Below are 115,343 nucleotides of genomic sequence, written 5' to 3' on the forward strand. Positions count from 1 at the left end.
CTGAATGTCTTTGGCTTTGCCTATCATTACCTCAAAAGCCGTTTTGGCCCCCGTCATCCGTATCAATATTATCCCACCAGCGACGACACGGGGGTGTACAGGATGAAGGTCGAAAACGAAACGACCCAGATTGCCCTGCTCTCTGATTGGGCCTCTGATACGCCCGAATCCGACCGCGTGGGCGCGGTCGTAGCCTTCCATAAACCCGATTATTCGATTCACCTTGGCGATATTTATTTTGTGGGTGCGCCGTCTGAAGTACACGATAATTTTATCAGCCCCAAAGCGTCGTGGCCCCGTGGCAAATGGGGAAGCCTAGCCCTGGCCGGCAACCACGAAATGTATTCAAACGGGGCGGCATTTTATAAAATGCTTTTGCCAACAATGGGCGTGCGTGAAACCAATGCGGTGTCCGACGGGTTGAAACTTGAGATGAACCCGTCCGACGGTTTAAAACCGTCAGACGGGTTGGCTACTTCTAACAATCCTTTGATATGTAGCCCGTCAGACGCCTCCGTGATTCGGGAACAGAAAGCGGGGTTTTTCTGTCTTGAAAATGACTATTGGCGAGTGATTGGCTTAGATACGGGTTATACTTCGGTGGAACGCCCTTTTGTCGAGATTCTTTCGCCCCCAGATTGTCATTTGCGGAAAGAACAAGTCAAATGGCTGAAAAATCAACTGCATCTCAACAACCCCGACGACCGTCGCGGCATCATTTTTTTGAGTCATCATCCTCCCTTTTCGGATTTTAGAAAATCTTTTCCGCGTCCAGCGCGGCAAATCAGGCAACTGTTGGGTGATTTTTTGCGTCCTGTGTTATGGATATGGGGGCATGAACATCGGCTGGTTGGGTACCGAGAACGAAAGGTGGGCGGGTTACCCATTCATGGTCGCTGCATCGGACACGGCGGTATGCCAGTCGAGATAGACGCGCCGCGCGTAGATAATGATTCCATTCTTTTTTATGACCAACGACGAAGAAAAAATATCCGTCGGATTGGCGTGGGCTACAATGGTTTTGCGTGGTTGAAATTTGAGCAGGAAAATCTCTCCATCGAGTACCGCGACGTAGAAGATAAAATAGTAACGGGTGAAAGTTGGAGAATCAATCTTCAATCAGGATTGATTGATAAAATAGGGTAAAATACGTTTTTGTTCAGCGTGAATTAACCAATAAACACCATGAAGTCAAGTTTTATTCTTTTGACCATCAGCCTTTTTGTGTTGATGGGCTGTATATCGGAGGTGAGCGATGACGTTGCTCCGCCCGGTGCCCCAGTATTTAAGGGAGAGGGCTACCGACCCGTTTATCTTAGCACCGACGAAATGCGAAAAGTAACCACCGAAGCCCCGCAGGCGCTCCGTCGGCCAGGGAAAATTTATGTGAAAGGAAGTTACCTTTTTATCAATGAGCAGGGCAAAGGCGTTCATTTGCTCAATAACGCTGACCCAGCCGCTCCCCAAAAGATTTCGTTTATTAAAATTCCGGGCAACGTGGACATTGCCGTAAAAGGGAACCTGATGTACGCAGATAACGGGCGGGATTTTGTGGTGCTCAACATTGCCGACCCTACCAATGTTCGGTTGGTCAAGCGAATAGAAAACGCTTTTCCTGCGCAATCTTATCCCCCTTATCTCAACGCTTACTTTGAATGCGTGGACGAAACCAAGGGAATGGTGGTGGGCTGGGAAAAAGTGACAATGAAGCGTCCAAAGTGTTTTCGCTAAAAACCGATATAACCATGAAAAAGGTACTGTACGCCACCGTTATTGCGGCGATTTGGAGTTTAGTTTTGGCTTGTTCTACCGACAAAAGTGCCGATATTTCTCCCAATAGCCAGTCGGGGGTTGGCGGTTCGATGGCTCGTTTTGCCATTGTCGGCAATGTCCTATATTGTGTTTTGCCCGATAAATTGCAAGTATATGACATCAGCGCACCCGACAGTCCCGTGGCCAAAAATTACGTAATGCTAAACGTGGGTTTAGAAACAATTTTTCCGTACAAAGACAACCTTTTCATCGGGGCCAGCGACGGCATGTATATTTTTGACAATCGACAACCAAACAGCCCTTCGTTGCTTTCGCGTTATACCCACGTTCAGAGCTGTGACCCCGTGGTGGTTCAGGAAAAGTTTGCTTATGTTACATTGAGAGGAGGCGTAAATTGCCGTCAGTTTACCTCGTTGAGTTCATTAGATGTGGTCGATGTCTCAGATTTAAAGAATCCCCGTTTGGTGCATACCCAACCGATGGAAAGTCCGTATGGACTGGGGGTGGATGGAACACAACTGTTTGTTTGTGAGGGAGATAATGGACTAAAAGTGTTTGATATTTCAAAACCAGAACAGCCCGTTTTGAAAGAAACGCTCAAAGATGTTAAATCCTTCGACGTGATTCCACTCACTAAAACCCTGCTCGTAACGGGCGACGGAGGCTTCTACCAATACCGCTATCAAAAAGGAGAAAAATTGGAGTTGCTGAGCAAAATTTCCATTGAGCCATGATTGAATATAAAGTTGGGCAAAGGATGAAAGGGGAAGTGCATTCCTTTTTTGTGAAATGTTGTTTATTTCTTTTAGTGGGAACAATTGCTTCAATTTCAACACTTTCTGCGCAGGTCATTCCGTTGCCGAAGGCTATTCTAAAAACAATTCCGAGTACGTTGATGGACCCCGACAATACCTTTACCTTGGGTCTTGAAGTGCCGTTGCCCAAACGTTGGAGTGTTCAGCAGGAAATAGGGTGGGGGCATAATTCTTTCAATGTCTATTCCTACGAACGCGACCAATACCCCAACCGTCAAACGTGGCGTTTTCGCAGTCAGATTCGGTATTATTTTAACTATATGTCTTCCCCCAACGGTAGTTTTTTTGGGGCTCTTGAATACTTTCATAAAAACGTGACAACCGACCAATTACAGGCAGTAGGCCGTGATTGCAATACGTGGGGAGGCTGTGCTTATTTTGAGGAAGTCGCCGTGCGCACGCATCGGTTGGTTTCGGCGGGGCATTTTAAATTAGGCTACGTTTTGATTACCCAAAAGAAAATGGTGATAGAAATCTATGCGGGGTTGGGAGTCAGGGGATTAAGGGTAAAAAATAATTTAGATGGCACATCCCTGAACTTGCTCAGACGTGATTTTTTTAACCTTCGGCCCAATCAACCGGGCAACTACGGTACTATGCCGGGCCTTTCGGCAGGGATAGCTTTGGGCTATGCTTTTAGGCCAAGAAAGCCTAAAAGCGTATCTTTGCCCTAGTTAGAAAGCGTATTTATCAAAAGAAAAGGCCATGCCAAAATTTGAATATAAAGTAATTGAATTTAAGCCGGGGGGCTTTTGGGGTACAAAACTAGACGCTGCAGACATCGAAACCCAATTGAATAAAATGGGGGAAGAAGGTTGGGAGTTGCTTAACTCATTGGACACCAACGAGTATAATGGCGCCACTAAAAAGCTGTTGTTTATTTTTAAACGACTAAGTACGTTTTAAACATGCTGCAACAAGAACCTATCTGCGCCTTGGCGACGGCCTCGGGCGTGGGCGCCATCGGAGTGATACGCGTGTCGGGAGAAGGAACCTTTGAGGTGGTAAACCAAATTTTTAATGGAAAAGACCTTCGAAAAGTAGAAACACACACGCTACATTTTGGCACCATTCGCGACGATGAAACCATCGTCGATGAAGTGCTGGTAGCGGTTTTTAAGTCGCCCAAATCGTTTACCAAAGAAGACACCGTTGAAATATCCTGTCACGGCTCCGACTACATTATTCGTCAGATTCTAAAACTGTTGGTTCGTTCTGGTGCGCGTTTGGCGGGCCCGGGAGAGTTTACCCAACGGGCATTCCTCAACGGTCAGTTTGATTTGGTGCAGGCCGAAGCCGTTGCCGACCTCATCGCGGCCGATTCGGCGGCGAGCCACCGCACGGCGTTGAATCAATTGCGGGGCGGTTTTTCCAAAAAATTAACCTCACTTCGCGAAGAATTGATTCATTTTGCCTCCATGGTGGAACTCGAACTGGACTTTGGCGAAGAAGATGTGGAGTTTGCCAATCGTGACGACCTCAAACGGTTGATTATCAGCCTGCAAACGGCCATTGCGCCGTTGATTGAATCTTTTGATTTCGGCAATGCGCTCAAAGAGGGTGTGCCCGTGGCAATCATCGGGGCACCCAATGTGGGCAAATCTACCTTGCTCAACGCCCTTTTGAACGAAGAAAAAGCCATCGTAACGGCCATCGCAGGCACCACGCGCGACGTAATAGAGGATGTGCTTTATATCAACGGTATCAAGTTCCGCATCATCGACACGGCAGGTATCCGCGAAACCGAGGATATTGTGGAATCCATTGGTATTGAGCGCTCTAAGCAGACGATTGAAAAGGCTGATATTGTGCTTGCTTTGTTTGATAGCCAACAGACTCTATTCGAAATTGCGCCCTTGGCGGATGATGCCAAGACCATTTGGGTGCAAAACAAAACGGATTTAGGCGTAGCCTTTGTTGAGGTAAAAAATGATAATCTTGTTCGGATTTCGGCGCAGAAAAAAGAAGGAATTGAAGAGCTTAAAAAAGCCATTACCCAACGCGTATACGACGAGAAGAAAACCGATACGGTCGTAACGAACCTGCGCCATTACGAACATCTGGTCAAGACCCAACAAGCCCTGACCGATGCGCTCAATGGATTGGAAATGGGAATCACGGGTGATTTTTTAGCGCAAGATATTCGCGTGGCGTTGCACCATTTGGGAGAGATTACTGGTCAGATCGTCAACGACGATTTGTTGGCCAATATTTTCAGTAAGTTTTGCATAGGAAAGTAACCTTCAAAGTTAATTGATTAAAAAAGCATCTAAAGCTGTATTTTACAGGATTTTAGATGCTTTTTTAATGGGTGAATTACATTGGGAACAATACGCTTATGGCGGGCATCATCGATTTTTTGAGTACAAATGCATGAGATGTGCAATGATTCTGAAAATGATTAAACCCGTAATCAACGTAAGTTGAATGCGTCGACTGGTTTTCCAATTAAGTTTATTGTTTAAGGACTTCCATGGGGCAGGATGCAAGGCCAATCCTGCGATACATAAGAAAGAACCGCTGTATTCACAGCTGTGTTGTAAGTCTACAATTCCTGAGATAAAGAGGACAATTCCACAAAATAGGATGTTGAACTTTAGAATAAATGTGTCAATTTTCTCCTTTATTCTCTCCCATGAGTTTGATTTTGAAGGCATGTATTATGGTGTATATTTGGATATAATTATGATAAATAACTGTTCTTTTTTGTTTTTAATGGGTATAATAAATACTTAATTTTGTTTTTTTTAGGCTATTTACGATTCGCAAAAAGTCTTGCTCTACCTGTATTTACTGATATGTTTTGTGTGTATTTGGGATAAAAAACTTACTTAATATACTATTTATGTTTTTTTTATCCCTATTTGTTAAAAATTAAATAAATATAGATTTTGATAAGAAGGTGTTGCCTATCTATTAGTATGATGAGTATATGAGAAAATGTAAAAAATGCCGTTTAATTATCTATATGTGATTTTGTCGCTTTAACACAAAGACCCCAGTCAATGGCATCTATATGAAATTTATTCAACAACCCCTACGCTTAAAAGCACGAAAAAGAGGTTTTCATTTGATTACGGCAGAGGTGTTGCAGGCCCTGCCGCAATTAAGGGAGCTGAAAGTCGGTGTATGTCAGGTATTTATCCAACATACTTCGGCTTCGCTGACCCTCAACGAGAATGCCGACCCCACCGTACGCCAAGATTTTGAGACTTTTTTCAATAAAGCGGTTCCCGAAAATGACCCCGATTACCTGCATAATTATGAAGGCGAAGACGATATGCCAGCGCACCTGAAAGCTGCTTTGTTGGGTAGTTCAGTATTGATACCCATCCAAAATGGGCGCTTGGCCTTGGGAATGTGGCAGGGGATTTATCTCTGCGAACACCGTGACGACGGCGGCCCCCGCAATCTGTTGATTACGGCTTGGGGAGAATAAATATACCTTACTGACAATCACACAGTTCGCGGTCAACATAGGTTTTGTTGCCTTTTGAATTGAAATAATAGCAGCCACCACTTTTGCCAATGTAGAGGGCATTGCCATTATGAACCCTACATTTGGTGTCCACGTTTAAAGAAGTGCTTCTATAATCAAAACGCTTGTTTTGTAGCGCATTTTGTACGGAACTGGGGAAGTTTGCAAAAAAATCATTGTCTGTCTTACGTTCAATGTCGGCTACGGTAGTCACAAACCGAATCCAGCCCGTGTTTTGAACTACACTATTTTTGTTAGGGAAATCTACCGCAATGATGGGGGTATCGCTGTTGATGTCGTTGAGAGTAGCATTTTCGGGTAAAACTACGATGATTTTGTAAATTCGGGCAGGTACCTCAATCTTGTCGTTGAGTTTGTTTGTTGCACCTTTTGTTCCTTCGCCCCCCGTACCGTAAGTACCCGCAGTGATGAAGAGCTTGTGTTTTTGGGCGACCAATTCTCGGCAAAATTCCTCCAAATAAGCCCATGCCTCGCGGTTGAGTTCGGGGGCTTGCGGAATCATGTTGGTCATCAAAAAAGTACTCGAATTGTTGGCAGTAGAATTAGTACGGTCGGCTGAGGGGCATAAATGTCCTCGGTCAAAACCCGAATTAGAATACTCGTTGGGAGTGACTTTGTGCCAATTCTGAGGCAAAGATTCATCGGGACGAAAATCATTTTGACGGTCAACACTTCCCAACCAACTTTTGGATAACTCCCACGAAACCCAATTGGCGTACCCTTTTGAACGATTATACGATAAAGCGTATTGTGGCTTGATAATCAGATAGTTGTTGGGAGAGGAAACATTGGCTTGTGCATTGCTTGGATTGCCCATAGTTAAATGCGTACTGTTGATTTTGACGCTATTAGGTGGCGGCAAGCAACCTACCAATATCAACAAAAGGCCAATTACATAAGCAAGCGAACGACTCATTTTTATCAGAATAATATTTGGTTGTGTATCTTTGGCAAAGGTCTGCTTTTTCTTATTCTTAATCAACATACTGCCTAATTACTGTTTTATTTATTCGGTTTATGATACTTTTCAAAATTGCTCTTTTATTGTTCTTTCCTGCTCATATCGACTTTGTACAAACTAATATCAAAGGCAATACTACACCAGCTTCTATCGGCATCGTGGGCGACACGTCTGATGTATCAGTACCTACCCTCAACGCCTATGTATTGGGCGGAGGCAGCACCGATGTGAAGGAGGCGCTCCAGTGGATGATTGAGCGCGCCAAAGGTGGAGATGTGGTCATAATAAGGGCAAGCGGTACGACGGGTTACAACGATTTTATTTATGGATTGGGCGGTGTCAATTCCGTCGAGACATTGCTGATTAATTCGCGCGAATTGGCCCTCCATCCCAGCACCGCTGCACGGATTCGGCAGGCGGAGTTGTTGTTTATTGCAGGCGGCGACCAAGGTAATTACGTGAAGTTTTGGCAGGATACACCCGTAGAAGATGCCATCAACTACTTGATTCATGTCAAACAAGCGCCCGTGGGTGGCACCAGCGCGGGGTGTGCCGTATTGGGGGGCGTAAGCTTTGCGGCCCTCAACGACGGCATCAATTCGGTCGAAGCACTCACCAATCCTTTTGATCCCAAAATGACCTTGCTCAACGGTGGATTTATTGATATTCCAGTACTTAAAAATATCATCACCGATACGCATTATAGCAACCGAAGCCGACACGGGCGACACCTAGCGTTTTTGGCCCACATGAAAACCGATGGAATAAAGAAGCCAAAAGGTATTGGTGTGGACGAAAAAACGTCGGTTTGCATTGATGAGAAAGGCATCGCCCGCGTATTTGGTAGTCAGGCGGCTTATTTTCTATTGGGCGATGCTCGAAGGCCAGAAACTTGCGAAGAAGGCAAAAAACTAACATGGAACCGAAAAAAGCGAGCAGTTAGTGTCGTTAAAATTGCCGCTACGCCAGAAGGGGCTGGTATGTTTGACTTAAATCGTTGGAAACCTCTTACTACGGGCACTTCGGGATATTGGTTTGCAGAAAATGGCGTTTTGTTTGAAAATTAATGGGGAGTCGTGCAACCTAGGTTTTCTTTTTTGCATCTATCCTTCAAAACCAATTATTCAACCAAAAACAGCCTATACAGCAATGAAACGTTTATCATTATTTTTGTTGGCCGCCTTCTCTGCCACGGCGCTTTACGCCCAAAAACAAGTCTCAGCCCGTGAAATTTTTCAAGCCATTGATAAGCACCAGTCGGTTCAGTACGACGGAGTGGTTATTACTGGCGATTTGGACTTTACTGAACTTTCCAATCGAAAAATAAAAAAAGAAAAGGGCTGGGAAGAAATAAAAACAACCGTAGAAGTCCCTGTTGTATTTCGGAATTGCACGTTTAAGGGCGATGTGATTGCGTACAAACGCCTTGAAGAAAATGGCAGTCGTACCAAAATATTCAACATTGAAGTAAATGATGGCACCACGTACTCGGCTGATTTTCGTGAAAATGCCGTCTTTGAAAATTGCACTTTTGAAAACGGCAGTGAATTTAAGTATTCAACTTTTTCAAAAGTGGCCAACTTCGCAGGCAGTAAGTTTGCTGAGCAGGCCAATTTTAAATACGCCAGATTTCGGCAGGATGCCTTGTATACCAACATCCGATTTGAAGATTATGCCAATTTTAAATACGCTGATTTCTCCCGCCGAGCCGATTTTCAGGAGGTACGTTTTCGCGATTATGCCGACTTCAAATACGCCGAATTTGAGGAAAAAGTAAATTTCGCGGGCAGTCGTTTTCAGCGAAATGCCGATTTTAAATACGCTGATTTTAATGCGGGTGCTTCTTTCGATAAAACCGATTTTGACGGCAGCGTTGACTTTAAATATTCCAACGGTAAGCGCTACGTGTCACGATAGATTCTTTCTCGTTTTTAATCGCATCATGAAGCCTCCTTTTTGGAGGCTTCGTCTGTTTTAGGGAGGCTTACATTGGAATTATTCCCTCGGTTGTTTCAATTCATACATTTTATTGTGCAACACAACCTTTATTTTAGGGGTATTTGTACCTAAGAAGCTTGTACTCCCAAGCTGATTTCGTAAATTTGAAACCTTTATTTTGAAAATAACTACCGAGAGTAGGATGTTAAGAGTTCGCAATTGCCTGAAAAAGAGTATAGTACGTTGTTGCCTGTTATCTGCATTTTTTCCTGTCTTTGCTATCATTCCTGTCTTTTCGCAAGTAGGAATCAGTTTCCCTACCTCGCGCCTTGTATTTCAACGCTCAGCCAACAATTCGGCCACGTTTGTGGTCAGCGGTACCTACCAAGAGAGCATTCCCGATCAAGTCGAAGCCGCGTTGGTTCCTTTTGTGGCGGGGCAAGGAACGGCAACCAACTGGCAAATTGTGGAGAAAGCTCCCGTAGGAGGTGTCTATTCAGGAACCATTTCGGGCGGAGGTGGTTGGTATAAATTGAAAGTCAGAGTCATTAGGAATGGAAAAGTAACCGACAGTACCGAAGTAGACCGAATTGGGATTGGAGAAGTATTTTTGATTGCGGGACAGTCAAACGCGCGCGGCATCCAAAACTACGGAGCACCTGCCGCCAATGACGACCGGGTGAGCTGTTTTAATTACCTAAATGCTTCATTTGACCCCAATGAGTTGCCCGAACCGACTTTTTCTCACTTAAATTCCGACAGTTATATTGCCCCGTATGGATACTCTGCTTGGTCTTGGGGAGCATTGGGAGATTTGTTGGTAAGTCGTTTCAATGTGCCTGTGCTATTTTATAACGTAGCTTTGGAAGGCACCACCAGCAGGTCCTGGCGCGAAAGCTCGACGGGCTATGCTTCCAACCCCTATACGGGCGGAGTTTATATAAATCAGCTGCCTTATTCACAGTTGAAAGTAGTGTTACGCCAATTTACCTCGCTTACGGGGGTGAGGGCGGTGTTGTGGCATCAGGGCGAATCAGATACGCAATTCAACCTTTCTGAATCTGAAATAGTATCAAACCTACAGCAGGTAATTGGGCAAAGCCGCAACGATGCCGGGCAAAACATCAGTTGGGTGGTTTCGAAAGTTTCCTATAATATGTTTGCTTCCAAAGCGGTAATTAATGCCCAGAATACCGTCATTAATTCTACATCTAATGTATTTGAAGGACCCTCAACCGACAATATTCAGATTCCCCGGCCTGATGGCGTTCACATTCAGGGCAATGCCCTAACCACGCTTGCACAACAGTGGAACCAAAGCCTAAATTCCCATTTTTTTAACCAATCCAATCCCATCGCGCCTTTACTGTTGCCGGTTATTAAAGTAGGTTGTACCGATGATAGCCGGGTTAAGCTCATGGTCGAGGGAAATTTTACGGAAGTAAGCTGGAATAATGGCGAGCGAAACAATACCATATTGGCTAGTAATGGCGTCTACAGGGTAAAAGCGAAGGATTCATTTGGCCATTTTATGTATTCAAGCTCTGTCAGCGTAGGCGATAATACCCGCCGCGCGCTTCCAAAACCATCCACTCCCTCCATACTTACCAATGGCAATTTGGTGTTTTGCGAAGGGGGAAATGTTACGTTTTCTACGCCGCAGGCGGCGGGTTACCGATGGAGTAATGGCGCTACTTCTCAAAGCATTGTTGTAAAGGATGCTGCAAACTATTCAGTTCAAATCAAGGATGATAAGGGCTGTTGGTCTGATTTTTCGGGCAGTGTAAAAGCAACTGTCAATCCCATTCCGTCGGTTCCGTCGGTGACGGCCAAGGGGCCATTGACTTTCTGCGCCGATAAAAGTGTAACGTTGGCCGTAGAGGAGAACAGCGTTGTTTCAACCAGTACCGTATTAGAATGGAACAGTGGACAAAAAACAGGTACAATTGTCATAAATCAGTCGGGTGATTACGCGGTTAGGGCGGTCAATCAATACAATTGTGCTTCTGCTTATTCCAATACATTGAAGGTTACGGTCAATCCCCTACCCACCACCCCCACCATTATAGCAAATGGCGCACTTCGCTTTTGCGAAGGCAGTAAGGTGGTCCTATCAACGGATTCTTTTTTGCCAACCGTTTGGAATGAACAATATTCAACGCCAAGGCTAACCGTAGCGGCCTCGGGCCGCTACACTGCCCGAGTGACCGATGGGTGGGGGTGTAAATCGCTTCCTTCAAAAGAGGTTGTGGTAGAAGTCAACCCCGTGCCTGCCCGTCCAGTCATAACCAAAGCTGGGCCATTTGCGATAGCGGCCGAAGGTAATTATCTACCCAATATTAATTTTAGGTGGACCCAAGAGGGAGGTTCGCAGAACACAGTGACTACCCAAAATATATTAAAGCCTTCGCAAACAGGCAATTATACAGTAGTTGCTTTTTATGACTTGGATGCTAAAAATACGTGCGCTTCCTTGCCGTCTTTTGTGTACAGCTTTGTTTTTGATTTTGCAAACAATGGATTGAGTGTTTATCCCAACCCGAGCCGTGATGGGGCCTTTTCCATTGAGACGTATAAAGATATTAAAAATGCCCGACTCCAATTGATCAACGCCGAGGGGAAACAGGTGTATGAGGAGTCTGTTCCTGTGTTGATTGGCCCTATGGCCCTTAAATTCCCTTCTTTGGCCCCTGGTATATACTTCTTGAAAATACAGGGCGAGAATCAGATTCCATTGACCAAAAAGCTGTGGTTTGTGCCCTAATCCTTGGCATGAAAATTGACAAAGAATGAATCAGCAGTTGGATTGTTTAGGTAAATGATGTTATTTTGCGGGTCAATTTTTGGGAAGCATTCATTTCCTAAATGACAACTTAACTATAACAATTAACTTTTAACTCAAATAACGCGCACGCAACTATGGCGTTAATCAACAAAATCAGGGAACGATCAGGTGTAGCCGTTTTGATCATTGCCGTTAGTTTAATCCTCTTTATTGTTGGAGGTGACATTTTAGGAGCCCAAAGTATGTTTGGGGGCAACAGTCAGGCAGTAGGTGAAATTGCAGGAGAAACCATCGACTACAAAGATTTTCAACTCAAATTAGACCAAGCCCGTCAGGCTTTTGAAGCACAGAGCGGTCGGGCAGCTTCCGAAGCAGAACAACAATCACTGCGGGAGCAGGTCTGGAATCAATACATCGTTGATTTTGCGTACAAAAAAGAGTACGATGAATTGGGATTAAAAGTAAGCAATGATGAGTTGGTAGATATGGTTCAGGGTAACAACGTAAGCCCCGCCATTCAGCAGTCATTCACCAATCCCCAAACGGGTGTTTTTGACAAAACATCGGTCATCAGTTATTTGAAAAACCTTAAAAATTTGCCTCCAGAGCAACAACAGGCATGGCAAAATTTTGAGAAAAGCCTAGCCCAAGACCGTGTTCGTCAAAAATACGAAAACCTGTTTCGCGTAGGTACTTACGTAACACGCGCCGAGGCTGAAAAAGAATACCAAGCTCAAACGACCAAAGCAACGCTGAAGTATTTGTTTGTACCGTTTTATTCAGTAACTGACACAACCGTGAAAGTGACCGATGCGCAATTGGAAGATTATCTCGCCAAGCACAAAGACGAATACAAAGGTTTCGATTCACGTACCATTCAATACGTAACGTTTCCGATTGTCCCTACCAAAGAAGACAGTACGGAGTTATACAACAGAATTAAGGAATTGGCGCGTGGTTTAGCTACTGCTCCCAATGACTCTACGTACGCCCGCATCAACTCTGACGTTCCAACCAAATTATATTGGTCGCTTTCTGAAATGACCGATCAATTGAAAGGCGCTGTTAAGAGTTTTATTCCTGGAAGTGTAAACGGACCTTACCGCGAAGGAAATACTTACTTTATCTATAAGTACGGCGGTACCAAATTGGATACTGCCTACACCGCAAAAGCAAGTCACATTTTGATTCGTGCCCAAGGTACAAGCGATTCGGCAAAAGCAGAAGCACGTACAAAAGCCGCCGATTTGTTGAAGCAATTGCAAGGAGGAGCTAATTTTGAACAATTGGCCGCGGCCAACAGCGCCGACCAAAGCTCAGCCCAGCGCGGTGGAGACCTCGGTTACTTCCGTCAGGGAGCCATGGTGAAACCATTTAGCGATGCGGTGTTCTCAATGAGTGGTACTGGTCTGATTGGACGATTGGTAGAAACCGATTTTGGATTCCACATCATTAAGGTAACAGAACCCAAAACCAATGTGCTGTACAAAATCGCGGCCATTGGCAAAACCATGACGCCTAGCCAAACCACGAGAGATGCCATTTATGCTAAAGCAGACCAGTTCTCGATTGAGTCAAAATCAAAAGCGGCTTTTGACGAGTCGGTGAAGAAGGATAAGTCGTTGATAGTTCAGACGGCAAACCGTATTCCTGAGTCGGCAACCAACATCAACACCATGCAAAATGCGCGTGAGATTGTACGTTGGGCGTTCAACGAAGATACCAATGAAAATCAGGCATCGCCTGTTTTTGAAACAGACGAGCAATATGTTGTGGCCATTTTGACTGGAAAGTCGGACAAAGACAATCCAACGATTAACGATTTCCGTGACGAATTGACCTTGAAAGTACGTAATCAAATCAAAGCGGAGCAAATCACTAAAAAACTGAGTGGTATTCAAGGCCCAACCCTCGAAGCCATTGCTCAAAAATATGGCGCAGGTGCCTTGGTTGAAAACGCCAATGATATTTCGCTGGCTACGGGCTTCTTGACCAGTGCGGGGCTTGACCCAATCGCATTAGGAAAAGGTTTTGGTTTGAAACCTGGCAAAAGAACGAAAGTATTTACGGGCGAAAATGGCGTATTTATTATGGAGCAAGTTTCTAGCACTCCAGCGCCTGCCATTGGAGATTACTCAATGTATAAAGCCAATTTGCAATCGAAAAGCTTCCAGGCGAGTTTCTTAGTAAACGAAGCCGTTCGTGAAAATGCCAAAGTGGTTGATAACCGCGCTAAATTCTTTTAGTAGGACATTTTTATTCTTACACGAAAGCCTGTCAAGTCACTTGACAGGCTTTCGTGTTTATAAGAAGTAGTTATGGCTTATTTCTGTGAATTGGTAGCAGAAGGAGCGATGGGCGTGCATCCCGCAATTTGTACTTGAAATGTACTTCCCTGTTCGGCTTTGAAGCCCGCATTGAGAGAAACAGCATTTCCTGCTTGGTAGGTCACAGTGGCACCCGATGCAATTGTATTGACGGCTGTAATGGATTCAGAAGCTTCTAAGGATACACTTTGACCGTTAGTGATTGGGCTATTAAGAGTATATTGCGTTGGGCAGACTACTTCGAATGTTTGGTCAGTAAATGTTCCATTTTTTGCATAACTTCCTTTAAAAAAGGCTCTTATCCTGACCGTTCCGCCCTGCCCAGTAAGCGTAATGGTGTTGCCAGAAAGGGTTGCTGGGCCCGAAATAAGCAGGTACTCAATGGTTTCGTTGGTAGGACTGCTGCTTGCTGTAAGCATGAATGGAGGCGACGAGGCGGCTTTTGTACCAATGCTCGTAAATTGAATGGAATAAGGTGTAATGCTTCGATTTACCTCAAAAGTTTGCTCCACAGGAATCGCAGGTCGGTAATTGGCATCTCCGTGTTGCACGGCCCTGACGGTCACTTGGCCGGGCGCTCCCGTGAGTGTCAAAATGTTGCCAATAACGTAAGCGGGCCCTGAACTACTAAAAAAATGGATGGGACTGAGGCCTGAGCTGGCCGTAGCCGACAATGAGACATTGCTGCTTGTGTTGAGGGTGATTGATTGATCAGCAATGTCGGTAAAGCTGATGCTCTGGGCCATTCCTAAACAGTTGACGGGAATATCTTTATGGTAGTTAGTAGATAAACCGTCGGGGTCGGTAACGGTTAAATAAATGCGGTAGAAATAAGTGGCATCTCCGACCTCACAAGGGGTGCCATCGAGCACAGTATTGATTACATTTCCAACTTGAGTGGGGTTTCGGTGCTCGTGTCCGTTATGGACCAACGCAACCGTCCAACTCAGCTGGAGGCTATCCGTGGGGCTTTGCGCGTCGGATACCACAGCCGATAAGGTCAAAGGGTAGTCTACCGATGCAGAAACCCCGTTGATTGTATCAAGGCTAATGCTATTGATGACTGGCGGAGTACTGTTAAGATAAATGTAGGTAGAGTCGCTGCTACTGAGGCCTGTGCCGTTTGTATCTCTCACGGTCAGTTTAACTTTGTACTTCTGTCGTCCGTTGGTGGGTGGATTAAATAAATAATGCGGGGCCAATCCCGTGCTGAAGGGACTGCCGTCGTTGATGCGCCATTCGTAGGTGAGAGAGGTCCCTTCGGGGTCATAGGATTTTAAAGCAGTAAACGCAACGGGTAAAGGCGCTAAACCGCTGTTGACATCGGTCTCAATCTTGGCCACGGGCGGGAGATTTGAGAGGCTATAATGCAGCTTTCTAACTTCGTCGCAGGGGTTGGTACTTTCAGATACTCCAGTGATATAATAGATGCTTTCGTCCACCTCGTTATAGGCCAAATGAACTACTTTTTGGGAAGCGGTCATAAAGTGGCTGATGCTTACGGGGTCATGGTTGGCGTTTAGCTTTAATACTCTTATCCATTTTCCATCGTAATCGGCCATAAACAAGGCGTTTTGGAAAGCGGCTGGGTACTTAGTGCCAGTGTAGAAGACACCACCCATCGTGGATGCTCCCGAAAAACTAGGGCCGGTGTAGGGAAACTGTGCCGAGCCTATCTGAACTTTAGTCGTTTGATTAAGATACACATTGGCATCGGTTGTGAGCGAGCGGTATTCCAAAATCGGCTTTCGGTGGGTGCTAGGAGCGTAGTTAGGATCGTTCCAAGGGGTATTTACTCGCTCTAAACCTTCATAAAGCGGCCATCCAAAGTTTTGGTTGGGGGCCGTCACCGTATTAATTTCTTCCCTTGAAAAATTACCCACGTCTCCTACGACCAGCACACCGGGGTCGCCGTCTTCGGGGTTGTGGCTGCCAGAATTGGGGACCAATGTCATGCGGAAAGGATTGCGTAATCCTTTTGCCCACATTCTTGAGATGGCGGCTCGTGGGGTACTTGGGTTATACAATGGGTTGGAAGGAATACCATTGCCCGTTTCGGGGTCAATTCGTAATATTTTTCCGTTGTGAGAATTGTCAACCTGAGAGCGATAGGCACCAATGTTATGGGCTTGGGTAATCACCCCCGCATCAATGGCCTGTTGGTAGTTGCCTTCGTTCCCTCGGTCATACACCCCAGCGTAGGCACCGTCGCCCGTTGAAACCATCAGGGTGCCGTCGTCGCCAAAAACCATACAACCACCTCCGTGATTATTCCAAATGATGGGGATACCATCAGAAGGGGTGGTGCCCAGAAGCACCAAACGACTGTTGTTGACGAGTGCCGTAAAGCTTGGCGTGGCGTTGATATTGGCTTTGTAGCGCGTTATGCGTACAATTGAACCTGTTTGGTCGGAGCCATCATTTCCGTTCATTCCAGTCAGCAAATAAGTTCGGTTGACGGCGTACATTAGATAGAGATAACCGTTGGTGAGGAAATCAGGATGGAGAACGACGGAGACCAGTCCTAAGTCGTTGTTACTCAGTACTTCATAATTAATATCAAGTAGAAGGTATTTCTGGGCGTTTCCGTTGACATCGAAGCGTATGGCCCAAACTTTTCCGTTTTTTTCCCAAGTATACATTTGCCCCACTTGATCAAAAACCACACCTACCATTCCTACAAGGTCGCCGTTGGCGCCTTTCACTTTCAGTTGACTTTGAAACCCAGAGGGTTGACTGCGGACGGTGGTAATAAAAGCAAACAAACAAAGAAATAAAGCAATTCGCATGGTTAAGTGTTATTGGTAATGAGGATAAGCCGATAGATAAACCCTTAGGGGTTTTCAATTGGCAAAATATTAGAAAAAAATGGTACACTCAAACCTACGTAAATTAAACGAAAAAGTATTTCGATACAAAAGAAGCAATCATTGACCTAGAGAAGGCAAACAAAAACCCCGCACTGTGGCGGGGCTTGCATATATAATAGAAGGGTTTAGTGTAATCAGTTTTTGTCGAGCGCAATGATACTTTCGGTTTCATACGTCCCGCTTTCAGTACGTAGATTGTAGACGTGCGTTACGGTACGTACTGCGTGTTGAATAACGCTAATTTCGGCCGTCACAAAACGCCCCGACACGGCATCCCTCACAAAAACCCAATCACCAACTTGGAGTTGGTTGATTTTTTTTCGACCCGTTAAGGTCAGAAGCGGGTGCGTGGCGGTTGCTTCTAGCGCAATCAGGCCATCGCGCACTTTGGCGCTTACCCACGCTTGTCCGTGTGGCTTGATGAGCAACCGAGTGAGGGTAAAACGGCCTTCGTGGATTTCAATTTGCTTTACTTTTCCTTGAAAAATACCCGATAACATTTCGCCTTCTGTAATTGAAGAAATTGGCTTTTCGCTCCCGTCGGCTAAATTGACGAAGGTCTCGGCGGGAAAACAAAAATCGTTGGGGTCTTTTACTTCGGCTGAAGTGGAGTCAGGGGCACTTTCGGTTTTAAGTTGAGACAACATATAGGCTACACAAACCGCAAAGCCATTTGCCATGGTATTTCCAACCTTTAAATCGCTCATGTATTGATTCCAAACCTCTTTGGGGGCAAGTTGATTGGGAATGTACAATTTGATTTGTTTGCCTTGGGTGCTGAAAACGGCTAATGTCCCAATCCCGTTCATGGCAGTTCCTTCCGAAATTTTATACAAATAAATTTTTCGTTCGATACCATCATTCAAATTGAATTCAAATAGTCCGTCGGCTCCTTCGGGGCGGTCAAAAACGTAGCCTTTTTCGCGGATGTACGTATGTTTCTCCACACTTTTAAGGGAAAGTGCTTTGACTTTGGCGTATTCGTCCAGCGTAATGGCGCGCATGTTGTTTTGGGCCAATACACTTGTACAAGCCGCCAAGAATAAAATAATAATGGATTTCATCGGAGAGGGATTAGCTGACAGATTTGGCAAATGCCTCCTTAAATGCTTTCATTTCGTCCATTGTACCAATACTAACGCGGCACCAGTTCTGTTGGTCAAAAAACCAACTGCGTACACTTACGCCTTCAGCCATCATTTTTTGGAGCAATACCTGCCCTTTTACTTTGATGGGAAACAAAACAAAGTTGGCCGACGAAGGTAAATAAGTATAATCCATTGACTTGAGCGTATCATAAAGGAATTTTTTCGACTCTGCGGTGTTTTTCAAGACCATTTCCTGAAATGCCTTGTCTTTGAAGCTCGCAATGGCCGCTGCTGCCGAAGTGGTTGAGACGGTAAAGCCTCCCGAACAATACTTGCGTAATTCTTTCAAGGTCGCTGGCTGACCGAGCGCATAGCCGATTCTAAGCCCCGCAAAGCCGTGGAGTTTAGAGAGAGTTCTTAAGATTAATACATTTTGACCTTTGCGAACGTGCTCAACCATACTGTCGGTGGCAGGGTTTGGAGCATAATCAATGTAGGCTTCGTCGACCAATACGGTTGATTTTGGCGAAGCCGTGTCACAGAATGAGCTAAGTTTAGCCGAAGGCAGCATTACTCCCGTAGGATTGTTTGGATTACAGATATAAACCAAACTTGTATCCGCACTTAAGCGCGTGTCCATAGCGTCCAAATCATATTGATAGTCTTTGGTCAACGGGACTTTTATGGTAGGCATGGTGGCACCGTCTTCACGGGCATCGCGGCCTGAGATGTAGCAAGTTTCGGCCATCATCACTTTTCCTTTTGCCCCTGCCATCAGCAGACTTGCCATGAGGAGTTCGGAAGAGCCCGCCCCCAGCAATACTTGGTCGGGAGAAACTCCATTCATTTCGGCAATTGCTTTTCGCAATTCCATCGTCACAGGCCCCGCATATAGAAAAGACTTGGGAGCGGTGTCAGAAATGGCCTTGATGGCTGCCGTAGAAGGCCCCCACGGGTTCTCGTTGGAAGAAAGTCGGGCTTTGATTTGCGGAGCTGCCGCCAGCATCGCTTCGTGCGCCAATTCGAGTTCACGCTCTGCATAAACATTCAAGATTCCCTGGGTAAAAACAGGGGCAGCGTTGACGGGATTTGCCTGTCCGATAGTTAAGCCGGCAGAAGCAAGTAATCCTGACTTGAGCCAATCACGACGGTTGAGATTTGATGACATAGGAGTAATGGATAAGATGAACGGTTTGTTTGCAGGGAGGAAAGTGATTGTTCTCGCTTGGCAACGATGAGCAATTTGGTATAAAAATAAAGTGTAATTGTTTCAGTTTAAATTATCTTATTGATAATCGTTAAAAATTGGAAAAAGATAATTTTTAACGATGTTTTATAGATATATAAATAAACAAAAAATATAGTAAAAATCAATATTATGAACAAAAATACATAAAAATAGAACTAAATAAAATGAATTAATCAAAATTTATACATTTTACTTTAAAAATTAAAAGTAAGTAATTTTCATGAGTAATTTAATTAAGTAGGGTATTTTGTTAAAAAACTAGAATAATATTTTGCATAATCTAAGAAATTATTGTTTTTTTCTCATAAAATTAAAGAAAAACAAAAAAATATAGAGTATACGTTTGGTAATTTGTAATCAACGACATACTTTCGAGTCATAATTACAAAAAAAGTACAATTTACTACTTATTAATATTCTTCTTTAGCCGCACTTGTAGAGGAATATTAATCCGAGAAAAGAACTCTAAAGAAGAATAACTCTTAGCTCGAAACGGTGTCGGCCTTCAAAAGCTGCTGCCCAATCTTAACCTAAACACATTTAAAAAAACTGTCATAATTAAAAAGAACGTAACTGCTCGTCAACTTGCCGTTATTGATTTCTTAAACGATAAAGGAGGGAATGTCCTCTTGCTTGGCCACGCTTGCCCGACTGTAACGATTGTGGGTGCTTATGCGGCCTGTACCGACAAATTCGGTATGGTCGGTGCGTAGCGTGAAGTGCAATTATTACTAACACTAATCAACCAAACTATTACCAGATGAAAAGACTTCTACTATTTTCTGCTCTGTTGGCAATAAGCTGGGCAGGATATGCCCAGCGGATGGTCACAGGTACAGTAACCTCCAAAGATGAAGGTGTTTTGCCAGGGGTAAACGTTCTTCTCAAAGGTTCACGGACGGGTGTTGCCACTGACGGAACTGGTACTTTTAAAATAGCGGTTCCAGACGACAACGCTGTATTGGTATTCAGTTTTATCGGTTATGGAATACAAGAAGTACCCGTGGGCGCTCGCTCTACCGTAACAATCGAAATGTTGCCTGATGTAAAAGCACTTCAGGAAGTTGTCGTTACGGCTTTTGGTATTGAAAAAGAAAAGAAAGCCTTAGGGTATACGGTACAGGAAGTAAAAGGGTCACAAATTGTGGAAGCCCGCTCCAACAACGTGGTCAACAACTTAGCTGGCCGAGTAGCTGGGGTGCGTGTTCAGAGTAACGGTGGGCCGGGTAGCGGCTCAACGGTACAGATTCGGGGAGCGTCTTCGGTATCAGGAAACAACCAACCCTTGGTTGTGATTGACGGCGTACCCATCGACCAAAGTACGTCCAGTTCAATGACCAGTGGTGAAAAGCAATTTGGCGGTGGTTTGTCGGAAGTAAGTCCTGACAACATCAAAGACATCAGCGTATTGAAAGGGCCCAACGCCGCCGCGCTATACGGCTCACGGGCGGCCAACGGGGTGATTTTGATTACCACCAAAAACGGTGCGGGTACCAAAGGAATCGGTGTGGAAGTAAACTCCAACATTACCTTTGAACGTCCTTTGGTAAAGCCTGATTTTCAGGATATGTATGGAGGTGGAAATGGCTACCGCACTTGGTACTCTGACGGTTGGTCGGGTGCCATCACGGGCGCTGCCATCCCTCAGTACCGCGCGGCTTACGGTCCTACGGCACCATTGTTTGGTACAGACGGAACAGACGAAAGCTGGGGCGCACCCTTAGACGGCCGTTTGGTTCGTCATTGGTGGTCGGGCACTGAAGTGGCACCGCTTACTCCTCAGCCCAACAACTGGGAGGAATACTGGGAAACAGGTCAGACGCGTACCAACAACGTTGCGCTTTCGGGCGGAAACGATAAAGGTAATTTTCGTCTTTCGATTGGTCGTATGGGTCAAGAAGGGATTATGCGTAGCAACGATTTTTACCGCAACAACTTCAAACTCAATACGGGCTACAACTTTACCCCTAAACTTAACGTAACACTTTCGGCCGAATACATCAAATCGGGGTCTAAAAACCGTGGGTATCAAGAAGGTCAGCAGTTTATTTGGTCGCACCGCCACGTATCGTGGGAGCAGCACAAAAACTACGAAGACTATACCGCTACGCACATTCAGCGCGCACTTCCGGGTCGTTTACCAGATAGCGATCCGCCAAACTGGCAGCATACCTTCTTTACAAACCCTTTCTTCATCAATGATAAGTTGCCATTGGGCAACGTGAAGGACCGTTTGGTTGGTAACATCGCCTTGAATTATAAAATTACGCCTTATTTGAGCCTGATGGCGCGTTCAGGAACGGATTTCTGGTCGGATACGCGTATCAATATTATCAACTTTGAGCGCGTTCGTAACGGAAACCGTACGCCGGGTCAATATTCAGAAGAAGTATTGCGGGCGCAAGAAACCAACTCTGACGCTATCTTGACGTTCAATAAAACGGTTGCAAAAGACCTTTCAATTACTTCCCAATTCGGAGGAATTCTTCGTCAAAATTACTATAAGCGTAACTTTACCCGAGTGGGTGAATTGGTGGTTGACGGTCTATACAACCTCTCAAACTCTGTACCAAGCCTTAATACGGTAGAAAGTCGGATTGAAAAAACCGAAATGCAGTCACTCTTTGGAACTTTTCAAGTGGGCTGGCGCAACGCATTATTCCTAGACTTGACGGCCCGTAATGACTGGTCAAGTACGCTTCCTGCCGATGCTCGTTCTTATTTCTACCCTTCGGCTTCGGTAAGTGCGGTTTTTACCGATTTGCTTAACATTCAGAGTTCTATCCTGACTTTCGGTAAAGTGCGTGCCAGCTGGGCGCAAGTTGGAAACGACGCCCGTCCTTACCAGTTGAATCAGGTGTATCGTTCGGGTGGTGCGTGGAACGGCTCTACGCCGCAGTATTTCGAAAACGTCACGATTCCTAACTCGGGCTTGAAGCCTGAAATCACGACAGGTATTGAATTTGGGATGGATTTGCGCTTTTTGCGCGGCAAAGTGGGCTTAGACCTTACTTACTACAACCAAACTTCACGCAACCAAATCCTCGGGGTAGAAATTTCAAAAGCAAGTGGATACAACAACCGTATTCTTAACGCGGGAGAAATTGAAAACAAAGGATTGGAAATTGTATTGAGTGGTACGCCTTTCAAAGCAGCTAACGGCTTCACTTGGGATGTGGCGGTCAATTATGCCCGTAACCGAAACAAAGTAATTGCCTTGGCCGACGGACTCACCACCTTGATTTTGCACCAGCAGCGCGGTCTTAACTCCGAGGCACGTGTAGGAGAGGCTTATGGAACTCTATTTGGGATTGGATTTGAACGCAGCCCCGATGGCCAGATTATCTACAGCAACGGCTTGCCGGTTGTATCCACTACGCCACGTATTTTGGGTAATATACAGCCCAAATGGACGGGTGGTTTGAGCAACACCTTTACTTACAAAGGCGTTTCACTCTCGGCTTTGGTAGATGTACGCATTGGCGGTGACTTCTTCGACGAAGGTACTGGTACCGCTCGCTGGACGGGTCAGTACGAAGAAACGGCCGTGGGTCGTGAAGAGGGTATCATCGGAAAAGGTGTGAAAGTGGTAAGCACAAACGCCGATGGTTCGGCCGTTTATGCGCCAAACGACATCATCGTAGCTGCCAACCAATTGTATGGTTATAACAACCCACGCCGCTATCACGAAGCCGTTATCTACGACGGAAGCTACGTAAAACTGCGCGAAATGACGCTAGGATACAGCATTCCTGAGGCATTGTTGAAAAAATACATGATTCGTACCGTGAAGTTCTCGGTGGTAGGTCGCAACTTGGCGATTTTGTTCAGCAACCACACCCACATTGATCCAGAAGTAGACCGTTTCGGTGGAAACCGCCAAGGATTTGCTTATGGAGAGTTGCCCAACTCACGGAGTTTAGGATTTAACTTGACTTTTGGATTCTAGCATCCGCTAAGGCAGGGCCTTACGGGCCTTGCCTTAGCGTTCATCAAGGTTTAATCAAAAAGACTTATACTATGAAAAAATACATACTACTTTCTTTGGCACTGATTCTTACGGCAACCTCGTGTACGAGTGAGTTTGACGAGATGAACGTGGACCCCAACAACCCCACCAAAATCAGCGCCCAGTACCTGCTGCCTTATGCCCTTGAGCGCTCCATTGACCGTTATTGGGGAGGTAGAACCCGTTTTGAGCGTCTTAACCTCGACGGAGCCATGCTCTGGATGCAGTATTTGTCGCGCAATATTTATTCAAACGAAGGAGATAACTACGGTATTTCCCCGGCAATGCAGAACAACAACTGGCAGGGCTTCTTCAATGATGGCTTGGTAAATTATCAGCGTATCATTACCGAAACTGGTCCCGAAGGAACGGCTCCCAATGCCAATTATGAAGGCGTGGCGCTCGTGATGCGTTCGTGGTTGTTTTCGGTGATGACCGATATGTGGGGCGCGATTCCTTACAGTGAAGCATTGAAAGGAACGTCGGCTGAACCTAACTATTCGCCTGCCTACGACTCACAGGAAAAAGTATATGAAGGTCTGTTGAATGACTTAAAAATTGCCAACGAAAAACTGAACCCCGCTGGTCCTGCTATCCTTGGCGACATTGTCCACAACGGAAACATCATGCGTTGGAAGCGCTTTGCTAACTCACTGAGATTGCGTTTGGCAAACCGTCAGGCGGCCAAAAAACCAGCAGAGTCGCGGGCTATTATGCGGGAGATTCTTAGCGACCCCGTTAAATTCCCCATCATCACGGCCAACGCCGACAATACCGTTTTGCGCAGTACTTCTGTTTTGCCAAGCAACAATGAATGGCACCAAGTGTTGATTCAAGAAAGCCGTACCGACTGGAACATTAGCAGCACCTTGGCCGATAAAATGAACAGCCTGAACGATACCCGTATCACAGTATACGCCACACCCGTAGGCGGTAAATACGTTGGTCACGCCAACGGCTTACCCGATGCCATCGCTACCACTTACCTCGCAACAAGCTCAGGTGTGGGAACGGCCTTTACCCGCATTGATGCCCCAAGCGTACTCATGACGGCTTCGGAAGTGAACCTTATTTTGGCCGAAGCAGTGCTTGACGGTGACATCACCACGGGTACTGCCAAAGGTTATTTTGAGGCAGGCATTACCGCTTCTTTTGAACAATTTGGACTCACGGTACCTGCCACTTATTTTGCGACGGTGGGTGAAGTAACCCGCGAGAAAGTGTTGGAGCAGAAATGGTTAGCGCTTTATGGAGTTGGTATTGAGGCATGGACGGAATACCGTCGTACGGGTTTTCCTGTGTTGCCTGCCAAAGACCCACGCGCCGTGTTTGAAAACGATGGCGTATTACCTACCCGTTTACCGTATCCGGGAAGTGAATACTCGCTCAATAAGGCAAGTTTAGACAAAGGAATCGCCCTCAATGGAGGTGCCGATAACATGAAAACGAAGCTTTGGTGGGCAGAGAAATAATCGTAATTTCACATTGATATTTAATCTTTAACAAATACAAACAAACATTCAAACCAATGAGCCAGAAAATTGACCGCCGCAGTCTTTTAAAATCAGGTTTTATGACCCTCGGAGGAATTGCCGCCATGCCCGCTATCGGGGCATTTGCCAACGTTCCCTCGCGCGTAGATGCAAATGGTAACATTTTTCACAGTCCTTTATTGCGGGAGACATTCTTGGAAAATCCTCCAAAGACTCCTCCCACCATGATTCGTATCAATGCCAACGAAAACCCTTACGGCCCGCCAATGAGCGCTCGCAAAGCTGTAGCAGAATCAGTGGCAACGGGTAGCCGTTATTCGTGGAAAGAACTGGAAAACCTCGTAGGCAAAATCGCGAAGAAAGAAGGCGTAACTCCTGACCACATCATGATGGGCCCTGGTTCATCCGATTTGTTGGAGAAAGTAGCCCTTGTATTGTTTGCTAAAGGTGGAAACGTCGTTTCGGCCGACCCAACTTATATGTCACTGGTGAAAGTAGCCGAAGCTACGGGTGCCTCTTGGAAAGCCGTTCCTTGCAAAGGCGACTGGTCGCATGACCTGAAAGCCATGGAAGCCGCCATCGACAAAGACACCAAGCTTGTTTATATCTGTAATCCTAACAACCCAATGGGTAGCATCACCTCGGGCAAAGAATTGTTGGATTTCTGCTCACGCGTGGCCGACAGAGTACCCATTTTTGTGGACGAAGCATATCTTGAACTAGCCGTGGGTGCCGATACCCAAAGCATGGTATCCTTGCTTAGCCAGAAGAAAAACGTCATCATTGCCCGTACGTTCTCAAAAATCATGGGTATGGCAGGTTTGCGCGTTGGATACATCGCGGCATTGCCTTCAACGCTTGACAATATTCAGAAAATCACGCGCGGTGGGATGGGTATTACCCAAACCTCGATTGCTGCGGCCGTGGCAAGTATGGACGACAATGAGTTTCAGGATACAACCCGTAAGCTCAACCACGAAGTAAAAACGTACCTCTGCAAAAACCTCGACCGTATGGGGTATAAGTATGTAACTTCTTACACCAACTTCGTGATATTCCCCATCAATATGCCGGGCAAAGAAATGCTCCAAAAAATGATGGCCAAAGGAATCATGGTGCGTGGTTATGAGATTCAGGGAAAACCCTGGTGCCGCGTAAGTATGGGTACAATGGACGAAATTAAGCAGTTCGTCAGCGCATTAGAAGCTATTAGTTAATTAGGAGTGAGTAGGCAGGAGTCAGTAGGAAATGGTTTCATTCTCACTACTGACTCCCCACTACTGATTCCTCACTACTCCCTGAAATTATGAGTGACGCTCTACAAAAAGCATTTACTTTATTGTTATTGATTGTTTTGGGTTTGATTTTGCGTTCCAAATTCAAAAACAAACAACAAACCGACGGAATCAAGGAAATGGTGCTTTCGGTAGCCCTTCCTTCCACCATTTTTATTGCGTTAATGAAGGTAAACGTTGATTCTAAGCTGATTATCGTTCCAGCATTGACCTTGGTTTTTAACTTTTTTATGTATTTTGTTACGCCCGTTGCCTTGGCTTTCTTTGGCGTAGAAAAAAACAGCTCTACTGGTCGTACGCTCATCATGTTGCTTCCTTCGCTGGCCCCGGGCTTGTCTTGCTTTCCCTTTATTGCAGAGTTTTTGGGTGAAGAAAGCGTGGCAATGGCGGCGTTGGGTGATGTTGGAAACAAGTTTTTTGTCTTGATATTTTTGTACGTGATTGCCTTGAATATGTTTCTTAAAAATGCCAAAACAGAAGAAACAAATATCGGAGATAAAATCAAGGCTCTTTTGGTCAATTTGGCCAAAGAACCCATCAACATCATCATTGCTTCGGCCCTTATTTTGTTGAGTTTCGGTGTGAGTTTTAAATCATTGCCCGTCATTATTGCTGATATGTTTGACAAAACCAGTGCCATGATGACGCCATTGGTACTGATATTCATCGGATTGGCGGTTCAGTTGAAACAAAAAAAGAAAAGATTGATTAGCTCGATGCTGATGTTTAGAGCGGGTATCACCATGCTGTTTAGTGCCGCAGTAATTGCCGTACTGGGAATAAAAGAACCCACCATGGTGCTGTTGGCGGTAGCTATTCCTTTGAGTTCAGCGAGCTTTTGGCCTTTTGCCCACATTTCAGCGTTCAATTTGCGCGAAGAAGCTTCGGGCTTACCCAAAGAACGCCGCACGTTTGATGCCGAATTGGCCGTATTGGTTCTGGCGTTTTCATTGCCATTTTCAACATTACTGATTCTTGGAATTTTATCAGCAGGTACATTTTTTGCCGATTTACCTACACTCATTATCACCGGACTCCTTTTTATGGGTATCGGCGTAGTTCCCAACCTGATTGGGAAATCAATTATGAAGTTTTCAAAAGCCTAAAAATCTAATTGGCTCAATTTACCATTGTTGCTTTTGCACTTAATCAACCAACACTAAAACCTAATGAAATTATGAAGACTGCAAAAATATTCCTTTTTGTTGCCGTGGCCTTAGCCGCAGCCTCTTGTAAAGTGGATGATCCATTTGTAGACCGCGTGGTTGCACCCGTTCTGTTGGTGTTTGATAATGCCATCGGAGATGGCGGCGGTTTTACTACTGAGCCGACCGTTACCTCAAAAGCAACGGGTACGGCTACCGTTAGTGTTCGAATTCTTGAATTAGACAAAACCAATATTCTTGACTATAAAAAAGGAATAGATTCTATTCCAGTTACTGGCCTAGCGTTGTCGCTTACGACACGTGCCGGGGTTAAAATCGCTGACTTGACAACCGATGCCAACGGTCGGGCCATGGTGACAAAAACTTGGGCTGAGTTTGGCGTAGCTGCTCCAAAGGCTGGCTCGATTGTTTCGCTTACGCTGACGGGCAAGTACAAAGAGCAATCTTTCTCAAAACTGGCTCGTTTGCAGGCAGTTAATTAACTATCAGACTGCCATGGTGCAGCGCTTAAAGTAGAATAATCTGAGTAAATGGTGTCGCTGGATTGGAGAGAGTAAAGTGGTCAATATCAACAAACTATTCGATCTTAAACTTAATTCCTGATACCAAACTCATTTTAGAGTATATATTATTGGTGGGTTTGAATAATCAATGATTGAGTCGACACAGCCGAGGCATTCGCTTCGGCTGTGTTTTTTTACTATTCGCCGAGCCAAGTTTTAAAGTCGCTGGCTTTTTCCCGGCCCACAATCGCTTCTTCGTCAAAAGCGGGCGTCAATTGGATTTTAAGTTTGCTGTTGAAGTACAAATGCACTTTTTCGATGGCACTGGCAGAAGCGATGATTTGACGATTTAACCGAAAAAAATGACGAGGATTCAGTTCTCCGAAAATTTCATCCAACGTATAATCCACCATGTAATCGCGCCCGTCAAACGATTTGGCAAAGCTCATTTTGTTTCGGGTGTAGAAATAAGCGATTTCTTTGGTGGTCAGGGAGAACATTTTCTGGCCTTGTTTAATCAAAAACCGCTCCCTGTACACGGGTGCTGGCGCGGGGGCCATGTTAGAAAGTAGTTTTTTGATGGAAAGCTGAATTTCGCTTGGCTCCTTCAAAAAAGTTTCTTTGAGGTAGTTCAGTTTGTTTAGCGCCCGGCTCAACTCTTCGGCCTTGATGGGTTTGAGAAGGTAGTCTATGCTATTGACTTTGAAGGCTTTAAGGGCAAATTCGTCGTAGGCAGTAGTAAAAATAACGGGACTTTGGACGGTTACGTGGTTGAAAATTTCAAAACTTTGACCGTCGGCCAATTCAATATCTAGCAGGATTAAATCGGGTGCGGGATGGGCCTGAAGCCACGCTACGGTATCTTCGATACTGGTCAGAATGGCCAAAATAACGGCCGTAGGCTCAACTTCCAGCACCAGTCGCTGCAATTTTCTGGCGGTTAGTTCTTCGTCTTCTACAATTAAAATGTTCATGTCATAATCCTCCGTACGATACGGAGGTGTTTGAAGGGTTGATGAGTGGGACTTTTACCTGAAAAATATGCTCCGTTTGGCGAACAACCACGTGGGGTTGGCCGAGCAGGCTATACTTGGATGAAATATTGGCTAACCCCGTTTTATCAGAAGGCAGACTTTTGGATTTGACCTGTAGGTTGTTGACAACGAATAAGTCATTGGAGTCGTCGGCGTAAATGGTGATTTTTAGGGGTTGATGACTCAAAATTGCATTGTGTTTTACGGCATTTTCGACCAATAATTGTAAAGTAAGGGGCGGAATCAAATAAGATAATTTGGCGGCTGGTATGTCTTTTATCAATCGGAGTCCATTGCCGAAGCGTGTTTGGAGCAAATGGAAATAGGCATCAATGAAGTTTAATTCGTTTTCGAGCGTGGTGAGCGGCTGGTCGTTGTTTTGCAATAAATACCGATACACCGACGACAATTCTTCGATAAATCGCTCCGCTTTTTTGGGGTCTTCGGCCACCAACGACGACAGCGTACTCAGGTTGTTAAACAAAAAATGGGGCTGGATTTGGGATTTAAGCGAATCCAACTGCGTTTGCAGGTTTTCTTTTTTGAGGCGCTCCGCTTCATAATAGGTTTTCCACCATTGTTTGTACAGATAAATTGCCTCGTAAATGGCTAAAATCGGTAATAGCATCACCAGACCAAAAATAATGTTGAAAATATACCGTTGCGGTGTAAAATGATATCCCCAAAACTTAGTTGTACTGTAAAATAGTGAGAACGTAAAGCGAATACCGATGGTAATGATGAACGTCCAAAACAACAAAAAGGCGATTCGGGTACGGGTAAGTTTGATGCCCGGATACTTACTTCTGGACTTGATAATGACCAGTCGATTTAATTCCCAAAGTACGATGATGGCAAAGACTGAATGAATGATTTCTGAATGAAGGTCAATTCGGTGAAAAGCGTTTCCTTCGTGGTAAATCACCAAGGCCACCAGCGTAATGATGGGTACACCGATGATTCTGAGCCATTTATCGTTAAGTTTTGTCATTGAAAAAGTGGGCCTTCGCGAGAAAAAGTGATTTAATCTAGGGTTAATAGAATCAATTTCCAGTCATTTTTATCCTTTATCCATACCCGCAAATAGCTGGTCGTTTTGTTGGAATGGGTTACGCTTCCGTACACGTATGCAAAATCACCTGCTTTTGAGATTCCGCCATTTAATGCCTTTAATGTAGCTTGGTTCGACAATTGTGCAAGTTCTTCCAACACTCGTTTTTGCGTAATAATGGGGCTTTTTCCAGGTAAATTGAAATGCGCAGAAGGATGTAAATAGGGCGAAAGACTACGCCATCCTTTGGTTGCAATCGCCTGATTGATAGCTTCTTCCAGAGTCATTATTTCGTCGTAGTTAGCATTTGCAAAGGATTGTTGGAGGGAGATTTGGTTTACGGTCGAAATTGGCGCGTGCGTTTCGGTATATGAATTTCCCAAATCTATCAAAAGTTTAAATTCGCCCGCGTTATTTTTTTTCCAAATTGAAGAAAAATTGCCGCGTGCAATGACCGAATCTTTGGGTGTTGCCCTTACGGTATACGGCCCAGTATTCAAGCCCAAATCGCCAGAGGCGCTGATGACCGAAAACGAAGGCTCCCAAAACAAGACAGGAGATTTGGCAGGGGCTTTTTGGTAAAAGTCCATTCCGTTGAGCACTTTTCCTTGGTTAAACACCACCCCTGTGCTATCAAGAAACCTGAGAAAACCTTCTTTGATGGAATGCGTTGACGTATACGCCGCAAATTGTTTCTCGGTATCAATGAGTTTTTGAATTGGTTTTTGGGCGTGGGCTGTGCCGAAAACCCATCCCATCAACAGGTTGGCAAGCGTTAAGTGGCGTAGTGGTTTCATGAAGTTTAGCTGTGTTTTCTTGCCAAAATTCTTAATTCCACCTGAGACAAAAAATGGACATCTCCCTGAACTGTTGTTTTTTCAGTCCGAAGTGACAGAGAAGGCTAAGGGCTTGAAATAGTCGCGTTAAAGTGCGAATTTAGAGCAATAAAAGTGCAGAACAATCATTCATAAACGTAATACGATGGATTCTGTAGACAAATCAAGACGGGCCGCGCTCAATACCCTCGGTGTTTTTGGCGCTGGAATGTGGTTGTTGCCTTCTTTTCCGTTTTCAAGCAAAGAACAAAACATGATTAAACGAAAAATACCATCTTCGGGCGAACCGTTGCCCATCGTGGGGTTGGGTACTTGGCAGCAGTTTGACGTCGGGTTGTCGGATGAGGAACGCCGCCAGCTCACCGAAGTCCTGACCCTGATGATTGAAAAAGGGGGCAGGCTGATTGACTCGTCGCCCATGTACGGGCGTGCTGAAGCGGTCATCGGGGAACTTGCCGCGCCGCCCGCCATCAATCCCAATCTCTTTTATGCCACTAAAGTGTGGACAACGGGAAAAGAGTCGGGGATTCGGGAAATGAATGACTCAATGGCCAAAATGCGTCGAAAAACCCTTGATTTGATGCAGGTTCATAATTTGGTGGATTACAAAACCCACTTGCAAACATTGTACAAGTGGAAAGAAGAAGGCAAAATTCGGTACATTGGTATTACGCACTACACGGCTTCTGCCCACGAAACACTGGAGCGAGTTTTGAAGTCGGAGAAGATTGACTTTGTGCAGTTCAATTATTCTATTCGCGAGAGAAATGCCGAGAAAAGACTGCTAAATGCGGCCCGTGAAAAAGGAGTGGCTGTGATTATCAATGAGCCGTTTGAGTCGGGTTCGTTGTTCAACGCGGTGAAAGGGAAGAAACTGCCCGAGTGGGCGGCCGAAAATGATATTCAGAGTTGGGGTCAGTATTTTTTGAAGTATATTTTGGCCAACGAGGCCGTCAATTGTGTTATTCCGGGTACTTCAAATCCAAAGCACGTCGTGGACAACATGGGGGCGGGTTTTGGTCGGTTGCCTGACGAAAAATTGCGTTTAAAAATGATTGAGTATCTAAGCGCAATTTAGATATTGAACCAAAATGAAAACTTAACGGCAAAAGGAGTGATACCCGGATTTTGGCGGTAGGTCAGGCGGTGAATGGCGTCGACCCGCAGTACTTTAAAAATATTGTCGATGGCATAGCCTACTTCAACGTAGGGTTCTTTGCCCAACGTACTAAAACCCAGAACGGGTCGCCCCTGCGCATCTGTAGGAGCTAAGAGATTCATATTGGCGGGCCGAACACTGCCATAAAGCACTTTGGCATTGGCCAAAAAACGCCATTTTAAGCGTTTGATGGCAGGAATTCGGTTGAAAAGCAACCCTTCAAAATTATGCTCATACCGCAGTTGGACGTACTTATCGCTCACAAATTCAAAGTAATTCATGAGGTTGAAGGCATTTTCTACGTAAAAAAGGGATTCATTACCCAGCGGCGTATAGAGCATAGGGTAGGGGAGCGTTGAAGGAATATATCCCAAGGTGACATTGTAATTGGAACGTCCCCATATACCCACCCGAAAACTTTGCTTTACATTTAGGGATAATCGGTGGTAACTAAAATCACTGTTCATGAGGTTACGCAGCCCCATTTGATAGCGAAAAATCACCAGTGGCCACCGCTGGGTGCCGAGGGTGAGTCGTTCGTTTTCGTTGTAGATAAACACCTCATCTTTGCCCCAACGGGTTTCAAAAAACAACTCTGAGTTTTGGTAATTGCTTTGGGTGGGTGAACGGTCGCCCATGCCGGGGGCGGTTCGGTAGGCAAAGGCATACATGGGCTCAAACGAGCGATGACGCAACCCCACCGTTTGGGTTAATCCCCTGAAAAGCTCGCGTTTGATGTAGGCAGAACTGACCCCTTCAAAATACCCGCGACGGTACGAACCCCAGCGGGTCATGGCGCCAAAAAGGGCGTTGTTGCCGATGGCCTCCGACGAAAGCCCGATGCGCTCTAAATCATAACTATGACTGATGCCGCCAATGGTCCAGGGTTTGCGGCTGAAGATGTAATCAACGCTAAAATTATATTTCCATTTTTGGTCCAAAGTGCCGTAGGCGGCGTGTCCGCTCAATATCCATTTGCGGCTGAAATCGGGGTTGGTTTTACCCCCGATACGGATACGGTTTCCTTCCACTACATTGTTAGAATATAAATACAAAAAAGGCCCGACGTCAATGTTGACCTTCGGAATTCGTTTATATCCATTGACGGCCATATTGAGGACTTCTACGTAGGTACGTACCACCGGAACCTGCTTAACGGAGTCAATGAGTTGATAGGCCGTTTGCTCGCCTGCCGTCAGCGGTTCATGACGAACTTTGTTCCAATAGTCTTCAGGATATTCTTTGTAATCTTCCGAAAGTTCCAGCGGATAGTCATAAAACTTGGGAGGGCGAGGTTTGTTGACCGTCACATTCCGATTGGAGGTATAAAATTTCACCAACATTCCTGCCGTAGAATCAGTCAATTCGGCTACGTCAATCAACACCCGAGATTTGATGGGCATCCAAGTGCTGTCGCCGATTTGTTCATATTCCTGCTGGATTTTGATGCGTTCAATAAAGTTGATGTTGGCGCGTTTGCCCACGCTGGCGTCCACCTGCACGAGTGCGTGCGAGAGTGTGTCAATCCAAATGGTGCCGTTGAAAGCAAGGTCTTGGGGGCGTTTGGGTTCATAATCAATCTGATAACACCAATACCCTCCCACAAAAGTAGTATCAATCAAATAGTATTCGTAGGTGTTTTTCCAGCCGTCGGCAATCGGAGAATGAAAATCTTTTTCGACCACACTCAGCCAGTTTTGGTAAAAATTATACTGCTGAAACGACGACCCAATGAGCTGAGAAATCAGGCTCCCATCGGTGACGGCGATGCCCGAAATCTTGGTTTTAAAAATTTGTTCTTTCTTTTTGCGCGGGTTTTCCCTGAAGTAATAATTGGAAATGGATTCGGACAGATAAATCGGAATCACGGGCCGACCATCTTCGCCCGCAATCTTTTCAAATTTATCCACCGCTTCCGTAATTTTTCGAATGGCTTTGCGCTTTTTAAAACGCTGCGAAAGGTTATCTACGTCCACTTCAATCTTGTTGTAGCTTTCGTATTCGTAGGCAGTCAGGCGGTTGGGGTTGTGCGCGGGCTTTTGTTTTACTACTTTCCGCAGAATATTATACGCGGGATTTTCGCCAGCATAAACCTTTACTTCCTGAAGTTTGATTTCGGAAGATTCGAGCTGAAAATTGATAACTTGTAAAATCGAATCTTTGCGAATGGCTTTGGTTTTGGGTCGATAACTCATCGACGAAACCATCAATGAATCGCCTATTTGGGTGGTTTTTAGCGTATAAAATCCTTCAAAATTGGTGGTAACACCGGCAGTTTTACCTTTGATTGCTACCCCTGCAAAGGGCACAGGGTCACCAGTTTGGGCATCGGTGATGCGGCCAGAAATGGTGTAAGTTGTCTGACTGACGCCTTTAAGTGACCAGAAAAGTACGAAACAGACTAACGTACAATGTATAGGAAAGAAGCGTAATCGTCTAATCACAGGTGGGGGATTTGGTTCATGGTCTGTCTATGATGACAAACGCTTGATGAAAATAAAAAAGTTTAGTCGCTATGACAATTATTTTTGACTTTTTTATTGATAATACGCAATTATGAGGCCATTATGTTGCAATATTTAAAGTTTTTACACAAAAAATCCTCTCACCGAACGCACTCAGGAGAGGATTTTTATGGGTTGGGATTTGTAAACCCCATTGGCGGCTCTGAGTATTTATCACTCAATTGTTAACGGAAATTTCGAAACTTGCTGAAATCTGGGATACGCAAAAGGAAGACTTTACTTTCTTCCTTTTGCGTATCCCAGATTAACCATGGGAATAGCCAACGGAGATTTTAATTTATTGATAACTTTAGGTGCTGTGTATTCTTTGTAATCAATTGATTATGATTGACTTTCATTGTATTCGACGTGCCATGTGTGGTCGGCAAGCATCGTAACTTTGGCAATATAGCGACTGTATTTATACGAACGGCCCCACTCGCCTGGTGCAATCATGGAAAGCACGTCGCTGCCGTCTTCTTTTTCGTACACATAATAAACCTCGTTGAGCACTGGCTCAAAATTCATGTGGGCGGCATAAATCCGTTCCGAAACATCTACGCGCTGACGCAACTCCTTGGCTTGTTGGGCCAGCGTTGCCATTTGTTGGTAAATCTGTCCGAGCTGCCTTTCGGTTTGTTGACGCATGGCCAACACTGCCTTGCCTTTGACTTTGCCCATATCTTCGGGCTTAATGACTGCGCCGCCTACCGAGTGGGCATACGCCATGAGTCCGGGGTTTTCAGCTACTTTGTCGGGATTGATAGGGTTCTCTACCATTATATAACCGTTGTTTGTTGGTTAATAAGTTCAACGCACAAAATTAATTATTGTTTGGTTTGAATGTAGAATGAAACGCCTATTAAGCCCTAAATAATAAATAATAGTCTAAATAGTTAATATTTAATAGATTATATATCTATAAAATATTATAAATTAAGATAAAATATATAATCAAAAAAGATGCTATTTTCGGTGACTTAGGCCCTTTAATGGCCTCAAACAGATAAGCACATAAGGCGTTGGTTGGTCACTTCGCCGCAAATCTAATGATTAAAAAAAGCGCGGGACTTTGCTATTGTGCCCATTAATGTTGTTTTTTGAGTGTAAATGCACCCAACAAAAATACGTTTGGCATCATGCTTGTATACTTTTCATACAACTAAAACGTTATTTTTACGGGAATTTTCCACATAATTTGTAAGCAAACGCCTGAAAGCGAGTCGTTTAATGCGAGTCAACCAACTTCTAACCTATTCTACAAAGCTCCAACTGCTTCTGCTGTTGGGAATTACGTCATTTGTGACGGGCTGCTCGCAGTACAGTACCGGAAGATTGAGTGTGGGGTATCACAACCTCAATGCTAAATTTAATGCCTACGTCATTGCCCGCGACAAAATGCGCGAAGCCGAAATAGCCATGCGCCGAAATCGCAAGGAGGACTACAACCAGATTCTGCCGATTCTTCCCGTACTTGATTCGCTCGAAGCCCAACCCGTGGGAGATTTGCTGCAGGATGTCATCAAAAAAGCGTCGTTGGTGCCCGACCGCCACCAAAATAGCAAATGGGTAGACAATGCTTACGTACTGATTGGTAAAGCGCGTTTGTACAAAGGCCAATTTACGGACGGCATCGAAACGCTCCGCTACGTCAACGCCAAAGGGCGCGACGAAGAAGACAAACACGAGGGCCTGATTTGGTTGATGCGGGCCTACGTCGAAACCAAGGATTATAACAGTGCGCTCAGCGTGGCGGAATTTTTGCGTAGCCAGCCCTTAAATGATAAAAATACGCGCGATTACTATTTGGTCAAGGCCTACCTTCACCAACAAAAGCAGGAATATATTTTGGCGTTGGCGATTTTGGAAGAAACTTTCGGTTTGTTGCCGAGAGGGGAAGAAACGGCCCGAATTCATTTTGCCGCCGCTCAAATGTACGATTTTCTGGAAAAGCCGCAGGCGGCCAATGCCCACTACAAACAAGTATTTCGCAATCGGCCTCCGTACGATTTGAGTTTTTTTGCAAACATGAATTCATTGCAAAACGAAGCCCTGACCTCCAACGACGTATCGACCGAAGGAGGATTTAAGCGGATGCTCAATGACCGTAAAAACAGCGACCTACGCGACCGCCTCTATTACTCAATGGGAGTGATTGAAACGCGTAAGAAAAACTACCCTCAGGCTATTCGTTTTTTTGAGGAATCCATTCGTCAAACCACCACCAACACCACCCAAGTGCCCTATACCTACCTCGAAATGGCGAAGGTATACTACGACAAACTCCAGAATTATGAGTTAGCCAAAGCCTATTTTGACAGTTCATTGGCACTTTTGCCCCGCACTTCTCCCCAGTTTCAAAAGATTACGGAGCGGAAAGATGTGCTGGACGAGTTTGTAAAACAGCTCACCACGATTCGGACCGAAGACAGTTTGCAGCGACTTTCGCAGATGAATCCCGCGACTTTGGATAAGTTTTTGGATGGTGTAATCGAAAAAGAAATTGAAGAACAAGAGCGAAAGGTAAAAGAAGCCCAAAAGCTGGTGGAGCAGGCCAGAACGCTGAATGTCAATGCATTAAACTTCAACGGAGACCCTGCCGACCGCTTCGTTTTGTATGACCCCGTGGCATTGAATCAGGGGAAATTGGAATTTAAGCAGCGTTGGGGAAATCGGGCGTTGGAAGATGATTGGCGGCGAAGCTCAAAAGTGGCTACGTTATTGACCCAAACGGACAATATCACCCCCGTAGCAAACGGCCAAAAACCTGTAACGCTGGGCGGGGGAGATATTACAAAATTAACCAAAGACTCGCCCGAGTGGAAAGCAAAAAAGGATGCGATGTACCGCAATATTCCGCTGAGAAAGCAGGAGCTTGACGCCTCCAATCAACGCATGGAAGATGCCTATTATAAGTTAGGGAAGATTTATAAGTTTAGTTTAATTGAGCCCGAAAACGCCGTCAAGACGTTTATGGCAACTTTAGAACGTTTTCCAACGACAAATTATAAACCCGAAATTTACTATTTACTCTTTCTGACTGACCAAAAAGATAATCAGGACAGTTGGAAAACCAAGCTGTTGGCGGAGTTTCCCAACTCATCCTATACCCGGTTATTGACCAAGGCCAACGGGAGTATTGCCGCCACGGGCAATTTAGAATTGGAAGCGCTCAAAGATTATGAAAAAATACTAGGTTTATACCAAAAAGCCAATTTTTCAGAGGCGTATGCCCAACTAGAAATGGCGATTGTGACTTATTCAGGTAGTAAGATTGAAGACAAATATGCCTTGCTCCGGATTTATTTGCTCGGCAAACTTCAGGGGCGCGAAGCCTACCTCAAAGCGCTGAACAGCTTCATTAAAGATTTTCCAACCAGTCCGTTGTTGCCTCGTGTACGGGAGGTTTTGGAAGCCCAACAATCTACATCTATCAAGAAAAATGGCTAATAAGTCTATCAGGTTGCCCGATGTTCCTGAAAAAATCCTTATTATTGCGTTTAAAGCAATAGTTATCCCCCTGTCTATTTTGAAGTTGAAAACACAACCTGAACTTCATTTCAATTGGAAAAATCTGTGCTTCAATTTTTGAAAAATGGGACAAAAGTTGACCGATAACGATTAACGAATTACTTCAATATGGCATTTTTGAAAGGAAAGTATCGCAAATCCATTATTTTGTTTTGGCAATTGGCCGGTGTTGTGATTGGAGGGGCTGTATTATACATAAGCGCCGTTTATTTTAATTTCTTTTGGCTTTTTGGCGGAATGCCCGATTTGAAAGCCATCGAAAACCCTGAAAGTCAGGTTGCTTCCGAAATTCTTTCGGCCGATGGGCAGACCCTTTCTAAGTACTTTATCGAAAACCGTACGCCGGTTGAGTTTGACCAGCTTTCGCCCAACATCGTCAAAGCGCTGATTGCGACTGAAGATGCCCGTTTTGTAAAACACTCAGGCATTGACCCCCGTTCTATGTTTCGGGTTTTGAAAGGCGTTGCTTCAAGTGAGCAGGGAACCACGGGTGGTGGAAGTACGCTGACCCAACAATTGGCCAAGAACCTGTTTCAAACCCGAAGTGATAAATACAAAGGAGGTTTGGGAGATATTCCCCTCATCAAAACCGTCATTGCTAAAACCAAAGAATGGATTTTGTCGGTAAGGCTGGAGCGAAATTATACCAAACAGGAAATCATGACGATGTACCTCAACACCGTTTCGTTTGGTAACAATGCCGACGGGATTAAGACGGCGTCAAGGACGTATTTTCGGAAAGAGCCCTGGAATTTGAATTTGACCGAGGCCGCATTATTGGTGGGTATGTTGCAAAACCCTTCCCGTTTCAACCCGCGTGTATTTAAAGAAAGAGCATTAGAGCGTAGAAATGTGGTAATGGGCCAAATGGTGAAATACGGCTTTCTGACGCAGGAAGCATTTTATGTAAATAAACTGAAACCCCTCGGCCTGAATTTTAACATCGAAAACCACAACACTGGTCCCGCGCCTTATTTCAGAGAAGTATTGCGTGATTGGATGAAGACGTGGCTGGCCCAATATAATCAAGAAAATGGGACGGAGTATGATTTATACACCGATGGACTGCGAATATATACGACCATAGACTCCCGGATGCAGGACTATGCCGAGCAGGCCGCCGAGCAACACATGAAAGACCAGCAGGCTAAGTTTTTCAATCACTTCAAAGAACTTAAAATGAATCCGTGGGTGGTGAAAGGCACAAACGGAGGCTATGTGCCTGACCCCAATTTTGAAAGAAGAGCAGTAAAACGCAGTTGGCGCTATCGTGAACTGAAACGCAGTTTTGGGGATGATGAAGAAAAAATTTGGGCAGAATTGCGTAAACCCATCAAAATGAAAGTGTTTTCTTGGCGCGGCGACCGGGATACCATCATGAGTCCGTTGGATTCTATTAAGTACTACAATAAGTTTTTGCGCATCGGTATGGTCTCGATGGACCCGCGCAATGGCGACGTGAAAGCATGGGTAGGTGGAATCAATTATAAGCACTTTAAGTACGACCAAGTATATCAGGGCAAGCGCCAACCGGGCTCCACCTTCAAACCCTTTGTGTATTGCTCCGCCATTAACGAAAACTACGTCACCCCCTGCGAAACCATCATGGACCATCAGGTTTGCATTGGAGATTGGTGTCCCAAGAACTCAACAGGGTCTTTTTCGGGGCAAATGCTGACATTGCGGCAGGCATTGGCAAAATCGGTTAACTCCATCAGTGCGTATTTGATGAGTAGAGTCGGCCCCAAGAAAGTGGTGGAATATGCTCATAAACTGGGAATTACGAGCCCGTTACCCGAAAATGATGTAACGATTTGTTTGGGAACCCCTAATGTCTCGGTTTATGAAATGGTGAATGCGTATTGCACTTTTGCCAACAGCGGCAAACACGTTGACCCACGTTTTGTAACCCGTATTGAAGATAAAGACGGACGTTTATTGGCAGAGTTTCCACCAAACGAAAAAGAAGTAATCAGCCCAAGCATTGCCTACCAAATGTTGTTTGTGATGCGCGGTGCCGTAGAAGATCCTTGGGGAACGGCGCAACGCCTGCGCACCCAGTACAAACTGGCCGATAATAACGAGATTGCCGCCAAAACGGGAACGACTTCTGATTATACCGATGGCTGGTTTATGGGCGTAACCCCCAATTTGGTCACGGGCGTTTGGGTAGGTGGCGAAGATAACCACGTTCACTTTACTTCGATGGCACTCGGGCAGGGGGCTCGAATAGCCATGCCTGCGTGGGGATTATACATGCAAAAAGTTTATGCCGACCCTGATTTAGCAGGTAATGACCGCTCTCCGTATCGCCGCGACCGATTCAATAAACCCGACGGAATGGATGTAAATATCGGATGCGGTGGTGTAAAAATTGACACGATAAATACCTATTTACGTCCGAAAGTAACCGACGACGAAAGTATATTATTTTAGGAATCAGAAGTCAGGAGTGAGAATGTAGAAATTACTTTCGCGCTCCTGAATTCTCCCGCCCGACTTCTCGCTAAACTATGAAATTTCTGCTTGCACCCGACAAATTCCGTGGTTCCTTGACGGCCTATGAAGTATGCCAAGCCATGAGTGACGGCATTCATGAAGTGATTCCTGAAGCTGAAATTGTGGTGCTTCCTATGGCTGACGGGGGAGAAGGAACCGCTGAAATTCTGACGCTTAATGCGGGGGGCAAGATGCACACTGCTTTTGTTTCTGATCCGTTGGGTCGCCGCATTGAAGCAGAATACGGACTTTCTGCCGATGGCCAAACGGCATACATTGAAATGGCGACTGCTTCGGGGTTGCGCTTACTTCACTCCGACGAATGTAATCCCCTCAAAACTACAACATTGGGTTCTGGTCAGCTTATTCTGGAGGCTTCTGAAAAAGGGGCGCGTCATATAATTCTTGGCATTGGCGGCAGCGCTACTACCGACGGAGGCATTGGCATGGCAGCGGCTTTAGGGTGGGAGTTTTTGGACGCCAACGGCATTGCTTTGCCTCCCAATGGCGAAAGTTTAGTCAAAATCCAACAAATAAAACCGCCTCAGCATTTACCTGAAATAACGGTTGAAGTCGCCTGTGATGTGACGGCACCGCTTTTCGGACCAGACGGCGCGGCGCACGTATATGCGCCTCAGAAGGGGGCAGATGCGGCGATGGTAGCGGAACTAGAACTCGGATTGCAGCATTTGGCATGGGTCGTAAAGCGTGACTTTGACGTAGATATAGCACACGTTGCTGGTACGGGAGCGGCGGGTGGTTTGGGATTTGGAGCGTTATTTTTCCTAAATGCGGTCCTGAAAGAAGGGGTTAAAATCGTAATGGAACAGACCCATTTTGAATCACATTTGACCGATACCGATTTGGTGTTGACGGGTGAAGGAAAAATTGATGAACAAACTTTGCAGGGAAAACTCATTGCAGGAATTGCGGGTGCGGCTCAAAAGCGCGACATTCCAGTAGCGGCACTATGCGGAGCGTTGATGGTGTCGCCCGCCGACCTAGCGCATTTGGGGATTTCGTACGCCACTTCTATTTTGCCCCGTCCGATGAGTCTTCAAGAAGCGATACCCTATGCTTATGAAGGGGTGAAAAACAGTACCCATTATCTCGTAAAACTACTGAATCAAGTCAAAAAATAGCCCACCATAATGATGCATTTGCTTAAAAACACCATTGGACGTCTTCGTATTATTGGCTTTTTAGAAGGTATATCTTTTCTGGTACTTCTTTTTATTGCCATGCCTTTAAAATACATGGCGGACCAGCCAATGGCCGTAAAAATCACTGGCATGGCCCACGGAGTGCTATTTGTGTTGTATATTTTGTACGTTATAATGGCCGCCGTCGAATACAGCTGGTCAATAAAAAAATCGGTCCTTGCTTTTTTGGCTTCATTGGTTCCTTTCGGTACTTTTTGGGCGGATGCGAAACTGTTTCGCTAACTATTCAACTTTATTTTGATTCTTCCAGCAATTGACGAATGCGGTTGGAAAGTTCGGTATTCTGGTAAATTCCACCGAATTGCTGGGATTGCGGGCCGTAGGCATACACTGGAACCATGATGGCAGAGTGGCCTTTAGAACCAAAATTTCCTTTAATCATTCCTTCTGACTCGCTACCGCCCGTAATACTCATTGCGCCCGTTTCGTGGTCGGCGGTGACAATGACGAGCGTTTGGCCGTCTTCATCGGCAAAACGTAGCGCTTCACCCACTGCCCTGTCAAAATCCAGTACCTCATTGGCTACATAACCTGTATTGTTGGCATGGCCGGCGTAGTCGATTTGTGCTCCTTCAGCCATGATAAAAAAGCCCTTTTTTGCCGTTTTCTGGAAGTGACTGATGCTTTCTTTTACCGTTAATGGTAGAAAATTGCCACGCCCTTTTTCAATTGAGAGTGTGGCTTGGTCGTCCAAAACGACGAATTTTTCAGCTTTATTCTGGTTAGCTATTTCGGCGTATTTACGGATGACATCATACTGACGCGCTTTGAGTGAATCCCCCAGATTTGCTTTGTCTTTGCGCTCAAAAAAATACTTGCTTCCACCACCCGCTAAAATATCCAAGGGTTCTTTGAGAAAATCAGCGGCAATTTCTTCCTGCATACCACGCTTGGGCTGGTGGGCATAAAAGACCGCGGGGGTTGCATCTGTGATGGGCCCCGACGAAATAACGGCACTTTTTTTTCCTTTTTGTTTGGCGGTTACGGTCAGCGAAGGACGGGCTACCAAGGTGGCATCCATGCCAATGGTCCCGTTTTTGGTTTTATATCCCGTGGCCAAGGCGGTGCCCGCGGCGGCTGAGTCGGTGATGAACGATTCGGCAGGTTGGGTTTGCATTAAACCAAGATGCTTAAACAACGCCATGTGGAGCTGTCCGTGATTGGCAATCAATCCGGTGTGCATTTGGGCAAGACCCATGCCGTCGCCAATCAAAAAAATGATGTTTTTGGGCGTTTTATTGATGCCGTCACTCTTATAGGAGGGTTGATAAGGCGTGTACGCGGGAACTGTATTGGTGTATTGACTGTCGGCAGGTTTTGTACTTTTAAAATAATTTGTCAGCGTCTGCGGCGCATCGGTTCCAATCCAATCAACGCCCACTGCCATCAGTTCTTTCCAAACGGCTTCATTGTCAGGCGTTCCCCAAAAACGAACTTTTTTTCCTTTTTGATGGGCACGATTCACCAACTCAACCAATTTTTCGCGGTCTTCTTTGGGAAATAAACCAACCCCCGTCCAACGAGAAACGCTACTGAACGGAGCGCTGAACAATGGCACGCGGGCCAAAGCAGCGTCAGAATAAGTTTCTTCAAATCTGCCATCAAACAAAACCCAAGAGGGATATTTTCCAAAATCACTGGGTGAAGGCATGTTGCCGCTGATGACCACTTTGACGGATTTGTTGTCGCCAAAAACGTACGGAAAACGGTTCAAGTGATTGACCAACGTTTCTAGGGTAGGGCCAGCGGGGGTTTTTAGGTCAATCAATAATTGTAAGGGATACATTTTTCCTTCCCGATGCTGCGCGGCGAGCGGCTGCAAATACAAGGCATGAAAGGTGCGCTCAGGCTTGATTTCATCGGGATGGTGCGCTACCATCAGTTCACCGTCTTTGAGAAAAACATCGGCTTCGATGGCCCCGCATTGAAGGTTGTAAGCACCAAAAAAAGGATTGGCCTGTGCATAGTCATTGTGCGAGTGTGCATTGGCGGAGGTGTACGTAATTTGGCTGTGGCTTTGCAAAACGGCAAAGACAGCGAAAAGGACTGGTAAAAAATAACGTTTCATAAAAATGGTTAGAATCAATGATAGAAAACACCTTGAGGGTATTTTTACTGTATTTTTCCTAAAAAGTAACTGCATCAGGAAAGGGAGTATTGCGAAACTCCTGCGTGTCGTACGCGTCATTTTGGGGTTTGGGGCGGACTACTGCGTGGTTTTGGCGCCAGCTCCATTTACGTTTCCAATGATAATTTGAAGTGGCAAAGTTATGCTTTAATGTTGATTTCATAGCGTTCTTTTTGACCGTAAAACAACGCGTTTACCATGTCTTCAAGATGAAGCTGCTGTTATGCTTTTGTAAAATATGGTGATATAATGATTGAAAAATGAAAAAAAACGGATGCTAGTGTACCGATGTGGGTGCTCCGTTTCTATCTTTGTTCCATGCAAAATCCGCAAGCCAATAATCCCCTTCATGGCATCACCCTTGAAATGATGCTGAATCACTTGGTTGCTCATTATGGGTGGGAAACCATGAGTGAGTACGTCAATATTCGTTGTTTTCAATACGACCCAAGCATCAAATCTAGCTTAGCATTTCTCCGAAAAACGCCTTGGGCGCGGGCCAAAGTAGAACAACTGTATTTGATGAGTCTGAATGATTAACTAACGTACACGTCCCAAACCAAATTGGTCGCCTAGCTGTACGGGTTTTTGACCATTGAAGTGCACTTCAATCATTTTTTCGCTGTGCACTCCCTGTCCGTTCTCTCCTTGGAGCGTTGTAATGATTTTGTGGGTAGCTACGTCGATGATTTCCCCAGTGGATGGGTAGGCGTGTTTCCCGTCCAGACTGAACGTAATCCAGCCCAGTTGGTCACGCAGCGACAAGCTCCCGATTTGGCGGGAGGGCATAACCGTTGCATCAAAAAAATGGACTTTCTGGTTGGCACCGTCTACGACCCAAACTTCCTTTTCGTCGGGTGTAAGGCCGACGCCGTGGCTGGGGCATCCGTGGCGTTTGACGGGCCCTTTTTGTACTCCGCTGACTTCAACGCGGTGCAGCATTTTGCCCGTTTTGAGGTCGCCGATTTCAAAACCCAGCAAATCGTTGACGTTCACAAAACACAACGTTTGTTTTCCATTTACCGTGAAAGGACGAATAGACGCACTAAATGGGCCAACTTGGCGGGTTTCCGTTGGTTTTTGGGCATTCACCACGGTTAAGTAAGGCGAGCGTAGGCCTGCCAGATACACCTCTTTCCCGTTCAATCCGAAAATGGTGTTGTGAGCGCCAGAATTGAGGACAATCTTCTGTTTTACATCGCCCGTGGCGGCATCCACCACCGCCCAATAATCTTTTTCAAACGTGGGCAGATAAATCGTTTTGCCGTCGGGAGAGATGGCCATGCGGTCGCAGCCTTCGTCGTATTTACGTTCCCATTTTACTTTTTCGGTCGTTAAATCTATGCATTGCAAGGTGGTGATGGTACTGATATAGATGCTGTTGGTGGCCAAGCTTGCACAAATTCCTTTTACGTTTATGGGCTTGCCTTCTGCATCCAGCCCAGCCGTGGGAATGCGTTTGACAAACCGATAATTATTGTCAATATCAAAGACCACTAAGCCATGTCCGCCGTATTCGAGGTAATTTCGTATGCCCGGCGTTGCCACGTACAGGTAGCGTTTGAGGGCTTGCTTTTTCTTGGGAATGGTATGGGTAAAAAGGCCCATGACCCCTAAAGACAAGGCCAATAGCAAAAGCTGGAATCGTACCTTTTTCATCGTAGTATTTGGAGATACCAAGGGCGTTTTTGCCCTTTTAGAGAAAAGGGGGCAAGGGTCTTTTTATAACTATTCCAGAAAATGAACGAGATGACTCTAGAGTCCTAAACCTTGTAGCATTGACGACTTATTTTTGGGCCAAGCCGAGATTAGAGGGAAGGCCGTCGAGGCTGGTTAAATTATTTTTTTGTATGTATTCGGCCAAGCCGCTTTCCCCTTTTTTCTCGGCCCAATCAAAATGGATGCTTCGCTCTCCTTTGTACTCAAATTCGGGTACGCCAAATCCGCATGAGGTTTGCACCAAGTTAATATCGGCCACAATAATCTGGCGCGTACTGGGATAAACGGTAAAATGGGGGGCGTAAGTTGCCCACTCGTCGGAGGAAGGCAAAACGGTAAACCCTTTGCCATACAGCCTCAAAATGAGTGGATTGGCATCAAAAGAACAAAACATAAACGTAATGCGACCGTTTTCGAGCGTATGGGCAGAGGTTTCATTGCCGCTACTGATTAGATCCATATAGGCCACTTTATTTTCTGACAAAACCCGAAAACAATCCAAGCCCTTGGGCGACAGATTGATGTGTCCGTCGGGGTTGAGTGGTGCCGTACTGACAAAAAACAGATGTTGTTTTTCAATAAATTCTTGGTGCGATTTGTGGATGGAAGGGTGAAATTTTCCCATGGCGGTTGCGTTTAAATCGTTGGGTAATCAACACTTTTAGAGAAGTGTTTGGGTTTACTTTACAATAATAATAGTTACAAAGGGCAGAAAAAAACAAACCCCTGAAAACAACCTTTGCAGGTATTTTCAAGGGTCAAAATACGGGTGTTGAAGCAACGGTTAGAAGTTGGGTTTTAGCAAATATTTAGCGTAAAACTCATCAATGACGCGCACGGCTTCTTCGGCGGTGTCGACCAAACTAAACAGTTTGAGGTCTTCGGGATTGATGTTGCGTTCGGTTTCGAGCATGGTGGTTTTAATCCAATCAAGCAGCCCCGACCAATAGGCTTTTCCGACCATGACGATGGGGAAACGGCCGATTTTTTTGGTTTGAATGAGCGTTAGTGCTTCAAAAAGTTCATCCAAGGTGCCAAATCCGCCCGGCATGACCACAAAACCCTGAGAGTATTTGACAAACATTACTTTTCTGACAAAAAAGAAATCGAAGTTGATGTTTTTGTCGGGGTCAATGTACAGGTTACTGTGCTGTTCAAAGGGGAGAATGATGTTTAAACCTACCGATTTGCCACCTTGTTCAAAAGCGCCTTTGCTTCCCGCTTCCATAATCCCAGGGCCGCCGCCCGTGATAACCCCGTAGCCGTGGCGTACGAGTTTGGCGGCGATTTCTTCGGCGATTTTGTAATACTCATGGTCGGGTTTGGTACGGGCAGAGCCGAAAATGGAGACACACGGGCCGATTTTTGCTAACTTATCAAATCCTTCTACAAACTCGGCCAAGACTTTGAAAATGACCCATGAATCGGCGGTTTTTATTTCATTCCAGTTTTTGTCTTCAAATGCTTCGCGAATGCGATCTTCTTCGTTCAATAATTCAGTTTCTGACATGGCTTTAACTTTTTTAAAGGGTCTTTCAATTTTTGTAGTTCCTAAACAGGAAACCCAAAAACACGGAGACGGGTTGTGAAATTATTCAGGTCGGTTACCCAAGGTTTTGTACCTTTGCGGTAACGGGAAACAATAACGAAAATAATTTTAATTCTAGTTCAGGTTATGGCTAAAAAAATTGCAATTGGCGGCGACCACGCCGGATTTTCCTTAAAAGAACCGCTGGCAGCGTGGCTGAAAGAGCAAGGGTATGAAGTAAAAGACTTTGGAACTTACAGCGCCGACTCGGCCGACTACGCCGATTTTGCGCATCCAGTGGCTTTGGCGGTGGAAAAAGGAGAATTTGACGCGGGGGTATTGGTCTGCGGTAGCGGACAAGGTGTGGCCATAACGGCCAACAAACACCAGGGAATTCGGGCGGCATTGGTATGGGATACGCCGTTGGCGGCGCTGGCTCGTCAGCACAATGATGCAAACATCATTTGTCTACCTGCAAGGTTTATTGCCGAAGAAACGGCGTTTGAGTGCGTTACGATATTTTTAAATACCGAATTTGAAGGTGGACGCCACGCTACGCGTGTCGGAAAAATTGCCTGTTAAATAACGAATTGAAGAGGTTTCGGAAATCACCGAAACCTCTTCAATCAATCCTCTTTACTGCTTGTATTCAAAATCGTTGACGACTACGCTTATTTTTATCAATTAATAAATAGCCATTAAATCCAAACGTCCCATCTATTGCGTACATGTTAGGTGTAAAATATATACCTAAACGTCATTGATGAAAATTATCGTTTTTGGGCTTTGGCTCACCTTGGGCACTTTTAGTTTTTGCTGGGCACAACTAACCCAAACTGACACCCTTCTAGCCGATATTGGCGTAAATCAGATACCAGATTTATTACCTTCAAAAATGCTTTTTACCCAACGAGCGGTGTGGGGAAGTAAAGGGTTGGTGCGAAATTGGCGACCACTGACTATTCAAAACAGGCAGAGTGAGCTCAAAATCAGGCGAAATATGCTGAAAATTCACCGTTTTGTGGGGCTTACTACGCTGGCAGGCATGGTGGGGCAGGGGTTTCTTGGGGCCAAGTTATACCGCAATTATTCGCCTTCTCTCAAAAATACCCATGAAAATATGGCCATGGGAATCAACATCACCTACACTACTGCGGCGCTTCTTTCACTTACGGCCCCTCCACCAATGGTACGTCGAAAAGGATTCAGTGGCGTGAAACTTCACCGTGGTTTGGCCATTTTACATCTTTCGGGCATGATTGCTACCAACGTATTGGCTCGCAGAATATCCGAGAATCCTTCTCTAAAACCCTACCATCGGGCCGCCGCATATACCACATTTGCGGCCATGACGCTGAGTGTAGTAAGTCTAAAATTTAAGTAAATAGTGTATGAATCTTATTGCTATTTTTTTTGGATTTCTCTTGTACTTTGGAGAAAAAACAACTTTTTCAAACGTAAAATTATTTGCGCTTCCCAGCCAGTCCTCGGTAAGTTATGAGGGTTTTCATCCATTGCACAACTGGACGGCCAAATCGAATGCGGTGGTATGCGTAATCAATTATAGTCCTGACAAACAGGAGATTATGACAGTTGCTGCTTCGGCCAAAGTTGTTAGTTTTGACAGTCGGAATTCCAATCGTGACTCCAATGCAATGGAAAAAATAGAAGCATTGCTATTCCCGAGGGTTAGTTTTACGGGGGATTCTATCGTCGCAAACGCTGGTAAAATGACCATTGTTGGCAACTTATCTTTTCATGGGGTCAGCAAAAAAATCAGCGTTAATGCTCAAACGTCTCTCAAAGGGAATAAAATGAAAGTAGAAGGGGCATTTCCGGTTAATCTCAAAGAATATAATATTCCCATTCCTTCCCTTTTGGGAACGTCTATCAAGGAAGAAATCAACGTTAAGTTTACCTTCGTATTTGATGTAAATCAGTGAAAAAACAAATAGGCGAGCAAAATTGCGGCAGTTACCCCTATAAAGTCGGCAATTAGTCCTGCAACAATGGCATAGCGGGTTTTCTTGATGCCTACCGAACCAAAATACAGCGCAACAATGTAGAAAGTGGTATCGGCAGAGCTTTGAAACATACACGACAATCGTCCCACGAATGAGTCTGCGCCAAACTGCTTCATGCTGTCAATCATGAGCGCCCTCGATGCACTGCCACTGATGGGGCGCATCAACGCTACGGGCAATGAATCAGAAAAATCGGTGTTCATGCCAGTCAACGCAATCAGGTATTTTAAGCCTTCTACCAAGTAATTCATTACGCCCGCATTTCGGAAAGTACTGATGGCCACCAACATTCCGACTAGGTAGGGAATGATTTTGACCGACGTTTCAAAACCAGCTTTGGCCCCATCTACAAAAGTACCAAACAAGTCTATTTTTTTGCGGAGCCCGCCGAGCAGAAAAGCCACTACAATGATCAATAAAATCAAGTTGCCCCCCACTTTTGAAATGATTTCGAGCTGTTCTTTCGTTTGTGTGGACAAATACCACAAAAGCAGCCCCAAAATCGCGGTTATCGAGCCTATCCAGCCAATAAAGATTCGATTGAATAGATTGATACGTTGCCAAAAACCAGTAATAATGATGCTGGCGACAGTGGCTATATAGGTAGCAATCAGACACGGAATTAAAATATCGGACGGGTCTTGCGCACCCAAGATGGAGCGTTGGGCCATCACACCAAGCGGAATAATGGTCAACCCCGACGTGTGTAAGACCAAAAACATGATTTGGGCATTACTAGCGGTTTCTTTGGTAGGGTTTAGGTCTTGAAGACTTTGCATAGCTCGCAAACCAAAAGGCGTTGCGGCATTGTCCAGCCCCAGCATATTGGCCGAAAAATTCATAATCATCTGGCCGTTAGCAGGGTGGTTTTTAGGTACTTCTGGAAAAAGCTGATGGAAAAATGGGCCAATGATTCGGGCAAGAAAATTGATGGCACCCGCCTTTTCTCCGATATTAAGCAATCCTAAAAAGAAGGTCATCACTCCTGCCAAAGGTAGCGCAATGTCCATCACGGCGACCTTAGCAGAATCAAACATGCCTTCGACTATCAATTTGAAGATTTCAGTATCGCCTGAAAAAATGAATTTAATCAAAGCAACCGCAAAAGAAATAAGGAAAAATCCAATCCAGATGTAATTAAGGGCCATAGGGCGGGAGAAGGTTAGGAAACCTAAAAATATAAAAAATCACGCGAAGACGGGAAGCGGCGCAAAAAAAGCCTGACTATCCTGCGTCTTTGCGTGCGCAAAAATGAAACAAACTACTGCTTTCCTACCAGTTTTTTGGCAAAGCCCACCGAATGAATCAGCACCAGCCACGCTTTACGCTTAAAGGTATCGTAGGTATTGGCCAAGGTGAGGTAAGGGCTGAAATTAATCGGACCGTAGTTCTCAACGATGTATTTCTCGGCATTTTTCTCGGCATTCCAGTAGGTTTCTGAGCTAGAATTGGCCTTTGTTCCACTGCCTGTTGTATCAAATGCGGCGTGACGAGTATAATCTTCAAGGGTTAAATGCCGGAACGTATAGCCACGACTGTACATGTCGTGCGACCAAACCGTGGCCGTATCAACGCCGCGCCATCCGCCGCCGTAGCAGCCGATGTCCCCCTGTGGAAGAGTTTCCTTGCGGTATTTCTCGACGTCAATCATGGCGCAATATTCGTTGAGCCGACATTCGGGCAGGATATGGACGCGCCCTGCCTTGAGTACTCTCAATTGGATGTCTTGGCGGGGGGTCGGGTATTTTTCGGCCAGCGCAATGGCCTCTTCTTGCGTCGGAACGTATTCTTCAAACTTTTTAGAATTACATTTATTGCCCCAATCTGGCCCAGCGGGGCAACTCCAACACTGTCCGATGGAGCCTACGCCAGTGAGGTTTTCGGGCCCTTTTTCAAATTCTTTGAGCATATCACCAATCATGTCACCATAAAATAACATATCGTTGTGCATGACGCAGAGGTACTTCTTATCGGTCATCTCCAGCGGGTACTGGTACATGATGCTTTGACGGTAACGCGTGTCGGTTTTGGCTCGCTCATAATCAGATACGCCAAGGCCTAAGAAATAATGAGGATGCTGAATGACTAACTTTACGTCGGAGTTACGGAAATAATCAATAATTTTGAAGATGCCGATGTAGTCGTTGTGCGGTTGGAGACGTTCGCGGGAAAGATAAATTTTGTCAATGTGCTGACCACTGTACTTCATTAATGTTTTAATGGTAACAATTGCCTGATAAGGCTTTCCATAAAACGCAATACTGACATCTACTTTTTTACTCATTGGAAGGAGTGATTGGTTATCCGTTGGTTTTTAAACGCTTTTTTTATTAATTGAAAAAAAACGAAGTTTCAAAATTACGACTAGCTACTCATTTTGCCAAAGTATCTTGATTTTTCGTAACTTTGCTTTGTTATTAAATATTGACTCCATTGAAAGAATACGGAAGCAACGTCCAAAAATTAGCTGACTACCTCGTCGACCTGCAAGACCGCGAAAAGCGTAATCTGTATGCCCACATCTTGGTCGAATTAATGCGGCAAATTCACCCTAATATGCGTGATGGTCAGGATTATTCCCAAAAACTGTGGGATGATCTGTACATCATGACCAATTTTAAGTTAGATGTAGATAGTCCTTTTGCCCCGCCTTCGCCCGAAGCGGTGGGCAAAAAACCCCTGCGTGTACCCTACAACCAGTCGAATATTCGGTATAAACAATACGGAAAAAATTTGCTTTTACTCGTACAAAAAGCCATCGACTGTCAGGATAAAGAAGAAAAACTAGCTTTTATTTCGTACCTGATTCGTCAGATGCGGACGTTTTATAACACTTGGAACAAAGACAACCCCGACGATAATATCGTATTTACGCAGTTGGATGAGGTCTCTGGCGGCCGTTTGAAAGAGGAGTTGGCGTATCTGCGCCAAAACGGATTGGTAGAATCTGCCCCGCGCGACAAAGGAACCAACGTAGAGCGTTACCAACGAAATCTCCAAAATAATCGCGGAAGTTTCAACAGCAATAACCCCAACCGCGAACGAAGTGGCAACACGGGCAACAACCGTAATAATAACAACAACAATAATCCTAATAATAATCGCAACCGCGACCGCGATCGTGACCGCGATAAGTTTAGAAGCAATAAGAACAATCGGAGACGATAATTCGAAGTAGTGAGTACAATGCATCCTCACTACTGATTCCTGACAACTACTGATTATGCAAATCCTGAAAAGTAAACGCCTTGAGCATCTGCGGTATGATATTCGAGGCCTGGTGTACGAAAAAGCCCTTGAGCTTGAAAGTCAAGGGTATAAGATTATTAATCTTAATATCGGCAATCCGGCCCCGTTTGGCTTTGACGCGCCCGACGAGATTATTCACGATATTATCCTCAACATTCGCAATGCGCAAGGATACGTAGATTCACGGGGGTTGTTTGCGGCACGGAAAGCGGTGATGCATTATACGCAGACGCAGGGAATCAAAGGCGTTGATATCAATGATGTGTACATCGGCAACGGGGTCAGTGAGTTGATTGTGATGTCGATGCAGGCTTTGCTAAATGAAGGCGATGAAATTCTGGTTCCTTCGCCCGATTATCCCCTTTGGACTACTTCGGTAGCTCTGAGTGGCGGGAAACCTGTCCATTATATTTGCGATGAACAAAGTGACTGGAATCCTGATTTAGATGATTTGGAAAGCAAAATCACCCCGCGTACCAAAGGGATTGTGATGATAAACCCCAATAATCCAACGGGTGCGGTCTACGAAAAAGATGTAGTACGCCGAATCGCGGAAATTGCCGAACGCCACCGCCTGATTCTTTTTTCGGACGAGATTTACGATAAAATTCTTTACGACGGAGCCGTCCACTATCCTGTTGCTACTATGGTGCAGGATACCCTTTGCGTTACGTTTGGCGGTCTTTCCAAAAATTATCGCTCAGCGGGCTTTCGCGGTGGTTGGTTGATTTTAAGCGGTGCAAAACACAAAGCGAAATCCTACATCGAAGGATTGACTTTTTTGGCAAGTATGCGTTTATGCGCCAACGTTCCTACCCAATACGCCATTCAAACCGCCTTGGGCGGCTACCAAAGCATCAAAGATTTGGTGTTGCCTACGGGCCGCTTGTACAAGCAGATGGAGCTGATTTACAATCGACTAACGGCTATTCCGGGTATCACCTGCGTGAAGCCCAAAGGGGCCTTGTATGTTTTTCCAAAAATTGACCTGCGTAAATTTGATTTTAAAAACGACGAAGACTTTGTGTATCAATTATTGGTAGAACAAAAAGTGTTGGTCGTGGCAGGAACGGGTTTTAACTACATTAAACCCGACCATTTTCGTATTGTAACTTTACCGAGTGTTGATGAGTTGACGATTGCCATGAATCGGCTTGAACAATTTCTTGATAACTCACGTATTCATGCCGAAAGCCCCGTTGAAGCTTATTTAGTATAACGAGTTAATCTGATACCAATTCATAAAAAGAGGGTGAAACAGGTTCGTTTTGAATCACTTCATTCATTAAAAAGGGTAGTCTCAAAAGTCTGAGACTACCCTTTTTGTTTGGGAAAACTCCCTTTTAAATTGCTTTAAAAGGGAGAAGAATATTTCAATTCACAGCTTCGTGCACTGGTTGCTTTTGGGTGTCGTCAGGAAAAATAAAGGGGGTAGATTTCTTGACCTTCTCGGGCAATAGGGCAATGGCCAGAACTTCATCCACGTTTTCAACGTAGTGGAATTTTAGCGTTTTTACGTAATTTCCATTGATTTCTTCCACATCCTTACGGTTTTTGTGGCACATGATGATTTCGGTCACTCCTGCGCGCGCGGCCGCCAAAATCTTTTCTTTGATTCCACCCACTGGCAACACCTTGCCCCGAAGCGTAATCTCCCCCGTCATAGCGAGTTGAGGTTTCACCCGACGTTGGGTAAAAATAGAAGCAATGGACGTCAGCATCGTAATCCCCGCCGAAGGCCCGTCTTTCGGCACTGCCCCTGCTGGAATGTGAATGTGTAAATCGTAGTGGTTAAACACCCGATAATCAATGTCTAAGGCATCGGAATGCGCTTTGAGGTAGGAGAGGGCCGTGATAGCCGACTCTTTCATTACATCGCCCAATTGTCCCGAAAGGGTCAACCCACCCTTGCCACGGCTTAAGCTAGATTCGATAAAGAGAATTTCGCCACCCACGGAGGTCCACGCCAAGCCTGTTACCACACCCGCAGTGTCGTTGTCTTGGTACAAATCCTTGTCAAAAATCTCGGCACCCAGCAGCTTTTCTACGTGCTCTGCTTTGATTGGTTTGGGATATTCTTCTTCCAAAGCAATGGATTTTGCCACCTTACGAACCAAGGCGCCGATTTTTTGCTCCAAATTCCGAACCCCTGATTCGCGGGTATAATGCTCAATGATTTTAATGATGGCCTTGTCTTCCACGCTAAATGCCTTGGTTTCCAAGCCGTGGTCTTTGCGTTGTTTTGGAACAAGATATTTCTTGGCAATTTGCAATTTTTCTTCTACCGTATAACCCGTCAACTCGATGATTTCCATGCGGTCGCGCAGGGCGGGGTGAATGGTTTCGAGGGAGTTGGCCGTGGCGACAAACAATACCTTCGAAAGGTCGTATTCAACCTCTAAGTAGTTGTCAGCGAAAGCATTATTTTGTTCAGGGTCAAGTACTTCGAGCAACGCCGACGCTGGGTCTCCTCTAAAGTCTGAACCCACTTTATCAATTTCGTCGAGAATAAAAACGGGGTTGGACGAGCCCGATTTTTTGATGTTTTGGATAACCTTTCCGGGCATGGCCCCGATGTAGGTTTTACGGTGTCCGCGAATTTCGGCTTCATCGTGCAAACCGCCCAATGCCATCCGAATATACTTGCGTCCGAGTGCTTTAGCCACAGATTTTCCTAGGGAGGTCTTTCCAACCCCGGGAGGGCCGTAAAGGCACAGAATAGGTGCTTTTAGGCTGTTCTTTAACTTCAAAACGGCGAGGTATTCGATGATACGCTCTTTTACTTTTTCGAGCCCAAAGTGGTCGGCGTCCAGTACCTTTTGGGCGCGTTTAAGGTCAAAATTGTCCTTCGTAAACTCTCCCCACGGCAAGTCTACCATCAACTCTAAGTAATTGAGCGTGACGGGGTAGTCGGGAGCCATTGGGTTGATACGCTGTAGTTTTTGAGATTCTTTCTCAAAATGTTTTTTGACCGATTCGGGCCATTTTTTCTTGGCGGCTCGGAGGCGAATATCTTCCAACTCCCGCTCGGGTGTTTCCATACCAAGCTCGTCTTGTAATACTTTTATTTGTTGCCGTAAGAAATAATCACGTTGTTGTTGGTCAATGTCAGAACTCGCCTTCGACTGAATGTCACGTTTGAGTTCAAGCATCTGGATTTCGCGCATCATCAATTCCAGCAATTTGGTGGCTTGCTCCGGAATCGTTGGTTTTTCGAGCAAATCCTGCTTATCCGAAACCTCGGCGTTGAGATTGGAAGACAGAAAGTGCGTCAAAAAAGTGGGACTTTCGATGTTGTCGAGCGCAATGCGGGCCTCTTGCGGAATATCGGGGTTGAGTCTTAAGATTTTATGGGCCGAATCGCGGAGTGTTTGAATAAGCGCTTTGGATTCTTTCTTGTTTTGATTGGGGAAAAAATCTTCAATGGCGCTTACTTTCGCAATCATGTAAGGGTCTTCGCGGACGTAATCTTTGACGCGAAAACGTTGACGTCCCTGCAAAATAATGGTAGTATTTCCATCGGGCAGGGTAATCATCTTGATGATGTAGCCCATGGTGCCGATGCCAAACAAATCGCTGCTGGTGGGCTCGGCTTTGTCTTGGTTTTGCTGTGCAATGACGCCAATGATGCGGTCGCCTTTGTAGGCTTTCTTTACTAATCGAATAGATTTCTGCCGCCCAACGGTGACAGGAATGACCATTCCGGGAAACAATACTGTGTTGCGCAGGGGTAAAATTGGCAACTCTTCTGGCATTTCGATGGGCTCATCATCACCGTCTGGGCTGCCAAGCGGTAAGATTTCAAGACTGTCTAAATCAGACTCGGCTAACATTAATCGTGTATATAATTCGTTTGGGTCGAGATTCATAGGGCAGGCTGTCAATTTGACAGTAAAGTTTGGAAAATTAAATATATGAAAATTTCTTGTAAAGAAAGGAGATGCTTCCCGCGATAAGTTAAAATGAATGAATATCTCTAGGAAGGAAGAAATATAGATTGATAGTCCGGGAGTTGGGTGGCTCTGAATAGAGTGGAATAACGCTCAATTTGTTGTAATAAGATTGGTGAAAGACTAATGTTATAAAAGATGACAAAGGTAAGCATTACTTTCTAAAAATGGGCGCTTCTCCCAAAAAGTGCAAAACTGCGAACCTTTGAATTGATTTTCATATCTTTTATCAGAAAAAATCATGCCACTCCTTTAAGGTATGAGTGTATAACAATAGCTTTAGAATTTGGCTGTTAAGTATGGAGCAAAATAATCTCTAAAGTCTTACTAACGACAGGAGAGTTAGTAGGTGTTAAAAAAACAAAAGCCCTCAAGGTGAATGAGGGCTTTTGGGTAAAACTGCATCGGGAAATGATGATTGATTACATCATGCCGCCCATACCGCCGCCGTGTCCGTGGCCACCTGCGCCCGCACCAGCATTTTCTTCTGGTTCGTCGGCGATAACACATTCGGTAGTCAACAACAGACCTGCGATTGAGGCTGCGTTTTCCAAAGCCAAACGAGTTACTTTCTTGGGGTCAATGATACCAGCTGCGAAAAGGTCTTCGTAGGTGTCATTTTTAGCGTTGTAGCCAAATCCACCCTTGATTTCTTTCACTTTGTTGATAACTACTGAAGCTTCACCACCAGCGTTGGCTACGATGGTACGAAGCGGAGATTCCAACGCCTGACGGATGATGTTGATACCCGTAGTTTCGTCTTCGTTGATACCTTGTAGGTTATCCAATGCATCGATGGCACGGATAAGGGCTACACCACCACCTGTTACGATACCTTCTTCGATGGCAGCGCGAGTTGCGTGGAGGGCGTCATCAACGCGGTCTTTTTTCTCTTTCATTTCAACTTCAGTAGCAGCACCGATGTAAAGAATCGCTACCCCGCCTGACAATTTAGCCAAACGCTCTTGCAATTTCTCGCGGTCGTAATCTGAAGTTGTATTTTCGATTTGTGATTTGATTTGGTTTACGCGCGCTTTGATTTGCTCAGCATCGCCCGAACCGTTCACAATCGTGGTATTATCTTTGTCAATGATGATTTTTTCGCAGTGGCCCAAGTACTGAAGATCAGCGTTTTCCAATTTGAAACCGCGCTCTTCGGCGATTACAGTACCACCCGTCAGGATAGCGATGTCTTCCAACATAGCCTTACGACGGTCGCCGAAGCCTGGAGCTTTAACGGCACATACTTTCAATGCACCACGGATTTTGTTCACAACCAAAGTAGCCAAGGCTTCGCCGTCAACATCTTCAGCGATGATCAACAACGGACGACCTGTTTGTGCTACGCCTTCCAATACAGGAAGCAATTCTTTCATTGAGGAAACTTTCTTTTCAGAAATCAAGATGAAAGGTTTCTCCATTTCGGCTTCCATTTTCTCCGCATTGGTCACGAAGTATGGAGAAAGATAACCACGGTCAAACTGCATACCTTCTACCGTTTTAACTTCGGTTTCGGTTCCGCGTGCTTCTTCTACCGTAATTACGCCTTCAGTACCTACTTTTTTCATGGCGTCAGCAATCATTTTACCGATTTCTTCGTCATGGTTGGCAGAAATAGTGGCCACCTGAGCGATTTTGTTGAAATCATCGCCTACGCTTTCAGCTTGTTCAGCAAGATTGGCAGTTACGGCCAAAACCGCTTTGTCGATACCGCGTTTCAAATCCATTGGATTTGCGCCAGCAGCTACGTTTTTAGAACCGATAGTGTAGATAGCTTGTGCCAATACAGTAGCGGTAGTAGTACCATCACCAGCAGCATCAGCGGTTTTTGAAGCAACTTCTTTCACGAGTTGAGCACCCATGTTTTCCATTGCATCTTTCAATTCAATTTCTTTCGCTACCGTTACACCGTCTTTGGTGATGGCTGGTGAACCGAATTTTTTGTCAATAATAACGTTACGGCCTTTAGGTCCAAGCGTTACCTTAACGGCGTTGGCAAGGGTGTCTACGCCTTTTTTAATTTTGTCACGTGCTTCGATATCGAAAAATATTTTCTTAGCCATGTCTTGTAAATAAGTTTATTGTTAATGGTTGATTTGTTATTAGTTAGCTGTAATGAGTTATCTGGAGATGAATACCATTCGGTTAAACAGATAACCATTAACGTCTAACTTAGATAATCGCAAAAATGTCAGATTCGCGCATGATGAGGTATTCTTGACCTTCTACGGTAATTTCAGTACCTGCATATTTGCCGTAAAGAATTGTATCGCCTACTTTAACGGAAAGGGGCTCATCTTTTTTGCCAGGACCTACTGCCACTACCGTACCACGTTGGGGCTTCTCCTTTGCAGTGTCGGGGATAATGATACCAAAAGCGGTTTTCTCTTCGGCAGGGGCGGCTTGTACTAGCACGCGATCTGCCAACGGCTTAACATTTACTTTTTCTGCAACTGCTGACATAGTTATCAGGGGTTTTAATTGGTTTAAAATTTATAGAACTTATTAATAAGTTTTTCGTGGGCAAAGGTATCATTTTCTATGCCAGCACCTAATTAGCACAATTCTCTGCCATTTTTGCAGTTTTTTGGGGTTTTAAAGGGTAAAGTCTGTCATGTTCGGAATAATCATTGGCAGTATATAACTTTTTGTTGTTGTTTATTTGGCAGTATTTGTTTTTTTGCTAAATTGGATTTTGATTTGAGTTGCTAAATTGTAGTGCTGAGTATTTAGAAAAATACACTCTTCTCAGGACTTTTTATTTAGTGCTCACAACTTGTTACTGATTTATCAATATTAAAAAGAATGTATATGGCAACCTTAACGACAGATTGGCTTACCGACGGATGGATTGATTTTGAATATAAAAAATATTTGTTATTGGCTTATTTACAGGGGGTTAAAGGTAATTTTAGCCAAGCTAGACTTTTTCCTGATTTGCCCGATGTCCAGACCCACTTTGAAACTGCCTCACAACTTAAAAACACCAAAAGTGAAATCGTTGCTTCTTTTCCTAAAGCAGTAACTGGGGTAGATCTTAAAAAAAAGCGATTTGTCTACGAAAAATTTCAGGAAAATCAGCAACTCTCCGAAATTGACAGTATTTTAGAGTATTCTCTGCCACTTTTTCAGCAAACGCTGACACAGGGACGAAGCCAATATGCCGACATCGAAGCACAGTTGACGTTTGCCCCCGTGGGGATTGTGCCGTTGCATTTGAAAGAAGGGTATCTTTTTCTGTACCGTGCCCGCCGCCATGAAACGGACATATTTCACTATCAAATTCGGCTTTTTGAGCACCGTGAACAAAGGGGGGTGCAAACGACCTACCTCGAAACCGTGCGTAAAAGTATTTCAACAACCTTTGAAAATCTCAAACTGACGCTTATCAAAAAACGACGTGAACTGCCAAACCCCGCCACCTATCTCATTGAATCTCCCGCCGACTATCCTGTGCAGGAAACTTTGTTGCCAATTGCCAAACAGTTGATTGTTAAACACGTAGCTTAGAGGTATTCTGAAAAATAGCGATTAAATAAAACGACCCCGCAGGCACTGCCTGCGGGGTCGTTCTGTAAATGAAGTACTGCCATAAAAGTATACAAACTTGATGGAGAGTGACCTTAATTTAGTGGGTGTTGAGTCGTGTTTTTCGAAAGTAGATTGTGCTTCATACGGCGGCTAAGTGGGAGGGTATAACCTGCAATTTCTACGATGTTTTTTTCAAGGTTTATTTTTTTTATGAATTTCTTATTAACCAAAAAACTACGATGGACTTGCAGAAAACGATTGGTCGGTAGTTGCAATTTAAGCTGAGTTAATGATTTTTTGAAGGCATACCGACGTGCTGCGGTTTGTATAAATATGTAATTATGCTCAACCTCTATATAAATGATGTCTTTGATGGCAATAAATTCACTGCGTGAATTTCCCTGAATGAATTTTGGCTCTTGGATGGGGTCTTGTGCCAATATTTTAATGATACTGTCGAGGGTATGGATGTGAAATGGTTTGACCAAATATAATGTTAAAGGGTGGCTCACAGCTGCCACTTTTTGATATATTTCTGATGAATCATGATGGGTCAATAAAATAACCGGAAGGTTTTGGAAGGCGTGTTCTTCAGCAAGTTTTAATCCATTCTGTGGCCCCTCCAATGGAATGTCAATAATCACTAATTCGACGTCGGTGAGGCTCACAAAATCAAGGGCATTTTGGTAGCTATTAAGTTGGCCTACAATGGTATACCCAAGCATCGATAATGATTGTTCTAATTGTACACCATAACTCGGATTGTTTGTGATAAGGAGTATATTTTGTATGCCCATTGAGAGTGAGTTTAGGTGCTTAGACGAAATATTGAATTTTTAATAGTGAGACCAAAATATATACTTGAAGTAACTTTTTTACAAAAGAAATCAATGAATTGTACTTCGTAGAATATAAAAAGTCCTTTTTGGTCGATTATATGTGAAAATTGTGCATAATCTTAGAGGAGAGTAGCTTTTTGAAAATATATACAAAAAGGTTGAAATGCGTGATTGTTGTCTAATAAATATGTCTTTTTCTTGAGGGTTTTTATTCTTTGTAGGGTTGTTTGTACCCCTTAATCAACCGATTGTATCCCAAAGGGTGTTAAAATTTTGGATGTATAATTTTTGTCTTTAGACTTGATAGCTATATCTATTTCTTGAGTTGTAGGTTAGCAATCAGTATTCATCTAATAACTACCATCAATGTGTACTTATGAATGATTTAAGTCAAAACCTAACAGATGACTCCCTTCAAATGAATATTTACTTGAATGTGGGTTATATAGATAAAGTTTTACCGTTCCTGTTAAGTAATCAGATTGCGTTTACACTATCGGGAACCGAAGCCCCGCCAAGTTGGGGCAAAGCGCATTTGTCGGAGCTAAGTCCTATTGACGGGGTCTATCACAAATACATTGTGGAAGGAGTAGAAAAAATACCACCGAAAATGGAGGAGATTGCCGCGGAAATAGGGTTAAGTATTGCCCAGTTCAAGAAGCTCTTTAAAGCTCGTTTTGGTAAACCTTTTTATCGGGTCTACATGGAATATAAAATGGAATACGCCGCTGGCTTGTTGCGCGAAGGTCAAACCGCTAGTTCAGTCTCTGAGCGTGTGGGTTATACGCAACCTATTAAGTTCAATAAAATGTTTCAGAAGTTTTATGGGACAACCCCTTTTAAGTACCGCAAAAGTCAGGCTTGATATTTTATTTTCTAGCCCTCTATCCACTCTTTAAAGGAAGAGGCTTTCTCTCGGCTGACCAGTATTTCCTGCAGAGGTTCGGGGTGTAGGTCGAGTTTGAGCTTTCCGTTGAAGTAAGAGTGTATTTTTTTGACGGCCGAAAGGGCCGCAATAAACTGTCGATTGAGGCGAAAAAAATGACTAGGGTCGAGCATTTTTTCTAGTTCTTCGAGGGTATAATCTATCAAAAATTGTCGATTGTCATTGCAAATCAAGCAGACCATTTCGTTGGCCGTAAAAAAATAAGCGATTTCGTGTCGGTGAATAGGGACAAATTGCTCATGTTGTTTGACCAAAAAACGGTTTTTGTACTTTCGACCTGCCGACGGAAGAATATCAAGTAAAGACTGAATTTTGTGGCCGTAGTCTTGGTGAGCGTTTGCGCCCGTGAGCGCGCGGTATTTTTCAATGGCCGCGCTGAGTTCTTGGGGTTTTATGGGTTTAAGTAAATAGTCTATGCTCTTGACTTTGAAGGCTTTAATGGCGTATTCGTCGTACGAAGTGGTGAAAATAATGGGGCTATTGATGGGTATTTCGTCAAATATCACAAAACTCAGACCATCGGAAAGCTGAATGTCGGAGAAAATCAAATCGGGTGCCTCATGGCTAGAAAACCATCGTTTGGCGGCTTCAATACTTTCCAATACCTCCAACACCTCAATGCTGCTGTCGGTTTTTTGAATCATTTTGGTCAGGCGCTCAGCAGCAGGGTATTCGTCTTCGATGATTAGGGCCTTCATGGAAGCAAGGGTATACGTACGGTAAAATTCCATTCACTTTTATGAATCTCAACTTGTTGGTCGGTGAGCAAACGATACCGGTTGATGATGTTTTGCAGTCCTACTTTAGTTGATTTTTCAAATGTCTTTTTCTCCTGTAAATTGTTGGCAACACTTAGATAGTTATTTTCCTGTAAAATCTTAATAGTGAGAGGATTCTCTTTTGAAATAATGTTGTGTTTGATGGCGTTTTCGAGCAACATCTGAAGGCTCAATGGTGCCACTTGTTTTTGGTAGGCGGCCTCGTCGACTTGCGCTTCTACCAGCAGGTTTTCCCGAAAACGTGTTTTGTTGAGGTAAATATACGCGTCCAAAAAAGCCATTTCCTCTTCTAGCGTGACCGTTGATTTTTCCCTGCTCACTAGCACATACCGGTACACATCCGAGAGCTGGTCGAGGTATTTTTGGGCGGGGGCGTTTTCGTCATCGATGAGCGCGGCCAACGTATTCATGCTGTTGAAAAGGAAATGGGGGTCAAGCTGATTTTTGAGTGCTTCGAGCTGGGATTGAACATTCTCGCGGGCGAGGGATTCCGTTTTTTTAACATTTTGCTGCCACGCTTGAAAGAAAAATACGCTTTCGTAAATAAGCGTCACTACCAAGGTGGGAATGAGGCTGATTCGGAAACCGATTAAAAAAGGCGTTCGCTCTTCCCAGCCAAGTAATTGATTACAAAAAAAATAATCCACAATGATGGTAGTCAAAAGAGTATACGAAATACTAGCAATGGTTTGATAGACAAGTCGTTGGGTAGTTTGATTGTATTGTGGAAAAAACTGCCGCGATTTAATGAAAATGTACCGATTGCCTTCCCAAAGCAAAAAAGTATTGAGAAAGCAGGTGCTGAGCCAATGAAATATTCCATTCATATCCCCCGCCAAAAACACGTCGCTGTGGGTGATAAGGGGAATCATCAGGCTGAGTAGCGGGATACCAATGAGCCTCGCTTTGCGGTCGTTGAGTACGACAGTTTCCATAAACGACTATTTTTTATCAAAGATACAAACTTTTTTCTTCCCCAAATTGCTGGGCGAATTCTTCGGGAGAAGTACGCGGTTTGCCCAAGTCTACCCAGGTTTTTTGCGCGTAAAATGCCTCGTTGGTTTGTTCATAAAAGCCAAATAACTCAGCCAAGTGGCTCATTTTAGGCGAGAAAATTCCCATCAATTTGACCATCCAAAGGGGCAGTACCTGCATTTTTAGCCGTGGGTTGAAGGAAGTTTTCAGCCGTTCAAAGACCTGTTTGTAATTCATTTTTTCGGGCCCCTGCACGGCATAATGCGTATCAAATGCCTGTGGATTTCCGATGGCTTCGATGACTTGTACGGCATAATCTTCGGAGTTGATCCAGTAAAAATCGACGGGCTTACCTATCCATTGAAAATTGTCTTTTTTAATGGCCCAAAATAGGCTATCCAAAAACCATGTGGGATGAAAAATGGTGAATGGGATGTTTGATTGCTCAATAAAACGATGCCCCTGCCGCCTAATTTTATTCTGTAAAATATCTTTGTGGTGCTCAATAAACGGATACGCCCCCAAAGCACTTATTTTTAGAATATGCTGAATACCATTGAGTTGACAGGCTGTTACGATATTCTGAATGCCTTCTCGCTCGGCATAAAACGCTTGATTGGGCAGCACCTCATCGGCACTGAGGTTGATGTAGACGTAATCAATCCCCTTAAACGCCTGCGTAAGACTTGATGAGTCTGCAACATCCCCCTGCACCAATGCGACCGAATCGGGTAGCATTTTTTTTGCTTTTTCAATATTTCTCACAACGGCCCGTACTTGATAGCCGTGCCAAAGTAGTTGCCGAATTACGGGTTGTGCCAAGCGCCCCGTAGCGCCGACAATGGCAATTGTTTTTTTAGCGCTCATGGTTGTATGATTGGTAGCCATTCCAAGACTTCAATGCTTGGAATGGCTAGTTTAAAATTAGAATGTCAAACGATAAAAAGGAATCGGGAGGAAGCCTTGCTGATAGGCCGTGCCAATCCGATTGGTACGGGGATTATAGGCTTGTTGGAATATGTTTTGGCTATTGGTAAAGTTTTGTAAATCAATGGCAATCTCGTGCGTGGCGTGCTTACGATTGAGTTTGTAGCCAATTTTAAGGTCGGTACGGAAGTAGCCGTTTTGCTGTTGTAAAAACGCCCGCTCATCATTATAAATCGTGGTTTGGGCGTCGGCCGAAGCGCCTAGGTTGATGGGGCGCACGTAGCGTCCTCCAGCGGTGGTGAGTTTCCAATTGATGCTTAACGAGCTGTTCTGTCCCAATGGTATCTCCTTTCCTGCCAGCGCATTCAGTACGTAATGGCCGTTGAAAGGTGTATTGCGCTCGATACCGTCGCTGCCTTTGTATTTTGAATCAAACAACGACCCCGTCAGCAAGAAATAATAATTGTTGGAAAAATATTTTTCGAGGGTGATTTCTACGCCGTAGTTACGGCCCGTGCCTTTGTTGACCAAATTGCCTTGGTCAATGGGCGCAAAATCAGCCCCTTCTATCAATACCGAATAAAAGCCTGGCGTACTTTGCACTGGCACATCAAACAGTGATTGATAATAGGTCTCTACTTTTAAACGAATGTTTTCGGAGAGATTTCGTTCGTATCCCAATACAATATGATGGCTCCGCGTAAAACCTAAGTCCTTGTTGGATAGGTTATAACCCCCATTTGGGTTGGGAGATTGGTAGAAATACAGCAGGAGTGGCTGGAGGTTGCTGTGTAGGCCGTAGGCCAAATTCAGCGTGCTACGCTCATTGAGCACATAACTCAAACCCAGACGCGGCTCCACGGCGTTTTTATTGTTGAGTTCATAGTGCAAACCCGTCAAACCCGCATTTAAGGTTAGATTTTGGCTGAAACGGTGTTTCCACTGGATATATGCCTGAGAGAGCATGGTCTCTCCTTGGGTATTTCTTCGCGAAATTACCGCTGGATAAAGTGCTCGGTTGAGCAAATCAAAGCGATTCAAATCGACGATGAAACCGCCCGATAGTTTATTTTTGGCGTTGATTTTATGGTTTACAGAGGCATTAACAGAGAGCTTTTCGTTGGTAAACAGCGCTTCTTCGTTCTGAATTTCTTGCAAAACTTCTTTGACGCCCGCCTTATAAAGTACGGTATCTCCCTTGAAATTCTGGGTGGAGCGCGAACCTGAAAGTGTGATTTTACCGTAGGTTTTGTCCGAAAAACGGTGTTCGTACGACAGCGCCGCTACGCTTGATTCGAAATTGACGCGGGTGTTGTTGTTTTCGTCGCCGTAGGCGTCGCCTTTTTCAGTATCTACGTCTTTGCCCAAAAACGTGACGTTGCTTTTACCGCCGATGGTCCAAAAACTTAGGTTTCCTTTCTTGCCAACTGGAATATCGGTTTTAAACGTAAAGTCTTGATAATAAGGGGTTCCTGCTATTTCAAATCCAATGTTGGACATTAACCCAAAAAGCGAGTAACGATAATTGACCAAATACGATGCCTTTGATTTCTTGCTGTAAGGGCCTTCTGCGCCGACCTCCACGCCGTTGAAGCCGATTTGGGTAAGAAATTCGTGTTTCTCGTCGTTGCCTTTGCGTAGTCGTAAATCAAAGACTGAGCCGAGCGCGTTTGCGTATTCGGCGGGAAATGCCCCTGTTAGAAAATCAGATTTTGCCAACAAATTGGTATTCAACATCGAAACTGGCCCGCCTGAAGTCCCCAACGACCCGAAGTGATTGGGGTTGGGAATATTGACGCCATCGAGCCGCCAGAGCAGCGACGCGGGGGAATTGCCGCGCACCACAATGTCGTTGCGGGCGTCGTTGGCACCACTTACACCCGCAAAATTGGCCGCCATACGCGAGGGGTCGCCGAGGCTACCTGCGTATTTGAGGGTTTCGGCAGGACTAAACGGTCGCGCACTCACGGTGGCCATTTCGTTGTTGGCGACTTTGTTGTCTTCGCTGCGTTTATAGCTTACGGTTACCTCGTTGAGTTTCGTAAAACTCTCCGTCATGGGGAAATCCAAAACGACTTCTTTGCCCGCGTTCACGATGATGTCTTTGGCGAAGATGTCTTCGTACCCGATGAAGGTGACTTTCAGCGCGATGCGGCCAGTAGATACGCCCGGCAAACGAAAATTGCCGTCGGTATCGGTGGTTGTGCCGTTGAGGGGAGTGCTTCCCACTACCACCACCGTAGCGCCCACTACGGGCGCTTTTGAGGCAGCATCGGTAATCTTGCCGCGTACGGTTTGCGTAGCTGATGACTGTGCAAGCGAAGTGTAAGGGAGAAAAAGGGCTGTTAATAGGCTGAGGGCCATCAAAAGAGAATGAATAGTTGTTTTCATGACTTGTTTGTGGTTGTTTTCATTTCAAAATTCACACAAACAAGTCGGTTGAAAAACCCAAACGGGGGCGAAACGTAGGGAAACGGGGTTGAAGCAGAAATCAGACGGGGGTGAAACGGGAGCGTTTTATCAGGAATTACTTCTTGGGAAGCACCAAAGCTTCTACCCGATGAATGCCCGAATACACATTAAAACGCCCATCTCGCGCAAAACCGATGAGGGTTTGACCGAAACGCTCGGCGGTTTCGATAGCCAAACTAGAAGGGGCACCTACTGCCACCACTACAGGGATATTTAGCGCCAATGCCTTGTGTAACAACTCAAAACAAGCGCGACCGCTCAGTACTAAAATGTGCTGATTGAAAGGGAGTGATTGATTCATCAAGGCTTTGCCTGCTATTTTGTCCACGGCATTGTGCCGCCCAACGTCTTCGGCCGAAAGCACAAGATTGCCTTCCCAATCAAATAGCCCAGCGGCATGAATGCCGCCCGTTTCGTCAAAAAGTGATTGATATTCAGTGAGTTTTTGGGGCAACGACGCAATCAATTCGGGCGACAAGGGCGGAAGATTCTCCGCAAAGTGCAGATTTTCGTAGGTGTAGCCCAAGGAATCCAGCGAGGATTTTCCGCAAACCCCGCAGCTGGAAGTAGCGTAAAAATTGCGTTGGAGTTTTTCCAACTCAGGCCGCACGTCGGGTTTAAAGTGAACGGTGACGGTATTTTCGAGTCCAATCGTTACTTTGTCTAACTGATTTTCCAGCAACATTCCTTCTGTAAACATAAAACCCACCGCCAACGCTTGGTCATCGCCCGGGGTGCGCATGGTAATCGAAAGCGGGCGTTCGCCCCATTTATCATTGGAATCCCGAAATCGGATGCGAATTTCCACAGGCTCTTCCATCACAACGGTGTCGGCCACATAATGGGTGCCTGCGCGATTTGACCGCCATATCATTACATCTTTGGTGCTCATAGGTGTGGGATTACATTTAAAGTTTTGCGGTTTATCACTTTGCAGTTTTGCAGTTTTTTATCACTCTGTCATTTTGTAATTTTTCATTTTTCTGTTTTACGGTTTTTCATTTTTCTGTTCTAACCGTTTCAATTTCAAGGATGAGCCGCAACCCATACTTCTCCATCCTCAAAAAACTCTTTTTTCCAAATGGGAACGGTTTCCTTGAGGGTATCTATTGCAAACTGACAGGCTTCAAAAGCGGCGTTTCGGTGGGCACAGGCAACGGCAATAACAACGGGGATTTCGCCGATGTCTAATACACCCACGCGGTGGTGAATGGAAATCTTTAACACTGGCCAACGACGAACGGCCTCTTCCGCAATTTTTTTCATTTCTTTGACCGCCATCGGGGCGTAAGCTTCAAATTCTAAACGTAATACGCGCTTGCCTTTGGTGTGATTGCGTACCGTACCCACAAACGTTACAATTCCGCCTGCTTCGTCGGACAAAACATAGTCAAAACAAGTTTGGGTGGATAACGTTGTATCTAACAATTGAATATCAATCATAAGGAGGTAAAAAATAGATGATGGTCAAAAATAGTTACTTCATCCTAAAAAATGGCCGTTTCCCACAAATCTACTTCCATTATACACTTTTTAGGTCGGTATTTTGTTACAAACTGAAACCCATTCTCACAGATATATGAATCGACTCCCAGCCATCCTTATCACCATTGGCATTTTCTTTTTGTTGGATTATTACGTTTTCCAAGCCGTCCGCACCCTCACCCGCGACAGTTCTGCCGACACGCGCCGCCTCATTCACGGCATTTATTGGGCCATTCCTGCCGTCAGTTTAGTCGTTTGGATTGTGACCCAATTTCTGGTTCCGCCCGATTCCCTCAGTCGCATGACGCGTCAATTCATCTGGACTGCTTTATTGATTCCCTATTTCGCCAAATTCTTTGCCCTGTTTATTCTTTTGATTGACGATGTCATTCGGTTTGGCAAATGGGTGACGGGCTTCTTTACCAACGGTTCGTCCAGCGACCAATCGCCCACGTCGGCTCCCCAAGCCGACGCGATTCCCCGTTCGGAATTTTTGATGAAAACGGCCTTGGCCGTGGCGGGCACAACAATGGCAGGGTTTACCTACGGCATTATTTCGGGGGCGCATGATTACCGCATTCGTCGGGTACGCATCCCCGTCAAAAATCTTCCCAAGGCGTTTGAAGGTATCAAAATTGGTCAGCTTTCGGATATTCATTCGGGCAGTTTTTTCAATAAAACAGCCGTAAAAGGAGGTGTTGAAATGCTCATGGCTGAGAAACCCGATTTGTTTTTCTTTACCGGCGATTTGGTCAACAATACCGCCGATGAAGTGAAGGATTACATTGATATTTTCAAAAAAATCAAAGCCCCCTTGGGGACATTCTCGGTCTTGGGAAACCACGATTACGGTGATTATTACCAATGGACAAGCGCTGAAGCCAAGCACCGAAACCTTCAGGACTTGAAGGAAGCCCACCGCCTGATGGGCTGGGATTTGCTTTTGGACGAGCACCGCGCCATCAAAGTTGGCAATGAGCAAATCGGCCTTTTGGGGATTCAAAACTGGGGCATGGGCGGTTTTGCCAAATATGGTAACCTTAAAAATGCCTACGCAAATACCGAAGATTTTCCCGTAAAATTATTACTTTCACATGACCCAAGCCATTGGAACGGACAGGTGACGCCGACTTATAAAGACATTGACGTGGCCTTTGCTGGGCACACCCACGGAATGCAGTTTGGCGTCGAAATCGGTGGTTTTCAGTGGAGCCCAGTGCAATATCGTTATAAGCAATGGGGCGGTTTGTATACCGAAGGCGACCAACATTTGTACGTAAATCGCGGGTTTGGTTATATTGGTTATCCTGGGCGGGTGGGGATTCTGCCCGAAATTACGGTCGTAGAATTAGTGAAAGCCTAAAAAGTACCGCATGAATATCATCAATAACGTTGAACGTCACCGTTTTGAAGCAGAAGTTGACGGAGAAATGGCCTTTGTAGAATATCAATGGAAACAAGGTACGATTTACATTCTTCATACTTTTGTTCCGCACGCATTGCGTGGTAGGGGATTAGCCGCTCAATTGGCCGTGTTTGTCCTTGATACCATCAGAAAAGAGCAATGGCCTGTAAAAATCTATTGTCCTTTTTTTAAAAAATACATTCAGGAACATCCTGAATACCAAGATTTAGCGCACCTTTAAACATACTCAACATGCAAGCCTACGACACACTTTCTGAGACCATGGAGGCCCTTCGTCAAGAAGGCTATGTAGAAGATTTTAACCTGAGAGAAGATTGTCTGGAATGTCGTGAAGGACAATTCAAAGTGTTTGCCGATGAGTTTAAAATTGATGAGTTTTTTCGATTTGAAGGCCCAACCGACCCCGCCGATGAGGCGGTTTTGTACGCCATCTCGTCCGAAAATCACCAAATAAAAGGACTTTTGGTGAGTGGTTATGGTATGTACACTGAGGGCGTTACCAACGATTTATTGGCAAAGCTTCAGTTTGATAAATAATTCATTTCAAGTTTTTTACGTGAATAACCCTCCTTTTTTGCAAGAACTCACCGCGCTTCTGGGCGTGCGACTCAGCGTCAATGCCGACGTTCGTGAAGCGCACGGCGCAGGATACAGCTACCATGAATGTATGCCGCCAGATGTCGTGGTATTTCCAAACACTACCGAAGAAGTCTCAGGTATTGTGTCTATCTGTGCTAAGTATGGCATTCCGATTGTTCCGTTTGGGGCAGGAACTTCCATTGAGGGCCACGTTTTGGCGTTGAGAGGCGGTATTTGTATCGACCTGCGGGAAATGAACCAAGTACTGGAAGTCAATAAAGATGATATGTACGTACTCGTGCAGGCGGGCGTAACGCGCAATCAACTGGACGAGTTGCTCGAAGGCACGGGCTTCTTTTTTCCCATTGGGCCGGGGGTAAACGCGACCTTGGGCGGAATGGCAAGCACGCGGGCGTCGGGCACCAATGCCGTTCGCTACGGAACCATGAAAGATAACGTATTGTCGCTAACGGCCGTGCTTCCCGATGGCAAAATCATCAAAACAGGTAGTAAAGCAAAAAAATCGTCGGCTGGGTATGATTTGACGCGTCTTTTGGTCGGAGCTGAGGGCACGTTGGGCGTCATTACGGAGCTTACATTAAAACTGCACAGTGAGCCTGAAACCATCTACGCGGCGGTTTGTGCATTCCCGACGGTCGAAGCGGCAGTAGCCACTGCTATCAAAACGATCCAGAAAGGTGTGCCCATTGCCAAAATTGAACTTCTGGATGCTGCTATGATGGGGGCCATTAATCGGTATTCATCGCTTGATTATGAGGAAGTTCCGACGCTGTTTCTGGAGTTTCATGGCGCGGTGGCGGAAGTAGAAGGTCAAATCCTTAAAGTGGAAGAATACGCCCATTCTTTTGGGGCGGCGGACTTTGTTTGGGAAAAAGACGAAGCCCGACGCAAGCGATTGTGGCGCGCCCGAACCGACGCGGCACCCTCCGCGATGGCGTTGCGGCCCGGCGCAAAACTAATGTCGACAGACGTTTGTGTGCCCATTTCTCAACTCGCAAAGTGCATCGTAGATACGCAGCAGGATATTGAAAAAACAGGCATCATGGCCCCCATTCTTGGGCACGTGGGCGATGGTAATTTTCACCTTACGATACTTATAAATCCCGAAGATAATGAGGAGTTTGAGCGGGCCAAAGCCCTGAATGAACGCTTGGTACGCCGGGCGTTGGCGATGGGCGGTACCTGCACAGGAGAGCATGGAATCGGCGTGGGGAAATTACAATACATGGCCCTTGAACACGGCGACTCACTGGATATGATGCGGGCCATCAAGCACGCCATCGACCCCCAAAATCTGATGAATCCAGGGAAACTGTTGCCTGAGCAATAACGTTGGTTTTAGTAGGCACCCGTGAAGCAGGTTTCTTAAAACCTGCTTAGAGGTTGCTCACAACCTCGTCTTCTAAAATGCCAAAAAAATTAAAAAACGCTTGAAATCCCTTCATTTTGATAAAAAAGGGTGGCCTCAAAATTCTGAGACCACCCTTTTTGTGGATTCAATACTTTGCAATTACACCAACTTAGCGTCTAAGCTGATGGGCACCGCCGCTAACGCCTGTGAAATAGGACAATTGGCCTTGGCAACGCCCGCCAATTCAAGGAATTTTTCTTCTGATATGCCCGGAACGGTTCCTTCTACGGCAAGTTTGATGGCCGATACCCGAAAACCAGCATCGCCTTTTTCCATTTCAACGGTGGCTTTGGTGGCCAATTGAGTAGGAGGGAAGCCCGCACCCGTCAATTGAAAGCTGAGGGCCATTGAAAAGCAACCCGCGTGGGCAGCACCGATGAGTTCTTCGGGGTTGGTGCCTGCTTTGCCGTCTTCGCTTACAAAGCGGGCCGCAAATGAATAAGGAGTTTCGTTCAGAACGCCACTTGTTGAGCTAAGGGTTCCGCTGCCTTCCAGTCCAGTACCTTTCCAAACGGCATTAGAAATTCTTTTGATTGCTGCCATGGTTTTGATGAGAATAGTGATTATTGGGTTGTTTAAAAAATGTTGACCAAATTGGTAACCGCAATTCTACAAAATTATTTCCCTTTTGTCATTAAAAATCGAACCTTCGACGTAAAAAATGTAATAGTGCATTGTTTGACTTGAAAATCGCCTTAGACGGGTTGCTCTTTGAGGGTTGAGGCCGCGTTCTTCTTGGCCAATTTGTTTACCCGATAAACCATATAAATGCAAGAAAGAGAAACAACTGATACTACAACTCCTAACACATCGTAGTTTTGTAGTGGACTGAAATTGTCTTTTTGGACCACAATCAGACCCGCCACAAACGAGGCGATTCCGCCCGCAATTTGTTGCAGCGAGGAGTTGATGCTCATAAACGCACCACGGTCTTGCATCTTCGGTATGGCACTGGTGAGCGTAGTGGCGGGTACCATCCGGCTCATGATTCCCATCATCATCAATACGTTGAAAATAATAATCACCCACAGCGGAACCACGGGTAGATTGGTGTAAATTAGCACCATCACGACCATCCAAACGGAGGCAAACGCAAAAAGGTTAAATTTTTCGATTTTATCGCTCAGCCGCCCAATCATGGGCATCACGATGAGCGAACTGATGCCCGATACCATAAATATAATCGGCAGTTGTTGTTGGCTGACTTCTAAGTTGTTGACGGCATATGCGCTTCCGAAGGGCATCATCATAAAGCCGCCGATGGAAAGTAGCGCCGTAGCCAAAAATGCCGTTTGATAATGCTTTTGGGTAATGGTGTGAACTAAATGCGCAAGCGCCTTACGCTCGGTTTTGAGTTCGAGGTGCTGGGTAATGGGCTTCAACACCTGCATGATAATGAGGGCCAAAACGGTGCTGAACCCGACAATCAACAAAAATGGTGATTGCCAGCCCCAAAGCGTGGCTAAATAGAGGCTGATGGGAATGCCCAATACTTGACTAGCCCCAAAACCCATCTGGACGAATCCCATCACCCGGCCGCGCTGTTCGAGCGAAAATATATCGGTAATGATGGCCATGCTGATGGAGCCGATGACCCCACCAAAAATACCCGTGAAAATGCGCGCCGCTACGAGAGCTTCGTAGGTAGGTGCCAAACCGCAAAAAAGTGTACCGATGATAAAGCCGATGTAAAAAAATAACAGCAGTCGTTTGCGGTCAAATTTATCGGCAAAGCCTGCCGTCAGCAGTCCCGAAATACCAGCACTGAAGGCATAACTGGAGACGACCAAGCCAAATTGAGAAGGGGTAATAACCAATGATTTCATGAGCAAATCGCCCAAGGGCGACATGACCATAAAATCAAGAACAATCGTAAATTGGGTAATGGCCAACAAGGCAATGACCGATTTTTGATAGGAAGAGAATGGGATAATGTTTGCTTGCTTCATGGGTGTTTTTATAAAAAGCGAGTAATTTTTTTAATGGCTGTTCTAAAGTAAATGATAAGGGTATAAATGGAAGGGAGATTAATCACCCAACTCAACACATTCAAATCCAGCTTGCTGCACCAACTCAATGATTTCGCGGGGAGAAACGCCGTCGGCTTCTATACGAAGCACACAATCACAATCTTCGCAATCGACCGTCCAACGGTTTATCTGCTCCAAGGTAGCCATAAAAGGTGCTAAAGCTGCCCGGTCGTGCGGGGTTTTGACGGTTGTTTTGAAGACTAGAATTTGAAGCAGTTGTTCCATGAATCAGCGTTTTTGTACATTCAAAAACTTTTTTGATAACACCAAAACGTTTCCGTTTTTTGGAGAAAAAGGCATTAATTTTTGGTTAAATTTTTAGGGCTTCAACGCTTTAAGAACCAATTCAAAGGTCTGATTCATAGTTTCTTCAGAAAATTCAAAACGTTTACCCCCTAAACTGTGGCCTTCATTGTGAAATTGAATCAAATTATAGAGCGGCGCGTAAGCAACTGACCAAAACACTTCGATGGGCATGGGGCTAAGTTCGCCTCGTTGCACCGAATTATGGACAAACTGTCCCATCGCCGTTTTGAATTCGCCCATAAAACTTCCCATCACTTTATCCCTGAAAGAAGAACTTCGCATTTGTTGATAAAATTCCGTTTCCAGTCGATTTTCAATGGCGTACTTTGCGCGGTTGCGCCACTGAATACGAAGCCCCTCGGCAAAGGGCAGTGTGGGGTCAAAATTTTGCAGAATGGTCGCGCTAAATTTTTTGCCTATTTCAATTCCTATTTGGGTAATCAGGTCTTCTTTGTCTTTGTAATAAATGTAAAGCGTAGCCGGTGAAACCGCCGCCGCTTTTGCCAGTTTTTGCATACTAAACCCTTCAAGGCCTTGATTTACAATTAATTCTAAGGCTTTTTGGCGAACAAGCTGCTCTTTATTTTCGTCCCGTGTTCTCATTTAAATGCAAATATAAATGAACGTTTGTTTATTTATGCTTGCTATGAATGATTTTTTTGAATTTTTGCCAGTTCCCTAATTAAAAACGCTCCCCGCTTGTGGGATTCAATAAAACGCAACGGGCGGGGAGGACTAAAAATTAAAATACGTAAAAATTAAGCCAAAGCGGCCTCGGCGGCTTCGGCTCCCGTGGCTACGGCACCTTCCATAAATCCCTGCCAATCAGCAATATGCTCGCCTGCAAAATGAATATTGATGAATTTGGCGGCCAATATTGGTCGGATATTAAACCACTGACCTTTGCCGTATACAGCATAGCTTCCTTTGGAATAGCGGTCGCTGCCCCAATAATAATTGACTTCTTTGCGGAAATAATCTTCGGCGCGGGCCAGCGGGCGGAGGCTTTCCAACACCATTTGTTTGCGCAGGTGGTCGTCATTCCAGCCAAAAACGTCGGCTTTTTCGCCAATGCTGTACGAGATAAGCGCCCCTGATTTGGCGGGTTGGTTTTTGGTGGCGTGGTAAAAATAGTGGGCGGAGGTGTCGGTGATGAGATCGAAATCTTCGCGTCCCCAAAAACGCTCGCTAAACAACACCGCATGTTTGTTGATTCGGGCGTATTGCAAAGCGTTGATAGCGTTGATTTTTTCTTTGGGCAACGCGGGTGTAAATTTGATTTTTGCCAACGAAAAGGTCGGAATTGTGCAGATAAGTCGGTCGCCTTCAAAGGTTTCGCCGTTGGTACAGGTGATTTTTACTTTGCCGTTTTTTTGTTCGATAGCTTCTACATGGTAGCCGAGCTTTACCTTATCGCTGCCGATGTGTTCGGTGATTTTGCGGGCCAAGGTGCCGTTGCCGCCTTTCATTTTGAAGTCCATTTCATTTTTTTTGCTCGATTCGGCGTATTCCGATAAGGCCGAAAACCCCGAAACATGGCGGATACTTTCGCCAAAATCAGTGCTGTCGAGCAGCTCGCGAAGAAACAAATCGTTTTCGGGAATGCCGTTATTGACCAAAAAACGCCACCAATCCATGTTGTCTAGTTCACGTTGTTGGGCGTCAGAAAGGTTTTTGAAGTTTTTTAAAATTTCCTCAAAACGTTTTTTCCACTCTTCGCTGTACTCCCATTGGTCGCTGGGTTGGTAGCTGCCACGAAAGAGTAAATCGGTTTCAAATTGATTATTAAACAGTTCAATATCAAAGCGTTTGCAGAGTTTTTGTACTTCCTCATGTGAGCGCCCCACCCATTCGGCACCAAGCTCTACGCGGAGGTCATTGGCGTCGTCGAGTACGTGCGTAAACACCCGCCCACCTACGCGGTTGCGGGATTCGAGTACCACAAAATCCATGTTGGCATCGTGGAGCTTTAAGGCCGCCGAAAGTCCCGAAAATCCTGCCCCCAAGACAATGATTCGGGCGGGTTTGGTACGAATCGCTTGGGTGAGTGAAGGGTTGGCAACAAGTGTAGCGGTACCAGCCACGGCACCTAGGTTTAGGAATGTTCTACGTTTCATAAAGGGTTGACCGTTAGACGGAATGAATAATCTAAAGCCAAAGCTAACAACTTTTTACGGCTCTTACTTTATGAAGCGAGGGGCTTTTATTTAATGGTCAAAGTCAGCTTATTAGCCGCTTTTTGTGGGCAGTATAAACGATATAATTCACAAAGTGAAAGTATCAAACTTTCACTTTGTGAATCGCTACTTTTTCGGTTAAAAATGTACTTTGGAGACGTTGGTGGTCTTTAAAATTGAAAACCTGACCCTCCCGTCTGACGGTTTCTATCTTGTCAAAATCAAGCGTTTCTACAAGCCAGCCCACCTTTTGAGGCGTCATGGTTTGGAGGATTCCTTCTTCGGGCAAGTCTTTGTCGGGGGTGCAATAACACGCGGCGTAGCCGAAGTTAATGTCCACGGCAGGCGACCACGGAGCAGTGCCAACGGTTTGAGAAACAACCGTATAGGCTTGGTTTTCCAACGCCCGGGCCCGAGCGCCCACGTGTACCCGGGTGGCGCCGCGAAGAGTTTCGGTGCAGCTCGGTGTAAGAATCAAAGAAGCGCCCGCCGCGCACAGCAGGTGAGAACCCAGTCCAAATTCAACATCATAACAAACCTGAACGCCGAAACTTCCCCAATCTGCTTCAAACAGCGTGAGGATTTTGGGTGCGGTTTGGATGCCCCATTCTTCGTCTTCGAAGCGCGTCATAAAAAACTTGTCTTGGTAGCCCGCAAATCCGTCGGGTGAGAAAACAAATACGCGGTTGTGTTGGTGATTTTCTTCGATTACGGGCAGGCTTGGGGCCACAATAATCACTTGGTACTTTCGGGCTAATGCGGCAAAAACAGCGCAAAAATCTGCCTTCAGTGAATCTAATTCCAACACCTGCCGACGAATATCGGCCCGAATATCGGGGCCGAAAATGCTCACCAATTCCATGGAACCGTATTCGGGAAAGAGCAATAATTGCGCTTTTTGGACTACAGCCTGTACAACCCATTTCTCCGTATGTTTTTGCCAATCCTCAAATGTTTTATGTTCCGTAATGGGATATTGCGCAGCGGCAACTGTTAGGTTCTTCATAGAAAAACAATCAAGGTTGAGGATTTAGCAGACGGCACCAGTAGACCATTTTTTTGGGGGTTGACTGTGTTTGACCAATATCGGGCCACTCAAAGGTGCTTTGTAAAGCTGGCTCTTTTTGATAACCGCGTTTGGTCCAAAAAACGTCGTTGGGTCGGTAGCCCTGCGGCTTAGATGGATGATTTTCTGTGCGCTCTACCGCACAAAAACAGGTCATTTTATAAGTGCCAAAGCTACGGGCTTGGGCTTCGCGCTCGTCAAAAAAACGGTGTCCCAAGCCCAGTCCACGGTAGGCGGGTAAGAGGATACTTTCGCCAAAATAAAAGATGGTATTGATGTCAAAACCCGCTTTTTCAAAAGGCAACCGAACGTCGGCGGTTTCGTCAGCCAAGGGAATGCAGGTGGTAGCGCCTACCATTTCGGTGCCGTCGTAGACCGCAAACAGAAAGGAGCGTGGCGCTTTGGTATAAATCTGCAAATATTCCTTTTCGTAGTCAAGTGTGCCTTCGTACAAATAAGGATAATCGCGAAAAACGGCAATGCGCAGCTTGCCCAAGTTCTCAATCACCGAAGCAATTTCAGGGCCACGTTTGGCTACAAATGTAAGATTTGGGAACATGAAGGAGAATTATTATGATAAATCATTGCGTCTTAGCGACTTTGCGTGAAGCCTCTCCTTACGATACCAATTTTATCCAAAGCGTGAGGTTGTAGTAGGTCGTTACGCGGGTGATTTTTCCTTCATTTATTTCCAAAAATGCCGCCGCAGGCAACACATAAGATTGTCCGTGGGCTAGGGGAAAGCCCTCTTCGCCTTTTTTGTAAATACCGTTTACCACAAACTCCACCGCCACGCGTGTATCGTTGGGCTCACTGAAGAAAACCATGTCGGTCAGGGTTTCTTCGTAGGCATCATCCATGCTTTGCAAAAACTCCGTAAATTTCTCAATGCCAATGCGTGGCTCTTCGGCCTGATTGGGTTCATGGCGCACGTTAGGGGCCAATAAATCCAACATTCCTTGCCAATTTTTACGGTTAAAACTGTCGTAATACTGTTTTGCGATGTCGAGAGAAGTCATGAGTAAAAGTAAGTTGTTGAAAAGAAAGGTAACTTGTTTTAGGGCGGTGTCAGTTCCGTTTGTGCGGAAATTTGCCCAAAAACGGCCATTTCCCTTTCATCGCTCATTTCAATAAAGACATTGCCGAAGCCGTATTCGTTTTATTATCTAAACTGCTTAGGCTTTAACTTTTGGGCGGCAAGTTCGGCAATTTCGGTGATTCTATTTTGGCGGGTTTCGGGTCGTTTGGCAAGTACCAGCCATTGTAAGATACTTTTTCTGACCGATTTGCTCAAACCCAAAAAAAACTCCTCCGCCACGGGTTTCATTTTGAGTTCGTCGGCCAAATCTTGGGGTATTGTGAGTTCTTCTACCTCATCCAAAATGCTCCACGAACCGTTTTGTTTTGCGGTTTCAATACTCTCAAAACCTGCCTGCGTCATAAGTTCTGCCTCAATCAATCGCTGCACTTTTTCCTTGTTGATCTTCGACCAAACACTATTCGGTTTTCGTTTGCAGAAAAACTGCATATATGTCTCATCGTCAATCGGTTTTGCGGTACTGTCTATCCAGCCAAAGCAAAGTGCTTGGTCGACGGCTTCGCTCCAAGTGATGCTTGGCGTGCCAGATTTCTTTTTATAATAAACAAGCCAAATCGACTGTTTTGAACGATGATTTTCTTGTAGCCACTGTCGCCAATCTTGGATGTTTGTGGGGCAAAAAGTCTCTATTTCTTTTGTTTGCATTGATTCGTCATTATTTGGTAGCGTTTATATATCAAGTCAATACTCGCCAGTGTATTTTGTATAAAGTTTATTCCATCCTAACACTGTTCCCACCATAAAAAATAGATTTATCACCATTTTGAATACGGGTGCGGGAATACTTGTCGGTCGGGTGATGCACTGCGCGTTCATTTTCTTGGTAAAGTAACACATTTTGGGAATGTTAATCTGGCCCTTTTTATTGTAATCTTCATCCAAAGTCAGCCCGCCAAAGCATTGGAAAAATTTGAAATTGTCGAGTCCAGGGCGGTATTCTACGGTGCAGTTCATCACCTCGGGTTTGTTGTTGAAAGCGATGTGTCGCTTGCCTTTCGGGACGGTAATCGAATCGCCAGTCTTGACAATATGTTTCTGTCCGTCAATCAAAATGCGCATTTCGCCGCTTTTGACGTGAAATATTTCGGCCTGATTGATATGAATGTGTTCAAACGGAACATAACCCTCGGGCTGAACTACCCAGTCAATTGTAAATGCTTCTTTGGAAAATGAAATGCAGCGGAATGTCTCGCCTGCAATGGGATTTGTAAATCCAGCGTATAAGTCAGTTGCCATTTGTCCTATTCGTTTAGTGATTTATATTTTTCCATTGGTCTTTTAGACCTCATTTCAATTTGAATGTTCGTCGTCAACGACGCAGGGTACGCTATCTATTTCAAATTCTTTGAGATAGATAGCATGGGATATAAAGTTTTTTAGCTCGTTAAACTTCAATTTGTCAAAGTTAGGCTTCATTTCTTAACCAAAGTCAATGAGATAAAAATAGCGTCGAGATACTTTTGTGACGTCATCGAAACATAAAAAATGGATGCCCATTAGGGAAACAATCAACTAACTTTAAAAATAACTATAATGGAAAATAAGAAGAGTTTTCTATCGACGATTTGGGTTTTTGTGACCCTAAATTACCTCTACTGCGATTTAATTGGATTGATGGACTCATCTTTATTAAAACAGTATTTAACGGGCAATGTTGATGGACTTGCAATAAATGAAAATTTTTTGCTTTATGCTGGTATACTTATGGAAATTCCAATTGCAATGGTACTGATTTCCAGGGTATTACGTAAAAATGTGAATTGTTGGACAAATATAATGGCTGGCACTCTAAAAACGATTGTAATGATTATTACTCTTTTTATGGGTAGTATTACGAAATACTATGTTTTTTTTGCTTCTATCGAAATAGCCACTACTCTTTTTATTGTTGGGTACGCCGTTAAATGGTTAAGACAAAAAGAAGTATAGATTAGAAATTTTGTTTTTTTGTTTGCAACTTTTTCCTTATTCTACTCAACGACTCTGGCTTTACGCCAATGTAAGTAGCAATGTCATATTGAGGTACTCTTTGAAAAATTTCAGGCCTTGATTTTAATAGTTTTAAGTAACGTTGCTCTGGTTTGTCGGTAATGTAAGTGGTCATTAAATTTTGTTGCTCAAAAAATACCGTTTCCATTATTTGACGAGAAATGCTTTCAAATCGCGGAAACTGTTTAAATAATTCCTGCGCTTTTTGCTCATTTCCAATGACTAAACATGTATCTTCTACACAGATTAAATTGTATTTTGAGGGCGTTTTAACTTTGAAATTTTCTAATGAAATAATCCATTGTTCTTCACTAAAGAAATTTGTTGTGATTTCGTTGCCGTCAATGAGTTTGTACTGCCTCACCAGTCCTTCAAGGATGAAATAGGTGTCATTGTTGTATTGTCCTTCTTTTAATAATAAATGCCCTTTGGGTAAATTTTTTATAATCATACTCTCCGAAAGTACGTTAATTTCGTTCGTAGTTAGGTTGGTTATTTTCAGAAAGTAGTTTATAAGTTTATTGTTCATTTTTGTGCATCAAGCTGATTTATTTCGATTTTGTTATAAAAAATATCAAGCTATTTTGGCAATAAAGTTAGGGTTTTAATATACTTGGCCTTTTAAATATAAAGCTGTTGCGAATCGAAAACCACCTTTGGAGATATTTTGAGTCCGAATCTTTCCTGCAAAATCATAGAGACCTCAAACAAATATTTGTGTATTTGTTGTAAACCCTTCGTTGTTCCTATTGAAATTTTACTTATATCGTTAGTATCAAATAAAGCATAAGCCTTTTCTAAACTCTTCTTGTCTATATTTTTCATATCTCCTATAAAATAGAGTCAACTATTGTGAATTTATTTTTCTTTTTCAAATTTTTCTTTTGCCTTATTGTAGTTGAATGTTAATTTGCCTTTTTTTGAATTTTCAGAAATGTCTATAAAATATATTTTTGAATCTGAGATGTAATAATTAGCGCCTTTATTGTTTTTGTATTCAAGATTGTAATCGCTGCTTTCAATAAAGTCTTCGTTGTAATTGCGTGAATAAAAGAAGTTTTCTGTTGCTTCATGAAAGTGATAATCAAGTAATGTTTCTTTCTTATCTAGGTTTATTATTTTTACGAAAGTTTTCTTTTTTGAATCTGCGCCCGATTCCCCTTTTTGAGTTGTGTAAGAAATAGAATATTCCAACACAATCTCCTGCAAACCCTTTTTGTCGAAATCTATTTCGAAAATTTTAATCATTTGAGGAATATCTTGTTTCTCCTCAAAGGCCTCTGTTGGTTTTATTTTGCCGTTTAATAAATTATACGTACTTCCTGATTTGGGGTCTTTTATCTTTAAAGAATAGGTTGTGTCTGAGTTTTCCTGAATAATTTCATAGCTTGTCTTATTTTCAAACGTGCCATTATTCTTTTGGGCATACATCCTAGCATTTATTGATACCAGTAAAATGTTAAGAGCCAAAAGCGTTTTCATTGTGTTTTTGTTTATTAGCTAAAACAGGGCTTTCGCATAAAAATGTAAAGAGGGGATAAATAGGCATCTTTGAGGTGTTCTAAATCTTAACAAGATGTCTCCTACCCACTCATTACAGGCCGAAGATAACACGTTTTTCCATCTACTTCAACAGCAGACCGACTTAGATATAAGTGCAAATGAGGTCAAAGACACTCGTACCCTTGGTGCTTATGGGGGGACTGATTGCTATACTCGCGGGTCACGGCGGCTCACTCTCTTCGATTCACCGCTACATTTTTAATCAGTTTGAGTGGCTTTCGGCCCATTTTCAGCCGTCGGCCCAACAGCCTTTCTTTCGTGCTCAGTTGCGGTGCCTATTAGCGTTTGTCAACACGCAACGTTTTGTGTCGCTTGTCGTCAAGGTCTATGGTTTGTCGCTGTCCCAGAAACAGCAAAGCTGGTTGGCCGCTGATGGTAAAGAGATTAGGGGTTTGATTGCCACAGGTTGCATACGAGGTATGAGTTGTGTCTCCTACTAAGCGGCCAAAATAAGAGTATAAACTCTCTTATTGACCTGTTTCGTGATAAAATCAAGGAGTTGTTTCAATTTTTGAAAATCAAAAAAGTTTTATGAAAAAGCCCTTTTCGTGGTGGTAAATGGAGCTCATATTGTTTTACTGTTTTTTAGAAATTATCCGTTTCCTGACCATTTAAAATGTGCCAACCAAGGGCAGTAAGTTTTTTTGCGGACAAATTTTCTTGTTTAAACTCAGTCAGGTGAACATTTCCATACTTACAAATAAAAAACTGTACTCTTTCATCTGTATCAAAGAACAAGATATACTCGGCGGCACTGGGGTCGCAACGAGTAATCCAAAAAACAATTTCAATTATATCGGGCAAACTCTCTAAGTCAAAAGCAATGACTTCGTAATAGCTTTTATTCTGAACCATTGTTTCGAGCTTTTGGTAAGAATTAGCCAAGCGGCTGTTCCTGACTTTTCTATTTTCCAACAAATTAAGCCTTAAATGACTAATAAGTAGAAGGTTTTGTACGTGGATGTTTTCTAATAAATCTCGCAGTTTTTTTGCTAAAATGGGGGTAAATGTCTCAATTTCATGGTGATATAATGATAGCACTTTATCAAAAACAGGATACTCAAAAACCTCGTTGTGGATACAATCAAACTGGGTTAAATATAGTTGCTCTTCATTGTCGACTTTATAGTAGTCTAACATATCATTGTCAAAAAAAGCCTTCTGCAATTTGGCTAATTCCGAACCAACGATTCGTTTGGAAGTTACCATTTCTTTTCTTGTTACTAATCGTATCATAGAGGACCTATTTCTTTATCGGTATTTCGTGCAAAGTTACATCCAAACAAGCATCGGGGCAGCGGAGAATGGGCTTGATGAGCAGAAAAATAATTGTTTTTACTTTTCTGCATAAATGGATTTTAGTATAATATATTCTACCGTGCTTGTTTTAAACTTGCTTGCGGCAATCTCAAATATGCCTGCCGTTGGCAAAGTAACTACTAATTTCTGCTCTGATAATTTATGGAAAGGAGCAATGTATATTTCATATCGGATAGGAGCAGGAGTATTGCGGGCTGTTTGGGGTTGGTTGATTTGGCAACGGAGTTTCTCGGTGCCGAAACAGCCATTTTCTATTTTTGTCAATTGTTTTGAAACAGCATCATGTCCGTAATCATTTTTGTGGAAATAGATACTTGTTTTCATTTTCTTGTAAAATAATGCTTTACTGTCTCGTCGGTCATGGTAAGATTAAGAGGCTGAAGCCCCAAGGAATTATCTTTTAAAACACTACTGATTTTTTTTTGGAGGGCTTCTTTTTCTGTCAAAAAAACTTCATTGCGACGACTTTCGGTTTGGGTATATCGATTTATAAACAATTCAGTATCTACGTAGATGTTTCTCAAATGGGCTACAATATTTGAAAAACGTTGAATTTTAGCAAATTCAATAGGGTACTCTTGTTCAATATTGAATTCGTTTGTGTGATTGTTTACACGGTCTTGTTGGGTATCATTGATGACCCCCAGCCAATTTCGTTTTTCATCGTCTTCGCCAATTACTTTATTGCGTAAAAATTCATTTTGAGATAGTGTTCTTAGCGATGTTCCCAATGAAGCTCGCAATTTTTTGTTTTTGTACATCTTTTTGATGTCTTTGTCCATAGTTTGGAAGGTTTTGTCTAAACGAATCAACGCCTCGGTAGCCGACCAAACTACCTGCTCAAATTCCTGCTGACGCACTTTGTCGGCAATGTTCCAATCAATTTTATCAAATACTTCAATTTCTATGGCTACTCGTGTAGTTGAATCAGCTTCGTCTTTGGCTTCCAAAACAAGCTGAAAGGCGCGTTTGGGCTCCTCTTGTGCATTACGGAGTTGGACAAAATCATAGCCGGGCTGCCACCGAAACCAATAGGTATTCACCGCAGTTTTGGTCAAAAAATGTGCAGGATTAAACCTACCATACTGCACGCTCGAATACACCTCAAACTCGCGCAGGTCGTCGTTGGGGTCAGTTATAGCTATTTTGATAGCTACAGAATCAGTTTCTTCGATGGCATACCACAGGGTTTTGGGCGAAATACTGATGGTAGGCGGCAAATCGTTTTTGGTTTTTTGGAGGATGATTTCTCCTTTAGCCGTCAGATTTTCGGAGGTATTGGTTTCAAAGATTTCGTATTCTACGGTTAGTGGGAGTTTGCGATATTCGGCCAATGAAATCTGTGCTGTAAATAAACCTTCGGGTGTAAGGCGAAGGCCTGCATGGCCTTTGGTCAGTAGCCGAAATGCCACCTCATGCCCTTCTTGATCGCGGTAAAAACCTTTTGCAGGAAATTGATGCGTAATTACCTGTCGGAAGTTGGTAAACCAAAGTATTTCGGGCGCTTTATGAAGCAGTTGAGGGGGATGATTGGCCGATGGCACAGCTACTTGAGTTGCTTGGACAGTATCCGTTGGAGCGCCCCGCGGTGTATCTATTTGAGCACCGGCCCAAAAGTTACACAGCATCAACGATAGCAAAAAGAGCGATTTCATTTGTTGTTTTGTAGTTGCGGCGCACAATGGGTATTGTAATAACCCACCATTTCAACCATATTTTGAGCGATAGGCTCGCGCTTTTCTATTTGCTGAACCAAATCAGGGCAATCTGCAAAATAAGTCATCAACTGTTTTCGGGTAGAGAAACCCCAGACTTCTTTTATGGTTTTTTGGCCTTGCTTTTTGAGCATAAACCGTTGGGTTTCGCTCTTGTCGTAACTGTTCAAGACAATGTAGGCATAAAGGTGCAAGTAAGAACCTCCAAAATCTAAAGCAAACTGCTGTGGATTCCCTTTTTCATTGGTCCACGTAAAAGAGCTGAATTTTATGTTTTTTCCATCGGGCATAAAAAGCGTAAATGATTCAGTATCTTGCGGGTGTAGCGTTTTTTTTACTCCACTGCTATCGGTACACGTTACCTCTGCCTGCAATCTATACAGGTTGGGCCTTGTCAGCCCCCATTTCACCTCGAAAATAGCCTGAACAGTATCCTGTTGGGGTGTTATGTAAAACCCTTTTATATCTTTGGCATAGCTGCCGCAAGCAATGCCCAAAAGCATTATTAAAACTCTGATATTCATAATGAGAGAACTGACAAGTTTGATAAATAGACACTTGTGTGTGGGGCATCGCTCCACTTGGCCGTTAAAATTGCCAAAAGGATTATCTTTCCCTGAAATTTTGTGAAGAGTTTTCTTTAATGCGACGGCAGTTGCTGCCGCACTAAAGAAATATATGTCATTGTTAGTTGAAGAAATAGTCTTTAATTAATTCAACGCCAGAACAAAAAGCTGCCCCTCCTAAAGCGCCCCATCCGCCACCAAGTCTATATCCACCTATTGCTCCATCTACATCCGATCCCCATGGGAATTGTTTTAAATTTGGGTTAAAGTAAGGGTTCTTGGGATTGAATTTTACATCGGACCAAAATTTATAGGAATAACGCATTATGGAGGTGGTTTTTAATAAATATTCTTTGTCATTAGATGATATTTTCTTATCCGAAATTATCATATCCTCAATAGCAATTATTTCATTAAAATCATTATTGGTAGCTGCTTTTTCTAATTTTTTAGTTCTATAAAGTTCCCAAAGTTTCCAAAACCAATCCTCTAAAGGGCTTCGACCTGGATTAGGGATAGTGTAGTTTTGTCTAAAAACTTCTAAAAAAGTGGTTTTAGGAGTTAAAGCCTTGTGAAATAATATTATTTCCTCATTAATAGGTTTCGTTGGCCCTGGTGAGCCACAGCAACTCATTTTTCTTTCACAACATTCATCTAAGAATTTAAGGTATATCTTATATGGGTCTTTAATGTTGGAAGTTTTTGCCATTTTTAAGGTATTAGAATTAATCAAATCAAATAATATTTGATTATGTTGCCTACCTATATCATCAAATTTGTTTTTTCTATTTTGTTGTCCAACACAGATTACGTTATAAGACAGAAACAGTAACACAAACACTTTTTTCATTTTTGTAAAAATTTAAGTTCGTAAAAATCACCTACTCTCTAAGCTTTTCGGTATCCGCTCCCACGGTCTTTGTGCCGCCGGTGGGGTGCTGCAAAGGCAAAGCAGTGGCTAAGGTCTTGTGGCCATCAAGAGCATAATGTGCTGATTTGCAATATTTTAAAAGTATTTTTTTAAAGCCAGGGGACGCCTAAAACTTATGAGACATTTTGACTCATTATGATGGTTTGCAAAGAGGCTTTCGGAGCTGTATAGCCTTTGTTTTAATGCAACCCTTTCCAGCCGGGAGCGCCACTGCCTGCATCTTGTACATAACCTTCGTATTTGTCTATCTCTGAATTGTAGCGAATCATGCCCACTATAGGCGTAGAAGGTCGTTGGGCACTAGTACCCACAGGAATAATGATAGCATCGGTACCGACTACATCAAGTGAGGCTCGGGGTAGAGAAGCAGTATTGACACTTATCCGACCTTTGTGTGTAGCATTCCCGCTCTGATAAACCACAAACCCATTAATATTATTTACACCACTATATCCTGTCCCCACTACAAATCGTGGAGAGTTGGCATCATCTTGCCCTGCTGTGTTGATAGTTGGGTCATTAAACTGCCCCACAACTAAACAATATTTAGAATTAGAGGTAATATTACGTCCAATAGCAGCCGAATACCGTTCTGTTGCAACCGCTGACTCTCCAATGGCGAATGAACCTAAATTGGTTGTTTTACCGTTGTGGAACGCCAACGAGCCTACAGACTCCGTAGAGCCGCCACTAAAGGCCAGCGAAAAGTCTGCTTTTGCTTGACCATTAGAAAAAGCAACAGCGCCATTGGCAGAGGCCTTTGCATTATAGCCTAAGGCAAAACTATTGCCAATACTTGCTTCGGAAAGATTTCCAAGTGCTACAGAATTTATACCAGATGAAATATTTCTACTTCCACCTGCAAATGAGTTAGTGCCACTGGCTATGTTGTTCGTACCATATGCCAATGAATAATTTCCGATGTTTACTTCCCTAAAGGCCTCTGAATAAGGGGCATAATTGTCTGTTTTTGCAAGGCCTGCCCGCAAACTGCCTTTGTTGGTATTCCAAAAAAACACCGTACTGTCGTTTACAAAGAATTCATTAAGAATTTTTTTCCTAGCAAATATCCGCGTCGGAGTCATCTCTGCAAACTGCCCCCAACTTAATATCGGAAATGCTATCATTAGAAAAGAAAGTGATTTTTTCATTCTTGATTAATTTAAGTAGTTATGAAAAAAAAGCCATGATTTAAGTATAAAGCCCTAATGGACAGGTGTTTAAAGCTCAATAAAACAATTTATTTCGTTCAGTTACTTACTGAGTCACGAGGCACTTCCAAGCCGTGCCGTTGTAGAGTTTGAGGCAGTTGTTGGTCGTATCAAAGACCAACATCCCTTTTTGAGGGGAGATTATTGCCGAGATAGCAGCAGCGGAGAATTGAGGTATTGTAATAAAACCGGGCGCAATCGTAGCTGATTGTACGGGCAGCTCCCCACAGGTTCCTGCCAATAAAACCCCATTGCCCCAATCACAGGGAGGATTATTCAAATTATTTGAAATTGTGTACAAAGTAGTAATTCTTACCCCTACACTAGCACTTACTATTGCCTGATCTAACGTCCAAACTCCGCCTACACGATAAATTCGATACATCTCATAATATGGAGGCATCTGTGAATAAGAGGTAAAGGGAATATTTGAATACAAATTTGTACCAGCATCGCTGTTGAACACCTGCACAGTTTGGGCCGTGCCTAAATTATAGGTTGTGTTTGCGCCGGCAGTACTTGCACCCGTGACCGTAATTTGCGCTTGGATAGGTGCAGAAAACAACAGGCTTATTATAAAAAATGCAATGTATCTCATAATCTGTAGGGTTTTAGAATGATTTAAATTCATTGGTAGTAATAATTAGCGGTTCTTCTGAAGCAACATTTTCATTCTTAATTTGACTTCTTTTTTTCGGCGACGTGCAATAGGCACCGCATAACCGTCAATCATAATTAATTGATTCGATGTGCATTTCTTTACATGAAGAACATTGATAAGACACTGCTTGTGTACTCTCAGAAAAGAGTCAGAACATTTTGAGAGATGCTCCTCATAAAAACTTACGGCTCGACTGCATAGGTCTTTTTGGCCGTTGGCCATTACCAGATGTGAATAATTACCGTTGCCAGTGATATACATCAAATTTGCCAAAACAATGTGTGGAGAGAAGAGTGTGCCCTTCAATAACAACCGATGAAACTGCCTGCTGCAAAAAACCTGTTCATGTGGGATAGATAAACCTGTCATAATGTGGTGTTGGTAAATAGGTATAAATCGAATCATTTAAACGACGGCACAAAATTGATGTCATTCTGCTGGCCCAACAAGCCTTAAACCACGGTATTTAACACCCACGTTTAACGATAGCTTTATACCGTTTTTTAACGGTAATACATGCGTAATAACCCGTATTTAACCAAACTGATAAATAGTTGAATATGCTGATAATGAGTATTTTGTGATTTATTGTTAAAATTAAAGTCCTTTGCTTTTATCTTTTGAAGCGTATTTAACGTCTAACTTTGAGGGGTTCAATCAGTAGAGTTCAAACTTTCAATTTCAGAATGAAAAAGTTATTAATCATTACAAATTTAGCCTGGGCGGCCACTTTCTTTATGTCTTTTAAATCCGAGCCCGTTTCACAGCAAAAACCTTGTGATCAATTTTGTTATGATTACAGTAACAGCGTTTTTAGCGGCCTCTCACTGAGTGAAGCCAAAGAACTTACGGGATTATATTCCAAAAATCATTATCCGTCGTATACGCGGGGTATGCAAAGCGGGTTCTCACGGAAACTAGTAGATTCTAAGTCAGTCTGGTTCAGCCTAGAGACGCTGAAAAAATTTATTTACCAGATTGAACGGTTTTCCTGCCAAAATTGTGGGCAAAAAGCCCCTGCTTTAGGTGTAAGAATATACTTTGGCGAGTATTCTGGTACTACCGGAACCAACGCTGCCCTGCCCGGCTTTCAGAATTTGCCCCGCGAGTATGCCGGCCTGCATACGCTGATGATGGTGCCTACCATTAAACAGAAAAATAAAAACGTGGACTTTGACCCGCTGGCTTCGTACAACCAAGGCAAATGTGAAATCAGGCCATTATCGGAGTATTTGAAAGGTCTGAATAAATCATACATAGACAAGTCAATCAACGAACTGCAATACAACAACGCAATGGCCTTTAAAGCGGTGATTCTGAGTCCAGAAGTAAGCGCCCAAAATCACGGGGGATTATGTCCGCCAGTTTGTCAAAATGAAGATACGGCTTTTCCTAACCAATAATCTCCAGAAGTATGGACATGCTACTGTTTAAGAAAGCGTATATCGGTTTTGAACTTTTAGCTGGCCTAACTGGCCTCATTTATTGGAAAAAATTAAGCGGCAGCTACTGGCAGTACTTTCCGATGTATTTGCTTTCCATTGCTTGTTTAGAAACCCTCAATTATCTGATTCCTATCTCGTTAAGGGGGCCGTTAGCCATCTATATTATTATTCCCTTTGAGTTTTTATTTATGTATTGGCTGTTTTATAAAACCCTGAACTCCCGACCAAAACTTATTTGGACGGGGGTGTTGGTTTACGTTTTCGCATTTATTTTAGAGCTCATCAACGATGCTCACCCCATCGGCAAAGACGTGTTTTTGTCTTTTTCGTACACCATCGGCAACATCGTTTTGTTGGTATTTATCCTTTATTATTTTTATGATTTGGTCAATTCAGACCGTATTCTGACATTTTACCGTGAGCAGATGTTTTGGGTAGCTCTTGGCCTGCTGCTATTCTTTCTGGGGACTTTCCCTTATTTTGGAATGTATAACTACTTAAGAAACAATTATATGGCCTTACTTTTCAGTTATACTTGGATTGTTATATTCTTAGATTATATCATGTATCTGCTTTTTGCGGTCAGCTTTATATGGCGAAAAACGAACTGACACTCTTCCTGATTCTGGTCAATGTGACAATACTTATCTTTATTGGAGGGATTGCCGTTTTTGTTATACTATATCGACAACGCAAAATCCAACACGAAAAAGAAAAACAATTGCTGCGACAACTGCACCATCAGGCACTGATTGAGACCCAATTGGACGTTCAGAAACTTACTATGTTCGATATTGGCCGTGAAATCCATGATAATGTGGGGCAAAAACTCACCCTAGCCTCCCTTTATACCCAACGTCTTTTATACGCCCGTCAAGCAGAATACCAAGAACAGCAGGTAACCGAAATAGCTAAGATCATTAATGATTCCTTACAGGATCTGCGGCAACTGTCCAAATCGCTGGTTCAACCCGAATTGGCCCAAAAGTCACTGTTTGAGCTGTTGATGCAGGAATCTGTTCAAGTAAATCAGGCGGGCATGTGCCAACTCCAAATAAACATGTCCCCCTCTGACTTGTTTTTTTCCGTTGCGGCCAAAAATAACCTCTTCCGCCTAGCACAGGAGTTTATCCAAAACAGCCTAAAACATGCTTTTTGCCAACATATATGGATTGACATCCAACAAAAAGACGATATTGTGTATTTTCACTTTACCGATGACGGCAAAGGTTTTGACATTCACACCAAAATCACTGGTATAGGTCTGTCTAACATCAAACGACGGGCCAATGAGTTGCAGGTCATTGATTATGCGTTTACTTCCGTTGTTCATCAGGGAACCGACTTAAGATTTGCGTTAAAATTGTAAAAAGTTTGTATGAAGTATAAAGTAGTGGTGGTAGATGACCACCTATTGATTGCCAAAGCCATTGCCGCGATGGTACAAGAAATGAAAGACTTTGAGGTGCTGTATGAGGCCGAAAACGGCAGTGTGCTCCTGCAAAAATTCAAAACAAGGGAAAACATCCCCGATATTGTTTTACTTGACATCTCAATGCCCATTATGAATGGTTTCGAAACCGCGCAGTGGCTGCATGACCACTACCCGGGCGTCAAGATTTTGGTACTCTCCATGCAGGATGATGAAGCCTCGTTGATAAGGATGATCAAATTGGGTGCAAAAGGGTATCTACACAAAAACGTCCATCCAGCCGAGCTGGAAAAAGCGTTGATTAATCTCATAGAGCGGGGGATGTATTTCCCGCAGTGGGCTACCGCCGTTTTTTTTCAAACTATCGCGGGGCCTCCACCAAAGGAAAGTTCAAAAGATGAAAAACTGAGTAACCGTGAGCTGGAGTTTTTGCATCATGTATGTTCGGAATTGACCTACAAAGAAATCGCTGACCTGATGTGTTGCAGTCCGCGAACGGTAGAGGGCTATCGGGATGCCCTGTTTGAAAAATTGAACATCAAAACAAGGGTGGGATTGGCTATGTATGCCGTTAAAATCGGTATTGTAAAAGTGGAATGATTTACATTTCGAATCCTCAAAAACGTAATATCACAAGCCTTACATTCACTTTGGTATTATTTCTGAAATGTTTGCTTGTCATTAAACAACTAAATGAGTAACAAAATCTAGGTTTGGACTATAATAAATCCCAAAACACAACTCGTGTTATCTGTGGGGGCGAACACTTTGTCATTTTTATAAAAAAAAACTGCATCTCTATATACTATTGCATATATACCTCTATACCTCCCAAAACGGTGCATTAACCGCCATAGCCTACCCTCAAATATAAAAAAACAGCCGGCTGTTTCCAACCGGCTGTCCTTAAAACGGAGTAGATTCCTACGGAATGATAAAAGTACCTTAGCGCTTCTCGCCCGACATTTGTCCCGTCTTGGTGGCGGGGGTCGTGGCGGGCGCGTTTTTCACATATTTGTCCAACCAGCCGTTCATTTCGTACAGCATGTGCAGGAGCGATTCTTTGGCGGTGTAGCCGTGGCTTTCGTAAGGCAAAAACACCAATTTGGCCGTGGCACCCATGCCTTTGAGGGCGTTGTAATACCGCTCCGACTGAATCGGGAACGTACCCGTGTTGTTGTCGGCTTCGCCGTGGGTCAATAGGAGCGGGGTTTTTACCTTGTCTACGTTCATAAACGGTGACATTTTATTGTACACATCGGGGGCTTGCCAGTAGGTGCGCTGCTCGTTCTGGAAGCCAAACGGCGTCAAAGTACGGTTGTAAGCGCCCGAGCGCGCAATGCCCGCTCTAAATAAGTTGCTGTGCGACAATAAGTTGGCGGTCATAAATGCGCCGTAAGAGTGGCCTCCTACGCCTACGCGGCTGGCATCCACTACGCCGAGGCGTACGCCTTCGTCGATGGCGGCTTTGGCACTCGCCACCAATTGCTCTACGTAAGTATCGTTAGGCTCATTGTCGCCTTCGCCCACGATGGGGATGGAGGCGTTTTCCAACACCGCGTAGCCCATGGTGACAAAGGCCGCGCCCGTCCAATAGCTGATGCGGTTAAACTGGTACGGCGAGCCGTTGACCTGTCCGGCGGCGGCGGCATTCTTAAATTCGGCAGGATACGCCCACAGGAACGTTGGTAGCGGACCGTCTTCTTTTTTATAGCCGGGAGGCAGCAGCAACATGGCCGTCAAATCCACGCCGTCGGGGCGTTTGTAGCGCAGTTGTTGCTTCTGAATGCCCTTAAATTGCGGATAGGGATGCGGGAAAAACGTTACCTGCGTCAACGCGGGCTCGGCCGCTTTTTTGCCCTTTTTGGGCGCAGGTTTCAGGTTACGGATAAAATAGTTCGGCTGCTCTTCCTGCGACTCGCGCGAAGTGAGAATCAAACCTTTTTCGGCGTTCAGAATGCTGATGGGGCGCTCAAAAAACGGTGCTTCGGAGCGGAACAAACGCTTGGCCTGCTTGGTGGTGAGGCTATACACATCCACAAACGGACGGTCGCCTTCGGGAGAGGCACCTTGGCCCGTGAGGTAGATTTCGTTGGCGGCCGTGATGTCAAGCACGTATTCGCCGTAGGCATTTTTCTTCAATTCGGGCGTGCCGGGGTTGTTGTAACGGTCTTCCGATGAGCGGTCAAACAATACAACTGGATTGGCAGGATTGCTTGGATTCACCAATTTGGTGATGATTTTGCGCGTAGCGTTCCAACGCTCCGAAAACAACGCTATTTGGTCATTGCCCCAGGTCACGCCGCCAAAACGATAAGCCGCCGCGTAGATTTCTTTGGCTTCGCCGCTGAAAGGCGCCTCCAACGTGTACACCACGTCGCGAATGGCAATTTTGCGCTTGGGGTCGCCGCCATCTTTGGCTTCTACCCAATACACCGTTGCGGGCGCGTCGTTGCGCCAGTTGTGGTTGCGTTGTCCCGATGGGGCGGCATCCTGCCCCCAGGGCACATTTTCCTGCAACGGAATGTCTGTCAGGGTTTTTACCAATGCACCAGCGGCGTCAAAAATGTCTATTTTAGAAGGAAAACGGTTGACCGTTACCAGATACGAAAACGGACGGTGAATGCTCTCAATCATCACATAACGACCGTCGGGCGAAGGAGCAGCGGTGGCGATGAGGCCCATATTGCCGATTTTTTGTACGCTGCCGTCGAGTCCAAGTTTCATGGTTTGGGCCGTGGCGTAGTATTCAAATTGCTTCTCGTCGGCGGGACTTTTCAATAAGTCCTGATAAGTAGCGGCTTGGGCCTTGGTGCCGAGATTTTCCTGAACGGTCGGTCCCGAAGGCACACGGCTGATTTCGGGGGCGGCACCACGCTCGGCGGGTATTCCTCTGACGATGAACGATTTGCTGTCGGAAAGCCACTGGTACGGCACGCCCAACACGGCGTTGAGGGCTACGTCGCTTACCTTGGTGGCCACGGCGGTGGCAACATCGACTACGTATAGCTGAATTTTGGTGTCGGTCGTGTGCGTGAAAGCGATTTTGCTGTCATCCGGCGACCATTGAATCGAGGAAATTTGCGGATTGGCGGGCAAGCCTGTTACCTGAACGTCGGTGGCATTGGCCGAAACCTGCCGTAATTTAAGGTTGTTGACGTACACCGCCCGGCTCGGGCCGTTGGTGGCGGGGTTGATGCGCAAACCAGCGATTCGGTACTCGGGTTGTGAAAGTTCGGCAATGGTCGTGGTGGCGGTGTTTCGTTCCGAAATCAGCATCCATTGACCTTTGCTGTCCACGCTCACCGTTGGCGTGGGCGGGGCGGTGACCAAATCGGCTAGGGGTTTGGGGGGCGTCTGGTAGCCGTCTTGCGCAAACGTAGCGTAGGCACAAAGGCACCAGATAAACAGGAGTGGTTTTCTCATTGATTTTAGTTGGTTAGAAGTGTGAAATAGAGTGGTTATTCAATGTTTTTGGGTTTTGTTCGTCCAAAAAAGCCAAATTGCTTGCCGAGTTGTTCTTCCATGTCGCTTAGTTCGATTTTGAGGGCGTGGATAGACAACGAAATCTCCCAGATTGACAAACTCAGCGCGCCGATTTGTAACAATAACGCCACGAAAAATAATACCTGCGCCACAGATTGATACTGTAAATAGATGAAAAGCATCGAAACCGCGCTCAACAGCAGGCTCGTCACGATGATAAATTGAATGTTTCGGATAATATGCACCCGCCGATGAAGGTGTTTGATTTGCTCGACGTAGTTCTCATCGGGGCTTATCCGAAATTTATCGTGCAATTCTCGAATCAAACTGGCGATGGCGAGGTAGCGGTTGGTGAAGGCAATCATCATCAACGAAACGGTCGAAAATAAAATAGCGGGGGTACTGATAGCGAGTTCCATACCGAAAATGGGAGTTAATAAAGCACGATAATAACGACTTTTTGCGGATAGTGTGCCTTCTTTGTGTACTTTGCACTAAAAAAATACCCACTGTTAGCTTCTGCAATTGTTATGCTCGAAAACGTCTTTGATTCTCACAAATTTAACCTTTGGAAAGCCAATTTGTTAAAAAATGGCCTTGAAATTCACCACATTGAGGAAAAATTTACCCGCCACAACGGCCACGGCGATGCGCTTTTTTCGCTGTTGATGCTGGACGCGACTACCCCCGAGGGCGACAAAATCCCCCCCATTTGCTTCTTGAAGGGCGAGGTATTGTGCGTGTTGGTGTGTTTGATTGACGAAGAAACCCGCGAAAAATACCTGCTGCTGGTTCGTCAACGCCGCATTTGCGACGGCTCGCAGACCTACGAGCACCCTGCCGGAATGCTTGACAGTGAGTCGGATGCGGTCAAAGTGGCCGCCAAAGAGGTGTTTGAAGAAACGGGGATGACGGTCGAAAAAAATCAATTAATTCGCTTGTTAGATTACCCCGTCTATCCTTCTACTGGCACGAGCGACGAAACCATGTACTATTTTTATTGCGAGCTCACGCTCCCCAAAGAAAAAATCATGAGCTACGATGACTTGTTTATGGGAGAAGCCTCTGAACATGAGCGTATTGTAACGGTGGTGTTGCCTTTTGCCGAAGGACATCGCCTCATCAACAATGCCAACGGTATTTTGCTCAATTTTCTCTATCTCAAAGCCGTTGGAGATTGGGATTTGTTGAAAAAACTGTAGACGATGGCATGGTTATTTAGGGATAATTTGTAAATTGTTATGTCCTTTTGGGCGAGTCAACACCATTTGGCAGTTAGAAACAAAAAAAGAAGCATGAAAAAGATTAAAGAAATAGCCTCAAAATACAACGTAAGTGAAGAAACCGTTTCTTCATTATTGGCAGGACTCAAGCTGTCGGGCGGCCGCCAGGTACAATTCAATATCCCCGAATTGGGCGGTATGGGCCAATGGCAGGGTGGTATGGTCATGATTGGCGATATGTTTAACAATGCCTTGAAGGCCAAAGTGGCCGAATTGTGCGCCGAGCTGGTGCCGCTCTCGCAGACGATGGCCGAAGAAGAGAAGGCCGCCGCTCCCAAGAAAAGCAAGACCGATAAAAAAGCCGAACAGGAATATTCGTCGCCCGCGTTTAGTGGTAGCCAAAACGGGAGTAAATACGCCTACTTCGCGGCTGAAAATGTGCTCGTTGTCGAATTGGAGCAGGACGGCAAAATCACCAAATACAGCACCAAAGGATTTCCGCTCACGGGCGTGCAGCAATCGCAAGACAACGGCGGTCGTAGCCTCAGTTTTACCTATCCTGGTGGAACCGTTACGGTAAAAGATTTGAAGAAAATCAAGTAAAAAGCCCACTAAGTCAACCGCCCCGAGGATTGGAATTTTGCCCAACTTCTCGGGGCGGTTTTGCATAAACCAAGGTGGATTTGCTATACTTGCATTCGGTTGCTCCATGCGGCAGCCCAACGACACAATGGCAGCAAAATATCTGGGGCTTTTCTTTAGCGATTATTCCCTTCTTTGGCAACAAATCAAACGAATCATCGGTGTTCATAAACATTGGCTCTACGTGGCTGATGAACAAAGTGTGAGCAGCGTGAAAGAGTTTTTCGAGATTGAATTAGTTGATAATGAAGGAGATGTTGTTTCGTCGGAAGAGTTTTTTTTGCGGGAACAAGTCGTGCGGGCAAAACCCGTGGTGAAAGCATTACAGGCCCATATCAGCGCCATCCCCACCGAAATGCAAGCAGATTCGGTCTTCTTTTTTGAAATGACGTGGGCGGTCAGAACGCCTTCAGGGGATATTTATCTGCGCGAACTGCACGAAGCGTTTCAGGAACTGTTGGATTCGTACCCCGTTACCATCGTGTGCGTCTACAACGAGTCGGTGTTGTTGGACGAACAATTGCTTTTGGGCTTGTTTTCTCACCCCGAAATTTACACGCATGAGGGGCTGAAAGCGAATCCGTATTATTTGCCGCCCCGTATTATTAAAAAAAATCAACTAAAACCGCGCTTCAACTACTGGCTTTCCACCATTGATACGCATCAGGTGGTGGATGAAGTACAGGTGGCGGTGGAAACAAACGACGAAAAACAGGCGTACCCTTTGGAGCGGCCTTTTCAAACCATGACCGCTCAAACCAACGAAGGGCGCTGGAAAATCAGGTGTCTGGGAGAGGTTCGGATTTACCGCGAAAATGGCCAATTGATTGACTGGAACACCAAAGCAGGTGCTACGCGCAAATTAAAAACCCTGTTTGCTTTTTTGTTGATTCGCGGCGAAAAAGGAGCTAATACGGAAGAATTGGCCGATTTGCTCTGGTCGGAAGCCGACAGCACCGAGCAGTCGCTGAATCGTTTGTATCATGCCATCCGTTTTTTGCGGCTCGTGCTCAACGGCCATGATGATGCCTCAAAACAATCTTCTTTCATCGTGCTTCAAGGCTCAATGTATTATTTACGACTGCCGTACGACAGTTGGATTGACCTGCCGATGTTTCAGGAGTTGTGTTTCAAAGGCAATCAGCACCTGAAAGAGGGCAATTTGGAGCAATGTAAGATTTGCTACGAGTCGGCGGAGCGGCTTTATACAGGCGACCTTTTTATGGACATTCCGCTCAAGTACGTAGAGAACAATGAAAACGATTGGTGCTGGAGCAAACGCACGTGGTACCGAGAGATGTACTACAAACTTCTATACAGTTTAGCAAAAATTCACCGGCAAATGGGGAATCTTTCGCTGGCGATAAACTACTGCGATAAAGCCCTCGGCGAAAATCCCAATTTGGAAGAAGCCCACAAAGAAAAATTGCTGGCATTGGCCGAATCAAAGCGATTTGACGCACTGCACCGACAGTACCGAATCTATACTGAATCGCTCAAAAAATTCAATATCGGAGCACCTTCGGAGGAAATCAGACAATTATATTTGAATCTTTCTAAAAAGAATTAAAATACTACTAAAAAAACCAAAGAAAAACCAAAGGATTGTTTTCTACATTTGGGTATGTTTTGAAAGTCAACTCAAATAAACAGTTCCCAATGAGCACCTGTCCCTATCACAAAATAAGCGAAGAATTCAAGCCTTTTGACCTCACAAATCCTTTTCCCTTTTATAAAAAATCGAGGGACGAGCAGCCTGTATTTTACAGCCAAGAATTAGGGTATTACGTCGTGACCCGTTACGAAGATATTAAGGCGGTGTTTAGCAATTGGAAAACCTACACGTCCGAAAATGCCCAATCGCCGTTTAAACCGATTGCGCCGAAAGCCAAGAAATTAATGGAAGACCAAGGCATGATTGGTCTGTCGGGTCTGTCGGGACGCATCCCACCCGACCACACACGTATACGCCGTATCGTTAGCATGGCGTTCAACCTGAGTCGCTTCAAAAAGCTCGAACCGGGCATCAGGGCGTTGGCCATTGAGATGATCGAAAAGTTTGAAAACGAAGGCCACGCCGAAATCGTGAAGCAGTTGGCGTATGATTTGCCCGCCTTGGTGATATTTATGTTGTTGGGGGTACCCAACGAAGATGTGCAGCAGGTAAAAAGCTGGGCCGAAAGCCGCCTACTGATTACTTGGGGCGATTTGACGGAAGAAGAGCAGTTGGTTCACGCCCAAAATATGGTGAGGTACTGGGAATATTGCCAAAACTTGGTAGCGCTGCGCAAAGAAAATCCTACCGACGATTTGCCGGGAGATTTGGTGCGGTTGCAGGCCGAAGGTCACGAAATCAGCGACCGCGAGATTGCGGCGATTTGTTACAGTCAGCTGTTTGCAGGCCACGAAACCACCACGTCGTTGATGGGCAATGGCATTCGCGAGTTGTTGCTCCATCCCGAAAGTTGGAAAGCCATTTGCGAGAATCCAAGCCTGATTCCCAACGCGATTGAAGAAATCCTGCGGTTTTCGCCTTCGATTGTGTCGTGGCGTCGTAAAGCACTGGAAGACAGCGAAATAGGGGGCGTGACCATCCCAGCGGGTTCCAATTTATTGTTGGTGATGGGTTCGGCAAATCGCGACGAAGCCAATTTTGAAAACGGAGAAACCTTTGATATTCAACGGCCCAACGCCAAAGAGCACCTGTCGTTTGGCTACGGCATCCATTTTTGTTTGGGTTCGCCCTTGGCAAAACTCGAATTTAAGATTGTGTTGGAAGAACTAACCCGCAAGATTCCGCACCTCACCATCAAAGAAAATCAAGTCTTTCAATTTGCCCTAAATACCTCATTCAGAGCGCCCGTGGCCTTAGAAGTGGAGTGGTAAAAAAGCAGTCAAAACCCTTTTCGTAAAATGAAATACACGTTGTTTTTTAAAGAAGCTTTGCCCGAAGAATATTATTTGTTGGGCGGCAAAGGGGCAAGTTTGGCCAGCATGAGTGCTGCTGATTTGCCAGTTCCCGTTGGTTTTTGCATTACTACCCACGCTTACTCCGACTTTTTGCACGGTTCGGCGCTTGCCGAGGCTATTTACGAAAAAGTAAACGGCATTGATTGCACCAACGTGGCCGAATTGGATAAGGTATCGGAAGAAGTGCGCGGTTTATTATTGGTAAGTCCGTTGCCTTCCGAAGTAGAGCATAGCATCAAAGCTTCGTATCACCAACTTTGTACCCTCGCGGGAGCCACCAATGACCTGCCCGTGGCGGTGCGGTCGAGTGCCACCGCCGAAGACCTGCCCGATGCGAGTTTTGCGGGACAGCAAGATACCTATCTGTGGGTGGTGGGAGAGGAGGAGGTCATCGAACACGTACGCCGTTGCTGGGCGAGTTTGTACACCTCGCGGGCCATCAACTACCGTCGCAACCAGCAAATCAAAGAAGACGAAGTGCTGATGAGTGTGGTGATTCAAAAAATGGTCAATGCTCGCACCGCTGGCGTAGCCATGACCCTCAATCCGACCAACGGCGACCGCTCCAAAATCGTCATTGACGCTTCTTGGGGGCTGGGTGAGGCGGTGGTTTCGGGAGAAGTTACGCCCGATAACTTCTTGGTAGACAAGGTGATGATGGAAATTCTTGCGTCAAATATTCAAAACAAACACATCGAACACGTCCCCGATAAAATAAACCGCCGGGTGCTGACGCGCGAGATTGTGGACGAGCGGGCCACGCAGCCCAGCCTGAGCGAAGAGGAGGTGAAAATCGTGTGTCGGATGGCAAAAATTATCGAGAAACATTACCGTTGTCCGCAGGACATTGAGTGGGCGATTGATGCCGATTTGCCCGCTGGTCAGAACTTTACGCTTCTTCAAAGCCGCCCCGAAACGGTCTGGTCGCAGAAAAAAGCCGCCGCCGCTTCCTCCGTCAAAACGGGTATGGAAGGCATTTTGAATACCCTTATGAACCCTTTAGCAAGTAAAAAATAAACCACGCGGACGAATCGAGCCGTTGGAAATTCGTCCGTAACTGTTCACTTTATCCTTTAATCATTCGTAATTATGTCTTCTCAAAAATTCATCAGTCCTTACGACCACAAAGCGCCCGAAGGTGCCGAAGGTTGGAAGGAATTGTACCCCTACTACATGGTATTTCAGGATAACCTGAAACAAAACGAAGAAGCTAAATTTTTCTTTTGCGATTCGCAGCACTGGCCCAATGTGTTTAAGCCTTTTGACGCCATTACGGTCGAATTTGCCGTAAAATGCCTGAGTCAGTACAACACGCGTCAGTGGTTGATACCGCCCGCCAACGGAATTGACTTTAAAATTCACAACGGATATTGTTACATGAGCCCCGTGGGGGTTGCGCCCGAATTAATCGGCGACCGCGTGCCGCAATTTTTGGAACGCGCCGGGTATTATTTCATGAATTGGAATGATTTGCTCCAAAACTGGCATAAAAAAGTAAAGGGTGTCATTGATGAAATGGAAGCCGTAAAATTTGAGGCGCTTCCAGAAGTGGTTGACATGGAATGGGTTAAGGGCGGTGTTGGGCTTGACCCAACCTACTACTTGATTCAGAATTACGATAAAATGATTGATTTGTGTTACAAAACATGGATGTATCACTTCGAATTTCTGAACTTAGGCTACGCGGCTTACCTCGATTTTTTCGGTTTTTGTAAAGAAACTTTTCCGGGCATTCCAGATTTGTCGATTGCTAAAATGGTGCAGGGCGTGGAAGTTGATTTGTTCCGTCCCGACGAAGAATTGCGTAAATTAGCCAAATTGGCGCTTGAATTGGGCGTGGATGAGGTGGTCGCCAATCAAGAATTGACGGCGGCGTTGGAAGCGTTGAAAGCAACCCAAAACGGCCAAAAATGGCTGGATGCTTGGGAATTGGCCAAATATCCGTGGTTTAATTTTACGACGGGTAACGGATTTTACTCAACCGATAAATACTGGATTGAGCACCTTGAGATTCCTTTTGGCTACATTCAAGATTATCTGAAACGTTTGCAAAAAGGCGAAAATATTGACCGTCCGAAGGAGGCAATCGCGGCCGAAAGAGACCGAATCACGGAAGAATACCGCGACTCGATTGCCGACGAAGAAGGCCAAGCGGCGTTTGATGCCAAAATCGGCTTGGCACGGGTGGTATTTCCGTACGTTGAAAACCACAATTTCTACATTGAGCACTGGGCAATGTGCGTTTTCTGGCGCAAAATGCGCGAACTAAGTGCGGTGTTTGTGGAAGCAGGATTTTTCAGCGATATCAACGACATGTTTTATTTCCGTCGCGAAGAAATTCACCAACTTCTGTTTGACTACGGTCGTGGTTGGGCCATGGGCGTGCCTTCCGTCGGTCCCGATTATATTCCGACCGAAGTGGCGCGTCGTAAAAAAATCATTGATGCCCTTTCGACCGCCGCACCCAAGCCAGCTTTCAATGAGCCGCCGGCCTTGGTGACCGAACCCTTCACGATTATGCTTTGGGGTATTACGTCCGAAAGTGTGCAGGGATGGTTGCAAAGTGGCGAAACCACCAATCACCTCAAAGGAATGGCGGCTTCGGCGGGCAAAGTGGAAGGCATTGCGCGGGTCATCAACAGCCCCGACGAACTGGGTCTTTTGCAGCAAGACGAAATCTTAGTGACGCGCGTAACGGCGCCGAGTTGGGCCCCTGTTTTTGGTAAAATCAAAGCCACCGTGACCGACATCGGCGGCATGATGTCGCACGCGGCCATCGTTTGTCGTGAGTACGCCCTGCCCGCCGTAACGGGTACAGGCTCGGCCACTACCACCATCAAAACGGGCGACCGAATCATGGTCAATGGCTCAACGGGTGAAGTAATTATCCTCGAAGCTGCCTGATTTTAGTTTTTAATCTATTTTAATAAGAATGTTGATTGTGAAGGTGTTAGGTGATAAAAATGCGTAATGCCCAAAACATTCAACATTCTATTTTTACCGCTATTTCTTATCTTAACGTATTAATGAACAACTACGCACATATTCTCAAAGCGGCCGAAAAGTACATGCGGGTACGAAAAAACGACGTTCATATCCCGATTTCTTTTCACTACGCGATGAAACTGGCCGAAAGCTACCCAAACGCCGACCGAGATGTGGTGGCGGCAGGAATCATTTTGCACGACATCGGTTGGTTTTCGATTGACGAAGATGATATTTTTAAAAAAGGCTTTCAGACCGAAAATTATCTTCAGAGCGACGTGCGGTATTTGCACGAATCGGAAGGCGTGCGGCTGTCGGCAGAAGTGCTAAGGCCTTTGGGTTATTCGGAAGACTTTATTAAAAAAGTGCAAACCATCATCGACGGTCACGACACGCGAGGGTTTGCGCGGTCGGCCGAAGATGAGATTGTGCGAGATGCCGATAAGCTGTGGCGTTTTACGGTCACGGGCGTGAGTATTGCCTCCGATTGGTTCAAACAGACCCCGAGTCAATACTGTGCGCGTTTGCTCACCGATGTGGTGCCGCAGTTGCACCTGCCCGAGTCGATTGAAATGGCGAAGACCGACTTGGTCGAGACCGAAAAAATGCTTTGTTGCGACGTAATCTAAACGAATGGAAAATTATATAAACGGGAAATGGGTAAAACCACATTCGGCCCAATACGCCGATGTGCTCAACCCCAGCACGGGCGCTGTTATCGAAAGGTTTGCGTGCAGCAATCCTGAAGATGTCAATGCGGCGCTGGAGTCAGCAAAAGTGGCGTTTAAATCTTGGAAAAAGACGCCCGTTGCTCTCCGGGCCAAGTTGCAGCACCAAGCCGCGCAATTGATGCGCAAACACGCCGACGACCTCGCCCGAACCATTGCCAACGAACTCGGCAGGCCGCTGGCGGGCTGCCTGACCGAAATTAGTCGAAGCGCCGATTTGTTCGATTTTTACGCAGAAGAGGGCCTTCGTTTAAAAGGAGAAGTGCCATTGCATAACCTCGAAGGCGAGAAAGCGCTGATTGTGCGCGAGCCCGTTGGCGTGGTGGTGGCTATTACGCCGTTCAATTACCCGATTACGCTGCTGACCATGAAATTGGGCGCGGCGCTGATGGCGGGTTGTACGGTGGTGTCCAAACCCTCAGAAGATACGCCGCTTTCGACGCTGAAACTGGCCGAAATTTTTACCGAAGCAGGCTATCCCGAAGGGGTTTTTAATGTCATTACGGGCTATGGCTATGACATTGGAAATGCGCTCATTGAGCACTCAATAACGGGCAAAATCGCCTTTACGGGCGGCACGGGCACGGGGAGGCGCATCGGGGCGTTGGCGGCGGCGCACAATAAACGTGTCACGCTTGAATTGGGCGGTCAGTCGCCCGCCATTGTGTGTGCCGATGCGGATTTGGCCGTTGCTATTCCCGCTATTGTGCGCCATGCGTTTGCCAACAGCGGTCAGTTTTGTTACCGCGTCAATCGTCTGTACGTGCATGAGGCCATTTATGCCGATTTTTTGGACCGAATGGTGGCGTTGACCGAAAAACTAACCGTGGGACATCCGTTTTCGGGCTGCGACATGGGGCCGATGGTGAACCAAAAAATCTACCAAAACAGCGAAAATCAGGTGCAAGACGCCTTACAGAAAGGAGCACTTTTGAAAACTGGCGGCCACCGATTGACGGGTGAACTGTACGACAACGGCTGGTTTTTTCCACCCACGATTTTGGCCGATACCAACCACTCTATGCACATCATGACCCAAGAAACCTTTGGGCCCGTGGTAGGTGTGATGCCTTTTCAAACCAACGAACAGGCCGTTGCATGGGCCAACGATTCGGATTTTGGATTGGCAGCTTATGTGTTTTCGGAACAACTCGGCACGGGGCTGCGCATTGCGGAGTCGCTGGAAGCAGGCTCGGTTTGGATCAACAACATTCACCGTTCGTACCACGATGTGCCGTTTGGTGGGGTAAAACAAAGCGGAATCGGGCGTGAAAAAGGCCGCTACGGCATCGAGGCGTATACCGAATTAAAAACCATTTACCTGAATTACTAGATGTTACGCCCTCAAGACATCCCGCTTTGGGAAGTAGCCAAAATCCATTTGAACGTTCGTAACAACGACGAACATACGCTGTTTGCGTACTTGTTGGTGACCCAATTGCTGGAAAAATACCCAGAAGCCAACCCGGACGTGGTGTTGCCAGCCATTCTTTTTCACGATACAGGCTGGTCTAAAATACCGAAGGACAAGATTTTACACGCCTTTGGTCCCAATAATAAATACCCCGAATTGACGCGCCAACATGAGTTGGAAAGTGTTGCAATTGCACAAAAAGAACTGCCCGTTTTAGGGTTTCATCAACCACAAATTAACGAAATCATCGCGCTCATTGACGGGCACGATACCACCAAACAGACGCGCTCGGTCAACGATGCGGTGCACAAAGATGCTGATAAGCTCTGGAGGTATACGCCACATGGCAACCGCATCATTGGCGAGTGGTTTGGCATTGGACAAGCTGAAGTACTGGAGATTTTGGAAAATTTCGTTTGGCCAACGTTCTTGACCGACGAAGGAAAAAGGCTTTCTGGTCTGCTGTTGGAGTTGGCAAAATTGGACTTGAACTTAAAAAAATACGTAGCCCATGTTTGAGCTAAAAGATAAAATCGTTGTCATTACGGGTGCAGCTGGCGGACTCGGCCGGGCCTTTGCGCAGGCCTTTGTTGCCCAGGGAGCCAAGGTCGTTGTTTGTGACAAAAACTACGCAGGAGCGCAGGAAACGGCACAAATGTTAGGTGGATTGGCCCTTGAAGTAGATGTAACCAGCGAGCAATCCGTGGAAAAAATGGCGAATGAAGTGCTGGCTACCTTTGGTAAAATTGACATTTTGGTCAACAACGCCGCCATCTATGCCACCATTCAACGCAAGCCTTTTTATGAACTCACAGAAGCCGAATGGGACTTGGTGCTTGACGTCAATTTGAAAGGCGTCTGGTTGGTGTCAAAAGCCGTTTGTCGGTCGATGCGCGCCAATAATTACGGCAAAATCATCAACATTTCTTCGGCAACCGTCATGAGTGGGTCGCCCAATTGGTCGCATTATGTGGCCTCCAAGGGGGGCGTCATTGGCCTGACGCGCTCGATGGCCAAAGAACTGGGTGATTTCAACATCAACGTCAACGCCATTGCGCCGGGCTTTACACTCACCGAAGCCAGCTTGGGCCTGATGGAAAATGCTGCGAAATACGGCGTAGACCGAGGAGCCATCAAACGCCCGTCAACGATGGAAGATATTGTGGGTACGGCGCTCTATTTGGCTTCCCCTGCCGCTGATTTCGTAACGGGCCAAACCATCGTGGTGGACGGCGGTAAGCAGTTTATTTAGCCAATGGCTCGGTCCATAAAACAGTCTTAAAAAGAAAATTATTTACTGTAACTATCTGTAATACAATGCCAAAGGTAATTTATATCGAAAATAACGGAACAGAGCACCAAGTGGATTTGCCGTTGGGGGCTACGTTGATGGAAGGAGCCGTTCAGAACGACATCAAAGGAATTGTGGCCGAATGTGGCGGCTCGTGCATGTGCGCCACCTGCCATATTTACGTGGATGAACAATTTATGGGGCTTTTGCCCGAAATGGAAGAAGAAGAAAACGAAATGCTCGAAGGTGCGACCGCCGAGCGCATGTCCAACAGCCGTTTGGGGTGTCAAGTACGTATTTCCAACAAATTGGACGGAGTCATTGTCCGTATCCCTGAAAAACAATGAGTGTAAAAGTCGTCATCATCGGCGCTGGGCACGGGGGGGTGCAGGCGGCCGCGTCGTTGCGAGAAGAAGGATTTGAGGGTGAAATCGTGTTGATTTCGGAAGAAAATGACCTGCCCTACCAGAAACCGCCACTGTCTAAGGGCTATTTGCAGGGAAAGCAGTCGGAGGAAGCCATTTTGTTTCGTTCCCCGCATTTTTTTCAAAACAACCAGATTGACCTTCGGTTGGGGGTCAATATCGCTCAACTCGATACGGTGGGGCAGTTGGTGATTACGAAAGAAGGTGAGACCATCGACTACACGCATTTGATTTTAGCGACGGGGGCCGCCAACCGCAAATTGACGATGGAAGGAGCCGCCGACGTGCTTTACCTGCGTACCTTAGCCGATGCCAAAGCCATTGCGCATCGACTGGAAACTGCTCGTAAAATAGCCATCATTGGCGGTGGGTTTATCGGCCTCGAATTGGCCGCGTTGGCGCAAGAAAAAGGCAAAGAAGTAAGTGTTATTGAGGCGCAGTCGCGTTTGATGGAACGGGTGCTACCCGCTGTTATCTCGGATGTTTTCCAAAAAACGCACGAGCATAACGGGGTTCAAGTATATCTAAATACTCTGACAAAATCCATTGATAATCATTGTGTTATAACCAAAGATAACAAGAAGATTGAGGCAGATTTGATACTGGCGGGCATTGGGGTGATTCCCCAAACGTCGTTGGCGGAGGAGGCGGGAATTTCCTGCGAAAATGGTATTTTGGTAAACGAATTCCAACAAACTTCGGTCGCCAACATTTACGCTATCGGCGATTGTGCCAATCATTACAACGCTTTTGCCCAAAAAAGACTGCGGTTAGAATCGGTTCAGAATGCCGTTGACCAAGCCAAAACGGCCGTAAATCACGTATTGGGCAAAGCCCAACCTTACCATGCAGTGCCGTGGTTTTGGACCAATCAATACCATTTGAAACTCCAAATGGCGGGAATTTCGGCGGGATTTGACCGCTATGTACTGAGAGGCGATGTCGACGCCGATAAGTTTTCGGTCTATTATTTCCAAGAAAATCGGTTGATTGCCGTTGATTCGCTCAATCGTCCCGCCGACCACCTCAATGCGCGTAAATTATTGGCGGCCCAGATAAGTCCCACCGACGCTCAAATCGGCGACTTGAATGTGAACCTGAATCAATTGTTGGGTTAAATCCGCCCGCAAATTATGTAGGATAAACCGAGTTAGTTCTTCCTAAACTCGCTCGGAGCCACCCCCGTGTATTTTTTAAACAAACGTGTGAAATGAGCGGGGTCTTTAAAGTTTAGAAAGTAAGAAACTTCTGATATTGAGTAGGTTGTGTTGAGTAAATATTTTTTTGCTTCGTTGATTAAGTATTCGTGTACCACTTGCAGGGCAGATTTTTGCACTAAGTTTTGACAAATTCGATTGAGATGAACGGCCGTAATGTTTAACTCATTGGCGTATTGATTGATAGATTTTGACTCTTGCAACGACTTTTTGATGCTCTTCTGAAACCCCTGAAAATACTGCAACGTTCGATTGTCAGAAGTTGTCACGGGGCTGCTTTGGGTGAGGGCCTGTCGGTAAATCGTCAGGAATAATAATTGAAAAAGGGATTGCAAAACCGCCTGTTTTTCGGGGTTTTCTTCGAGCAATTCCTTCATAATCTCCGTTTTAAGGAATAAAATTCGGTTAAATATCGAATCGCCATTGGGAAAAGATAGCTGTTTTAAGCGACTGATTTCGAGGCCGATTTTGGGGGAGTTTTTGAAAAGACTCTCCAAAAACGACTCCGAAAACGTGATGACCTCGCCCACAATTTCTGGCTGAAACATAAAACCGTGCAGCGTATTGGCGGGAATGGTAATCAGACAGGGGCTTGCAATCGCAAATTCTTTGTTTTCAGACCTCAGCACGCCGCTTCCCGATTGAATGATAAATACCTGATACAAATCGGTATGCAGGTGCTCGTGAATTTCCCAATCATAGATTTTACTCCTAGTTTCTAATAATTCATGGTGGATGAAATTGGGTACCAGCGGCGAGCGATTATCACCGTATAAACCTTTAAAATTGACAAGCCCTTTTGGATTCATGTTATGTTCCGAAAATACAAGAATAAATATAAACAATTATCTTAAAAAATACATCTTGTAAATGATATAAACTTGATAAAATGTTGTTTTTTAGATATTTGTAATGTAATTTCTCTTTTTGCCTAATAAAATTTGTTCGCATAAAATGTTTATTTTATACAAGTAATATTTTAATTAATCCAAGAATTTATTTAACACGACCCATACCTTTGTTGGACTGAAAAAAGAAACTACCTCCTCAAATTTGTACCGCAATGAGCCAACTCATTTATAATACATTCGATTATGAAGTCCAGCCGCCTCGGCTTGCTCCCGATTATAAATCGACCGTACTGCGTGCACCTAGCAAGCCGTTAGTCGTCGTAAAACAGTCACTGTCGGAGTTGACAGGGCCTGTTTTCGGGGATTTTAACTTGGGCGAATTTGACCATGACCTGACCAAGAATTCCGTTAAAAATGGCGAGCCGATGGGCGAACGCATCGTGGTGCATGGCAAAGTGATGAATGAAAACGGGCGCCCGATTCCTAATACGCTGATTGAGATTTGGCAAGCCAACGCGGCGGGCCGGTACGTCCATAAAGTAGACCAACACGACGCGCCGCTCGACCCTAATTTTCTGGGCACGGGGCGCTGTATGACGGATGCGGAAGGAAACTATCGGTTTTATACCATCAAGCCAGGGGCGTATCCTTGGGGCAATCACCCCAACGCTTGGCGGCCCAACCACATCCATTTTTCATTGTTTGGGGCCAATATCACCAACCGGTTGGTGACCCAAATGTACTTTCCCGGCGACCCATTGTTGCAGTACGACCCCATTTTTCTGGGCGTGCCGCCCAAAGGACGTGAGTTGCTGATTTCAACCTTTGATTTGAGCATCACCGAGCCCAATTTTGCGCTGGGCTACCGTTTCGACTTTGTTTTAAGGGGGCATCAGGCTACCCCGTTTGAAAATGTTTAATGAATTTTAACGCAATAATTGCCATGCTACAAACGCCTTCCCAAACTGTCGGGCCTTATTTCGCGTACGGACTGACGCCCGAACAATATTTATATGACTTTAAAAGCCTGTCCAATAATGAATTAGCCAAGCCTCTCGACGAAGCCAACGTCGTTACGGTGGTGGGTAAAGTTTTTGATGGCAACGGCGACGTTATTCCCGATGCGATGATTGAGATTTGGGATACGCAGCACCAACGTTTTGGGCGTTTCGGCACGGGCACCGACCCCCAAAATCGGTTTATTTTTCATACATTTAAACCCACGTCGGTCGATGGGCAGGCGCCGCACCTGAGCGTGATTGTGTTTATGCGTGGGCAGCTAATCCACTCTTATACACGTATTTACTTTGAAGATGAAGCGGAACTCAACGCGCAGGACGAAATTTTAAACGCTGTGCCGACCGACCGACGCAATACGCTCATCGCCTCAAAAAATGCGGTGGGTTATGAATTCAATATTTACATGCAGGGCGAAAACGAAACGGTATTTTTTGAGATTTAACCACCCCTAAAATGGGCTTATACAGCGAATTGTTTTATTCGGACTACATCAATGAGCTCTTTTCGGAGAGGAATACCATTGGGCAAATGCTACGCGTAGAGGCCGAATTGGCGCGGGCGCAGGAAGCGGCAGGGGTGATTCCTGCGGGAGTGGCCGACCTCATTGCATTATGTTGTCAGCCCGATTTGATTGATATACCCCGCCTTAAATCTGAAATAAAATTGGGGGGCAATGCTGCGATTCCGTTGGTGAAACAATTGACGCGTATCGTAAAAAACAATGACGTAGAAGCGTCAAAATACGTACACTTAGGCGCTACTAGTCAGGACGTTGTGGATACAGCCACCGTTTTGCAGATGCAGGAGTTTGGTCAATGGTTAGCACAAAAATTAGAGGTGCTCGTCCTTCATTTAGTAGAAAAAACGAGCAGCTATCGAAATACGCCCATGATTGGTCGGACGCTGCTGCAACAGGCGCGACCGATTACGTTTGGCCTGAAAACGGCAGGTTGGCTTGAGAGCATCGGCCGAACACAGGAGCGCATTGACGACGTGAAAAAACGTCTTTTGGTGGTTCAGTTGGCGGGCGCGGTTGGGAGTGGTAATGCGCAGATTTCGAGCGAGGTACAGCTACTTTTTGCCCAGAATTTAGGACTAAAACCTGCGTTTTCGTGGCAGTCAAACCGCGACATTTTCGCCGAATGGGCGAGCGTGTTGGGGATTTTGACTGGTACGTTGGGTAAAATCGCCAAAGATGTGTCGCTGCTGATGCAAACCGAAGTAGGAGAGGTGTATGAAGGTGCAGCGGAAGGCAAAGGTGGGTCGAGTACCATGCCGCACAAGCGCAACCCCGTGACCTGCGCGGCCATGCTGGCCAACGCCACCCGGATGCCGCACTTGGTGGCTACGGTGCTTTCGGCCATGCCGCAGGAGCACGAGCGTTCGGCGGGGCTGTGGCATTCAGAATGGGAAGTGTTGACCCAAATCATGACCCTGACGGCGGGCACCGTTGAACGAGCCATTGAGTTGCTGGAAGGATTGGAAGTGGATGAAAAGCGCATGTTGGCGAATCTCGAACTGACCCAAGGGTTGATTTATGCGGAAAATGTATCGTTGGCCTTGGCGCCCAAAATGGGCAAAAATCAGGCCCACGAATGGGTCGAAAAAGCCTGTAAAACCGCGATTGTGCAGCAAAAACACCTAAAAGATGTACTGCTAGAATTGAAAATAGAGGTACCCTCCGTGGACGAACTTTTTAAGCCCGAAAACGCGCTGGGGTTGAGTTTAGAAATGATTGATAAGGTATTGAAGAAATTTGGACGCTAAGATGAAAACCAACTATAAACTTCAGGGAACCCCCAACAGCCCCGTATTGATTTTTTCTAACTCGCTGGGGTCAGAAATGATGATGTGGGACGAACTCGTTCCGTATCTCTTGCCCTATTTTCGCGTGTTGCAATACGACAACCGAGGCCACGGCGGTAGCCATGTAGAATCGTCTTCGGTAGAATCATACACCATTGGCTTATTGGGCCAAGACGTGATTGATTTGATGGACAGCCTCGGCATCGAAACTGCCTGTTACTGTGGTCTTTCGATGGGTGGATTGATTGGGCAATGGCTGGGGATTCATTACCCAAATCGTTTCAAAAAGATTGTTTTGAGCAATACGGGTGCAAAAATTGGGAATGATGAGCGTTGGAATTCCCGCATCGAAACTATCACCCAACAGGGAATGCAGGCCATCGTGGACGATACCATGGAGCGGTGGTTTACGGAATCGTTTCGGCAGCAAAACCCCCAACGCGTGGCCGAGACCAAAGCCATGTTTTTGCGTAGTCACGTGGCGGGATACGCCGCCTGTTGCGGTGCCATCCGCGATGCTGATTTTAGAGAAACGCTGACGCAGTTATCCGTTGAAACACTGGTGATTACGGGTGATGAAGACCCCGTTACGAACGTTGAGCAGGCGGAGTTTTTGGCAAAGCATATCCCTCATGCTCGCTTGAAAGTGCTACATGCCCGGCACCTAGCGAGTACCGAATTGCCGCAAGAGTACGCCCAAACACTCATTGATTTTCTGGTTGGCGACACGGCCTTTGAGAAGGGAATGCACGTGCGGCGGTCGGTATTGGGTGAAGCGCACGTTGACAATGCAAATGCTAATATCAACCTCTTTAATGCTGATTTTCAATCTTTTATTACCAACTACGCTTGGGGTGAAATCTGGACGCGCCCTGATTTGTCGAAGCACAACCGCAGTCTTATCACCTTGGCGATGTTGATTGCGCTCAACCGAAAAGCGGAATTTAAAATGCACGTTAGGGCGGCCTTTAATAACGGCGTAACGGTGGCTGAAATCAAAGAAATTATCATGCATTCGGCCCTTTACTGCGGCTTGCCAGCGGCCAATGAAGCCTTTCATACGGCGCAGGAAGTCATCAATGAACTGAACATAACTACCTAAAAATGAAAACAATAAAAACACAAGTTGGCATCATTGGAGCGGGGCCAGCTGGCTTGACCCTTGCCCATTGGCTCAAAAAACACGGCATAGAAGCGGTCATCATTGAGCACCGTAGCCGAGAATATATTCAAGGACGGGTGCGGGCGGGTCTTTTGGAACAAAATACGGTCGATATTCTTAAAGAATTGGGCTTGGCCGACCGCTTGGTCAAAGAAGGACAGGAGCACCACGGAGTCTATTTGAATTTTGATGGCAAGCGCGTTCGAGTGCCTTTCGGACAACTTACGGGCGGACGAAACATCACGATTTATGGTCAACAGGAAGTCGTCAAAGACCTGACGGAGGCTTGGTTGGCGAAGGGGGGGCAATTGTTGTTTGAAGCCCCCGCCCTTGAACTGGAAGGCATCGAAACCGACAGTCCCAAAATACATTTTGAACACAACGGTGAAAAAGGCATCGTTGAATGCGACTTCATTGCCGCCTGCGACGGTTTTCACGGCTTAGGCCGTAAATCAATGCCCAAAGACGCCTATAAAGAATATTCGGTCACGTATCCGTTTAGTTGGTTGGGGATTTTGGCCCACGTGGCGCCCTCTTCCGAAGAACTGATTTATGCCTATCACGAGCGCGGATTTGCGCTGCACAGTTTGCGCTCAGAAAAAGTTAGTCGATTGTACATCCAAGTAGAAAACGACGACCACGTTGATAACTGGTCGGACGAGCAAATTTGGGAAGAGCTTTCGGTGCGCTTGGGTACCGAAGGTTGGAAGCTGAATTCTGGGCCGATTTTTGAAAAAAGCATCACACCCATGCGGAGTTATTTTATTGATAATATGCAACATGGGCGTTTGTTTTTGGCGGGCGACGCCGCCCATATTGTGCCTCCTACGGGTGGAAAAGGACTGAATCTGGCCGTGGCGGACGTGAAACATTTGGTGGATGGATTCAGAGATTTCTACGAAAAAGCGTCGATGCAAGCACTGGATAATTATTCAACCGTTGCCCTGAAACGCATTTGGCGCGCGCAGGATTTCTCCAATTTTATGACTACTCTGTTTCACAAACAATACGAACACGGGTCGTTTCATTATCAATTGCAAAAGGCCAAATTTGATTATATTCAACTGTCGGAAGCCTACGCAACGACCATCGCCGAAAACTACGTGGGCCTACCTTTTGAGTCCTTTGAGGCGTTGGATTAGTGTTTTTTTATTGATTTTTACCCATTCTTTTTGAATACTTTATTGATCAAAAATGAAAGAAGTTCCAATTATAGATGTAGCGACCGCGGCCCAAATGGTCAAAGACGGCGATACGATTTTGCAGGGCGGCTTTGGCATGACGGGAAATCCCGTCCACCTCATGCACGCCTTGGCCGAAACGGGCACCAAAAACCTTACTTTTATCGGTAACAACGTGGGAGAAGTGGGCATTGGCGGGGGGCGTTTGCTCCGTAATGGGCAGATTAAAAAGATGATTGGCTCGTTTTTTACGTCCAATCCCGACGCCGTCAAAGCCGCTCAAAGCGGTGTGGTCGCGTATGAACTGCTGCCACAGGGTACGTTGGCCGAGGCCATTCGGGCGGGCGGTGCGGGTATTGGAGGTTTTTATACGCCAACGTCGGCGGGGACGCTCATTGCACAAGGCCGTGAAACTAAAATCATTGATGGAGCCGAGCAGGTATTCATCAAAGGGATTCGGGGCAATGTGGCCTTTATTCGGGCGTGGCGGGCCGATACCGCGGGCAATTTACAGTACCGGATGACCGAACAAAACTTTAACAAAGCCATGGCCACGGCCGCCGATTTGGTCATTGCCGAAGTCGAAGAAATTGTACCTGTGGGAGAAATTGCCCCTGAGCACGTGCATACCCCGGGCTGCTTTGTCAATTATCTAGTACAGGCCACGCTGACCTTGGAAGATTTGGGTTCGTCGGCGTCGGTTTCGTCTTCAAAAAAAGTGGACGAAAGCCGCATGAATATGGCCAAACGGGCGTTGGCGGAGCTAAAAAAAGGCGATGTCGTGAATCTCGGCATCGGCATTCCCACCCTCGTGGCCGATTTGATTACGGAAGAGCACGGCATTATTTTGCACACCGAAAACGGAATGTTGGGCGTAGGCCCCGTGCCTACGGATGGGGGTGGTGCCATGAATTATCCCGTAAATGCGGGTAAAATTCCCGTAACCGCACTCAAAGGAAGCAGTTATTTCGACAGTGCCGATTCCTTTGCCATGATTCGCGGTCGGCACATCGACGCTGCCATTATGGGTGGTTTGGAAGTAGACGAAGCTGCCAACTTAGCCAACTGGGCCGTGCCCGGAAAGCCGCTCTTGGGCGTGGGTGGGGCGATGGATTTGGCCAAAGGTGCCAAACGACTCATCATCACCATGACGCATACAAACCCCGATGGCTCGTCTAAGATTGTTCCTGCCTGTACGTTGCCGCTGACGGCTTCGGGCGTGGTAGATTTGGTGATTACCGATTTGGCCGTGTTTGCTTTTCCAGAAAATAAATTGACGCTTATCGAACTGATGCCCGGCGCGACGTTGGAGGAAGTAAAAGCTAGAACAAGTGCTTCCTTTGTGGAGCAAATTGCCTGAAATTGAATCCATCCTATTGAACATATACCATGAAACAAGCCTATATCATTGATGCCGTCCGGACGCCGATTGGAAGTTTTGGCGGCAGTTTGTCCAACGTCCGCGCTGATGACTTGGCGGCTATTCCGATTCGGGAACTCATCAAACGTACGCCTTCTATTCCGTTGGATGCCATCGAAGATGTGATTTTGGGCTGTCATAATCAGGCAGGAGAAGACAACCGCAACGTAGCGCGGATGGCGCTGCTGTTGGCGGGTTTGCCATACACCGTACCCGGCGAAACCGTCAATCGGTTGTGCTCTTCGGGCATGTCGGCGGTTATTCACGCCAATCGCGCCATCAAAGCCGACGACGGCGATGTATTTATCGCGGGTGGTATGGAACACATGACGCGCGGCCCGTGGGTGATTTCCAAAACATCTAAACCTTTCGGAAACGACGCCCAAATGTTTGATTCTAGCTTCGGATGGCGAT

Annotated in this window: 108 protein-coding genes (2 of these 108 cut by a window edge); 58 read left to right on the plus strand and 50 right to left on the minus strand. The window is 45.2% G+C overall.

Annotated elements, in window-relative coordinates; all coding sequences use genetic code 11:
* The 7 genes from NCI00_RS19595 to NCI00_RS19625 form a co-directional block, all read left to right on the plus strand.
* Positions 1–1,146: the 3' portion of a metallophosphoesterase family protein gene (locus NCI00_RS19595; protein WP_253530390.1), read on the plus strand. The gene continues 147 nt to the left of window position 1, outside the view; the window shows 1,146 of its 1,293 coding nt (coding positions 148–1,293); the start codon falls outside the window, past its left edge; the stop codon is at positions 1,144–1,146.
* A 39-nt stretch (positions 1,147–1,185) separates the two neighbouring features.
* On the plus strand, positions 1,186–1,731 hold the full coding sequence (locus tag NCI00_RS19600; protein ID WP_253530392.1) for an LVIVD repeat-containing protein: 546 nt from the start codon (positions 1,186–1,188) through the stop codon (positions 1,729–1,731).
* A 14-nt stretch (positions 1,732–1,745) separates the two neighbouring features.
* Entirely contained in the window at positions 1,746–2,507 is a 762-nt protein-coding gene (locus NCI00_RS19605; protein WP_253530395.1) for an LVIVD repeat-containing protein, read from the plus strand.
* Positions 2,504–3,262 (plus strand): DUF3575 domain-containing protein, encoded by a 759-nt coding sequence (locus NCI00_RS19610; protein WP_253530398.1) that lies wholly within the window; start codon positions 2,504–2,506, stop codon positions 3,260–3,262. Before NCI00_RS19605 ends, NCI00_RS19610 begins: the two co-directional genes overlap by 4 nt.
* A gap of 31 nt (positions 3,263–3,293) precedes the next feature.
* On the plus strand, positions 3,294–3,494 hold the full coding sequence (locus NCI00_RS19615) for a DUF4177 domain-containing protein (RefSeq protein WP_114459525.1): 201 nt from the start codon (positions 3,294–3,296) through the stop codon (positions 3,492–3,494).
* A gap of 2 nt (positions 3,495–3,496) precedes the next feature.
* Positions 3,497–4,828, plus strand: coding sequence for a tRNA uridine-5-carboxymethylaminomethyl(34) synthesis GTPase MnmE (gene mnmE / locus NCI00_RS19620; protein WP_253530401.1), 1,332 nt, complete (start codon positions 3,497–3,499; stop codon positions 4,826–4,828).
* Between the two features lie 776 nt (positions 4,829–5,604).
* Entirely contained in the window at positions 5,605–6,027 is a 423-nt protein-coding gene (locus NCI00_RS19625) for a secondary thiamine-phosphate synthase enzyme YjbQ (protein ID WP_253530403.1), read from the plus strand.
* Positions 6,028–6,034: 7 nt separating this feature from the next.
* Here the strand turns inward: NCI00_RS19625 and NCI00_RS19630 are convergent, their stop codons facing one another.
* Entirely contained in the window at positions 6,035–7,072 is a 1,038-nt protein-coding gene (locus tag NCI00_RS19630; RefSeq protein WP_253530405.1) for a DNA/RNA non-specific endonuclease, read from the minus strand.
* A gap of 32 nt (positions 7,073–7,104) precedes the next feature.
* Between NCI00_RS19630 and NCI00_RS19635 the strand changes: the two genes are divergently transcribed.
* The 4 genes from NCI00_RS19635 (at position 7,105) to NCI00_RS19650 (ending at position 14,017) form a co-directional block, all read left to right on the plus strand.
* A complete protein-coding gene (locus tag NCI00_RS19635; RefSeq protein WP_253530407.1) occupies positions 7,105–8,115 on the plus strand; it encodes a cyanophycinase in 1,011 nt (336 codons plus the stop codon).
* An 82-nt stretch (positions 8,116–8,197) separates the two neighbouring features.
* Positions 8,198–8,965 carry a pentapeptide repeat-containing protein gene (locus NCI00_RS19640; protein ID WP_253530408.1) on the plus strand — a complete coding sequence of 256 codons (768 nt, stop codon included), beginning with the start codon at positions 8,198–8,200 and terminating at the stop codon, positions 8,963–8,965.
* A gap of 223 nt (positions 8,966–9,188) precedes the next feature.
* Positions 9,189–11,750 carry a sialate O-acetylesterase gene (locus NCI00_RS19645; protein ID WP_253530409.1) on the plus strand — a complete coding sequence of 854 codons (2,562 nt, stop codon included), beginning with the start codon at positions 9,189–9,191 and terminating at the stop codon, positions 11,748–11,750.
* A gap of 155 nt (positions 11,751–11,905) precedes the next feature.
* Positions 11,906–14,017 (plus strand): peptidylprolyl isomerase, encoded by a 2,112-nt coding sequence (locus NCI00_RS19650; protein WP_253530410.1) that lies wholly within the window; start codon positions 11,906–11,908, stop codon positions 14,015–14,017.
* 77 nt (positions 14,018–14,094) lie between these two features.
* On the opposite strand, the gene NCI00_RS19655 is transcribed toward NCI00_RS19650, so the two are convergent.
* The 4 genes from NCI00_RS19655 to NCI00_RS29385 form a co-directional block, all read right to left on the minus strand.
* Positions 14,095–16,887 carry a PQQ-dependent sugar dehydrogenase gene (locus NCI00_RS19655; RefSeq protein WP_253530412.1) on the minus strand — a complete coding sequence of 931 codons (2,793 nt, stop codon included), beginning with the start codon at positions 16,885–16,887 and terminating at the stop codon, positions 14,095–14,097.
* A 215-nt stretch (positions 16,888–17,102) separates the two neighbouring features.
* The gene (locus NCI00_RS19660; protein ID WP_253530413.1) at positions 17,103–18,032 is read right to left on the minus strand and encodes a Hint domain-containing protein; all 930 of its coding nucleotides are present in this window, start codon (positions 18,030–18,032) and stop codon (positions 17,103–17,105) included.
* Between the two features lie 10 nt (positions 18,033–18,042).
* Positions 18,043–19,224, minus strand: a complete 1,182-nt coding sequence (locus NCI00_RS19665; protein WP_253530414.1) for a pyridoxal phosphate-dependent aminotransferase — start codon at positions 19,222–19,224, stop codon at positions 18,043–18,045.
* A gap of 683 nt (positions 19,225–19,907) precedes the next feature.
* A complete protein-coding gene (locus NCI00_RS29385; RefSeq protein WP_256498287.1) occupies positions 19,908–20,030 on the minus strand; it encodes a hypothetical protein in 123 nt (40 codons plus the stop codon).
* A 35-nt stretch (positions 20,031–20,065) separates the two neighbouring features.
* Here NCI00_RS29385 and NCI00_RS19670 point away from each other — a divergent pair, with 35 nt between their 5' ends.
* The 5 genes from NCI00_RS19670 (at position 20,066) to NCI00_RS19690 (ending at position 27,750) form a co-directional block, all read left to right on the plus strand.
* The gene (locus tag NCI00_RS19670; RefSeq protein WP_253530415.1) at positions 20,066–23,254 is read left to right on the plus strand and encodes a SusC/RagA family TonB-linked outer membrane protein; all 3,189 of its coding nucleotides are present in this window, start codon (positions 20,066–20,068) and stop codon (positions 23,252–23,254) included.
* Positions 23,255–23,325: 71 nt separating this feature from the next.
* Positions 23,326–24,786: a SusD/RagB family nutrient-binding outer membrane lipoprotein gene (locus NCI00_RS19675; RefSeq protein WP_253530417.1), complete on the plus strand. Its 1,461-nt coding sequence runs from the start codon at positions 23,326–23,328 to the stop codon at positions 24,784–24,786.
* Positions 24,787–24,842: 56 nt separating this feature from the next.
* On the plus strand, positions 24,843–26,024 hold the full coding sequence (locus NCI00_RS19680; protein ID WP_253530419.1) for a pyridoxal phosphate-dependent aminotransferase: 1,182 nt from the start codon (positions 24,843–24,845) through the stop codon (positions 26,022–26,024).
* 89 nt (positions 26,025–26,113) lie between these two features.
* The gene (locus NCI00_RS19685) at positions 26,114–27,208 is read left to right on the plus strand and encodes an AEC family transporter (protein ID WP_166558949.1); all 1,095 of its coding nucleotides are present in this window, start codon (positions 26,114–26,116) and stop codon (positions 27,206–27,208) included.
* A 71-nt stretch (positions 27,209–27,279) separates the two neighbouring features.
* The gene (locus NCI00_RS19690) at positions 27,280–27,750 is read left to right on the plus strand and encodes a hypothetical protein (RefSeq protein WP_166558950.1); all 471 of its coding nucleotides are present in this window, start codon (positions 27,280–27,282) and stop codon (positions 27,748–27,750) included.
* A gap of 218 nt (positions 27,751–27,968) precedes the next feature.
* Here the strand turns inward: NCI00_RS19690 and NCI00_RS19695 are convergent, their stop codons facing one another.
* The 3 genes from NCI00_RS19695 to NCI00_RS19705 are packed head-to-tail and all read right to left on the minus strand — an operon-like array spanning position 27,969 to position 30,653.
* Complete coding sequence (locus tag NCI00_RS19695; protein ID WP_253530421.1) at positions 27,969–28,745, minus strand: LytR/AlgR family response regulator transcription factor; 777 nt, start codon at positions 28,743–28,745, stop codon at positions 27,969–27,971.
* Position 28,746: 1 nt separating this feature from the next.
* On the minus strand, positions 28,747–29,796 hold the full coding sequence (locus NCI00_RS19700; RefSeq protein ID WP_253530424.1) for a sensor histidine kinase: 1,050 nt from the start codon (positions 29,794–29,796) through the stop codon (positions 28,747–28,749).
* Positions 29,797–29,828: 32 nt separating this feature from the next.
* Positions 29,829–30,653 (minus strand): nuclear transport factor 2 family protein, encoded by an 825-nt coding sequence (locus NCI00_RS19705; RefSeq protein ID WP_253530427.1) that lies wholly within the window; start codon positions 30,651–30,653, stop codon positions 29,829–29,831.
* Positions 30,654–30,837: 184 nt separating this feature from the next.
* Here NCI00_RS19705 and NCI00_RS19710 point away from each other — a divergent pair, with 184 nt between their 5' ends.
* On the plus strand, positions 30,838–31,770 hold the full coding sequence (locus NCI00_RS19710; protein WP_253530429.1) for an aldo/keto reductase: 933 nt from the start codon (positions 30,838–30,840) through the stop codon (positions 31,768–31,770).
* On the opposite strand, the gene NCI00_RS19715 is transcribed toward NCI00_RS19710, so the two are convergent.
* Together NCI00_RS19715 and NCI00_RS19720 are read right to left on the minus strand one after the other, a co-directional pair.
* Positions 31,767–34,295: a DUF5686 and carboxypeptidase-like regulatory domain-containing protein gene (locus NCI00_RS19715; protein ID WP_253530431.1), complete on the minus strand. Its 2,529-nt coding sequence runs from the start codon at positions 34,293–34,295 to the stop codon at positions 31,767–31,769. The two genes, NCI00_RS19710 and NCI00_RS19715, sit on opposite strands and share 4 nt — an antisense overlap.
* 402 nt (positions 34,296–34,697) lie before the next feature.
* Positions 34,698–35,135 (minus strand): DUF2452 domain-containing protein, encoded by a 438-nt coding sequence (locus tag NCI00_RS19720; RefSeq protein WP_114065985.1) that lies wholly within the window; start codon positions 35,133–35,135, stop codon positions 34,698–34,700.
* A gap of 450 nt (positions 35,136–35,585) precedes the next feature.
* Here NCI00_RS19720 and porW point away from each other — a divergent pair, with 450 nt between their 5' ends.
* The 4 genes from porW (at position 35,586) to NCI00_RS19740 (ending at position 41,830) form a co-directional block, all read left to right on the plus strand.
* Positions 35,586–37,805 carry a type IX secretion system periplasmic lipoprotein PorW/SprE gene (porW, locus tag NCI00_RS19725; RefSeq protein WP_253530433.1) on the plus strand — a complete coding sequence of 740 codons (2,220 nt, stop codon included), beginning with the start codon at positions 35,586–35,588 and terminating at the stop codon, positions 37,803–37,805.
* Positions 37,806–37,994: 189 nt separating this feature from the next.
* Positions 37,995–40,322 carry a penicillin-binding protein 1A gene (locus NCI00_RS19730; protein ID WP_253530435.1) on the plus strand — a complete coding sequence of 776 codons (2,328 nt, stop codon included), beginning with the start codon at positions 37,995–37,997 and terminating at the stop codon, positions 40,320–40,322.
* Positions 40,323–40,399: 77 nt separating this feature from the next.
* Positions 40,400–41,527, plus strand: coding sequence for a glycerate kinase (locus NCI00_RS19735; protein ID WP_253530437.1), 1,128 nt, complete (start codon positions 40,400–40,402; stop codon positions 41,525–41,527).
* Between the two features lie 9 nt (positions 41,528–41,536).
* Positions 41,537–41,830 carry a DUF3817 domain-containing protein gene (locus NCI00_RS19740; RefSeq protein ID WP_253530439.1) on the plus strand — a complete coding sequence of 98 codons (294 nt, stop codon included), beginning with the start codon at positions 41,537–41,539 and terminating at the stop codon, positions 41,828–41,830.
* A 10-nt stretch (positions 41,831–41,840) separates the two neighbouring features.
* On the opposite strand, the gene NCI00_RS19745 is transcribed toward NCI00_RS19740, so the two are convergent.
* Positions 41,841–43,676 carry an alkaline phosphatase gene (locus tag NCI00_RS19745; protein WP_253530440.1) on the minus strand — a complete coding sequence of 612 codons (1,836 nt, stop codon included), beginning with the start codon at positions 43,674–43,676 and terminating at the stop codon, positions 41,841–41,843.
* Positions 43,677–43,734: 58 nt separating this feature from the next.
* Positions 43,735–43,899, minus strand: coding sequence for a hypothetical protein (locus tag NCI00_RS19750; protein ID WP_253530441.1), 165 nt, complete (start codon positions 43,897–43,899; stop codon positions 43,735–43,737).
* Between the two features lie 155 nt (positions 43,900–44,054).
* On the opposite strand from NCI00_RS19750, the gene NCI00_RS19755 reads away from it, so the two are divergent.
* Positions 44,055–44,276, plus strand: coding sequence for a VF530 family protein (locus NCI00_RS19755; RefSeq protein WP_114065979.1), 222 nt, complete (start codon positions 44,055–44,057; stop codon positions 44,274–44,276).
* Here the strand turns inward: NCI00_RS19755 and NCI00_RS19760 are convergent, their stop codons facing one another.
* From NCI00_RS19760 to NCI00_RS19770, 3 genes are all read right to left on the minus strand, one after another.
* The gene (locus tag NCI00_RS19760) at positions 44,277–45,395 is read right to left on the minus strand and encodes a YncE family protein (protein WP_253530443.1); all 1,119 of its coding nucleotides are present in this window, start codon (positions 45,393–45,395) and stop codon (positions 44,277–44,279) included.
* A gap of 127 nt (positions 45,396–45,522) precedes the next feature.
* Complete coding sequence (locus tag NCI00_RS19765) at positions 45,523–46,080, minus strand: pyridoxamine 5'-phosphate oxidase family protein (RefSeq protein WP_253530445.1); 558 nt, start codon at positions 46,078–46,080, stop codon at positions 45,523–45,525.
* 159 nt (positions 46,081–46,239) lie between these two features.
* The gene (locus NCI00_RS19770) at positions 46,240–46,965 is read right to left on the minus strand and encodes an LOG family protein (RefSeq protein WP_114459552.1); all 726 of its coding nucleotides are present in this window, start codon (positions 46,963–46,965) and stop codon (positions 46,240–46,242) included.
* A gap of 165 nt (positions 46,966–47,130) precedes the next feature.
* On the opposite strand from NCI00_RS19770, the gene rpiB reads away from it, so the two are divergent.
* The 3 genes from rpiB (at position 47,131) to NCI00_RS19785 (ending at position 48,926) form a co-directional block, all read left to right on the plus strand.
* Positions 47,131–47,565, plus strand: a complete 435-nt coding sequence (gene rpiB, locus NCI00_RS19775) for a ribose 5-phosphate isomerase B (protein WP_114459553.1) — start codon at positions 47,131–47,133, stop codon at positions 47,563–47,565.
* A 181-nt stretch (positions 47,566–47,746) separates the two neighbouring features.
* Positions 47,747–48,367, plus strand: coding sequence for a hypothetical protein (locus NCI00_RS19780; RefSeq protein WP_253530447.1), 621 nt, complete (start codon positions 47,747–47,749; stop codon positions 48,365–48,367).
* 7 nt (positions 48,368–48,374) lie between these two features.
* Positions 48,375–48,926 (plus strand): YceI family protein, encoded by a 552-nt coding sequence (locus tag NCI00_RS19785; protein WP_253530449.1) that lies wholly within the window; start codon positions 48,375–48,377, stop codon positions 48,924–48,926.
* Here the strand turns inward: NCI00_RS19785 and NCI00_RS19790 are convergent.
* The gene (locus NCI00_RS19790; RefSeq protein ID WP_166558964.1) at positions 48,920–50,155 is read right to left on the minus strand and encodes a spore maturation protein; all 1,236 of its coding nucleotides are present in this window, start codon (positions 50,153–50,155) and stop codon (positions 48,920–48,922) included. The two genes, NCI00_RS19785 and NCI00_RS19790, sit on opposite strands and share 7 nt — an antisense overlap.
* Positions 50,156–50,268: 113 nt before the next feature.
* Positions 50,269–51,291, minus strand: a complete 1,023-nt coding sequence (locus NCI00_RS19795; RefSeq protein ID WP_253530450.1) for a hypothetical protein — start codon at positions 51,289–51,291, stop codon at positions 50,269–50,271.
* 149 nt (positions 51,292–51,440) lie between these two features.
* Between NCI00_RS19795 and NCI00_RS19800 the strand changes: the two genes are divergently transcribed.
* Complete coding sequence (locus NCI00_RS19800; RefSeq protein WP_253530451.1) at positions 51,441–52,175, plus strand: DUF4290 domain-containing protein; 735 nt, start codon at positions 51,441–51,443, stop codon at positions 52,173–52,175.
* A 55-nt stretch (positions 52,176–52,230) separates the two neighbouring features.
* Positions 52,231–53,475, plus strand: a complete 1,245-nt coding sequence (locus NCI00_RS19805) for a pyridoxal phosphate-dependent aminotransferase (protein ID WP_256498288.1) — start codon at positions 52,231–52,233, stop codon at positions 53,473–53,475.
* Positions 53,476–53,629: 154 nt separating this feature from the next.
* On the opposite strand, the gene lon is transcribed toward NCI00_RS19805, so the two are convergent.
* From lon to NCI00_RS19820, 3 genes are all read right to left on the minus strand, one after another.
* A complete protein-coding gene (lon, locus tag NCI00_RS19810; protein WP_253530452.1) occupies positions 53,630–56,125 on the minus strand; it encodes an endopeptidase La in 2,496 nt (831 codons plus the stop codon).
* Positions 56,126–56,628: 503 nt separating this feature from the next.
* Complete coding sequence (groL, locus tag NCI00_RS19815) at positions 56,629–58,269, minus strand: chaperonin GroEL (RefSeq protein ID WP_114065967.1); 1,641 nt, start codon at positions 58,267–58,269, stop codon at positions 56,629–56,631.
* A 109-nt stretch (positions 58,270–58,378) separates the two neighbouring features.
* The gene (locus NCI00_RS19820; RefSeq protein WP_114065966.1) at positions 58,379–58,669 is read right to left on the minus strand and encodes a co-chaperone GroES; all 291 of its coding nucleotides are present in this window, start codon (positions 58,667–58,669) and stop codon (positions 58,379–58,381) included.
* A gap of 348 nt (positions 58,670–59,017) precedes the next feature.
* On the opposite strand from NCI00_RS19820, the gene NCI00_RS19825 reads away from it, so the two are divergent.
* Entirely contained in the window at positions 59,018–59,716 is a 699-nt protein-coding gene (locus NCI00_RS19825; protein ID WP_253530455.1) for a hypothetical protein, read from the plus strand.
* Positions 59,717–59,829: 113 nt separating this feature from the next.
* On the opposite strand, the gene NCI00_RS19830 is transcribed toward NCI00_RS19825, so the two are convergent.
* Positions 59,830–60,534, minus strand: a complete 705-nt coding sequence (locus NCI00_RS19830; protein ID WP_253530457.1) for a LytR/AlgR family response regulator transcription factor — start codon at positions 60,532–60,534, stop codon at positions 59,830–59,832.
* Between the two features lie 418 nt (positions 60,535–60,952).
* Here NCI00_RS19830 and NCI00_RS19835 point away from each other — a divergent pair, with 418 nt between their 5' ends.
* Entirely contained in the window at positions 60,953–61,441 is a 489-nt protein-coding gene (locus NCI00_RS19835) for a helix-turn-helix domain-containing protein (RefSeq protein ID WP_253530459.1), read from the plus strand.
* 11 nt (positions 61,442–61,452) lie between these two features.
* On the opposite strand, the gene NCI00_RS19840 is transcribed toward NCI00_RS19835, so the two are convergent.
* The 6 genes from NCI00_RS19840 to NCI00_RS19865 form a co-directional block, all read right to left on the minus strand.
* Positions 61,453–62,220 (minus strand): LytR/AlgR family response regulator transcription factor, encoded by a 768-nt coding sequence (locus tag NCI00_RS19840; RefSeq protein WP_253530462.1) that lies wholly within the window; start codon positions 62,218–62,220, stop codon positions 61,453–61,455.
* On the minus strand, positions 62,217–63,236 hold the full coding sequence (locus NCI00_RS19845; protein WP_253530465.1) for a sensor histidine kinase: 1,020 nt from the start codon (positions 63,234–63,236) through the stop codon (positions 62,217–62,219). The genes NCI00_RS19840 and NCI00_RS19845 overlap by 4 nt, the downstream gene beginning before the upstream one ends.
* A 16-nt stretch (positions 63,237–63,252) precedes the next feature.
* Positions 63,253–64,143, minus strand: a complete 891-nt coding sequence (locus NCI00_RS19850; RefSeq protein ID WP_253530468.1) for an SDR family oxidoreductase — start codon at positions 64,141–64,143, stop codon at positions 63,253–63,255.
* Between the two features lie 57 nt (positions 64,144–64,200).
* Complete coding sequence (locus tag NCI00_RS19855) at positions 64,201–66,594, minus strand: carboxypeptidase regulatory-like domain-containing protein (protein ID WP_253530470.1); 2,394 nt, start codon at positions 66,592–66,594, stop codon at positions 64,201–64,203.
* 136 nt (positions 66,595–66,730) lie between these two features.
* Complete coding sequence (gene fdhD, locus NCI00_RS19860; RefSeq protein ID WP_253530472.1) at positions 66,731–67,567, minus strand: formate dehydrogenase accessory sulfurtransferase FdhD; 837 nt, start codon at positions 67,565–67,567, stop codon at positions 66,731–66,733.
* Between the two features lie 134 nt (positions 67,568–67,701).
* Positions 67,702–68,118: a molybdenum cofactor biosynthesis protein MoaE gene (locus NCI00_RS19865; RefSeq protein ID WP_253530473.1), complete on the minus strand. Its 417-nt coding sequence runs from the start codon at positions 68,116–68,118 to the stop codon at positions 67,702–67,704.
* A gap of 136 nt (positions 68,119–68,254) precedes the next feature.
* On the opposite strand from NCI00_RS19865, the gene NCI00_RS19870 reads away from it, so the two are divergent.
* From NCI00_RS19870 to NCI00_RS19885, 4 genes are read left to right on the plus strand one after another with little or no spacing between them, the layout of a single operon-like run.
* A complete protein-coding gene (locus tag NCI00_RS19870; protein WP_253530474.1) occupies positions 68,255–69,523 on the plus strand; it encodes a metallophosphoesterase in 1,269 nt (422 codons plus the stop codon).
* A 10-nt stretch (positions 69,524–69,533) separates the two neighbouring features.
* Complete coding sequence (locus NCI00_RS19875) at positions 69,534–69,806, plus strand: GNAT family N-acetyltransferase (protein WP_253530475.1); 273 nt, start codon at positions 69,534–69,536, stop codon at positions 69,804–69,806.
* A gap of 11 nt (positions 69,807–69,817) precedes the next feature.
* Positions 69,818–70,123, plus strand: a complete 306-nt coding sequence (locus tag NCI00_RS19880; protein WP_166558979.1) for a phosphoribosylpyrophosphate synthetase — start codon at positions 69,818–69,820, stop codon at positions 70,121–70,123.
* A 37-nt stretch (positions 70,124–70,160) separates the two neighbouring features.
* Positions 70,161–71,516 carry an FAD-binding oxidoreductase gene (locus NCI00_RS19885; protein WP_253530476.1) on the plus strand — a complete coding sequence of 452 codons (1,356 nt, stop codon included), beginning with the start codon at positions 70,161–70,163 and terminating at the stop codon, positions 71,514–71,516.
* A 180-nt stretch (positions 71,517–71,696) separates the two neighbouring features.
* Here NCI00_RS19885 and NCI00_RS19890 read toward each other — a convergent pair whose 3' ends face one another.
* The 10 genes from NCI00_RS19890 to NCI00_RS19935 form a co-directional block, all read right to left on the minus strand.
* Positions 71,697–72,140, minus strand: coding sequence for an OsmC family protein (locus tag NCI00_RS19890; RefSeq protein WP_114065951.1), 444 nt, complete (start codon positions 72,138–72,140; stop codon positions 71,697–71,699).
* A gap of 152 nt (positions 72,141–72,292) precedes the next feature.
* A complete protein-coding gene (locus NCI00_RS19895; RefSeq protein WP_253530477.1) occupies positions 72,293–73,546 on the minus strand; it encodes an MFS transporter in 1,254 nt (417 codons plus the stop codon).
* 78 nt (positions 73,547–73,624) lie between these two features.
* On the minus strand, positions 73,625–73,852 hold the full coding sequence (locus NCI00_RS19900) for a hypothetical protein (protein WP_253530478.1): 228 nt from the start codon (positions 73,850–73,852) through the stop codon (positions 73,625–73,627).
* Positions 73,853–73,945: 93 nt separating this feature from the next.
* Complete coding sequence (locus NCI00_RS19905) at positions 73,946–74,536, minus strand: TetR/AcrR family transcriptional regulator (protein WP_114459578.1); 591 nt, start codon at positions 74,534–74,536, stop codon at positions 73,946–73,948.
* 155 nt (positions 74,537–74,691) lie between these two features.
* Positions 74,692–76,050, minus strand: coding sequence for a flavin monoamine oxidase family protein (locus NCI00_RS19910; protein ID WP_253530479.1), 1,359 nt, complete (start codon positions 76,048–76,050; stop codon positions 74,692–74,694).
* Positions 76,051–76,213: 163 nt separating this feature from the next.
* A complete protein-coding gene (locus NCI00_RS19915; RefSeq protein ID WP_253530481.1) occupies positions 76,214–77,116 on the minus strand; it encodes a carbon-nitrogen hydrolase family protein in 903 nt (300 codons plus the stop codon).
* A gap of 10 nt (positions 77,117–77,126) precedes the next feature.
* Entirely contained in the window at positions 77,127–77,735 is a 609-nt protein-coding gene (locus NCI00_RS19920) for a GNAT family N-acetyltransferase (protein ID WP_253530483.1), read from the minus strand.
* A 58-nt stretch (positions 77,736–77,793) separates the two neighbouring features.
* Positions 77,794–78,195: a nuclear transport factor 2 family protein gene (locus tag NCI00_RS19925; RefSeq protein ID WP_253530484.1), complete on the minus strand. Its 402-nt coding sequence runs from the start codon at positions 78,193–78,195 to the stop codon at positions 77,794–77,796.
* Between the two features lie 143 nt (positions 78,196–78,338).
* Positions 78,339–78,920: a YdeI/OmpD-associated family protein gene (locus tag NCI00_RS19930; protein WP_253530485.1), complete on the minus strand. Its 582-nt coding sequence runs from the start codon at positions 78,918–78,920 to the stop codon at positions 78,339–78,341.
* A gap of 36 nt (positions 78,921–78,956) precedes the next feature.
* Positions 78,957–79,511, minus strand: a complete 555-nt coding sequence (locus tag NCI00_RS19935) for a cupin domain-containing protein (protein ID WP_253530486.1) — start codon at positions 79,509–79,511, stop codon at positions 78,957–78,959.
* Between the two features lie 297 nt (positions 79,512–79,808).
* Here NCI00_RS19935 and NCI00_RS19940 point away from each other — a divergent pair, with 297 nt between their 5' ends.
* Positions 79,809–80,204, plus strand: coding sequence for a DUF6326 family protein (locus NCI00_RS19940; protein ID WP_253530488.1), 396 nt, complete (start codon positions 79,809–79,811; stop codon positions 80,202–80,204).
* A 1-nt stretch (position 80,205) separates the two neighbouring features.
* Here NCI00_RS19940 and NCI00_RS19945 read toward each other — a convergent pair whose 3' ends face one another.
* Both NCI00_RS19945 and NCI00_RS19950 read right to left on the minus strand, forming a co-directional pair.
* A complete protein-coding gene (locus tag NCI00_RS19945) occupies positions 80,206–80,715 on the minus strand; it encodes a Crp/Fnr family transcriptional regulator (RefSeq protein WP_253530489.1) in 510 nt (169 codons plus the stop codon).
* Positions 80,716–81,122: 407 nt separating this feature from the next.
* Complete coding sequence (locus tag NCI00_RS19950; protein WP_253530490.1) at positions 81,123–81,746, minus strand: hypothetical protein; 624 nt, start codon at positions 81,744–81,746, stop codon at positions 81,123–81,125.
* A gap of 179 nt (positions 81,747–81,925) precedes the next feature.
* Here NCI00_RS19950 and NCI00_RS19955 point away from each other — a divergent pair, with 179 nt between their 5' ends.
* Positions 81,926–82,267, plus strand: coding sequence for a hypothetical protein (locus NCI00_RS19955; protein WP_253530491.1), 342 nt, complete (start codon positions 81,926–81,928; stop codon positions 82,265–82,267).
* A gap of 145 nt (positions 82,268–82,412) precedes the next feature.
* On the opposite strand, the gene NCI00_RS19960 is transcribed toward NCI00_RS19955, so the two are convergent.
* The 8 genes from NCI00_RS19960 to NCI00_RS29600 form a co-directional block, all read right to left on the minus strand.
* Entirely contained in the window at positions 82,413–83,063 is a 651-nt protein-coding gene (locus tag NCI00_RS19960) for a hypothetical protein (protein ID WP_253530492.1), read from the minus strand.
* 99 nt (positions 83,064–83,162) lie between these two features.
* Positions 83,163–83,471, minus strand: a complete 309-nt coding sequence (locus tag NCI00_RS19965) for a hypothetical protein (protein ID WP_253530494.1) — start codon at positions 83,469–83,471, stop codon at positions 83,163–83,165.
* Entirely contained in the window at positions 83,468–84,802 is a 1,335-nt protein-coding gene (locus NCI00_RS19970; RefSeq protein WP_253530495.1) for a hypothetical protein, read from the minus strand. The genes NCI00_RS19965 and NCI00_RS19970 overlap by 4 nt, the downstream gene beginning before the upstream one ends.
* A complete protein-coding gene (locus NCI00_RS19975; RefSeq protein WP_253530496.1) occupies positions 84,799–85,386 on the minus strand; it encodes a C2 domain-containing protein in 588 nt (195 codons plus the stop codon). Before NCI00_RS19975 ends, NCI00_RS19970 begins: the two co-directional genes overlap by 4 nt.
* A 163-nt stretch (positions 85,387–85,549) precedes the next feature.
* On the minus strand, positions 85,550–86,278 hold the full coding sequence (locus NCI00_RS19980) for a hypothetical protein (protein ID WP_253530497.1): 729 nt from the start codon (positions 86,276–86,278) through the stop codon (positions 85,550–85,552).
* A gap of 260 nt (positions 86,279–86,538) precedes the next feature.
* Positions 86,539–87,510, minus strand: coding sequence for a hypothetical protein (locus NCI00_RS19985; protein ID WP_253530498.1), 972 nt, complete (start codon positions 87,508–87,510; stop codon positions 86,539–86,541).
* A gap of 106 nt (positions 87,511–87,616) precedes the next feature.
* Complete coding sequence (locus NCI00_RS19990) at positions 87,617–88,168, minus strand: phage tail-like protein (RefSeq protein ID WP_253530500.1); 552 nt, start codon at positions 88,166–88,168, stop codon at positions 87,617–87,619.
* 45 nt (positions 88,169–88,213) lie between these two features.
* Positions 88,214–88,636: a LytTR family transcriptional regulator DNA-binding domain-containing protein gene (locus NCI00_RS29600; RefSeq protein WP_374758846.1), complete on the minus strand. Its 423-nt coding sequence runs from the start codon at positions 88,634–88,636 to the stop codon at positions 88,214–88,216.
* Positions 88,637–88,917: 281 nt separating this feature from the next.
* On the opposite strand from NCI00_RS29600, the gene NCI00_RS19995 reads away from it, so the two are divergent.
* The 4 genes from NCI00_RS19995 to NCI00_RS20010 are packed head-to-tail and all read left to right on the plus strand — an operon-like array spanning position 88,918 to position 91,708.
* Complete coding sequence (locus NCI00_RS19995) at positions 88,918–89,634, plus strand: hypothetical protein (RefSeq protein ID WP_253530502.1); 717 nt, start codon at positions 88,918–88,920, stop codon at positions 89,632–89,634.
* A gap of 11 nt (positions 89,635–89,645) precedes the next feature.
* Positions 89,646–90,287 carry a hypothetical protein gene (locus NCI00_RS20000; protein WP_253530504.1) on the plus strand — a complete coding sequence of 214 codons (642 nt, stop codon included), beginning with the start codon at positions 89,646–89,648 and terminating at the stop codon, positions 90,285–90,287.
* Complete coding sequence (locus tag NCI00_RS20005) at positions 90,269–91,045, plus strand: sensor histidine kinase (protein WP_253530506.1); 777 nt, start codon at positions 90,269–90,271, stop codon at positions 91,043–91,045. The genes NCI00_RS20000 and NCI00_RS20005 overlap by 19 nt, the downstream gene beginning before the upstream one ends.
* A 9-nt stretch (positions 91,046–91,054) precedes the next feature.
* Entirely contained in the window at positions 91,055–91,708 is a 654-nt protein-coding gene (locus NCI00_RS20010) for a response regulator transcription factor (RefSeq protein WP_253530508.1), read from the plus strand.
* A 345-nt stretch (positions 91,709–92,053) separates the two neighbouring features.
* Here NCI00_RS20010 and NCI00_RS20015 read toward each other — a convergent pair whose 3' ends face one another.
* Together NCI00_RS20015 and NCI00_RS20020 are read right to left on the minus strand one after the other, a co-directional pair.
* Positions 92,054–94,534: a S9 family peptidase gene (locus tag NCI00_RS20015; protein WP_253530511.1), complete on the minus strand. Its 2,481-nt coding sequence runs from the start codon at positions 94,532–94,534 to the stop codon at positions 92,054–92,056.
* 35 nt (positions 94,535–94,569) lie between these two features.
* Positions 94,570–95,013: a DUF2721 domain-containing protein gene (locus NCI00_RS20020; protein ID WP_253530514.1), complete on the minus strand. Its 444-nt coding sequence runs from the start codon at positions 95,011–95,013 to the stop codon at positions 94,570–94,572.
* Positions 95,014–95,124: 111 nt separating this feature from the next.
* On the opposite strand from NCI00_RS20020, the gene NCI00_RS20025 reads away from it, so the two are divergent.
* The 12 genes from NCI00_RS20025 (at position 95,125) to NCI00_RS20080 (ending at position 107,390) form a co-directional block, all read left to right on the plus strand.
* Positions 95,125–95,796 (plus strand): NUDIX hydrolase, encoded by a 672-nt coding sequence (locus NCI00_RS20025; protein WP_253530516.1) that lies wholly within the window; start codon positions 95,125–95,127, stop codon positions 95,794–95,796.
* Positions 95,797–95,889: 93 nt separating this feature from the next.
* Positions 95,890–96,420, plus strand: a complete 531-nt coding sequence (locus NCI00_RS20030; protein WP_253530518.1) for a hypothetical protein — start codon at positions 95,890–95,892, stop codon at positions 96,418–96,420.
* A 127-nt stretch (positions 96,421–96,547) separates the two neighbouring features.
* Positions 96,548–98,029 (plus strand): AfsR/SARP family transcriptional regulator, encoded by a 1,482-nt coding sequence (locus NCI00_RS20035; RefSeq protein WP_253530519.1) that lies wholly within the window; start codon positions 96,548–96,550, stop codon positions 98,027–98,029.
* Positions 98,030–98,118: 89 nt separating this feature from the next.
* Positions 98,119–99,345, plus strand: a complete 1,227-nt coding sequence (locus NCI00_RS20040) for a cytochrome P450 (RefSeq protein ID WP_253530520.1) — start codon at positions 98,119–98,121, stop codon at positions 99,343–99,345.
* A gap of 27 nt (positions 99,346–99,372) precedes the next feature.
* Complete coding sequence (locus NCI00_RS20045) at positions 99,373–100,446, plus strand: PEP/pyruvate-binding domain-containing protein (protein ID WP_253530521.1); 1,074 nt, start codon at positions 99,373–99,375, stop codon at positions 100,444–100,446.
* Positions 100,447–100,518: 72 nt separating this feature from the next.
* Positions 100,519–102,333: a PEP-utilizing enzyme gene (locus NCI00_RS20050; RefSeq protein WP_253530522.1), complete on the plus strand. Its 1,815-nt coding sequence runs from the start codon at positions 100,519–100,521 to the stop codon at positions 102,331–102,333.
* 59 nt (positions 102,334–102,392) lie between these two features.
* Positions 102,393–103,043 carry an HD domain-containing protein gene (locus NCI00_RS20055; RefSeq protein ID WP_253530524.1) on the plus strand — a complete coding sequence of 217 codons (651 nt, stop codon included), beginning with the start codon at positions 102,393–102,395 and terminating at the stop codon, positions 103,041–103,043.
* A 4-nt stretch (positions 103,044–103,047) separates the two neighbouring features.
* Positions 103,048–104,475 (plus strand): aldehyde dehydrogenase family protein, encoded by a 1,428-nt coding sequence (locus NCI00_RS20060; RefSeq protein WP_253530528.1) that lies wholly within the window; start codon positions 103,048–103,050, stop codon positions 104,473–104,475.
* Complete coding sequence (locus NCI00_RS20065) at positions 104,476–105,075, plus strand: HD domain-containing protein (RefSeq protein ID WP_253530532.1); 600 nt, start codon at positions 104,476–104,478, stop codon at positions 105,073–105,075.
* Positions 105,068–105,808, plus strand: a complete 741-nt coding sequence (locus NCI00_RS20070) for an SDR family NAD(P)-dependent oxidoreductase (RefSeq protein WP_253530534.1) — start codon at positions 105,068–105,070, stop codon at positions 105,806–105,808. Before NCI00_RS20065 ends, NCI00_RS20070 begins: the two co-directional genes overlap by 8 nt.
* A 65-nt stretch (positions 105,809–105,873) precedes the next feature.
* Positions 105,874–106,194, plus strand: a complete 321-nt coding sequence (locus NCI00_RS20075) for a 2Fe-2S iron-sulfur cluster-binding protein (protein ID WP_114065926.1) — start codon at positions 105,874–105,876, stop codon at positions 106,192–106,194.
* A complete protein-coding gene (locus NCI00_RS20080) occupies positions 106,191–107,390 on the plus strand; it encodes an NAD(P)/FAD-dependent oxidoreductase (RefSeq protein ID WP_253530536.1) in 1,200 nt (399 codons plus the stop codon). The genes NCI00_RS20075 and NCI00_RS20080 overlap by 4 nt, the downstream gene beginning before the upstream one ends.
* Before the next feature lie 32 nt (positions 107,391–107,422).
* On the opposite strand, the gene NCI00_RS20085 is transcribed toward NCI00_RS20080, so the two are convergent.
* Complete coding sequence (locus NCI00_RS20085; RefSeq protein ID WP_253530540.1) at positions 107,423–108,298, minus strand: helix-turn-helix domain-containing protein; 876 nt, start codon at positions 108,296–108,298, stop codon at positions 107,423–107,425.
* A 254-nt stretch (positions 108,299–108,552) separates the two neighbouring features.
* Here NCI00_RS20085 and pcaH point away from each other — a divergent pair, with 254 nt between their 5' ends.
* The 7 genes in view from pcaH to pcaF are tightly spaced (at most 52 nt apart) and all read left to right on the plus strand, a layout consistent with a single transcriptional unit that may run on beyond the window.
* Positions 108,553–109,260: a protocatechuate 3,4-dioxygenase subunit beta gene (pcaH, locus tag NCI00_RS20090; RefSeq protein WP_253530543.1), complete on the plus strand. Its 708-nt coding sequence runs from the start codon at positions 108,553–108,555 to the stop codon at positions 109,258–109,260.
* Between the two features lie 23 nt (positions 109,261–109,283).
* On the plus strand, positions 109,284–109,802 hold the full coding sequence (gene pcaG, locus NCI00_RS20095; protein ID WP_253530546.1) for a protocatechuate 3,4-dioxygenase subunit alpha: 519 nt from the start codon (positions 109,284–109,286) through the stop codon (positions 109,800–109,802).
* Between the two features lie 11 nt (positions 109,803–109,813).
* Positions 109,814–111,127 (plus strand): 3-carboxy-cis,cis-muconate cycloisomerase, encoded by a 1,314-nt coding sequence (gene pcaB / locus NCI00_RS20100; protein ID WP_253530549.1) that lies wholly within the window; start codon positions 109,814–109,816, stop codon positions 111,125–111,127.
* Between the two features lies 1 nt (position 111,128).
* A complete protein-coding gene (gene pcaDC, locus NCI00_RS20105) occupies positions 111,129–112,268 on the plus strand; it encodes a bifunctional 3-oxoadipate enol-lactonase/4-carboxymuconolactone decarboxylase PcaDC (RefSeq protein ID WP_253530552.1) in 1,140 nt (379 codons plus the stop codon).
* Positions 112,269–112,270: 2 nt separating this feature from the next.
* Complete coding sequence (locus tag NCI00_RS20110; RefSeq protein ID WP_253530556.1) at positions 112,271–113,470, plus strand: 4-hydroxybenzoate 3-monooxygenase; 1,200 nt, start codon at positions 112,271–112,273, stop codon at positions 113,468–113,470.
* A gap of 52 nt (positions 113,471–113,522) precedes the next feature.
* A complete protein-coding gene (locus NCI00_RS20115) occupies positions 113,523–114,869 on the plus strand; it encodes a 3-oxoacid CoA-transferase (RefSeq protein WP_253530559.1) in 1,347 nt (448 codons plus the stop codon).
* Positions 114,870–114,898: 29 nt separating this feature from the next.
* Positions 114,899–115,343: the 5' portion of a 3-oxoadipyl-CoA thiolase gene (gene pcaF / locus NCI00_RS20120; RefSeq protein WP_253530562.1), read on the plus strand. 764 nt of this gene lie beyond the right edge of the window; 445 of the gene's 1,209 nt are visible here — the first part of the coding sequence; the start codon lies at positions 114,899–114,901; its stop codon lies off the right edge, out of view.

The organism is Runella salmonicolor, assembly GCF_024158025.1.
In the GTDB taxonomy this organism is placed as follows: Bacteria; Bacteroidota; Bacteroidia; order Cytophagales; family Spirosomataceae; genus Runella; species Runella salmonicolor.

Coding starts and splice junctions, on each gene's coding strand:
- NCI00_RS19600 (WP_253530392.1), top strand. CDS start 1,186: ATGAAGTCAAGTTTTATTCTTTTGACCATCAGCCTTTTTGTGTTGATG.
- NCI00_RS19605 (WP_253530395.1), top strand. CDS start 1,746: ATGAAAAAGGTACTGTACGCCACCGTTATTGCGGCGATTTGGAGTTTA.
- NCI00_RS19610 (WP_253530398.1), top strand. CDS start 2,504: ATGATTGAATATAAAGTTGGGCAAAGGATGAAAGGGGAAGTGCATTCC.
- NCI00_RS19615 (WP_114459525.1), top strand. CDS start 3,294: ATGCCAAAATTTGAATATAAAGTAATTGAATTTAAGCCGGGGGGCTTT.
- mnmE (WP_253530401.1), top strand. CDS start 3,497: ATGCTGCAACAAGAACCTATCTGCGCCTTGGCGACGGCCTCGGGCGTG.
- NCI00_RS19625 (WP_253530403.1), top strand. CDS start 5,605: ATGAAATTTATTCAACAACCCCTACGCTTAAAAGCACGAAAAAGAGGT.
- NCI00_RS19630 (WP_253530405.1), bottom strand. CDS start 7,072: ATGTTGATTAAGAATAAGAAAAAGCAGACCTTTGCCAAAGATACACAA.
- NCI00_RS19635 (WP_253530407.1), top strand. CDS start 7,105: ATGATACTTTTCAAAATTGCTCTTTTATTGTTCTTTCCTGCTCATATC.
- NCI00_RS19640 (WP_253530408.1), top strand. CDS start 8,198: ATGAAACGTTTATCATTATTTTTGTTGGCCGCCTTCTCTGCCACGGCG.
- NCI00_RS19645 (WP_253530409.1), top strand. CDS start 9,189: ATGTTAAGAGTTCGCAATTGCCTGAAAAAGAGTATAGTACGTTGTTGC.
- NCI00_RS19650 (WP_253530410.1), top strand. CDS start 11,906: ATGGCGTTAATCAACAAAATCAGGGAACGATCAGGTGTAGCCGTTTTG.
- NCI00_RS19655 (WP_253530412.1), bottom strand. CDS start 16,887: ATGCGAATTGCTTTATTTCTTTGTTTGTTTGCTTTTATTACCACCGTC.
- NCI00_RS19660 (WP_253530413.1), bottom strand. CDS start 18,032: ATGAAATCCATTATTATTTTATTCTTGGCGGCTTGTACAAGTGTATTG.
- NCI00_RS19665 (WP_253530414.1), bottom strand. CDS start 19,224: ATGTCATCAAATCTCAACCGTCGTGATTGGCTCAAGTCAGGATTACTT.
- NCI00_RS19670 (WP_253530415.1), top strand. CDS start 20,066: ATGAAAAGACTTCTACTATTTTCTGCTCTGTTGGCAATAAGCTGGGCA.
- NCI00_RS19675 (WP_253530417.1), top strand. CDS start 23,326: ATGAAAAAATACATACTACTTTCTTTGGCACTGATTCTTACGGCAACC.
- NCI00_RS19680 (WP_253530419.1), top strand. CDS start 24,843: ATGAGCCAGAAAATTGACCGCCGCAGTCTTTTAAAATCAGGTTTTATG.
- NCI00_RS19685 (WP_166558949.1), top strand. CDS start 26,114: ATGAGTGACGCTCTACAAAAAGCATTTACTTTATTGTTATTGATTGTT.
- NCI00_RS19690 (WP_166558950.1), top strand. CDS start 27,280: ATGAAGACTGCAAAAATATTCCTTTTTGTTGCCGTGGCCTTAGCCGCA.
- NCI00_RS19695 (WP_253530421.1), bottom strand. CDS start 28,745: ATGAACATTTTAATTGTAGAAGACGAAGAACTAACCGCCAGAAAATTG.
- NCI00_RS19700 (WP_253530424.1), bottom strand. CDS start 29,796: ATGACAAAACTTAACGATAAATGGCTCAGAATCATCGGTGTACCCATC.
- NCI00_RS19705 (WP_253530427.1), bottom strand. CDS start 30,653: ATGAAACCACTACGCCACTTAACGCTTGCCAACCTGTTGATGGGATGG.
- NCI00_RS19710 (WP_253530429.1), top strand. CDS start 30,838: ATGGATTCTGTAGACAAATCAAGACGGGCCGCGCTCAATACCCTCGGT.
- NCI00_RS19720 (WP_114065985.1), bottom strand. CDS start 35,135: ATGGTAGAGAACCCTATCAATCCCGACAAAGTAGCTGAAAACCCCGGA.
- porW (WP_253530433.1), top strand. CDS start 35,586: ATGCGAGTCAACCAACTTCTAACCTATTCTACAAAGCTCCAACTGCTT.
- NCI00_RS19730 (WP_253530435.1), top strand. CDS start 37,995: ATGGCATTTTTGAAAGGAAAGTATCGCAAATCCATTATTTTGTTTTGG.
- NCI00_RS19735 (WP_253530437.1), top strand. CDS start 40,400: ATGAAATTTCTGCTTGCACCCGACAAATTCCGTGGTTCCTTGACGGCC.
- NCI00_RS19740 (WP_253530439.1), top strand. CDS start 41,537: ATGATGCATTTGCTTAAAAACACCATTGGACGTCTTCGTATTATTGGC.
- NCI00_RS19745 (WP_253530440.1), bottom strand. CDS start 43,676: ATGAAACGTTATTTTTTACCAGTCCTTTTCGCTGTCTTTGCCGTTTTG.
- NCI00_RS19750 (WP_253530441.1), bottom strand. CDS start 43,899: ATGAAATCAACATTAAAGCATAACTTTGCCACTTCAAATTATCATTGG.
- NCI00_RS19755 (WP_114065979.1), top strand. CDS start 44,055: ATGCAAAATCCGCAAGCCAATAATCCCCTTCATGGCATCACCCTTGAA.
- NCI00_RS19760 (WP_253530443.1), bottom strand. CDS start 45,395: ATGAAAAAGGTACGATTCCAGCTTTTGCTATTGGCCTTGTCTTTAGGG.
- NCI00_RS19765 (WP_253530445.1), bottom strand. CDS start 46,080: ATGGGAAAATTTCACCCTTCCATCCACAAATCGCACCAAGAATTTATT.
- NCI00_RS19770 (WP_114459552.1), bottom strand. CDS start 46,965: ATGTCAGAAACTGAATTATTGAACGAAGAAGATCGCATTCGCGAAGCA.
- rpiB (WP_114459553.1), top strand. CDS start 47,131: ATGGCTAAAAAAATTGCAATTGGCGGCGACCACGCCGGATTTTCCTTA.
- NCI00_RS19780 (WP_253530447.1), top strand. CDS start 47,747: ATGAAAATTATCGTTTTTGGGCTTTGGCTCACCTTGGGCACTTTTAGT.
- NCI00_RS19785 (WP_253530449.1), top strand. CDS start 48,375: ATGAATCTTATTGCTATTTTTTTTGGATTTCTCTTGTACTTTGGAGAA.
- NCI00_RS19790 (WP_166558964.1), bottom strand. CDS start 50,155: ATGGCCCTTAATTACATCTGGATTGGATTTTTCCTTATTTCTTTTGCG.
- NCI00_RS19795 (WP_253530450.1), bottom strand. CDS start 51,291: ATGAGTAAAAAAGTAGATGTCAGTATTGCGTTTTATGGAAAGCCTTAT.
- NCI00_RS19805 (WP_256498288.1), top strand. CDS start 52,231: ATGCAAATCCTGAAAAGTAAACGCCTTGAGCATCTGCGGTATGATATT.
- lon (WP_253530452.1), bottom strand. CDS start 56,125: ATGAATCTCGACCCAAACGAATTATATACACGATTAATGTTAGCCGAG.
- groL (WP_114065967.1), bottom strand. CDS start 58,269: ATGGCTAAGAAAATATTTTTCGATATCGAAGCACGTGACAAAATTAAA.
- NCI00_RS19820 (WP_114065966.1), bottom strand. CDS start 58,669: ATGTCAGCAGTTGCAGAAAAAGTAAATGTTAAGCCGTTGGCAGATCGC.
- NCI00_RS19825 (WP_253530455.1), top strand. CDS start 59,018: ATGGCAACCTTAACGACAGATTGGCTTACCGACGGATGGATTGATTTT.
- NCI00_RS19830 (WP_253530457.1), bottom strand. CDS start 60,534: ATGGGCATACAAAATATACTCCTTATCACAAACAATCCGAGTTATGGT.
- NCI00_RS19835 (WP_253530459.1), top strand. CDS start 60,953: ATGAATGATTTAAGTCAAAACCTAACAGATGACTCCCTTCAAATGAAT.
- NCI00_RS19840 (WP_253530462.1), bottom strand. CDS start 62,220: ATGAAGGCCCTAATCATCGAAGACGAATACCCTGCTGCTGAGCGCCTG.
- NCI00_RS19845 (WP_253530465.1), bottom strand. CDS start 63,236: ATGGAAACTGTCGTACTCAACGACCGCAAAGCGAGGCTCATTGGTATC.
- NCI00_RS19850 (WP_253530468.1), bottom strand. CDS start 64,143: ATGAGCGCTAAAAAAACAATTGCCATTGTCGGCGCTACGGGGCGCTTG.
- NCI00_RS19855 (WP_253530470.1), bottom strand. CDS start 66,594: ATGAAAACAACTATTCATTCTCTTTTGATGGCCCTCAGCCTATTAACA.
- fdhD (WP_253530472.1), bottom strand. CDS start 67,567: ATGAGCACCAAAGATGTAATGATATGGCGGTCAAATCGCGCAGGCACC.
- NCI00_RS19865 (WP_253530473.1), bottom strand. CDS start 68,118: ATGATTGATATTCAATTGTTAGATACAACGTTATCCACCCAAACTTGT.
- NCI00_RS19870 (WP_253530474.1), top strand. CDS start 68,255: ATGAATCGACTCCCAGCCATCCTTATCACCATTGGCATTTTCTTTTTG.
- NCI00_RS19875 (WP_253530475.1), top strand. CDS start 69,534: ATGAATATCATCAATAACGTTGAACGTCACCGTTTTGAAGCAGAAGTT.
- NCI00_RS19880 (WP_166558979.1), top strand. CDS start 69,818: ATGCAAGCCTACGACACACTTTCTGAGACCATGGAGGCCCTTCGTCAA.
- NCI00_RS19890 (WP_114065951.1), bottom strand. CDS start 72,140: ATGGCAGCAATCAAAAGAATTTCTAATGCCGTTTGGAAAGGTACTGGA.
- NCI00_RS19895 (WP_253530477.1), bottom strand. CDS start 73,546: ATGAAGCAAGCAAACATTATCCCATTCTCTTCCTATCAAAAATCGGTC.
- NCI00_RS19900 (WP_253530478.1), bottom strand. CDS start 73,852: ATGGAACAACTGCTTCAAATTCTAGTCTTCAAAACAACCGTCAAAACC.
- NCI00_RS19905 (WP_114459578.1), bottom strand. CDS start 74,536: ATGAGAACACGGGACGAAAATAAAGAGCAGCTTGTTCGCCAAAAAGCC.
- NCI00_RS19910 (WP_253530479.1), bottom strand. CDS start 76,050: ATGAAACGTAGAACATTCCTAAACCTAGGTGCCGTGGCTGGTACCGCT.
- NCI00_RS19915 (WP_253530481.1), bottom strand. CDS start 77,116: ATGAAGAACCTAACAGTTGCCGCTGCGCAATATCCCATTACGGAACAT.
- NCI00_RS19920 (WP_253530483.1), bottom strand. CDS start 77,735: ATGTTCCCAAATCTTACATTTGTAGCCAAACGTGGCCCTGAAATTGCT.
- NCI00_RS19925 (WP_253530484.1), bottom strand. CDS start 78,195: ATGACTTCTCTCGACATCGCAAAACAGTATTACGACAGTTTTAACCGT.
- NCI00_RS19930 (WP_253530485.1), bottom strand. CDS start 78,920: ATGCAAACAAAAGAAATAGAGACTTTTTGCCCCACAAACATCCAAGAT.
- NCI00_RS19935 (WP_253530486.1), bottom strand. CDS start 79,511: ATGGCAACTGACTTATACGCTGGATTTACAAATCCCATTGCAGGCGAG.
- NCI00_RS19940 (WP_253530488.1), top strand. CDS start 79,809: ATGGAAAATAAGAAGAGTTTTCTATCGACGATTTGGGTTTTTGTGACC.
- NCI00_RS19945 (WP_253530489.1), bottom strand. CDS start 80,715: ATGATTATAAAAAATTTACCCAAAGGGCATTTATTATTAAAAGAAGGA.
- NCI00_RS19950 (WP_253530490.1), bottom strand. CDS start 81,746: ATGAAAACGCTTTTGGCTCTTAACATTTTACTGGTATCAATAAATGCT.
- NCI00_RS19955 (WP_253530491.1), top strand. CDS start 81,926: ATGAGGTCAAAGACACTCGTACCCTTGGTGCTTATGGGGGGACTGATT.
- NCI00_RS19960 (WP_253530492.1), bottom strand. CDS start 83,063: ATGATACGATTAGTAACAAGAAAAGAAATGGTAACTTCCAAACGAATC.
- NCI00_RS19965 (WP_253530494.1), bottom strand. CDS start 83,471: ATGAAAACAAGTATCTATTTCCACAAAAATGATTACGGACATGATGCT.
- NCI00_RS19970 (WP_253530495.1), bottom strand. CDS start 84,802: ATGAAATCGCTCTTTTTGCTATCGTTGATGCTGTGTAACTTTTGGGCC.
- NCI00_RS19975 (WP_253530496.1), bottom strand. CDS start 85,386: ATGAATATCAGAGTTTTAATAATGCTTTTGGGCATTGCTTGCGGCAGC.
- NCI00_RS19980 (WP_253530497.1), bottom strand. CDS start 86,278: ATGAAAAAAGTGTTTGTGTTACTGTTTCTGTCTTATAACGTAATCTGT.
- NCI00_RS19985 (WP_253530498.1), bottom strand. CDS start 87,510: ATGAAAAAATCACTTTCTTTTCTAATGATAGCATTTCCGATATTAAGT.
- NCI00_RS19990 (WP_253530500.1), bottom strand. CDS start 88,168: ATGAGATACATTGCATTTTTTATAATAAGCCTGTTGTTTTCTGCACCT.
- NCI00_RS29600 (WP_374758846.1), bottom strand. CDS start 88,636: ATGATTCGATTTATACCTATTTACCAACACCACATTATGACAGGTTTA.
- NCI00_RS19995 (WP_253530502.1), top strand. CDS start 88,918: ATGAAAAAGTTATTAATCATTACAAATTTAGCCTGGGCGGCCACTTTC.
- NCI00_RS20000 (WP_253530504.1), top strand. CDS start 89,646: ATGGACATGCTACTGTTTAAGAAAGCGTATATCGGTTTTGAACTTTTA.
- NCI00_RS20005 (WP_253530506.1), top strand. CDS start 90,269: ATGGCGAAAAACGAACTGACACTCTTCCTGATTCTGGTCAATGTGACA.
- NCI00_RS20010 (WP_253530508.1), top strand. CDS start 91,055: ATGAAGTATAAAGTAGTGGTGGTAGATGACCACCTATTGATTGCCAAA.
- NCI00_RS20015 (WP_253530511.1), bottom strand. CDS start 94,534: ATGAGAAAACCACTCCTGTTTATCTGGTGCCTTTGTGCCTACGCTACG.
- NCI00_RS20020 (WP_253530514.1), bottom strand. CDS start 95,013: ATGGAACTCGCTATCAGTACCCCCGCTATTTTATTTTCGACCGTTTCG.
- NCI00_RS20025 (WP_253530516.1), top strand. CDS start 95,125: ATGCTCGAAAACGTCTTTGATTCTCACAAATTTAACCTTTGGAAAGCC.
- NCI00_RS20030 (WP_253530518.1), top strand. CDS start 95,890: ATGAAAAAGATTAAAGAAATAGCCTCAAAATACAACGTAAGTGAAGAA.
- NCI00_RS20035 (WP_253530519.1), top strand. CDS start 96,548: ATGGCAGCAAAATATCTGGGGCTTTTCTTTAGCGATTATTCCCTTCTT.
- NCI00_RS20040 (WP_253530520.1), top strand. CDS start 98,119: ATGAGCACCTGTCCCTATCACAAAATAAGCGAAGAATTCAAGCCTTTT.
- NCI00_RS20045 (WP_253530521.1), top strand. CDS start 99,373: ATGAAATACACGTTGTTTTTTAAAGAAGCTTTGCCCGAAGAATATTAT.
- NCI00_RS20050 (WP_253530522.1), top strand. CDS start 100,519: ATGTCTTCTCAAAAATTCATCAGTCCTTACGACCACAAAGCGCCCGAA.
- NCI00_RS20055 (WP_253530524.1), top strand. CDS start 102,393: ATGCGTAATGCCCAAAACATTCAACATTCTATTTTTACCGCTATTTCT.
- NCI00_RS20060 (WP_253530528.1), top strand. CDS start 103,048: ATGGAAAATTATATAAACGGGAAATGGGTAAAACCACATTCGGCCCAA.
- NCI00_RS20065 (WP_253530532.1), top strand. CDS start 104,476: ATGTTACGCCCTCAAGACATCCCGCTTTGGGAAGTAGCCAAAATCCAT.
- NCI00_RS20070 (WP_253530534.1), top strand. CDS start 105,068: ATGTTTGAGCTAAAAGATAAAATCGTTGTCATTACGGGTGCAGCTGGC.
- NCI00_RS20075 (WP_114065926.1), top strand. CDS start 105,874: ATGCCAAAGGTAATTTATATCGAAAATAACGGAACAGAGCACCAAGTG.
- NCI00_RS20080 (WP_253530536.1), top strand. CDS start 106,191: ATGAGTGTAAAAGTCGTCATCATCGGCGCTGGGCACGGGGGGGTGCAG.
- NCI00_RS20085 (WP_253530540.1), bottom strand. CDS start 108,298: ATGAATCCAAAAGGGCTTGTCAATTTTAAAGGTTTATACGGTGATAAT.
- pcaH (WP_253530543.1), top strand. CDS start 108,553: ATGAGCCAACTCATTTATAATACATTCGATTATGAAGTCCAGCCGCCT.
- pcaG (WP_253530546.1), top strand. CDS start 109,284: ATGCTACAAACGCCTTCCCAAACTGTCGGGCCTTATTTCGCGTACGGA.
- pcaB (WP_253530549.1), top strand. CDS start 109,814: ATGGGCTTATACAGCGAATTGTTTTATTCGGACTACATCAATGAGCTC.
- pcaDC (WP_253530552.1), top strand. CDS start 111,129: ATGAAAACCAACTATAAACTTCAGGGAACCCCCAACAGCCCCGTATTG.
- NCI00_RS20110 (WP_253530556.1), top strand. CDS start 112,271: ATGAAAACAATAAAAACACAAGTTGGCATCATTGGAGCGGGGCCAGCT.
- NCI00_RS20115 (WP_253530559.1), top strand. CDS start 113,523: ATGAAAGAAGTTCCAATTATAGATGTAGCGACCGCGGCCCAAATGGTC.